This is a genomic window from Sporosarcina sp. P19, from assembly GCF_002743165.1.
Lineage (GTDB): Bacteria > Bacillota > Bacilli > Bacillales_A > Planococcaceae > Sporosarcina > Sporosarcina ureae.
This window is the reverse complement of the sequence record NZ_PDYR01000001.1, coordinates 461,371-576,713: the sequence shown is the minus strand read 5'-3', so window position 1 is coordinate 576,713 and position 115,343 is coordinate 461,371. Positions and strand designations below refer to the sequence as shown.

Genomic DNA, 115,343 nt, shown 5'->3' with positions numbered 1-115,343 from the left:
TCCGCTGTTGCGTAAAGGTGGGATGAGTTGCTCCAGATATGCTTCAGAGAGGTTTTGCTCTTCTGCGATTTTACGCAAAGGTACAGGACCCTCTCCATATTTTCGTCCTAATTCTACTATTACTGTAAGTCCGTATCGTCCTTTAGTGGATATTTTCATTGGGCATCGTCCTTTACTAAAATTGCTGAAATCAGTATAGCATAATTGTATCACTGGTTCTTGCAAATGACTTCACTAATGTTTTACGGTATAATGAAGGAACAAACGTACGCTAGGAGGATGTACATGCATAATGAACCTTTGGCCTTTCGCATGCGGCCCGAGACGATTGATGAAGTGATCGGACAAGAGCACGTCATCGGCAATAATACTCCCTTATATCGGATGATCAAGAACGGGCATGTCCCGTCTCTTTTATTATATGGTGAACCAGGAATCGGAAAAACGTCTCTAGCATACGCAATTGCGGGTACGTCAAAACTACCTTTCATTGCGCTAAATGCTACTGTGGCAGGCAAGAAAGATGTAGAAGATGTAGTGAAAGAAGCGCGGATGACAGGTAAAGTATTGCTATTTTTAGATGAAATCCATCGTTTCAATAAATTGCAACAGGATACGCTGCTTCCTCATGTAGAAAGCGGTTCGATCGTTTTGATCGGCGCGACAACGGAAAATCCATTCCACGACGTCAATCCCGCTATTCGTTCACGTTGTGGGGAAATTGTCCAATTGAAACGATTGCAACCAAAAGATTTACTGGAATTACTTGAGCGCACGTTGAAAGACGAAAAAAAAGGACTTGGTAAGGAAACGATCGAAATCACTACAGAGCAACTGGAGAAAATTTCAGAAGGCGTCAATGGGGATGCGCGAAAAGCTTTAACGTTCCTCGAATCATTGCTTGCTGCAAGTGATGAAGAGGACGGCAAGATTATTGTTGAAGATGCATTGCTCACTCAATTATTAACTAGGATTAGTTTACTAGGTGATAAAAAGGGCTCGCATCATTTTAATTTATTATCCGCTTTACAAAAAAGTGTCCGCGGAAGTGATGTCGATGCGGCGCTTTATTATTTAGCCCAATTACTTGAAATTGGGGATTTAACTGCAGTTACAAGACGCATGCTCGTCATGAGTTATGAAGATATTGGACTGGCAGCGCCAGATGTCGGAAGCCGTGTTCTCGCAGCCACGGATGCCGCACAGCGTCTCGGTATGCCAGAAGCACGTATTCCACTTGCCACCGCCATTATCGAGATGTGTCTGGCTTCCAAATCAAACTCCGCTTATAAAGCGATCGATGCGGCCACCAAAACATTGCATGAAAAGCCGACTGGCGAAATCCCGATGCATTTACGTGACACACACTACAGCGGATCCGCTGCGCTCGGTCATGGGGGCTACGTCTACCCACACGCAACACCGGTTGGCACATTCGGCGGTTGGACAGACCAACAATACTTGCCTGACAGCCTAGTACACTCTAAGTTCTACACCCCTGTAGAAGCAGGTGATGAAACAAGAATGGCCGCCATTCACCAACGGCTTCAATCATTCAAAGGGAAAAAGAATCCACGTTAGAAGTGTAACTAGATATCCAAAAAATCCACGCCAACCTGTAGTAGGTCAGCGTGGATTTTTTCTTATTACTCGAACATCTCCGCATCTTTCGGTGTGGAAATCGCATCGATATCATTAAAATAACTATACTTTGCATCGAGCTTCTGTTTATAACGGATATAATCTCGTCCAAAATAACTCGTGACATTTGCTGACATCTTCATGCCCGTCACAAACATCGTCTTCTCATTTACCGTCAGCTCTACATCTAGCTTCTCCACTACTGGAAATCCACCATGCGTATGAACAAACTTTTCTGGTTGTGGGCTATTCACTGAAACCACTTCCATCAATTGACGATAATCAGCAGGTGATAAAGAAAACTGTATGGCATAGCCGTAATCAATCTTTTCTATTTCTGCATCATGCACAAAAGGTTCTAACAGCGACAAGTCCATTACAGGAGAGACGAACGGCACCCACACGCCAAGTAATTCCGCGCGTTGCTCTTCTGTCAGTTTTTGCCATTCGCTCTTTTCTTCTTCGAATGTCTCTTGCATAGCCAATTGGTTACCTTGGCGGAATAGCTGAATATTTTTCGCGCCTTGTTTTGGAATTTTCCAGACGACTTCCTCTGAAACCTTCAGTGGATTCTGTTCAATATCCGCCTGAACTTGTACATTTTTACTTGTACGTTTTGCAGGATCGGATGTGACGCTACTTTCGTCGTACGCGATATTGGCATGGACAGATTCCAATTCATTCATCGCTTGTTCCGCTTTCTTCAATAAATCTTCCGCACTCGACGGGGCAGAAGACGTTTTTCCGCATCCTGTCACTGTAAATAGCAGTACTGCCAGGAATAGAACGATCAAACTTTTGTTCATCAGGAAACTCCCCTTCAATCAAAACTATTAACAGTGTACTTCACAGCAACGCAGTTGTCACGAACCATTCCACCTGATTTATGAGGGAAATTAGTCTACCGGCACGACCCAGTTATATGGATCTTCCACTTTACCTGTTTGGATGCCTGTGATTGTCTCATATAACTTCAATGACAGCTCACCGATTTCATTATGATTGATCTCGCATTTCTCGCCATCATAGAATAGTTCACCTATTGGAGAAATAACAGCGGCCGTCCCTGTGCCAAATGCTTCTTCCAATGTACCTGTCCGGTTAGCTTCCATAATTTCATCGATGGAAACTTTACGTTCAGTAATTGGAATATCCCAATCTATTAATAATTCGATCACCGACTTACGGGTGATGCCTTCCAAAATACTACCATTGAGGCTTGGTGTAATAATTTCTCCATTGATTTTGAAGAATACATTCATCGCTCCCACTTCTTCGATATAGCGATGTTCTTTTGCATCCAGCCATAGAACTTGCGAATACCCTTCCGCTTCCGCCACTTCTTGAGCTTTCATTGCGCCTGCATAGTTACCGGCTGTTTTCGCAGAGCCTGTACCACCTACTGCGGCACGGACATACTGTGATTCAACTGCAATTTTGACAGGATTGACTCCTTCTTTATAATACGGACCTACCGGAGACAAAATGATCATGAGTCGGTACGTTTTAGAAGGGGCGACACCTAAATAAGGCTGTGTTGCGAAAATGAATGGACGAACGTAAAGGGAAGTCCCCTCTCTATCCGGAATCCAGTCTTTATCTAGAGAAATCAATTCTTTTAACGCACTTAATACGAATTTTTCATCGAACATCGGCATGCATAATCTATCATTTGAGCGATTCAAACGTTTCATGTTTTCCTCTGGTCGGAATAAAACAACTTCCTTGTCTTCATTTAAATAAGCTTTCAATCCTTCGAAAACAGTTTGTCCATAATGTAACACGATAGCGGCAGGATCCAGAAGAAACGGCTTGTACGGCTCAATACGAGGATCATGCCATCCAGTTCCATCTGTATAATCCATCACAAACATGTGATCAGTAAAAATTGTCCCGAAAGCGAGTGGATCATCCGCTGCCGGCTTGTCTTTTGGTGCGGAAGTTTCATAGTGTAAAATATGTTTTTCAGTTGACATAAGTAAACCCTCCTGCATATTATCTAATTTGTCCGGTTCCTCGAATCACAAATTTTGAAGAAGTCAGTGCTTCTAATCCCATCGGACCTCTTGCGTGAAGCTTTTGTGTACTAATACCAATTTCTGCACCATACCCGAATTCGAAACCATCCGTAAAGCGAGTGGAGGCATTCACGTAAACAGCTGCCGCATCTACGCTATTCAAAAATTGCTCAGCATGTGCATCCGTCTGTGTAATAATGCTTTCCGAATGCTTCGTACTGTATGTGGCAATATGTTCTAGTGCTTGCTGTACATTTTCCACGCTCTTTACGCGTAATGTCAAGTCCAAGTATTCACTTGACCAATCATTTTCTTCAACAGCTGCGATATTCGAATCAAATGCCTGTAGCGTATCGTCACCTTGTAATTGAACATCTTGTTCTTGTAAAGCTTTGATCAAACTCTTCCCATGTTGCGCTAACCAATTGGAATCAATCAAAATAGTTTCGATGGCATTACAAACTGATGGACGCTGTGTTTTGGCATTCACAACTATATCGATTGCCATCTTCTCGTCAGCAGATTCATCGATAAATACATGGCAATTCCCTGCACCCGTTTCGATGACGGGTACTGTAGATTCACGGATCACAGTCTGAATTAACTTCGCACCGCCACGTGGAATTAAGACATCTAAATAGTCATTAAGTGTGAACAATTCTTTCGCTGTTTCTCGACTTGTATCTTCTATTAATTGAACAGAATCAACTGGCAATGAACTTTTTTCAAGTCCTCGTTGAATGACACGCCATAGTGCCATATTGGAAAATTTAGCAGAAGAACTTCCGCGCAACACGACCGCATTGCCTGTTTTCAATGCTAGGGACGCCGCGTCAATGGTAACATTCGGACGTGCTTCATAAATCATAGCGATGACACCGATTGGCACGCGCTTCTTGACAATATGTAATCCATTTTCCTTATGGATTTCTTCCAACGTTTCTCCAATTGGATCGTGTAAATCAATCAGTAGACGAACACCTTCCGCCATCGCTTCGATTCTTTCAGGCGTTAATAAAATTCGATCGAGAACTGCTGATTCAATTCCTTTTTCGCGTCCTTCATCGATATCTTTTTTATTTTCCGCAAGCAATTGATCTTGTTCTTCTATTAATTGCTCAGCAATCAATTGCAATGCGTGGTTTTTCTCTTCAGTTGTTGCCACGTTCAATACAATACTCGCTTCTTTTGCGGCCTTTCCTTTATCTCTAATCTCACTCATAATCCATTCTCCCCTTTGATTATACTTGTACCCAGCGGTCACGGTGGATGACTTCTAGCATGGGCTTGAATTCTTCCAGTTGATCCTTATTAGAAATCGTTTGTTTTAATTGCTCAGACGAGTAAGTGACTTCACCTTTACCGATCAAACCATCTAAACCGAACACTTCCACTACTTCCCCAATCCCAAATTCACCCTGGACTTTAAAGACGCCGGCTGGTAATAAACTGCGTCCATTATGTACAATCGCTTCTTCAGCGCCTTTATCGACGTATAGACGTCCAGTCGATTCGGAATGAAGTGCAATCCATTGGCGGTTCGTATTGATCGTATTGGCAGCAGGACTGGAAATATACGTGCCGTCTCCATAACCTTTTAAAATATCTAGCAATTTTGATGGACCGCGTCCTGTTCCGATGAAGACCGGAACGGCTAACGTGTGAGCGGTTCTTGCAGCTAGTAACTTCGAACGCATACCACCAGTTCCGACTTTCGAGCCACTATCATCAGCGCCACCAAGCAGTTCGTCTGAAATTTCATCCAACTTCGTCAATCGGACAGCGTCTGGATCTGTTCGTGGATTACTTGTGTAGATGCCGTTGACATCGGTTAAAATAATTAACTGATCCGCGTGCAGAAAGCCACTGACTAATGCGGATAGCATATCATTATCACCAAAAGTTAACTCGTCAATGGATACCGTATCGTTTTCATTAATGATCGGCATGATGCCACGGTCAAGTAATTCGGACATCGCCGCAAATGCGTTGCGGTATCGATCACGGTCAGCAAAGTCATGACGCGTCAATAAGATCTGTGCCGGTATGACTTTATGTGCGCTGAATCTTTCGATATAGGATTGTATCAACAAGCTCTGGCCTACTGCCGCTGCGGCTTGTTTACCTTTAATCGTCTGTGGACGGGAGGAATAGCCGAGACGCGCAAAGCCTGCCGCCACCGCTCCTGAAGAGACGACAATGACTTCATGCCCAACGTTTTTTAACATCGCCAAGGCATCGACATGATCATTGAATTTTACCTGATCGATTTCTCCATTATCATTCGTTAACGAGCTGCTACCAATTTTCACAACGATTCGTTGTCTTTTCATATGAATTCTCCTGCCATTTCTACATATCATCTACTTTTATACAATAAAAAAGCCCAATCGTCCCGATACAATCAGGACGAAAGGACGTAACTTCCGCGGTGCCACCATCATTGGATTCATCTTCACGAATCCCACTTTCCTTTTAACGCCAAGGTGCGCGCCTGTGTTTACACAGGACTCAAAAGGCAGGTTCGACAAGGCATTGCGACGGAAACTTCCAGCCGATGGTTTCCGCTCTCTAACACATGCTATTTTATCTACTGGTCCTTCTTCAACGTTCCATATCATTTCCCCAATCATACAATATTCAGAGTAATTGTCAAGCACTGCTGCGTCACTTTCGTTGTAGCATCCGGTCTAACGCATCGATCGCATCTGCAGAAGTAACTGCATCCACTTGTATAATATTTTGCTCCGTGCCTTCCATAATACTTTCAAGACTCCATAGTAAATGTGGTAAATCGATACGGTTCATTGTCAAACAAGGACACATTAAAGGATTTAATGAAATGATATCTAAGTCAGGGTGATTTTCTATCAAACGATTAACTAAATTCATTTCTGTGCCAATCGCCCATTTTGTACCAGGTGCGGCTGCTTCAATTTGATCAATAATATACTTTGTTGAACCGTCATCATCAGACTTCATCACCACTTCATGTGAGCATTCGGGATGAACGATAATTCGACGCTCGGGATCATTTTCACGTAACTGACGTATATTTTCCACCGTGAAATTTTCATGAACGGAGCAATGTCCTTTCCATAAAATCACTTGACACTCTTCGCTTTCTCCATCGTATTCAAGACTATCGTGAATAGGATTCCATACCGCCATATGATCGAGAGGCACACCGAGTCCGTACGCTGTGTTACGCCCCAAATGCTGATCTGGTAAGAATAAAATTCGTTTCTTCTGTGTGAACGCCCATTGAACGATTTCTTTAGCGTTTGACGAAGTGACTGTTGCGCCCCCATTGCGGCCGACGAATGCCTTAATTGCTGCCGTCGAATTCACGTAAGTCAATGGAATCATCGTATCTCCAAAACGTTCTTGCAAGTCTTTCCACGCACGTTCCGTCTGGTAGATGTCTGCCATATCTGCCATTGAACAACCGGCACGCATATCCGGTAAATAGACTTTTTGTTTTTCCGTTGTTAAGATATCTGCCGTTTCTGCCATGAAGTGCACACCACAAAACACGATATGTTCGGCTTGTTCATTCGCTGCACAGATTTGTGCTAACTGCAAAGAATCTCCTGTAGCATCCGCAAATTGAATCACTTCATTCTTCTGGTAGTGATGGCCAGGAATAAATAATTTGTTACCTAGTGTTTGTTTAATCGTGCGAATTTTTTCTTCCATTTCAGTCACGGTGTAGTGTTTATACCGCTCAGGCAACATAGCATTTGCCTGTTCTTTTACAAGATCCATCATCGACATATTCTTCAGTCCTCCTGCGTAGTGAGTTGTATAGTAGCGCTAATATCAGCTGCAATTACCGAATGCGTTAGTGCGCCGACCGATATGTAATCAATCCCCGTCTTGCCGTAAGAAGCGATCGTATCTTCTGTAATCATGCCTGAAGCTTCGGTTATGATATGCGGAGGTACGAGTGGTAACCAGTCCATAATTTGTTCCGGCGTCCGGTTATCGAACATAATAATATCCACGTTTGCTTCAACAGCTTCTTGCAGTTGCGCTAGCGATTCGATTTCTACTTCTATTTTTACCGTATGACCTAATCGTGATCTTACTAGTTGCACGGCATTCGTTATAGAACCCGCATATGCCAAGTGATTATCTTTTAGCATCACTGCGTCGTATAATCCGTTACGATGATTAAATCCGCCACCAGCTCGAACTGCATATTTATCTAGCATACGAAGTCCAGGGGCTGTCTTGCGTGTATCACAAACTCTTGTCTTTGTTGCGGATACGAGTGCGGTTAGCTCAGCAGTTTTCGTCGCAATCGCACTCATGCGCTGGATACAATTTAGTACTACTCGTTCTGCAGACAATAGACATCTGACAGGGCCTTTCGCAATAGCAAGTACTTGTTTGTCTGTTATTCTTTCCCCATCTTCTACGAGACACGTGACATCTATAGATGGATTCATCACGTGAAAACCTGTCGTGATGACTTCTCCCCCGCAAAACACTCCTGAAGATTTAGAAATAATTTGCATTTCACCTATCGCATTAGCAGGAAATAATGAATTAGCCGACAGATCACCATCTCCTACATCTTCTATGAAAAACTGTTCGAGCATTGAGACCAATTTGATTCTATTCATCTGCGTTCCTACGACCTTTCTCTCAACCGAGTGTCTTTACATCTATCTTTACATATATACAGGTATATGACAAGATGAATATAATATTTATTGCAGGAGGTCATTCATTTGCATTACTTTGATTACGCTGCCACGACGCCTCTTCGTGAAGAAGCCGCCTCAGTTTATGTGACGGTCTCACAACAACAGTTTGGCAACACGACGAGTCTACATGACACTGGAGGGGCTGCACAAAATTTATTGGCCCATAGCAGACAACACCTATCTGCACTTCTTGGTGTGCGTTCTGAAGGGGTATACTTCACTTCAGGCGGTACGGAAAGTAACACGCTCGCATTATTATCTTTGGCTGAGTCAGCAAAGAATAAAGGACAGCATATTATTCTGTCTGCAGCGGAACACCCTTCCCTTCATTCAGCTGCAGCGTATCTCGAAAGACAAGGCTTCCTTATTACGCTAATCCCTTTTACAACGGAAGGCATCATCGATTTACAAGCACTTGAAGATGCCATTACGGAACAAACGACTGTCGTCTCGGTGCAACACTGCAATCCGGAAATCGGTACAATTCAACCAATCCGATCCATATCGGAATTAGTAAAACCGAAAGGAATTTATTTGCATAGCGACTGTGTACAATCATTCGGTAAATTATCCGTGCGTGACATCTCTCCTCATGTAGACAGCTTGTCGGTATCTAGCCATAAAGTGCACGGCCCAAAAGGCGTTGGGGCAGTCTATATTGATCCACGTATTCGCGCAGTACCACTATTTCCAGGGGCTACACAAGAGAAAGGATTTAGAGGCGGAACGGTGAATGTACCTGGAATTGCTGCATTCGTTACGGCAGCTGAACTGGTAAATCATAATGAAGCAAAGTATCGTGCATTGCGCGCTCTCTTCATGCATATACTCTCTGCACGTCCAGAAGCATTCACTTTCTATACTAGTCCCCGGCCATCTGAACAACTTCCGCAAATTATCGGACTATGCGCCAAACACTCAGAAGGACAGCTCATTATGTTAGAATTAAATAGAAGAGGATTTGCGGTGTCGACAGGCAGTGCTTGTCAAGTCGGTCAGCAACAGTCATCTATGACGATGAGCGCGATGAATATACCCGCCCACTTGGCGAAAGGATTTGTTCGGATTTCATTTGGCGAGACATCGACTAGTGAAAACGTCACCCAATTAGCAAAAGCGTTGCTCGAAGTGGCGGTATTAGCACATACTGCACAAACCCCGATAGACATTTTATAGATAGCAGGTGAGAGTTTTGCGTAAAAAAGCAAAAGTGGCAGGAGAACAGCGCCGTGATTTAATTCTCCAGACATTGAAAGAAGCAAATCATCCCGTAACGGGTGCAGTACTAGGTGATTTGACAAAAGTCAGCAGACAAGTAATCGTCAGTGATATTAATTTATTGAAGGCAAAAAATGAACCTATCATGGCGACAAATCAAGGATACTTATATACACAGTCAACTAAAAAAGTAAAAGACGTGGAAAAAATTATTGTCTGCAAACATACACCTAATCAAACGGAAGAAGAGTTGCATATTTTAGTCGACCACGGTGTAACCGTGAGAGATGTCCGTGTAGAACATCCTGTGTATGGCGATGTGCGTGCATCCATCATGGTATCGAACCGGCAAGAAGTGAAGACATTCATTGAACAGATTCAACAGGCACAAGCTCCTTATCTATTGAATTTGGACGAGAGTGGCATTCATTTACACGCTATTTCCGCTCCACGAGCAGAACAACTACATGATGCAGAAGAAGCATTAAAAAAAGCGGGATTCCTAATTGAATAGGAATTCCGCTTTTCTATGGAAATAACCATATACCGAATAAAGGACCTGCAAGTGCGCCGATAATGGCTGATAATGTCATGGCAACCGAGCTCATGGAAGCCGTTTGTTCTCCATATTCTAGTGCTTTAGAAGTTCCGATTGCATGCGCACCGACCCCGAGACCGATGCCTTGACCAATCGCTGTATCAATTTTGAACCAGCGATTGATCCAAGGTCCCATAAGGATTCCAGCGAGTCCGGCGATTATGACCAATACCGTCGCTAGCGAAGGAATGCCACCGAGTTCTTCTGCTATTTGCATTGCGATTGGTGACGTAATGGATTTCGGTAAAATACTCGCTAGAAGTTCGGTTGAAAACCCAACGAATCTTGCTGCTAGGACACCTGTCAACATCCCGACAATTCCTCCTACAACGACTCCACCGAAAATCGGCAACAAATTTTTCTTGATGAGATCCCTCTGCTTATATAGCGGGATACAAAGTGAGACAATGGCAGGGCCAAGCAATGCATCGATCCATTTGCCTCCTACCATATACGTTTCATATGACGCATTAAATAACGATAATACGATAATAACTACGATAGTCGTTGTCAGAATAGGGACTAGAAAAGGGGAACGTAACCTGACGTAGACGGCGTTCATCACAAAATAAAGAATGACTGTTAACACTATCATTGTCAGGGCAAGCACTACTGTATTCATGAAAGAGTCCCCTCCTCTTTCACATGACGCTTGGCAATAGATTGGCTGACAAGACTTGCGACGACCATCGTGATCAATGTACTGCCGATTGTGATCAAGATCAGTAGACTTCCTTTGCCGGAAAAAACATGGCCATAATCCATCACACCAACCGTAGCCGGAATTAGATAAAGCGGCAAAGTCGAAAGAAATACATACGCGCCTTTTTCCACCCAGCGAAGTGGAATGACTTGGATCGATAACAGTCCCCATAACACGAGCAAACCGATAATGCTTCCTGGCAACGGAATGGATAGTTTCGCCCGTAAAAACTCTCCTGCTAGAAATAGTATGTATAAAAATCCTACTTGCAAAAGTGTAATGATAATTTTCACTCTAACACTTCCTTACCTAATTCTTATATGTAGATAAAAATGAATACTTCTTCATTATAGGGAATAGTCAGACAAAAACCAATACTTTCCTTATTATCACTGAATGGTAATCAGAATATTCTTCCTAGCGTTGACACTTTTATCCTACTCATGTATAGTGTAAGAAGCCGTATTGGGCAAGTTGTCAATAATAGGCTTGTACGTTACGCGTGGAGTTGGATTTCTAATTGCCGAGGAGGAATTATTATGCACCAAGGTAAAGTGAAGTGGTTCAGCAGTGACAAAGGATATGGATTTATCGAAGCGGATGACGGGGAAGACATTTTTGTACATTTCACCGGAATTACTACCGATGGATTCAAGACACTGGCTGAAGGTCAAACAGTTTCTTTTGAAGTAATTGAAGGAAATCGTGGTCCACAGGCGGCTAACGTATCGACTCTTGAGGATGAAGTGTAACCTCATCTCAGCGCAACAGCTGAGTTTCTAACATAAACAAAGCATCCACGCAGTTGCGGGATGCTTTTTTCATTATTTATTTGGAGGCCGTACTGATCTTGTTGATTTCTCTTCCAAGGAATTGCAGCTGGTCTCCTACAGTACAGTCGGATATACAAAATTGGTGAGCGCCTGTTTTGCCTCGTTCGTTTGTTAGTTGTTTTTTGACGTAACAACCTTCACAATATATATCGAGCAATTGATTAATTTCTTTCATAACAACTACTTTATCCATTAGAAAAGAACTCCCACCTTTCTTCCTTCTATTGTAAGTTGGCTGACGGGATGTTGCAAGTGTTTCTAAGTTTTTTACAATTGATTACCAGATTGGAGCGAAAAATTTCATGTTAGAAGTGTACATAGACGGTGCTAGCGCAGGTAATCCGGGGTTGAGCGGAATTGGTGTGTATATTAAAGGAGAAGGTCAGGATGTGCGGATTAGTGAGCCAATTGAGCCAACGAATAATCACCACGCGGAGTTTCAAGCGCTTGTAAGAGGTCTTGAGGAGGCGTCTAAACTCACAACAGGTATGGTGTCTGTAAGGTCGGATTCGACGGTGGTCGTGCAATCGATGGAAAAGGAATTTGTGAAGAACGAGCAGTATGCACCTCATTTGAAAGAAGCATTGCGACTCGCGGCGACGTTTGATTTTTTCTTTATTAAGTGGATTGCGGACAGTACAAACAAGACGGCAGATACGCTTGCACGGCAGGCAATATTGATGCAGAAGAAGCAAAAGGAATAAAATGAGTGAAATGTTTTGTTGTCATTTGAGAAACCGTCATTAAAAGAGTGTACTCCTACCGCTTTATTTTTATTCGCAAAGGGCGTTCTTCATGAAGTCTCATGGTATTCAAGTCATTATTCATTGATCACATACTTTTGAGAAACGACAATGGTTATTCGACTAATTTGTTATTTTTATTTTTCTGCCATGTTATGAAAACAAGTAATTCTCCTATTAATAACCCTATCGATACTACTGTAATACCCGTTTTATAGTCTGGGCTTTCCATCGTGAGCCCAGCAATTAAAAATCCAATGAGAAGTTCTACTATCACGAATATGTAACTTTTCATTCTCCCCTTGAGGTATTTCATCATAGTAATCTGCCTTTCATAATTGAATTCACTTGGTCGATTGAAGCGTAAATATAGAAGAGAAATGCATTAGTAAGTTAAATATTGTTTGAAACCGTTGATCTGCGTTGCAGCCTGATGCGCGTCTTATGGGTGGGCGGTGAACCACACCCCTACTGCAAAGATCCGCTCCTAACGCTGCGATCAACTAAGCGACTACATAAACCTTGTGCCACAATCGCACCCGATTGTTGAAAAACGAATTAAACCTTAATACTAAATATACATGACATTTATTATACGGTTTATCGCAACTAATATTATAATAGTTTAGAATTATTATAAAATATCTCATGTAGAATAAATAATTGTACGGATACTAACCATATGGTCGATGCGACAAATTCAATCCTCTGAATATTTATACAGCTTTTTTAAAAATAAAATTTATCTTGTCTACTTTTTCAACATCCCAATCGTTGTATTAATGAGGGGGGAAAATATGAATCAAAAAGACGCGTTCACCTCCTATCTAATTCAAGTTGGAGAGGAAGTGTTTCTATTTTTACGCTCTAAAGGGGCATCAAAGGAAGATGCAGAAGACATTATTCAAAATACATTTTATAAAATTTACTCGATGTTAAGTGACTTGGACGAAAAAAATATTCGCTCGTGGTTTTACCGAGTTGCCCTTAATGAGTTTATTGATTTAAAGCGAAAAAAATTTCAACATAACGTGCCGCTTTCCGATGAAATTCAAGCAAAACTAACAAGTGGGAATTCGGATTTTGAACAGCTTTTCAATCAAGATGAAATTATGTCTTTGTTGAAAAATGTAAAAGCGGAGTATCGGGAAATTTTTGTATTGAAATATTATTACGATTTATCGTACGAGGAAATCGCCCAATTGCTTCATTTGCAAGTAGATAATGTAAAGAAAAAATTATACAGGGCAAGAAAAACAATTCAGACGGAATCTGGAGGGATCATGGCATGGATTCATCGATTCAAAAAGCATTAAAAAAAGCGAAAATAAAACATTGGGTTACTATTACTATTATTTCGATAGCAGTTTGCGTCGTTTTACTTTTTGCTTTCAATAGATTCGGGAATTATTTATCCGCTCAAAACACCATGCAATTACACGAAGTGCTATTTTTACAACACAGTATATCTCAACCAAATGTGGGTATTGATTCTCAGGTAACAGCTAATTCTTCAATGTTTGGCGGCAATATTATTACAAATCGTTCAAAAAATATAGATGGTTATCTAATCCCTTGGAGTACATTAACGAGTTCTTATTCTTGGTTTGGTGCTTCTATTGACCATAATGAACTAATTCCTGGCTTTCACTCAAGTGGGAATAATAATTACGAATACGATAAACAAACGAAACAAAAAGTGGCAACATTTTATCATCCGGCTATTAAAGAATATTACGATGGGGTTCAAAATCAACTCGAAGATGTTGTTCAATTGAAAAATCATGTAGCTGAAGTAGCAATCTCATTTAAAGAACCTTTAACAATGGAACAAGTACGTGAAAACATACCTCAAAATTTAAACATAGCATGGCTTTATATGACGTCGGAAATTACCGATGAAGCTCTAGGCCCTTCAGGTTTACCCGTTTATGGTTATGTAGATTCTGAGCTTTCAAAGGAATCCTTCGACATGTTTATTGAAAATCTTAAAAAATATGATGAAAGAGGATCAATGGAAGAAATCAAAAAATATATTGAAGAGAATGAAAACAAACCATTTAACGAGGTTACTATACTGGGTGTTATGCTAACAGGCCGAACAGAAAGCTTTAATGAATTACTAGGGAAAGACTTTATTCGAGGAGCATCTGTAGGAGTAACTGCACCAATTGTTCCGTATATCCAACCAACAAAATAATATCTTGATGTATGTAGCAAATACAAATAGAAATACAAGCTTTTGTTTTAAATGTCTCTCAATCTATACAATAATAGTGCCAACCAAAACAAGGTTTGGCACTATACTCGTTCTAATGATAGACATAATCTGCTTATTCAATAATCTGGCCCGATTGCTTAAAATACTGTATTGCCAATATTTGTTTAAGCTAATATCTGGTAATTTCCAAAATTACCCTTCCTTTGATTTCCACTTTGTGTAAAGCACATAAATAGCGTTCCCAATCGTTAAAATTATTGCTGCGGTTAAAAGACCAAGCATTAGATATTTATTATAATCAAATATCAAGAACAAAATAGTTGCCACAACAAATGCTCCCCAACCTCCTATAGCAAAACGCCACGGATGTTCTTTATTATTAAAAGACATAATAAGTTATCCCCTTTCTTGTTCTGCATAATAGCCCTATTACTGAAAACGGGTGCAATTTTTCTTCATGAAACGCCCCCGATTGAAGAGGTTTTTATTCACCTGAAAATATTTCTTTAGAAAGTCCGTTGTCTTCACCATATTCAAACTTGCCGATTTTCCCCTTTTCCTTAGTAGAGAACAGAACAACTCCTGATACATCCGCTGTCTTTTCTTTCTCCCCATCTTTTAAATAACCGACAGTTGCAGTGAAGGTATATCTGTTGGAATCCTTTTCAGTTTGTTTAACGACTGTGTCTTTTAAATTTAATTTGTAACGAGAAAATTCTGCCGCAGTCGGATAAATTAGCCCTGACGTTTGAAAAAATGGGACTAGATAGTCTTCTGTAAAATAATCTCCATATACTTCTGTGACGTACTTATCGAACTCCTCATTGATTTGCTTACCATCTACGACCTTTGCGTAATCAAGGTTTTGAAGCAAATCCATAATCTTTTTGTCAGGACCGTTGAACTGAAGCATTAGGACTTTTTCGACAATACCCACATTTGGATCACCAGCCTCGGTATGTGAACAGGCAGCGAAGAGTACCCCAGTAAGTAGCAACATACAACTAACGAATGACACTTTGAACACTTTTACATTTTTATTTGACGTGACATTTCCCTCCCTTTGTTTTATTTAAGCAATTCGTTTCTATAAAGATTTATTTATCATTACAAATCATCTTCTCTTACTCATCAATTTAGCCCGTTTGAAGGTCAACCCTAATTCATTAATTGCGCTCGTTTGCAATTTATTATATTTAAGTAGATTTATTTCTTTTTGAATTAAATATGATACTGGCTATACCTACACCAGTAACAGGAAGAATTATTAATAAAGTGCTTAATATATGGGCTTGTATGTAATTATTGAGGAGCAGAAAACTTAAAAATGCTACTACAAAGTAAACTGGTATAAATTTTTTTGACCACAAAACGGAATTTTCCACTCTGATCATTCCCTTCTTCGGCCCTTTAAGGGCACAATCCTTATTACAGAATTGCACCCGATAGTAAAAGATGGCTCCTTAAAAAACGCTCTATTATCTTATTGAAGAGTTGAATTTCTTTCCAAATATAGAATTGCCGATGATATAAGATATTGTAATGATGATAGCACTAACACTTGGATAACCTATATAAACTGCCAATCTCGTATGTTCAACTAAACTAAATTCCCCCCATTCAAGCCATAAACGCCAACCCATTCCAAGCCCGTTTAAAATTATACAAATCGTAAAAATAAACCATATTCTTTCTTTAAATAAGCCAACAAATATGTTAGCCGCAATGAAATACATTAGTAATGTCAAAACCACAAAAAACAAGCTAAACCCTTTCAGTCCTGGAATTACAAAAGTAAATGATATTCCCGAAAAAAAGAGAATGTTTAAAGTGGCGAATATCAGAAATGTATTTCGTGATTTTCCTACCCTTTCATAGAACTGTTCTGCCAACAAGGGCTTCCCTCCAATGCCTTCATTTCTATTTTCTGTAGTGAACAATATGTTTGTAGTCTATTTAACAATCGCACCCGTTTCTGGAGTAGTACTTCTTTGTAATAATGAGAAATGGCATGCGAAAATATTTATCTTTTATACTTATTGCTCCCAGGTAATGCTTTAATAATATTCCAAGCTTCAATTGCATCTTCTCTTTTTTTATTCTTATTGTTTGGATCCTCAAAATAATCCCTTGTAAATTGATTGTATTCAAATTGTGAACCTAGTTGTCTTTTATATGATGGGTCTTTTTTTCTTTCTTCTTCTTCGTACCATGCTTCAATAACATCCCGATATGTTTTCCCTACATTTCCCTTAAGATAATTTTGAATATGTGTAGAGAAATGAAATTTTGGAATTACTGATTTAAAGAAAGCCCTAACTGCCTGACTACAACGATGGTTTTCTGTAATAACCGTATCTAAACATAACTCTTCCAGTTTTGTTTCTTGCGAGGAAGAACTTCTCTGCCTTATTGACTTTTGTATTTCCCCTGTTTCAAGAAATATAGCAATTCTGTCTGTAATCTCAACTTTAGATCCAGATGCACTCATTCCATGTTCTCTGCAAAAAGTTTGTAATTCCTCTTTTAACCAATAAAAGTCTCGAAACGCATCTGCTTTTAATTCTTTTTCTAATTTTGGTCTCACTTTATAACTTACCCCTATTTATTATTCTATTTTACAAACTGGCCCGTTTCTGGATCAATTCAACTCCCACAACTGCACCTATTTGCTTTATTCATTCTTCATTGTCGCAATATCGTTTTGTATTTCAAAAATCAAAAACTCCTCATCTTCTTCAACCACTACTTTTTCATATTTAATCTCTTTGTCAATTATCATTTCAAAGTAGTTCGTTTTGTTATTCAATTCGAAAACTGGACATTGATCAAATCTAACATCCCCGGTAAAAATTGCTCTTATTTTCATTAGACCTTCCTCCTCACGGTTTATATAACAAAATGGCGCACGTATTAAACGTCAAAAACTCTTTAAACTTTAACACCAGTATACCAAAGTTATCCAAATATATTTCAAAAATAAAAAGCACCGCAAAATGCGATGCTTCACTTGTGATTTTACTATTCTCTACTCAACTAAACGAGTCAGACATAAACCCATTTAGCCTTGTAACACTTTCATAAAGCTAACGTTTTGTTTTTCAGAGTCATATAACACCCATTCCCTAGAGCCCACAACAGCTCCCACGTTGACAACAGTTCGTGAACCCCTCACTGACATCTTCTCGTTCCAGTTAATGGCTACAAGTTTTCCATCGCTCATAAAGCTAGATCGGTGGGTATGTCCGTGAAACACTAGGGGCGCTTCTGGTAAATGCTCAGCAAGCCACGCCTCTGCTTCGTTATGCGGCCATTGGTGACCATGGATGACAACTGCCTGATCTATCTTCAAAGTCTCGGGTAAGTCGTTCAAGAAGTTCCGAATAGGTTCCCTCTGCTTTGTCAGCAACAGAATTCGCTCTTCCTGATTCCCGTAAATGGACGGAAAAGTGAATAGCTCATCGACGCCATCCGGATGTTTGATCACTTCTTCGACAGTAGGATAAATTTGTCCATGAAGGTCTTTTTTGCTGACCGTGCATTCGTATAAATCGCCTGTCCCGATGAGAGTTGCTTCGGGTGCTTTATCGGCAATTTTTGCCAGTACAGCTTGCAAATCTTCTTTCGATGAATGAATATCTCCGAGTAATGCGTATTGCATCGTGTTTCAACCCCTTATTGCGGTTTCGATCGGTGCGTCGTCTTTGGAAATCCAGTCGCTGAAACTGCCGACATATAGTTTTACATTTGGATAGTCCAGTTCTTTCAGTGCTGCGAATAAAGGGGAAGCCGTTACGCCACTGCCACAGTAGACGATGACATCATCTTTAGGTGACACAACTTGTTGTAATTGTTCTTTCGCTTGCTGCACATCATACTGTCCGCCTTGCTTCAATTGTTCCCAATCAAAGTTTCGCGCTGTCGGTATATGGCCCGCTTTATGGTAGAGCGGTTCTTTTTCTCCGCGATAACGAACTTCAGAACGTGCGTCGACAAGCTGTGACGCTCGATTGCCCGCCACCACTTCTTCGACTTCGCTTCTGCTTGCATATAGATGCTCTTGCCACTGCGGTTCCACCGTTGAGCGTACAGGTGTAACCGAGTCGCTTGTTATGTCAACGATTTCGCGTAATTCCGCATATCCTTCTGTTACGACGTGCACATTCGTAAACCCTCCGTACTGCAACATCCACCAAGCACGTGTTGCGAAAGGACTTCCCCCGTCGTCATAAACCAAAATCGTATCTGTACGTTCCAGTCCACTTTTACGAAACAGTTCAGTCAGTTGTTCAGTAGAAGGCAACGGATGACGTCCACCTTCTAAAGATGTGCCAGATAGATCTTCTGCTAAATCCCAATGAACCGCGCCTTTTACGTGTTCTTTTTGATAATCAAGTTTGCCACGCTCTTCATCTTGCAATGAAAAGCGCGCATCGATCCATTTCGCATGACTTGTCTCTATATCGTGAATAGATACGAATACTTGCGTCATTGAACCAACTCCTCTTGACGGATTTTTTCATACGTTTTCTGCCATTGTTCCAGCTGTTCCGAACCATCAAGCAATGTACGCTCCGATTCGATTTGTACTAGACTTTCCTGTAACAAATGAACGCGTAGCGCTTCTGCTTCATCGTCAATCCATAAGTCTGCCCACTTCTCAATACGTTCTTTCTGATCGCCAAGATAGCTGGACGCGTCTTTTTTCAATGTTTCTTCTAGCTTCGCTTTCAAAATATCGCGGTCACCGCGCTCAAAGAACGACTTTTGATTTTTGAACGATTTATTGACTGCGCTGTATTTCAAAGGATCTTCATATGGTGTGTCAAATGACAGCATATCTTTGTCGTTCGGCTCATAAGGAGAAGGCACGATTGACTGGTCCATATCAGATAATGAACGAACTTCCATACGTTGACGTTCTAGCAATTGTTTCTTCATGTACTGAAGAATACGCAAATTCGTTACTTTCAATTCCTGCGTTAAGTCAAAGCCTACCATATTGACCGTTTCAGACAATGCGATTTTCAATGCTTTATCCGATGAATTTTTCGCGAATGTCGACGGACTATATCCTTCTTTAAAGAAATCACCGAAACGCAAGAAGACACGTTGTAAAATATAGTAGACGAGTTCACTCAATTCATCTTGAGTGGATTTCACTAAGATCTCACTTGCGCTCTTTTCAAAACGCTCTTTAATAGCCTTTTCAGCAGTCGCGAGCTCTTCCAATCTCTCCGCTTTACGTGAGCGGTTCTGGATCGTTCTGTCGATCAATGATGCTAGACGATCGATTGTTTTCGTAGTTTCTTCTTCTAGCGCCTGCACGACTTGTGCACGCAGATCATGCTCGAGGAATGAATAGAATTTCTCTTCAAAGTCGACCATCAATGGATTCGGTTGTTGTGTTAACTTCCCTTCCAATGCTTCAAGACTTGAAATGCCGTGCACCCGTGGATTACGGATTCCGAACTTCTGTAACTCACCCGCAACGAAGCCTTTTACTTCTTCGCCTTCTTCTTCATTCGAAGCCAAGTCGATCGCATTGACGATAAAGAACATTTTATCGAGTTCGAATGCATCTTTTACACGGCCCAACTGAATAAGGAATTCACGATCTGCACGTGCGAATGCGTGATTATAATACGTAACGAAAAGAATCGCATCGGCATTACGGATATATTCAAATGCTACGTCGGTGTGACGCGCGTTGATGGAATCCGCTCCTGGTGTATCCACTAATGTGATACCGTGGCGAGTTAACGGACAGTCATAGAAGAAGTCGATCGAGTCGACGAAACAGCTGCGCTCCTCTTGTGCAACGAATTTCGTAAACTCTTCACGCTCTACCGTCAACGTCGTACCGAGTGCAGGCGTATACAATGGATACCCTCTCTGGAATGCGCTGATGAACGACTTATGGATGTGCAAGTTCTCGTCTTCAAGTGGTTGTTTCATTGCAACATCCGTTTTATTGAAGGCATCTTCAAGTGAAGAAATATCGATACCGAGTGCACCGAATGACAACGCTACGTCTTCTGTCATCGTGGCTACATCCTTCAAGTGGATATCTGCAGTATTATGCACGTGTGTTTCACTTACTGGACGAATTCGGTTGATGGCAGCCGTGGTTGGATTCGGTGAAACAGGCAATACCTTTTCACCGATTAACGCGTTAGAGAATGAAGATTTCCCCGCACTGAATGCGCCAAACAATGCAACTGTGAATTCTTGTCCTTTTAAGCGATCTGCTTTTGTCATCAAATACGATGCCGTTTCTGCAAATCCAGGAATAGATCCGACTGATTCGGCGATATGCTGTGCATGAACAATCGCTTTTTCTGAATCGACAATTTGACGTTCCTCTTCCACTACTTCTTCTACTTCTTCGGTAGTCGTTTCTTGCTCTTCTACTTTCGCTACATAATCAATTGTTTCGATTTTCTTAGGTTGTTCCCATTCGCTCACGAGTTGGTCGCGCCCCATACGTGTCGGCGCAGACGGATTGTCGATTTCTTTATCGACCCATTCCATACGATCTTGCCACTTATTCATTTCCTTCAGTGCATCTACTTTTTCTTGCAACACCGCAATGGTTTCAACAAGAGGTCCTGATTGCTCGCCGCCGGATTTTTTCGCGATGACAGACATATCTTGTTTCCATTTATCCGTTTTACGCTTATATACTAAATGAATAGCACGCTTCATTTGCTCTGCGTAATTCAAAATGGTTTCACCGGTGATCACTTCTTGAACATGCAGTTGCTCATCCACTTCGTCAAACGGTAGTGTCAGGTCCATATTATCAATCTTAAGTGAACGCTCATCGGTTAAAATTCCTGCTTGTTTCAATGAACTTTTCATCAAAGACTTCATATAAATCTCGATTTGCGTGTGAGCCAGACCTGAAATATTATCATCTAACTTTTGACGACGTTTCTCGCGCTCTTCTGCCGTCTTCTTCGCACCAAATAGTAATCCGACTTTAAATTTCGGTGACTTAGCTTCCAAATGATCTTTCAGTAATTCTCTCGTTTCAAACGGTGCAAGGCCCGCGTTCGACAATAATTCATTGCGTTCTTTCTCGAAATTCACATAGAATTCGTCACCTGAGACTAGTTCTAGACGTTTTTTCGCATCCTTCAAATCTTGATTCAACTCTTCAAACTGATCCCACTCCGATTCGCTAAGAATTTCCGAATGGTTCTCCTTCAAGTCATCTACTTGCTGCTGAAGATATTTCATATGCTCATCTTTTAATTTCAATAAAGATTGCTCAATATTTTGTTCAAAGTTCTCTTCGCGGTGTTCAATCGAACCATCAACGATCGCCTTGACCTTTTCAAAATCATTATGCGGGTGATCCAGTTGTTTCAATGATGTGTAGAAAATACCTTTCGGCTCTACCCCCCATAACTTGAACGAATCTTCAACCGACTTTTTGAACTCATTGAATGATAATTCACTGTCACGATGCTTATCGATCTGGTTGATAATTAAATAAACGTTGCTATTATAACGCATCAATTCTTTTGTGAAACGGAAATTCATTTCAGATTGAACATGGTTATAATCCATCGTATAGAATACAAGATCCGCTAAGTGCAATGAAGACTCGGTAGATAATCTATGTGCATCATCTGTAGAGTCGACGCCAGGTGTATCCATTACCGTAATTCCTTCTGGTAAATTGGATTCAGTATGACCAATTTCAACTAATGAAACTTCAGCCCCGTCCTTACTGTACGCTTTCACGCCTTCAGAGAAACCATGGCCGCTAAATTTCACTGCACTCCCATCGACACGATGGATAATGGCATAATCCTCATCCGCTTTATGCACCTTCACAATATTTGCACTTGTCGGAATAGGACTAGATGGTAAAAGGTCGTCTCCTGTTAATGCATTGATTGTCGAAGATTTTCCTGCCGAAAAGTGTCCAGCAAAAGCAATTGTATATTCTTTGTCAATTATTTTATTAGCAAGTAATGTCGTCTTTGCTTTGCGTTCATCATCTTCATTATTTGAAAAAATTTGTCCATATGTAGCTGATTGCTGTAAATACTCATGATTTGTAGACATAATCGTCGTCCTTTCAATTTAAACTCATCTCATCATACCATTAAAGCGTGAAAAAATAGATAGTTACTTTATAAGTTTTACTTTTATAATGGAGAAAGCATTATACATCTATTCTCTAGGTAATTATGTTAGCCAATTTTGAAGATTTTGATTGAACAGTGACAGTTTAACTATTCACCGAAAATTTAACTAGTCTTTTGGACATGTTTGGTGATATGATTGAACTAACAACTTGTTCGTGAAAGGGTGTTCCTTTAGATGGATACAGCAACAAATGTACAAAAAGTGTTAAATGCAACGATCGCTTCCCTTACTACTGTAGTTCCATTAAAATTCCAAGTACTTTCTCCTGCCCTTATACAGCAACCGTATGAACAACGTGAAATCAGTGTATTGATCGGTCTAATTGGAAATATTAAAGGTCGTTTAATTGTAGAGCCTACACATTCCATTATCAGTGAAATTGGTCTAGCTATGTTCGGTATGCAAATTGAAGGAGAAATGGCTGAGTCATTCACTGGAGAACTTGGAAATATGATTGCAGGAAATCTTTGTACGGTATTGGAAAAAGATGATTTGACGTTAGATATTTCGCCGCCCACGGTCATGACAGGGCAAACTAAATTTTATGGCTTTAAGCAAGCATTTAAAATTCCTGTGAAATTTGAAGATGGCCAGACATTAAATTTATTGCTCACCATTGACGAAGAACGATAACAGGCAAAAAGCGTGTAGATGTCGGAATTCCGACGTCTGCACGCTTTTATCTATCCTGATCATGAGAATGGCACAGGCAGCACACGTTCAATCACCGGCAATAATTCTTTATTCTCCGGTTTTACAAATAGATGAATCGAACCGTAATCATTGCTCGTTCGAATTAATCGACCAATTCCTTGTCGCAAACGCAACAGCATAAAGGGTAATTCCACTTCATCAAATGGATCTTCGGCATATTCTCTTCTAGCTTGGAATAATGGATCATGCGGTGGAAACGGCAAATCGAAGATGATGACACGGGTCAACGCTTCATTTGGCAAATCCAGACCTTCCCACAAATGATACGAGAAGAAGACATGTACTTTACGCTGCTGGAAATCTTTTACCAATGATGATAAGGAACGTTCCCCTTCATACGTCACCATGACGCTTTGTTCAAGCGGTAATTGATCGTATGCTTCCATCATGGATTGCTTGGAATTGAACAATACCAATGTCTGTTCCTCTTGTTCCAATAACGTGGAAAGGCGTGCGATGTTCTCATTCGTATTTCCTTGTTCCAAATGAATTTTCATGACATTTTCATAGTCGAATGGCGATGCGATAGAGAATGATTGATAATCTATAATACCTAAACTGTACGCCAAGTAATCAAATGATTTTTCAACTGACAATGTAGCAGATGAGAAAATAATTGGCATAGTTCCTGTAAATAATTTCTCTTTCAAAATGGACGTTACAAGTCTTGGCATAATGAGCAACGTACTTTCTTCGCGACGATTTTCAAGCCAATCTACCGCGTCGTTGTCGCCTGCAAATAGCTCCATTGAATATATATACTGCTCCAAATATTCTTCGACAATTTTTAAGTCATATTCAGGAATTACATATAATTCGCCTTCAAAAACAAATTCTTCAAGAAGCTCATTGGATAATGAGACGGCTGTTTTAGCAAGCTTCATCATATCTTGATTCTTTTCGATAGTGAGCCGTTCATTGTCATTTTGCGTAGCATTACTTTTCAACTGTTTGAAAAACAGTTCATGTGTCTCGAGTAATTGCTCCATTAACTGCAATGTCTTCTCTCGGATGCCATCTACCATAATACGTTCAAGCAAGTTGATAATCGTTTGTTCTTGCACCTCATATGTCAACGCACGCTGAGCGGAATACTCAAGTAAATGTCCTTCATCAAAGACGACCATCGATACTTCAGGTAATAAAGGCAATTGCCCTTGTCTAACACGGGATTCTTTCGTCCACAAATGCTCCATATAGAAGTCATGTGAGCAAATGATCAAGTCTGCAGCTTCACGATAATGATTACGATGAATCGTTTGTCCGCAACGGTTACGAATATCACAAGCCGCACATTGCATGATCGGGTGGTAATTGATCATTTCCCACTCATTGTCAGCCAAATATGGATAATCTGAACGCTCGCCATAAGGATATACCGATTGCAATGAACGCTCCGCATGCACAAACTCTGGTAATTGATCTTCGACTAAATCGACAAAGTCTTCGTTCGTCTTCATGCTCGTTTCTTCCAGACGTTTTAGACAAATATACTGATTTCGTGCTTTCGCTAAACGGACGTCCACTGTCATATTAAGTGCCGTACTCAATTTCTGAATATCGCCTTCTTCTTTGATCAATTGATCGATCAGTGTTTCATCTGCACAGGAAATTACCGCTGGTTTACCTGTATAACGTGCATACGCAATAGCCGGCAATAAGTACGCAATCGTTTTTCCCGTACCTACTCCTGCTTCTGCAAGCAAGACGTTTTTTTCTTTCAGCGCTTTTTCTATTTGAAATGCCATATAAATTTGCTCATCACGGCATTCGAATCCTTTTTCTGTTAAATCATCATATAACGTATCCCCGAGCCAATCGTTGAGAGATTCATAAAATGTTTGACCTTTATCCAACTCAAATGGAATTTTTGTACTCATAGTAACTCCTCCTGAATGCAAGCGAAAGGAAGAGGGATCTTCTCCTCTTCCTGCCCGTCTAATTATGAACGCTGTCCCCAGAACTGATATAAATCAGTACGGATAAAGCCGTTGAATAGTTTACGTTTTTTTGTTGCACGTTTGCCGTACATCGTTTCATAGTTTTCAAGTGAAGATAAAATATATACGGACCATGATGGATATTGTTTCATAATCTCACCAAGTACCTCTGCAATATCTTCTGCTTCTTCCACTTCACCAAGTCGTTCACCGTATGGCGGATTGGCGATCAAAACTCCATTTTGTCCTTCAAGTCTCAAATCACGCACGTCTCGCTGTTCGAATGAAATCAAATCTGTAAACCCGGCTTCCATAGCATTTCGCTGTGCCACAGAAACGATATTGTGATCTACATCAAATCCGCGAATATCGAGTTCTAAATCATACTTCGCAACGTCTTCTACTTCTTCGCGAACACGATCCCATACATCCGCTTTCATCCAAGGCCATTCTTCACTTAAGAATGAACGATTATAACCTGGCGCTAAATTTTGTCCAATCATCGCTGCTTCAATAGCAATCGTACCTGAACCACAGAATGGATCTACAAATGGACGGTTCGGATTCCACTTAGAAAGTTTCACGAGTGCAGCTGCCATCGTTTCTTTTAGTGGCGCATCCCCTTGAGCCATTCGATAGCCGCGCTTATGCAAGCCTTGGCCACTGGAATCTATTGTCAAAATTACTTGATCTTTTACTATAGATACTTCTAATTTGAAAAGCGGACCAGATTCACTTAAGAATCCAGTGCGTTTATATGCGCTATTCAATCGTTCCACAATCGCTTTTTTCACGATGGCCTGACAGTCTGGTACGCTAAATAATTTTGACTTGACGGATTTACCTGAAACCGGGAACGCGGCATCAACCGGCAAGAACTCTTCCCATGGCAAAGCTTTCGTACGTTCGAATAATTCATCAAACGTAAAGGCTTTAAATTCGCCCACAATAATTCGTACACGGTCACCCACGCGCAACCACATATTCGCTCGAGCGATTGCTTCCTCGTCACCCGTAAAATAGACTTTTCCGTTCTCTGTCTGGCAGTCATAGCCAAGATCTTTTATTTCAGACGCAACGATGGATTCAAGTCCCATCGCAGCGGTTGCTACTAATTTGTATTCACTCATGTTTCAACACTCCATTCTTTGCTTCTGGTCAATATGTTTCTTCCGTCATCGGAAAAGTATATGTATACGTTCGTTTCTATAAAAAGAAAAACTCTCCCAAAACTGTAGGAGAGCTAATTGTAAGGTAAATGCCATAGAATATTCTGTAAGCCATGTTTTGTTCTTCGGTACTCAAACGGCTCGCGCCTCGTACTTGAAGTGGTAATCATCTATCTACAGACAATTGCCTGTTCCTTCCTCCATTGAATTCTTTCGGAAGAACGCCCCTACCATAATTTGGGTTTCTCACTCGTGGGGTTTACCCGTTCCACTCGACATGTTTCCATGCCGACTACGTCACTGTGGCACTTTCAGAGAATCTAGTCCATATCCGAAGACTTAGGAGTTATTCTCGCCATCAATGCAGATGCATTGCCCCGGCTTATTTTTTCACCGAGCACGAACACTACGGTCATCTCAGATCCGTGTGAGCATGGACTTTCCTCTACAACCGAAGTTGCAGCGATTACCTGAATACTCTCTATGGCACTCCTGAGTATACACCAAATCAATTCGTTATACAATGGATACGATTGGAATGAGTTAAATTAAATGTTCGGAGTGAAATGGAGAGTGGTTTGGGATGGTTACATATAGATTACTTATTGGTAGTAGTAAGTGACTCACTGTTGTCTTAGAACTTTTTTGAGTTTGAGAGCAGATTGAGTTCGAAATCTGGTGTAGATATAGTGTGGATTGAGCGGTTGGATATAGTTGATGAGCGGTTAGAGTTTGATATAGAGCGGATACAAGTGAGGTATGAGCGCTTATTGCAAATTAAGAGCGGTTGAAGTGAAAGTATGAGCGCTTAAGCGAATTAATGAGCGCAGACGAGTTCGCTTACTTTAATTCATCACCTTTCCAACTAAAAACAACACAAAGTTGATCGGATAGCATAAGCGGAACGTTGGGAGTAGCTATTTGCACTGCAACCTGTCTCTCCCCATCCATTTTCCTAAATTACATAGTGTAACTTCTGTAAAACAGGGAAATCACCTAGCAAGACTACTATTTACTGTTTGAAGGAGCGCTATTATATGAAGGAAATCAAAGATGAGATTGTTTTGCGTGGACTACGAGAAAACAATTTGAAGGATATAGATTTAAATTTGCCAAAGGAAGAGATTACGGTGTTTACTGGCTTGTCAGGATCGGGCAAGAGTTCGGTCGTGTTTGACACGTTGGCGACGGAAAGTAGACGGCAGATGACGTTGAATTATCCGCTTTATGTACGTAATCAAATGCCTCGTTATGAACGACCACGTGCTGATTTAATGCAGCATTTGAGCCCAGTTATTGTGGTAGAGCAAAAGCCGGTTGGAGGTAATACTCGCTCGACGGTTGGGACATATATGGACATTCATCCATTGATTCGTCTATTGTTCTCGCGCATCGGTACGCCAGCAATTGGCTCAGCTACTGATTTCTCCAGTCAAAGTTCCTTTGGTAAATGTCCAGAATGTAATGGGTTCGGTGAAGTAGTGTACCCTGATTTGCATAAAATTATAGACATGGATAAGTCACTTCGAGAGTACGCTGTAAAGTTTAAGCCATTGTCCCCTTCCGGCTGGCAAGGTAGATGGATGATGACAGGCGGATTATTCGACCCCGATTTACCAATTAAAGACTACCCGCAAGATCAGTATAATTTATTGATCTATGGACCACCTAAAGGAGAAAGAGTATTTGCGCCATTCCATACGAAAGATGGCCCACATGATCATGAGTGGGATGGTTTGTTACCTAGATTTGTACGTCTATATATTAATCGAGATATTACGAAACTCAAACAAACGTCACAAGAAGATGTACTGGCTGTATCGACACATACATTATGTCCTACTTGTGATGGTTCAGGATTAAATCCAGAAGTATTGAAGTGTAAAATCAACGGTTTTAATATTGCTGAATACGATAAATTGGAACTGACAGAGCTTCTGCCAGAACTTAAAAACATACGAGATCCTTTAGGTGAGTCTATTGCGCAACAGGCGATTCCCAATGTACAGCAATTGATTGACTTAGGACTTGGCTATTTAAGCTTGTCACGAAAAATGGGAACTCTTTCTGGTGGAGAAGCGCAACGAGTAAAAATCGCACGACATTTAGGAAGCAGCTTAAACAATATCAGTTATATTTTTGATGAGCCAAGTGCAGGTCTTCATCCAGAGGAAGTAGATATGTTAATTCAGATGCTCAAAAGTCTGAAAGCTAACCATAATACCGTCATTGTTATTGAACACGATTTATCGGTTATAAAGGTAGCGGATGAAATTGTGGAAATGGGTCCTGGTGCAGGTGCAGCAGGCGGTGAAATCGTTTATCAAGGGAAACCTGATGGATTAAAGAATGCTTCTGCATTAACAAAACTGGATCACAAATTAGAAATCAATCAGCACCCACGTCAGTCAAACGATCATTTTGTCGTTACTAGGGCGAATAATAATAACCTCAAGGATGTATCAATTGATATTCCTCAAAACGTTCTCGTTTCTGTATGTGGCGTATCTGGTTCAGGTAAAAGTTCTCTCTTGTTTGAAGCGTTCTCGGCAAAATATCCCGATATAATTAAAGTAAGCCAAGGCCGAATTGGAATTTCTAGCCGCTCGACGCTAGCTACGTATATGGGAATTATGGATGATATTCGGCAGATCTTGGCGAAAGAAACAGGACAACCAGCTGGGTTATTTAGTTTTAATTCGTTAGGGGCTTGCCCAGTATGTGATGGGAAAGGAGTCACCACTCCAGATGTGGCATTTGCGGATCCGGTAACCGTTGTATGTGAAGCTTGTGGCGGATTGCGCTATTCGGATGAGGCTCTTTCCTATGTGTACCGCGGGAAAAACATCGCACAAATCTTAGAGTTGACAGTAGACGAAGCGAAAGAATATTTTGTTATGCCTAAGATATTAAAAAGGATGGATATGCTCGATGAAGTCGGTTTAAATTATCTCACGTTAGGACAAACAACGAGTTCATTGAGCGGCGGGGAAATACAGCGACTTAAACTGGCGAGCCACTTGCAGAATGAAGGACAAATCTATCTATTAGACGAACCTTCATTAGGATTGCATATGAGTGATAATGGTAAGCTACTTGAATTGTTCCAGAAACTTGTAAACAAAGGGAATTCGGTCATAATCATTGAGCATAATCTAGATTTCATTGCAGCTAGTGACTGGGTAATCGAGCTTGGTCCAGGTGGCGGAAAACGCGGTGGAACCGTTATGTTTGAAGGAACACCGCAAGAGATGCTGTCTGCTGATACATTGACAGCAAAATGGTTGAAGGATGGTGTCTGACTAACTCCCCCCAACTTGAAGACTAGAGGTGAGCGACTTGGAAATGCTTCATATAACTACACAGGATCCAGCAGTTCAATCTATTTGCGCAAAAGATCCAAAACTTAAGCAATTAATTTCACTGATTGGCGATATTGACATACCTTTACGAACAGATTATTTATCGTCTATTGTTCGATCCATGATTGGTCAACAGATTTCAGTAAATGCAGCTAGCGCGATCTATGCTCGTTTACTCGATTTGCTTGGAGGGCATATAACGGTTGACGGGTTGATTATGACGTCAAAGGAAGAGTTGAGAGAAGTAGGCTTGACTATGAGAAAGGCCGAATATGTCAAGGACCTTGCGGATAAAATAGTGAATCGTGATCTTGATCTTCACCATATCGCGGCGTATGATGATGACGCGATTCTCCAACAATTAATCCATGTCAAAGGCATTGGTAAATGGACAGCAGAAATGTTTTTGATTTTATCACTCGGCCGTCCAGACGTGCTAGCTGTAGACGACGTAGGAATCCAGCGAGCTGCACAGTGGCTGTATGGAGTGGAAAAGTCAGAACGGCGTCAGCTACTCATTGAAAAATCACCGCTTTGGGCACCTGAACGTTCCATTGCGTCCCATTATTTATGGGAAGCCATTCATGTAGGCTTTGTTCAGGATTTTAAATCGCTAGAGGAATTAATCGAAATGAGAAATAAACGTAAGTAAATCGAAAAAGAACCGCCACATCCTTACTGTGGCGGTTCTTCTATTTCAAGTTAACATTTTACTCTTCAGGCTGAACCAGTTTGTCACCAAAAACTTCTCTTTCAAGGTTCGCGATGCGCTGAATGATATCAATATTCGTCGTCTGAGGAGCTGGTGTTTGAGAGCGTCTTTGGGAAGAATTCACTTCCGATTTCAATCTCGTGTTCTCTTCTTGTAAACGAGCAATTTCTTTTTTAAATGTTTCATAGTCTTGAATGACATCATCCAAAAACCAGTCCACTTCTTCTTGTTTATACCCGCGAATAGCTTGCTTAAATTCTTTTTCTAAAATCGTTTTCGTATCCAGCTTTAATTCCATGACAAAACGTCCTTCCGTCTGTGATTCCATAAGGCCATTATAGCATATGTTGTCATTCCTTGTCTTACTGAAAAAGACTATTGTTCTTCTTGTGGCGCTTCTTGCGCTTGCCCAGGAAATAGTTTTCTATTCACTCGCAATTCTCGCTTTGCTAAAGACTTCTTCATCCGATTACTGAAACGTAATGTAAATTCATCGGATTGCTGCACTAGTTGATTCGCACTTAGTATGTGCTCATATGCTAGCGAGTAATCCTTTACTTGGTGTTCATATAATTTTGCTAGTTCCTCGTAAGCTAGTACCTGTTCCCTGCCAGTACCGTACGTTGCGACGATTTCAAATGATTGAATGGCTCGATCGATTTCTTTATGGCGCTTTAGTAAAAAACCTAAATGAAAATGCGTCATAGGATAACTCGTCCCGTACTCTTCCGCAATTCGTTGAAGTTCCGTATAACTATGATCTTTCAAACCAAGATCTTGGAACCATTTGGCGATATTCGTTGCGATTTGAGCATTTTGCTGACTAGCTTCTTCCATGACAATATCAGTGGATAGACTAAACAGAGTCACAAGCGATAGGATATCCCATTCATTATGCCACATGACTTTCATTAAAATTTCTGCACGGCCATTTTTCACCGCATCTTGATAAATAATAGGTGCCATATGGCCAGGTATATCGTCTTTCCGGTGAAAGCCTAGCTGCGTTCGCTCTACTTCAGTCAACTTGAATGATTCCATCTGCCCTTTCCAAATTCGGCGCGATCCATGTAACAAATCGATTTGATGCGGGACAGGCAGTGGAGGCAACAGTTTCCGATGCAAAGACCAACGTGTTTGGAGTTGAGGGAAATCAAAGCTTTTCCCGTTATATGTGACGAGTGTAAGTCCTTCTTTCCATAATCCTGACGCATAAAGAAATGCAGCTTCATGATCTGGATTCGGCAACACGTACTGAGTCATGACGAATTCATCGGACTTTAATTCCAACAGTCCAATGAGAAAAATAACAGCTCCAGCGCCTTTCAAACCTGTTGTCTCCGTATCGAAAAATAGAAGCTTACCAGCATTTGGGGCTAATGGATGCATATAATCAGCTTCGGACCATTTCATTAGCTTTTGCTTCACATCTCCCAAACGAAAATCACCGTGCATTGTATCAAGCGGATAATGAATCACACGCTTATAGACAACACCAAATTCATTTTCAATTTTCTCCATGCCTGTTGTCAACCAGCGTTTTTCATAGCTTGGTGCTGGCGGAATATTGAAAGTCTCTTCCACTTCTTTCACAACTGTCGTCTTTTTCAACAGCGACTTCATCGCCATCAGTTTCTGCTCATATGACATGACGATTCAACTCATCTATCTGTTCCCCTATTTGTTGGCTATCCACTATATGTTGAACCCCTTGTCTATAGAACCAATGAACATTCACGTTCGGTACATCCTGGTCTATCATAATATCACCTCAGAAATGATCGTAATGCTCTAAATTATACATGATAAATCTCGTTTTATATGAAATTTGATTTTCTTACGTTTCATTACTTCATACCTCAAATAACTTAAAAAGCGATGTATCCTACGAAACAGGACAAATCGCTTGAGTTCTTTCTATATGAATTCGATTAAACTATAACCGCTTCTTTTACTATTACAGGAACAACTGCTAGTACATGATCAATTAGGAAAGTTCGTTTAGAATTACGCAAAAAACAGTACGCTGTAAATGTTTTGCCATGTATATTCAGTACACGGATTTTTCGTTTGCTAATGGAACCTTCTTTCGCTTCATACATCACTTCAAGAATATCACCGTATCGTAATGCCTTTTCTAATGAACACCGCACACTCGTTCCCTCCCTTTGTTTCAGTATAAGGAATGTACGTTCTGTTGTAAAGTATTTTATATAAATGATTCTCGCGTTTTTCACCATTCTATCCAGGGTACTATAGAAGAAAAAGGATGTGAGTAAATGCCTTTCGATTATGATTTGGATTACAGTACGTTAGACTTACGCAAAAACCCCGAATTATATAAAGTAGGAAAAGGTGAACAAGGCGTGTTATTAGTTGAGCCTTACAAAAGTGAAATTTTGCCTCATTGGCGTTTTAAAACACCTGAAATTGCGAAAGAGTCTGCCGATCAAATTTGTGAGCTATTTGAAGAATATCGAAAGCAAGATGACTTTGTTGGCATGGACATGGCACGTAAATTCATTCAAATGGGCTATACGCGCGCTCGTCGTTATGCGAATCATAAAAGTGGACGGAAATATAATGAAGACGGGACAATAAAGGAACGCGATATGGATCCTATTAAGGCAGAGTCTGCAAAAATTTTCAAAGAACGATGGGATGCAATTCGTGAAGATGAAGATTATATTAAGCGAAAAAAAGCACATCAGAAAGCATATGGATAATGCTCCGTAAAAAGCAGTGAATGCCTAACAGACATTCACTGCTTTATTTACTTTGTTAGTTCGTGGAGTACTTGACGTTTCTCTAGCAACCTGGAGTGATCTAAGGGTTCGAGTACTGAATGAGTGAAATGGTTCCACGCATAATTGGTCATTAGCTGAACAAGATTTTTCGTCTTTTCATCTTCCGAATTTCGGGCAATATACTGAAGGGCGTCCAATATAGCATTGAGAATACTTGCATCTTCTTTACCGTAATAACTAATTTGGCTGAACGCTGCATAGAAATAGTCTTCCGAACTTGGATACACTGTCACTACACACGGTTTGTTTTCCTTCGTATATGTCACCGCGATTCCTCCTGGTAACAGAGTAGCACGCTGCAACACTTCCCCTAACGAATGAATACAACGGATAGCAGTATGAGGGTCATTGATTCCCGGAGACAGCGCACGCAATGCGATTTCCACAATTTTTTCGATACCATACTCTACATCTTGTAAAATCGAGCGTTCTTCACCTAATACGAAATGCGTTGAAAGATTGTCAGTAGAAAGTTCTTTCTGAGAATACACGATAGCCATACTCGTATGCGTTCCACAAAATGCGCCAATTGGCTTTACCACATCTACGATCGATTGATGATCAATCGCCCATTTCGTCAATTTCTCATACTCGATATATTGTATGTAGCCAAAGTTTTCACTCTTTACTTCCGTAACAAACGGAAAATTTTGCGCAAAGAAAGGTTTTTCATCGTTCCAGACGACGCGATTTTCTTTCATTCCATTATTTTCACTGTTTAACGAAGTGAGTACATCATCGGTTAATTCACGAATAAGTCGACTTACTTGAACCGAAGTTCCGACGTTATGTATGAAAAATGCGAAGAATGCTAAACAGATCACTGCAAGCGCGACGCCAACAGAAGCAGAAATCACTTCATGATTGATGGATGCTTTACGCATGAAGAGTAACGATAATATGGTATAAACAAAGCCCCCCATAAAGATTCCTAACACACGCTGAGTAGATGGTTTGTTCAAGAAATTCTGAAGTGCTCGTGGTGAAAATTGTGAAGAGTACATCGTCAACACGACCATGATCGTTGAGAACGTAACGGTTGTCATGGTGAGCAATGCGCCTGATAACGTACCTAAAATCGTTTGTGCTAAATCCACTGTCGTTCTAAAGTAGCTAGGTATATATTCTTTCAGATCGTTATTATATTTTGTGTCGACTAATACTGTAGCAAGCGCAAAAATAGATGCAAGAATCGTATACACGCTTGGAATAAACCAAATGCTTTCACGCATCTTCAATAGTACACGTTTGAACATGGGCCTCTTCCCTCATTCCTTGTATCAAAATGAAACCTCTATTTACTATACCCTGTATAGCTGATTAAAAACCGCAATGAATACGTTGTAAACAGCATGAAAAGACTTGTAAAATAGTCAAAATGACAATTATATTTGTCATAATGGCTAAAACACGTTACAATACAATGAAGAGGTGAAGCTGATGCGGACAAGATTAAAAGAATTACGAGCGCGTGACGGGCTCAATCAAACGGAACTGGCCAAGCGGGCAAAAGTATCCAGGCAAACGATTAGCTTAATTGAAAGGGAAGAATTTGTGCCTTCCTTGCTGATAGCGAAACGGATTGCACATATTTTTGATGAAACAATTGAAAGTATTTTTATTTTTGATGAGGAGGAACTATAATGAGAATGATTATTTGGACACTAGTCGGTGCTGTAGTCGGATTCTTTGGTATGTATGCTGCGTTATCTATTGATTTTAAAGCAGGCTTTTTGCCCATTGGATTTGAATTAAATATAGTGTTAATCGCCATCACTTTACTGCTCTTTGTCTTCATTGCGGTCAGTTCTGCGCAAATGAAAAAGAAAGCTGGTCTTACACTGACGGGTGTTGACGAAGACGAACGGGATATGTGGCAATATAAAAAATTCAGTGACCTGAACTTATGTAATACGATCGCACTGATTGTAAGTATTGTAGCAATAGGTGTCGCGATCATCACCGATCAGCCGGCATGGTTATTACTGACTTCCGGCGGGATTCTCCTTCTATCTATTGTGTCTTCCATGTTGGTACCCGGTTTGATGAAAGCCGTTTATCCTGACCGTGAGCTACCATCAGCTTCCGAAAAAAACTTTGCCAAGAAGCTGCTAGACGCTTCAGATGAAGGCGAGAGATTCGTTATGCTTCAAGGCTATTATAAAACGTTTAACACGATGAATCTGTCATTGATTATCGCATTGATGTTATTTATTCTGTACTCCGTAGGCACAGGTGACTCCCAGTTATTCTCTATTTTCATTGTAGGTCTCATACTGATTGTAACGAATGCACAGTATTTGCTAACCATTCGAAATAAATGATAAGTAGATCAATAGAATTATAATCGCTGTTCAAGTACTTGTTGCTTTGAACAGCGATTTTTGTATTCACTCATCACACTTGCTGACGATCCAAGATTTCTTTTAAGACTACAGCTTGATTATTTTTTTCATCCTTTGCTCCAAACACGAGCGTTAAATTTTTCTTATGTTCTATCGTCCAGTCTTTCAACTTCTCTAACTCATCTTGCTGTTCTTCATTGTTCTCTAACTCTTCTTTGTACTGATCCTTGAATTGATCAAATTTATCGGGATCATGATCAAACCATTGACGAAGTTCTTTGCTTGGTCCGATTTCTTTTAACCATTCATCCACTTGTGCATCTTCCTTACTCATTCCATGTGGCCATACACGATCAACAAGAACTCGCATTCCCTCTGCTTTCTTTGCTTCTTCATAAACTCGTTTAATCTGAACTGGCATATATATATCCTCCTATTCGTCTCTCTTATTTCATGTACTCTAATTTCTACGCAGTAACATGTTATTTGTTCGATTAAGTGGTACATAAAAAATGCAACGTCGAGATTCATCTCGACAATATCTTTATTCTTCATTTAATTAAAGTACATTGGTTATTGGCTTGCCTAGTATGGATCACTCCATTTGACCATTTCGAGTACATCCGTTGTTTCTATTTGTGCCGCAATCGTTTCAATTTGAAACGTCCAGCGTACCATTTTGTGTTAGGAAGATCGGTTTCGTATAATCGACGCGATACCATTTCGTTCTATCAATTTTCATTTTATTATACGAAGAATTAGAGATTAGATACCCTTGGGATTCTAAACTGTAAATAGTACGTCGAATTTTATTGAGTGACCAAAATGGGATTTCCTCTTTCCAATCTTCATACGTTTTGTACACCCATGTATATCCATCGCGTTTGTTTGTTGATATGAGTGAACGATAATGCAGATGCTGCAGTAAAAAAGCTTCGTTAAATCCAATCTCCATAACTATAGTCGTTTGCACTGTAAAAGATGGTTCATCGAGTAATAAATACATAATATTTCCTCCTAATGGCATCGAATGTAGAAGATCTATTTTCATCTCCTCACATGCTATATAGAGGCATAATGTAGAAAGGATACACTATTAAAAAATATTTTTACTAAAAAAGAGCGGGAACGTGTAAATGTAATGGGTTCGGTTGATCGGGTGAAAACACGAAAACGCATTCTAGTAAAAAACTAAAATAACATATGAATCATACTCGTATTGACGATTGAAAAAACGAGAAGAAAATGAGTGACAGAGGTGCGATACAAAAAAATAACGTGATGATTGTTTGAAAGGGAGCAAATTTGTGAATAGAAAGAAGATGGAAAAAAAAGAGTGTCACTACATGAGAACAAGTCGTATGGAAGCATTTAGTGATGGTGTACTAGCGATCATCATTACGATCATGGTTTTAGAGCTGAAGCCACCAACCTCCATTGATAAAGAAGCATTCCTCATACTCATACCGACCATCGTCAGTTATATGTTAAGTTTCGTTTATGTAGGAATTTGTTGAAACAACCACCATCATTTAGTTCATAAATTAATACGTTTGAACGGACGTGTACTGTGGAGTAATTTGCATTGGTTATTTTGGATGTCGCTCATTCCGTTTTCGACCGCTTGGGTAGGAATGAATCTGTTAGAAGCGGTACCAACATTATTTTATGGTGTGATTCTTTTCCTGTGTGCGGTGTCGTACTTATTCTTACAAAAACAAGTCGTTCAATGCGAAGGGATAGAATCAGATTTAGCGAAAGAAATAGGTTTTGATTGGAAAGGTAAAGTGTCCATGCTACTTTATGTCACTGGGGTAGTATTTGCATTTTGGATACCGACTGTTTCGTATATTTTGTATTTAGTCGTTGCGATTATTTGGTTCATCCCAGATAAACGAATCGAAAAAACATTTGTACAGTAACCAAAAACTTGACGTATGTAACTTTTATTCCACATAAACGGTCTAATCGAAAACAGGTAGAGAAGAGGAATGCATTTGAATAAGAAAAAGATTTCACTGTCACTAATTTTCTTATTACTAGTTGCCTTGAACATGAACCCTGTTCCTATTTCAGCTTGTTCGTGTGAAATGCCTCCAACTGCAGACGTAGCATTAAACAATGCAGATGCAGTTTTTAGTGGAGAAGTCGTTAGCATTAACGAGCATACAAAAGAAAGTGGATACGTTGTAAAGTTTAATGTACAACGAGAATGGAAAGGTTTAGATACGAAGGCTGTATCGATATACACAGCAAGTGATTCAGCAGCATGTGGTGTCAACTTTAGCATAGGAGAAGAATATCTCGTTTATGCGCATCGATATGAGGAAACAAGTGACGCGATGTTAACTACGACATTATGTGATCGTACTGCTAGTGTAGCAAATATATCTGATGATCTTGCCTTAATTGGTAAAGGTGACATTCCAATAAAAATCGAAGCAAACGATGAACCTAGGAACAACAACATTTATTACTTCGGAATCTTGACAATTATCTTGACTGGAAGTTTATTCATATGGAGATACACTAAAAAACCGACTTAATTATCATCTCCCTGCCATTCAAACGATTCCACTTATACGAATAAAATGAGTGACAGGGATGCGATACAGTACGGACTTGCCAATAATAAAAGAAGGCGTTCGTTGACTTTTAATAAGTGTCCTTATACACCTAATGACCCCGTCAACGATTACCTATAAACTACTTACAAAAGTAAATCGTAGAGATTTTTCACCTTGAATTACAACCCCTTTATAAACCCAACGATTCCCTCCATCAACCATTGTGCTAATGGTAAATCTGGATTACTGTAGGTCGCAATATTCCCTTCGCGATCTTCGGGTGATTCTTTCAAGATATGATTCATTTTGTCCACAATAAGTAGCTTAGCGTCTTTTTTCGCACCATGTAACATTTCCGCATCCTTCACGGGTACTTGGATGTCGCGATTACCATTCACTAAAAGGACTGGGACCTGTACCTTTTTCAACCGTTCAGTCGGATCAAAATCCAACCATGAAATCATATAAGGTTGAACGGATGGCCGGAAAAGGCTATGTAACTCTGCGCTGACGGTTTCTACTTGTTCACCTGCTTTTAACGCTTCTAAAATCGCTTTGGATTCTTCAAATAGATTAACTGGTAGCTGTTCCTTTAGTTGTTCTAAAAGGACTTGATCAATCGATCGACCTGCTCCTGCAATGGAAATAAACGCATCCGCATCCGCTTGTTCAGTAGCCACCATGCCGATTAATGATCCTTCGCTATGACCGATGATGCCGACCATTGAAAAACGTGAATCCGTTTTAGCGAATTGAACCCATGCTGCAGCATCGTCAATATAATGATCGAACCGCAAATCATCTTCTTTGCCGGATAATCCCATATTCATACCGACTCCACGCTTGTCATAGCGAATACTCGCCACGCCTTCCGCTGCTAAATTTTCTGCGAGCATTTTCAAACTATTATTTTTCCCTGGTAACCCTAGGGAATTGCCATCATGATCTGTAGAACCAGATCCTGCAATAATGACCATGAGTGGGAAAGGGCCTTCACCATTTGGTAGTTCCAACAGGCCATCCATTGATCCATTTTCTACTGCAACTTGTACAACATCCCCTGTTTCAACGACTTCCTCTGGACTCCCTTTGGTTAATTCAAAAGGGAAGGATTGACCTTGTTGCGTAAATGTTCCAGTGATGTTGTCTTGGGCTACTTCTCCATCGAAGGTAATACGTTGTCCTTGAAGATTCATCTCGAAAAATACGTCGGTATCATGTAACGTCACGTTTGTTAGTGTGTAATCACGTAATCCTTGTGAGGGAATGCTTATCGTGCCACTTATCTTATTGAATGACAGAATAATAGGCAGTGGTTGATTTGGAACCAAAATAGAACCATTCCATTTACCTTCAATTGTCGCCAATGAACTCACCTCTTCTGCATTATTTTCTGGCTCTTCTTCTTTTTTCTTGCTACAGCCTACAATAACTAGCAAGATACTCGTCAATAAACAAAAATAAATTCCCGATTTCTTCATATAAAACACTCCTACACCTGTTATATGTGAAGTATAACAGATGTAAGAATAAAGAGTTTTGAGTGTTAACTTTGTTATTCGTTTCAAGGAAAGGTTCTTAATACCTAGCATCTTTTCATCAGAATTAATGAGTTTTCTGGACATCTATGTAAATTCTTCACCCAACCTACTATGAGGCGTGAAGCAAAATAAGATAGTGTATGGTTCATATTCACCTTTCCTCCCCTAAAGCCGTTGCAACAAAATGAGCCCGATTGCTTAACAGGCGCAAATCCCTGTTCAAGAATTTCACCCTTTTGATGGGAGGAGTGAAAAGAGTTACAATTCACTTCCGAAATTTACTTGGGTCTTCAATCCTTGTAGATATAACCTCTCCACAATTTAGGCAGAAGGTCAATATTTTATTCGATCCCATTGATAACTTTTTATCTAGTGGCTTAACTGCCATAAAATCCGTACCTTCACTAAATTCAGTACCGTTACATTTCGGACATACATTTTTATTCATTCATAACATCTCCCTTATATGTAAATATACAACCGAGCTCATTCAACCAATCCAGAGTGCAACTCTAATGCAGGAAACGCGCTCGTTATTTAATCGAATACCTAAAGCAAAACTCATTACTTTTATGCAGAATTCCTTTATTTAATTAGTAAATCTGAAACTACAAATGATACTACCGGAACTAATGGCAACAAAATCAGCCAATTTCTGAAACCAAAATAAAGTAAGGGCGCAATAAAAGCAATAACGCCAAAAAATATAGTTAATCTGGATTTTCTCTTGAACCCGAGAAGAAGAAAGATAAGTGATATAAAAATTAGTACTCCCAAGAAAACATGTAACAAAACATCCACCCTTTTCGCCTTTTGGTTCAGTTTGTTGAATAAACCGTCCTCTTATAATCTACTTTATCATAAATTACTTTATTCCCTTCAACGTTTTCAATTATTTCAGAACTATTAAAAGAACATCATTCCAACCGTCAATTAACAAGCTGATCAGCAGCACAATTAACAAAGACATATAAACTTATATACCCTTGTTAATTTTTATGTTAATCGCGGTACCGATTTATCAATATGTGCATCAAAGTGTTAATGCTACGACAAAAAAAGGACGCCCATTCATGTGCGAATTGGCGTCCCCATTGGCTATGCTTTTTATGTTTTCTCCCCATGTCCCGAACCTATACGTTTAACTTCTACCTCTTTTTAATGACAATACATTACGTATTCAAATCGATAATTCGACCTTCAATTTCAGGCTTAACTGTTCCAAGTTTGATCATGTGATCACGCAAGTTCACCCAATCGTCCAAACCAAGATCAGTTACTCGGCCGTTTTCATAGGCTTCTCCAAGCACTTCAAAACCATCTCCGCCTCTTGCAGTAAAGGCGTTTGTCGTAATCACGTATTCTTTATCCATTTCTACGTCTACGAACTCGTTATTCACTTTTACTTGCATAGTCTGAATGCGTTGGCCTACTTCTTTACTGCTATCGAATGTTATTTTCATTCCTGACATATGCAAGAAACCGCCTTCTTCATTAGGTGAGTTTCGCACACTATGCTCAAGCGTATTTTTAATTTCTTCACCCGTGAGCGTAACAAGAGATAATGTATTTCCGAATGGCAGTACTTCAATTACTGCTCCGACCGTGACTTGTCCTTTATCCAAATGGTTACGGATTCCCCCACCGTTTTGCAGAGCAATTACGGTGTTCGGATCGTATTCTTTTGCTTTTTCCAGCATTCCATCCGTTATTAAGTTACCTAGTGCTGTTTCATCCGCACGGACACTTTCTGTGGGATTCTCTTCTCCACGACTTCTTGGGTTCGGTAGATCCACTTCTAACGTTGCGCCAATTTCTTTACCAAACGTTTCATCGATTTTTCCAGAATATTTCAGAAGTGCTTCCGCTGCTTCTGCGTCATTCACTTTGTCTTTTAAGCTGATTAATTCGCCAGCATGTCCTGTTATGACACCTTGCTTATCAAATTCTACGTCTAACGTTCCGAGATGAGTCAAGTATTGATCAGCTTGAACTATGACTGTAGGATCTTTGCTTTCTCCACTTGCATTTTTGTCGACAATGACCGGTTCTGACAGTTTCGTATGTGAATGCCCGCCGACGATAATATCGATGCCTTCAACGGCTTGAGCTAGAAGCAAATCATTTCCTACAGATGGATCACTATCGAATCCAAGATGATTTATCGAAATAATTTTATTGACTTCTTGGCTCTCAAAGTAGGCTACGGCTTTTTCAGCTGACTCTTTATAATCCAAAAACTCTACTGCTCCTGGACTAGCGACAAACGCCGTGCTTTCAGTCGTCAATCCGAAGATTCCAACCTTTTCTCCATTCACTTCTTTGATCAAGCCTTTATGAATTTCTCCCAATGCCGGCGTGCTCGTAAATTCTGTTTCGCTTACTAGGTTTTTCAGAGCTGGGTCTTTAGAGAAATCAATGTTCGCGCCGATTACAGGGAAATTAGCACCTTTCACAAAATTCGCCAGTGATTGGTGACCATTTATACTGTCTCCTAAATCAAATTCATGATTACCAAATACCATTGCATCCAGACCCATTAAGTTCATCAGTTCTAGATCAGCTTGTCCTTCAAACTCTGAGAAATATAATGTTCCCGAGAAAACATCTCCTCCGTGGAGAAGCAAAGCGTCCGGTTTTTCATTTCGAACTTCTTTAATAGCAGTAACAGCTTTCGGCATTTCCGCAACGCGCGCATGCGTGTCATTCATATGCATTAACGATAATGTGAAATCACCTTGCTGTAGCTGATTGGCACGATGGATGAATGAGGAGAATGCGCCTCGTGTGACAGGCTCATTCGGTCTAAAATCACTCAGTTGATCCGTTAAACCAAGATTCGCAAGGATTTGCACACCTCTTCTGTGTGACTCTCCTACATTCGATAAGTTAATTTCCACTTTCTTGCCTGTATCGTATTTCTCAAGATCCAATGCATTCACTAGTACGTTTGCCATTTGCTGACGTGTCAGGGCGGCTGTTGGTTTGAAATTCCCATTTGAGTCCCCTTTAAATACATTGGCATTCGCTAGAGTTGCCATTTCTTTCGCATAGAAACTGTCTGCTGAAATATCCTTAAACTTTTTTAATACATCCGCCACATTAGTTGGTTCTTCAAAGTCCCCTAACTTTGCCAAAATTAACGCTGCGTGACGACGCTCAATTGAATGCCCAGGCTTGAACTGATTTTCAGAATAGCCACGAATGATATGTTGGTCCGTCAAAGCTTTAATGGCTTCATAATGGGTATTGTCCTTTGAAACATCGGTATACCACTGCTCTGTCGCACTGACAGAGGCCCCCGCCAATACAATCGCGCTAGCGACAGCAAATGTCGCTCCAAACCTATGCACTATTCTTTTATTCATCTTTTTACCCCCCACTGTAATAGTCTGATAGTTGTACATATTCATACTACCAGAATATACACCCATTTTAATAGAGTGTCAGTATTTTTTTGGAAGTTTTCAATGAACGTACTTGCTATTTTATTTTTACCCATAAAAAAAACGAGTCGAAGTGATTCGCTTCGACTCGTTTTCACTTTGCCAACTCTGCTAGTAAGCTATGTGCACGATGTTTATTATTCGTCTGGCCTGCTTCCTGCGCTCCAATACAAACGGGACAGCCGTATTCACAACGACATTCCGCTACATGGTCCGCTGCAAGCATTAATAAATCTTTCCAGCGGCTGTAAATGTTTTCACTCAAACCAATCCCACCTGGATAGCTATCATAAATAAAGAATGTCGGCCGATCCATGTGAATCGCTTTCACTTGCGGTACGACATGGATATCACTTCGATCACATTTGATGAATAGCGGTACCAGTGATTGAATTGCATACGCTGCAGCTGTCATCGCGTCAGTCAAGTCGGATTTCTCCCAATCTTCAGGTACATCGAACGTTAACCACGTGCCTGACGTATGCATTTCTTCAGCAGGCAACGAGATCGGACCTGAACCAATATTGTCATGCGTATCAAATTTAATTTTCTTGAAAATTGTCGGAATGGCGAGTACCGCTAAGTCTCCATAAGCTAGCGTACGCTCCCCATCTTCCATTCGCTTGTCTTCACTGATGACTTTCAGTTCAACCGCGAGATTTGCATCGGTGAAATAATCTACATCGACGACGGTAACGTACGCTTTCTTTTCTTCCCAATCCAGTTCCTCTACTTGATACTGCGTTCCTTGATGTAAATAGATCGCCTCTTCATGCAACAATGTCATCGCACTGAAGCGGTCCATCTCCCCAATGACGCGAGTTTCTTTCGGAAATGACTGGTCAATGATAATGACGTTTTCTTGTGATGCGGAACGTAAACTGATTTCTCCAGCGGGAAAACGATCCGTCATCCAATGCCATTTATCTGATGTTTGTAACAACACACCTTCACTTTGCAAAAATGCCAGTAATTCCTGTACTTCAAATTCACCATATGTCTCAGTAGAGCTAAATGGTAGTTCGAATGAAGCGCATTTTAGATGATCCATCAATATCAGCATATTGTCCGGATGAATATGGATTTCTTCCGGCTGCCTGCCGAGCAAATATTGCGGATGTTGAATAATATATTGATCAAGCGGCATCGATTGCGCTACATAAATGATCAGCGCGTCTTCCTGGCGTCTACCCGCCCGACCTGCTTGTTGCAGTGCACTCGCAATATTTCCCGGGTAACCTGTCATGATACATGCTTGTAATTGGCCTATATCAATACCAAGTTCCAGTGCATTTGTACTGACGACAGTGCGAATATCACCATTTTTCAGTCCACTCTCGATGGTTCTACGTTCTGATGGTAAATAGCCTCCACGATAGCCCATTACAGTCTTATCGAATAATTTTTTCTTTGTTAGTTCTTTCATATACGTTACGAGCATTTCTACGCGCACTCGACTTCGCGCAAAAATGATCGTTTGAATATGCTTCTGATATAAAAATGCGCCTAAATCACGAACCTCAAGCACTGCACTTCTCCGTATGCCAAACACATCGTGGACAATTGGTGGGTTATAAAAAACAAAATGTTTCTTGCCGCGTGGTGCTCCGTTTTGGTCAATCAACACCATATCTTTATTCGTCAGATTATCTGCCAATTCCTTAGCATTTGAAATCGTTGCGGACGTACAAATAAAAATTGGGTCACTACCGTAAAATCGACAAATACGCTGTAACCTTCTTAAAACATGCGCCACGTGACTGCCGAAAACACCTTTATACGTATGGAGTTCATCGACCACGATATATTTCAAATTCTCGAACAATGAAATCCATTTAGTATGGTGAGGCAATATCGCAGAGTGGAGCATATCTGGGTTGGTTAAAATAATATGTCCGGATTTTCTAACTTTGGTCCGCAAGCCAGGTGCGGTATCTCCGTCGTAAGTGTGACTTAAAATCGTTTCGCCACTCGCTTCAATTAAATCATGCAAATCCGCTAGCTGATCTTGAGCCAATGCTTTCGTTGGAAATAAATACAGTGCACGCGATGATGGTTCATCCAAAATCGACTGCAATACTGGCAGGTGATAGCATAATGATTTCCCTGAAGCAGTCGGAGTTATGGCCGTAATCGAGTGACCTTCACGCACTTTGTCAAATGCTTGTCGCTGGTGACTGTATAACTGCGAGATTCCCTTCGTTGCCAGCGCTTTACGAATCGACGCATGCAAGACGGGAGGAAAATCCGCCATGACGGCCTCTTGCTCTTTAAGCGTCTCGATATAGGCGATATTCGGCCCAAAGCGTGAGTCAGCGAATAGTTCTTGAATGGTATCGGGTATACTATGTTTATTCATTCACATGGCCCTCTCCTCGGTCTGCGTTCATCGCGTCCAAAACCGTTTGCAAAGTATAGCGTGCTGCACGGATAGATAGAATAAAACGCTTTTTTCCAGTCGCTTTGTAGAAAGACTGTACGACGAATTGAGTCATGGAATCTTTTAACGAATCCACTTGCACTTCATGCACATACCGTGGCTTTTCCTTCTGTATCCACACCTTCATCTCTTCGGCCCACTGCGCGATCGCCTGGTGACTAACATCGGCATACGGCTTCACTTCTTCAAAGAAATCTGGTTCATGATCCGTCTCTCGCATATGATAAAACCGCTTTTCACATTCATCACAAATTGTCAGCAATAACTTTGTGTCTTCTATCTTGCTCATTTATATAAAACTCCTTTAGTATTCATTGTGATAAAACATCTTATCCTTTATTTTATCAGATATTCAACTACAGCTCCACTTTCTACGAACAAACATTCCAAGCCGTCACGAATTTGACTACTTTTAACTCGTTGGAAACTTTCTTTTTGGTAACTCGTCTAATAGTCGGTATGATATGATGTAGAGTACGAGGTGGTCACATTGGCGATACGTTATCCAAACGGAAAAAAGTTCAATCCTTCCGTGTCTTCTACGAAAAAGAAAACATATGACTACTCCTTCAGTAATCGGGGTAAATCATTAGAAGACGAACTCAACGACACAAATGAATACTATTTGGCACATGGTCTTGCCGTCATCCATAAAAAGCCGGTCCCCATACAAATCGTCAATGTTCGCTATCCTGCAAGAAGTGCTGCAGTGATCACTGAAGCGTATTTCCGTACGCCTTCGACAACGGACTATAATGGTGTGTGGAATGGATATTATGTGGACTTTGAAGCGAAGGAAACGAAAAATAAAACTTCATTGCCACTGCAAAATATTCATATGCATCAAGTGCAGCACATGAAGCAAGTAATCGACCAATCCGGACTTGCTTTTTTTATTGTGAACTTTACATTGTTAGATCGATATTTCTTACTGCCATTCGAGGAATTTTATCCTTTGTGGCAGCGCATGGAAGAAGGCGGAAGAAAGTCCATTACGCTTTCTGAAATAGAAGAACGATCTATCGAAATCAATACCGGTTTTCATCCACGACTAGATTATATACAAGCCGTGGCGGATTGGCTCAAGCGCAAGACAGATTAATGAAAGCGAAAGGCAGGAAATATTATGAGTGATAACATAAACTCGAGAACGGCAAGAAGGAAGAAACAAGTGACGGAGCAACCAAAGCGTCCGCAAAAAAAGCTCCCTACTGAATTATGGAAGAAAATACTTCTAGGAATTGCGGCGCTTTTCCTTTTAGTGCTAGTTGGTGGGGCTTCTTTATTTGCTTATTATGCAAGTACAGCACCCGACTTAGATGAAGAGTTGTTGAAAGATCCCCTCACCTCTAACTTCCTAACAAAAGACGGCGATATATTCATGAAGTTCGGTGCAGAGAAACGGGAATTCGTGCCATATGAGGAAATCCCCGAGCAAATGAAAGATGCGATTCTTGCTACGGAAGACGTTCGTTTCTTCAAGCATGGTGGGATCGATTTTTATCGTCTTGGAGGAGCGGTAATTGCTAACTTCCGCAGCGGTTTTGGATCACAAGGTGCTTCGACATTAACACAGCAAGTCATCAAAAACTCATTCTTGAAGAATGAAAAAACGTTGAAGCGTAAAGCACAGGAAGCTTGGCTTGCGCACAAGTTGGAAAAAGAATATACAAAAGAAGAAATTTTCGAGATGTACTTTAATAAAGTTCTCATGTCAGGTACTCGCTACGGTATCGGCACAGGCGCAAATTTCTTCTACGGTAAAAAAGTAGGCGAACTGGACTTACCTGAAATGGCCATGCTAGCGGGTATGCCACAGTCTCCAAACGGCTATAATCCGTTTAAACATCCAGAACGTGCAGAAAAGCGTCGTAATATTGTACTAACACTTATGGAACGTCATGGCAAAATCACTACTGCTGAAATGAATGAAGCGAAAAAAGTTCCAGTCACTTCTACTCTATTGGCTGAAGAAGATCGTGAAGTGTTCGGTAAATACCCAGCTTATGTAGATGCGGTGCTGGATGAAATCGAAGCAGCTGGTTTCACCGATCTCTTATCTGAAGGAGTTACCGTACAAACTGCTTTAGATCCGAAAGTACAGGAAACAGTAGAAGCCGCAATCAATGATCCAAGCTATTATGAATCGGATGAAATGGAAGCCGGTATGACGGTGTTGGATACAAAAACAAGTGCGATCGTTGCCATTGGCGGCGGACGGAATTACTCGGGGCGAAACTTGAATTTTGCTGAAGTCAAACGTGCACCGGGTTCTAGTGTTAAGCCCATTTTATCGTATGGCCCGGCTATTGAAGAACTAGATTGGTCTACAGGCCAAAAGGTAGTGGATGAACCTTACAGTTATAAAGGTTCAGGTACAGCGATCGGTAACGCAGATGGAAAATTCCTCGGTACATTGACTATGCGACAGGCACTGTATTGGTCCAGAAACATACCGGCAGTCAAGACCTTTGAAAAAGTAGGACCGAAGAAAGCCGAAGCCTTTGCTAAGAAGCTTGGGTTTACGTACAAAAATATAGATTCTTCCAATGCGCTTGGTGGCGGGGATGAATTCTCCACAGTGCAAATGGCAGGTGCTTATGCTGCTTTCGGTAATGGCGGTATTTACACCAAACCCCATGCTGTTAAAAAGCTTATATTGCGTGATGGCAAGACGGAAAAGAATTTACGTCCGGACCCTGTAACGGCAATGAAAGATTCCACAGCTTACATGATTACAGATGTATTACGTGATGTACTTACCGAGTATGAAGCAACAGGAACTCGAGCAAATATTAGCAATATGGACATTGCAGGAAAGACAGGTACAACAAATTATTCTGCTGATAGAATGAAGAAAGATAATATGAAAAGTCATTATGTACCCGATACGTGGTTCACAGGCTATACAACGGAGTACACTATTTCTACTTGGGGAGGTTACGGAAATTACTCACCGATTAAGACCTATGACCAAGGACGCTACGTACCACAAAATCTATTCAGAACTGTGATGAGTAGCATTGCAAAAGATCCAGGGACATTCGTACAACCAGACTCAGTCGAAGAAGCGGCAATTGTCAAAGGTAGCGACCCGATCATGCTTGCCAGTTCATTCACTTATAGTAATCTCGTCAGTAATGAATTATTTGTCAGAGGTACATTACCTAAAAAAACATCGATTCCTGAAAAAATTTCCATTCCAAGTCCGGATGGATTAACTGCACAATTCGATGCAAATTCCAATACGGTTCAATTACAATGGAATTATGATGTACCAGATAAATACAGCAGTCTCGGAAGTCCTACATTCAACGTAAGTGTCTCTGTTGATGGTGGTGCAGCACAAAGTATCACGACGACATCCGATAAACAAACGACATACTCTGGTGTGGAATACGGTAAGAACTACACATTCTATGTCAGTGCCAACATGGGCGGGTATACAAGTGGCTCGGCTACAGCTTCCCTTTTGATAAAAGGCGCTGATGAACCGGTTATTGAAGATGAGCCAATCGTTGAGCCCGATGAAAACCCAGATGATCAAAATAATATTGAAGATGAGCCATCAGACACTGACTCAAGTGACGGCAATGACTCCGATAATGAAGATCCAAATCAATCGGAACAAGACGGCTCGAACAATCAAGATGGCAATAACTCCGCTAATGACCAGAACAACCAAGACCAGAATCAGGACCAAAATCAAGGTCAGCCTAACCAAGGACAAGGAAATCAGGGGAACCAAGGGAATCAAGGACAAAACCCTAACGATGCCGGTGAAACGTCATCTGACTCCTCTTCCAATTAAAAAAGAGCGATTTTACACGCAAACTACGTGTAGAATCGCTCTTTTTATTTATTGTTGAACGCGTAACCGCGCTGCTTTCTTTTTCATTTCATCATATAGCATGGTTAATTGAATGACAGCATAATGACTGTTTTTTTGATGTTTAATGAACTCGATTCGTTCTTCGTAATTATTTGGCTCAAGTACATGATGCCGTGTGCCTGTGTGTGGATTTTCCACCTGTTCACTTTGCTCAATTAACGATTCGAGCTGAATGATGGCCGGCTGTATTAATTCCAATTTACGCGAATCTTTTACAGCGTATGCATTTTCCAATTCAGGTTTTTGCTGATCCCATATATCGAGTACTTGTTGTACGTTTTCCTTTAATTGTTCATACGTCATTTCACTTTCATCCTTTTTCGGCCTTCGCGGCATAAATCCAATAACGGACATTCTGGACAGTTGGGATTTTGCGCTTTGCAATGATAGCGACCAAAGAAAATCACTTGATGATGAGTCTGAGTCCACAGTTCCATCGGTGTCCACCGCATGATTTTTTCTTCCACATCAATCGGGCGATCTTTCCAGCGATTCATACCTAGTCTCTTTGCTACGCGTTCAACATGCGTATCGACAGCTAATGCCGGCACGCCGAACGCATTCGACACGACGACATTGGCTGTTTTCCTACCCACACCTGGCAGCGTCATCATGACATCTCGATTAGGAGGTACTTCCCCACCAAACTCTTCAATCAATCGGAGGCTAAGCGCTTGGATATTTTTTGATTTATTACGGAACAAACCGATCGAACGTATATCTTGCTGTAATTCCTCAATAGGTACCGCCAGATAATCTTCTGGTGTCTCATATTTCTTAAACAGCTCTGCAGTCACTCGGTTGACTAACACGTCCGTACATTGTGCAGATAAAAGTGTCGCAATCAGCAATTCAAAAGCGTTCTTATGAACGAGTTCACAATGGGCTTCAGGAAACATCTCGTCGAACGTTTGCAGGCATGTTTGCCATTGTGTTTTTGTCAGCATCGTTTCACCTACTCCCGTTCTTCGAGCCAATTATAGAAAGGCACATCTTTAACCGCTGTTTTCACTTGCGGTGTTGTTGCTATCGTTGTTGGACGAAACGCTTTCGTTTGTTTTTCAACATCACGCATCGTTTTAACATTTTTCTTTTTCCATTCAAATAAAATTCGGTCTATGTAGCGCAAACTCATTTTCTGTGCTAATACGGCTTCTCTTAATGCCGCGCGAATAATTTCAGTTGAATGACCATCTTTATCAATCCACATACCGATTGTTTCAAATTCCATAGGGGATAAGAAGCGGCCGAATTCTTGCTCGAACAACGAGAAGATTTCTCCCTCTTCTTGCTTGACTACTTCTTCTTCGGTTTCCATCGATTGTTTTTCGACTTCATCTATCAATCGTTTCCATAAAGGATAAAAGGAAAATTGCTCATGCAATACTTTATTTTCATCGGTACTTTGCTCAATAGAAAACAATCCTTTTTGCATCATACGTTGCAGACAATTCGTTACCTCTTTCTCTTGCAGTTGCATACGATTCGCGATATCGGTTGGGGTGGGAAAATAGTTTCCCGCTCCTTGAAATGCGATTAAATGCAATAATACCATGGCGTCACTATCTGAAATCAGCAGTTGTTTATAATGTTGAAAAAAGAGCTGAGAAATAGAAACATTTCCCTGCTCCATCCAAATTTTCAGCCGCTCATCTTGTTGCATATTTGAAACTTCCTCTCATCAGCAACTTATCGGTTGCTTCTGTTTTACGCTTTCCAATGATCTCTTACAAATTGATCGATACGTGCAATCCCTTCTTCCAACTGATCGATTGATGTTGCGTAAGAAAGGCGGATTGTCGTATCAGAACCAAATCCAGTACCTGGAATGACCGCTACTTTAGCTTCTGTCAATAATGCTTGTGCAAAATCATCTACGTTTGCATAGCCCGTTTTCTTAACTGCTTCCTGTACGTCAGGCAATAGATAAAATGCACCTTGTGGCTTCAATACATCAAAACCTGGGATAGCAGAAAGTTTAGGGTACGCCTGATTTAAACGGGATTCAAAATCTTTTCGCATGACTTCTACAGTGTCTTGAGATCCGTTATATGCTTCAATTGCTGCATATTGTGAAGTCGTCGTCGGATTGGATGTAGAATGGCTTGCAAGATTCGTCATCTCGCCAACTACTTCTTCATCACCTGCGATATATCCTATTCTCCAGCCTGTCATTGAATGGGATTTCGAAACACCATTAATAATGAATGTGCGGTCTTTTGCATCGTCTGAAAGCTGCGCAATCGATACATGTTCTTTCCCATCATAAACAAGCTTCTCATAAATTTCATCTGAAATGATCCATACATCTTTTTCACGGCAAACTTCCGCAATCGCTGTGAGTTCTTCTTTCGAATAAATCATACCTGTTGGATTACCCGGTGAGTTGATGATGATGGCTTTTGTTTGATCTGTGATGGCATCTCTAATTTGCTTGGCTGATACTTTGAACTGCTCTGCAGCTGTCCCTTCAACGAACACAGGCGTACCTTCTGCAAGTTTCACTTGTTCAGGATAACTGACCCAAAATGGCGAAGGAATGATCACTTCATCGCCTTTATTAAGCAGCACTTGGAAGAGTGTATAAAGCACGTGCTTCGCTCCAATACCGACCAACACTTCCTTGCGCGTATACGTCAATCCTTGATCTCTTTTCAATTTGTCAATTATGGCATCCTTTAGTTGCGGAAGACCACCCGCCGGAGTATATTTCGTCTTCCCATCCTTCATTGATTGATACGCTGCTTCTAAGATGTTTTTAGGCGTATTATAATCCGGTTCGCCAGCTCCGAGTCCGATCACATCGATACCGGCTGCCTTCATTTCTTTTGCCTTCGCTGTAATCGCTAATGTTGTAGATGGTGATAAAGTATTTACTCTGGACGCTAATTGCTTTTTCAAATTGACCGCTCTCCTTTTAGTCCTAATTCCATTTTTCTCTATAATTTTGAAATTCGCTTTAACCATTTTCCATCGGCAAAATTTAGATACGCGTAGTTTAAGAAATCCTCGTCATCCAGATAACTGACTTCCCAAAACGGGGTGTCATTTTCCATACCTAATGAGGCATTGAGGACTTTTTTAACATTCTTCTCTTTTTTTACGATGTCCGTGGCTTTCAGCTTAGTAATACCATCTTTAATGGATACAGCTTTCAGAATCTTCGTCGTCTTTTCTTCCACAAAGATGATTTTTTCATGGTTATTTTTATCTGTACCATAGACGGTAATCCATGACACCTTCCCATGAAAATGATCCATCTTATCTACTTTTTCAAGAACGTTATTTGCCAATACGGCTTCTTTCGCTACTTTTTCAGATGCAGCAAACGGTTTCTCTGCTTGATAGAAAACGATACACGTAATCGTGAATCCGAGCGCGAGTAAAAATAGGAATAGAAACTTAATCCAGTTGAGCATAAGTGCCACTTCCTATCGAATGAACCGCTGATTTTTTTCGATTCATTTTCTAACCTGCTTTCTTTTTGTACATCAATCATTATAACAATTTTCGATCTCGTTAACTAGACCTTCCAAAGATACTTTTTTTACTGATGACGTAGGTAAAGCCTGTAAAAAGGATGTACCGTAGGATTTCGTATCTATGCGTCGATCCAATATGATGAAGAATCCTTGTTCATCTGATGAACGGATCAATCTACCAAATCCCTGTCTGAAACGCAGTATAGCTTCCGGTAAACCCAGATGGATGAATGCATTTTTATGCTCCGCTACTAAAGCCTTTGAACGAGCTTTAAATAAAGGTTCCTCAGGTGAAGTAAACGGTAAACGAACGACTACCACTGCCGATAATTGTTCACTCGGTACATCGACACCTTCCCAGAAGCTTGTCGTGCCGAATAATACGGCTTTCTTTTGCTGTTTAAACGTCTTCAGCAACTTATGACGGCTTCCGGAGCTGACACCTTGTGCAATGAGCATGTATTCCTCTTGTAATGACTCGCTGTCGATTACCGCTTGATGCGTTTTCTTCAACATGTCGTGAGACAAGAACAATGCAAATACGCGTCCTTCAATCGCAACCGCTGTTTGAATTAACGCGTCTGCCACCGCTTCGATGTACTCTTCATTTGAAACTTGCTGAATATCAGGCATATCTTCCACGATCAAAGTATGAGCACCTTCATAGAAGTTTGCTGGAGCATCAAATGTGTACAGCGGCACGCTGGAGGGCAATCCTGCCTGGTCTAGTACGAAGCGGTCCTGTTGCCCTGCGGTTAACGTTCCGGACGTCCAGACGATGCCTGCCTCTTCCTCAAACGTATCCACAAAATCACGGATCACTTCTGAACCGTTTACAGGACTTTTCTTGATCTGTAAACTACCAGGCAAACTTCGACTGTCTTTCTCCATCCAAATGGTCGTGTTTGATTTTGGCTGTTCCAAAAATAATTCAATCCACTCGCCAGCTTTGATTTTCATTTCATTGACCCAATAAAACCATTCATTTAGTGCTGCTTGCTCATGTAATGTCAATTCATTCGACAAATTTTGAATGGGCATTGCATAGTTTTCGGTTACACTAATATATTCATTCATCTTACGTAACACTTTGTCGAAAATTTCATTCGACCGCAGACGTTTGGACAATGGCTTCACCGTTCTTGTCGACTGCTTATTGTCATAATTCGAGTTGGAATTCATCAGTACAAGCATTGACTCATCGAATGCGAACATGAATTCATTGAATGACTGTTGAAGCCGTTCAGTAGAAATTTTATGATTGAAACGAAATCGTTTTAAGATATCTTGAATATCAAACAATAGTTGGCAGCTACTTAAGCCGTTCAACTGACTCATTACATATTTCCATTTCGTATAGGAAAACACTTGTTGGTGCGTCCGAATTGCCGCTTGATTCATTTGGTGGGCTTCATCGATCACTAACCCACTGATCGAATGAAACAACGGATCATAACGTTGCTGGTCGTTCACCAACATCGAATGATTCGTTAATAGCACCATCGACTGCTGACAGTTCTTTAATGTATGCGTATAAAAGTCCGCCACTCGTTCGTCCTTCTTCACCCGCATCGAACGCTTACGGATGCGGTCGATAAACAGCTGACCGCCACCTGATACATTGACCTCGTCTAAATCACCAGTAGTCGTTTCTGTTAACCAAACCAATAACTGCATGATGGTAATCGAATCGTCATACACTTCATCATTAAAATGCAAGAGTTCCTCAAATTTCCCGAATGAAATATAATTCGCCATGCCTTTAACCACAGTCGTTGGAATGGTCATTTCCAAAGCTTTTTCAAGCTTCTGGACTTCTTCTGCAAGTGTGTCGACCAAGTGGTTGGTATAGGTACTAATGACAACAGGCTGCTTCGTTTCATATGCGCGAATTAAAGCAGGCACTAAATAACCGATCGTCTTGCCAGCGCCTGTTGGAATCTCCACAGCGATTTGCTTTTTCTCAACAAAAGCTTGCCATGTCAAATCCATTAACTGTGCTTGACCTTCTCTAACGTGATAAGACGGATGAATTTTCTGCATGATGCGATCTTTTGCCATATTATCTGCAGGAAATTCTATCGGTTCCGGCCATGATGTAGTGGTTGGTTTTGATTTCAAATACGGGATTCCGCGAAATAGCGCATAGTCATTGGACGTTTCCTTTCCACGTACATGCTTAAGCGCTTCATAAAATAATGTCGATACATCAGATTTCATTGCGAATGAACGCTCATGCATACGATTCAACGTCTCTTTAGGCAAGTTTTTAATTTTCTTAATGGCCTTCAACAAAAACAATGCGGTCGCTTCTGCATCATCGTCCGCACGGTGAGCTTGCTTTAACGAAATATTTAATGATTCGGCAATATCCTGCAAACGATAGCCAGGTAAAGTAGGATACATAATCTTCGCCAATTCTACAGTATCAATGGTCTTGCCGTGCCATTTTGACACACCACAACGAACCAGTTCTTTTTGAAGAAAGGATACGTCAAAGTCTGTATTGTGCGCGACAAAAATACATCCCGCAAGCAAATCCGCCACTTCTTCCGCAATCTTTTCAAAAGGAGCAGCATCCTTCACCTCTTCATCACCAATGGACGTCAGTTGGTGAATAAAAGGCGGAATCGGGCGCTGCGGATGCACGTAACGCATATATGTATCTATTATTTTATTATTCTCAATAAAAACAATTGCAATTTGAATGATCCGATCCCCATTTGAAGGCGAATGACCAGTTGTTTCCAAATCGACAACTGCATATTTGCTTGTAGACATACCATCATCAACTTCCTCTTTGGTTTCTAATGCAAATTGTATCACACTTACCATGACGACTCACGTCTTGCATCGGCGTTAATGGGAAGAAAAAAGAAAGGGCTAGTTGGAAAGTGGTTCGGGATCGAAGCTCCAGCTGGGGGACGCTTTCCGGGAGGCGCAATCCCAAGGAGTCACCCCAGCTGGAGCTTCTACCCTACCTTGAAAGTGGTGGGACTTGTTCCACTCACTGTAGTTAGTATGGTAATCATTCTTATCTTTGAACTTGGTTAAGTCTAAGTTCAAATTCCTGTAAATCCTAATTACAATCCCCACCCCAACAGCCTATTCCATGTTTTCATTAAACAAACCCCCATTTGAATAACTCTCAAATGGGGGTTCAGTACTCTTTAGAATATAGCGACGCCTGGCTTTTCCGTGATAACTTCCTTCACACCATTCTGCTCATCCATGATCAACACAGTCGGCTGATGAGTACGAGCCTCTTCATCTGACACGTACACATAAGAAAGAATGATAACAATGTCACCCGGCTGCACAAGACGTGCTGCAGCTCCATTGACACAAATTACTCCACTGCCTGGCTCTCCTTCGATAATATACGTTTCGAAGCGGGCACCGTTATTATTATTGACGATCTGCACCTTCTCATTCGGCAACATTCCGGCAGCCTCTAATAGCGCTCCGTCGATTGTAATACTTCCTACGTAATTCAAATCGGCTTCCGTAACAGTAGCACGGTGTAATTTTCCATTCATCATCATTCTAAACATTTTTCTCATCCTTTATAGTTGACATAATAATATTATCTATCAATCTTGCGTGAGTAAATTGTACTGCTGCCGCCAAGATTACTTCATCAGTATCATCGATATTCTCTTCCAATGACGGATACGCAAGTACGTCGACATAATCAATCGTACCGGATGTTTCTTCTTCAATCGCTTTGCGCACAATCTTCGCTACTTCTTGCAGTGGAACGCCTTCATAATAACTGCGTTTCCCCTGAGAGAGTGCACGATAGATTGCACTCGCTTCATTTCGTTCATGTTCAAGTAATCGCACATTACGTGAGCTTTTCGCAAGACCGTCTTCTTCACGCACAGTAGGTACACGTGCGATCGATGTGCGAAGATTAAAGTCTTGTACAAACGTTTCAATAATCGCTAGTTGCTGCGCGTCTTTCATTCCAAAATACGATTCATCCGGATCAACAATGCTGAATAACTTCAACAGCACTTTCAACACTCCGTCGAAATGCCCTGGTCTTGAAGCTCCGCAAAGGCGTGCTGCTTGTTCGCCAGGCAAAATACTAATGCCGCTCTTGCGAGGATACATTTCATCAACAGAAGGGATAAATAAATAGTCAACTCCTGCTGTGGAAGCCAGTTCTGCGTCGTGTTGCTCATCGCGTGGGTATGCTTCGTAATCTTCTCCCGGGCCAAACTGCGCAGGATTGACGAAAATACTCATGACGACAATATCATGGTCTCTTCTAGCTTCTTCTACCAATTCCATATGACCTTCATGAAGGAAGCCCATTGTCGGTACGAAACCTACAGTGCGTCCTTCACGTTTTCTTGGATTTAGAATATTTTTCAATTCGGCGATCGACCGGACAATTTGCATGGTGGCACTAGCATTCATAGCGTCTTGCCTCCGTACAATGCTTCGAGTTCTTCTTCCTTCATCGTAAAGCGATGGCTTTCAGAAGGGAATGATCCGTCCTTAACTGCCAAATTATAAAGTCTCATCGCACCTTCGATATCTTTACCTACTTCCGCGTAGCTTTCGACGAATTTCGGTAGTTTATGATTGCCGTAGCGCACCATATCGTGGAATACAAGTACTTGGCCATCTGCTTCAGCACCCGCACCGATTCCGATGATAGGAATAGATACTGCCTCCGCAACTTCTCTCGCCAATTGGAAAGGAATACATTCCAGTACAATCATAAACGCACCCGCCGCTTCACAAGCTTTAGCATCTTCAATCAACTGTTTAGCTGCAGCGGCCGTCTTCCCTTGTACTTTATATCCGCCACTAACTCCAGCTGACTGCGGAAGCAATCCTAAGTGTGCACATACTGGCATGCCAGCTGTCGTCATCAACTTGATTTTATCAATAACTGCTCCACTGCCTTCGACTTTCAGTGCATTCGCAGACGTTTCCTGGAATAAACGTAAAGCATTCTGTAACGTGGTATCAGCAGATCCGTGATACGTACCAAATGGCATGTCTACGATAACGAAAGTATCTTTCGCGCCTCGTCGAACTGCTTTACCGTGGTGACTCATCTCATCAAGCGTTACATGTGCTGTCGAATCATAGCCTAGCACGACCATACCAAGAGAATCTCCGACAAGAAGTACATCAATTTCCGCTTGTTCTGCAATTTGCGCTGTCGGATAATCATATGCGGTCAGCATACTGATCTTTTCACCATTTGCTTTCATTTTCGAAAAATCTGTTGTAGATTTCATTGTTCATCTTCTCCTTTACGTCTGATTTCAGCAGGCGTTTGGTAGGCAAAAAAACCAAAAACAAAACCCTACTGATCCAAATTTGGACAGAAGGGTTGCGTAAGCGTTTCATCATGCTTCCTCCGTCCCTGTCTAAATAGATCAAGGCAGAACTTGTATATAATTCATTTGCCAAACAGGTGCAGCTCTCAAATCGATACCGCCCTATGCGTACACTATATCAAAACAGTAAGTTTATGTATAGTTTTAATTCTTAATTTCAATGTCTGCGGAATAAATTCCACGTACAGTGCCGTCTGCAAGTTGTAGTTCTAGCATACCATCATGGGAAATACCAAGTGCAATACCTTCAACCGTTTCATGGACCATGCTCGCCTTGATGTTCTTACCCGTTATCGCAGCATAGCTCTCCCATAAAATTTTAATCGGCGCAAATCCTTTTTCGACATATAAGTCTGTATATTGTTCAAGATACTTAAGAATGGCCGCCACTAATTGTGCACGGTCAATCATTTCCCCTTTTTCAATGCGTAATGAAGTCGCAATCATTTGCAGTTCTTCAGGGAAATCAGACTGCTGCTGATTGGCATTGATCCCCATCCCTAAGATAATCGCTTTGACGCGGTCGGGATCGGACTGAAGCTCTGTCAGGATACCTGTCACCTTTTTGCCATTGATTAAAATATCATTTGGCCACTTAATAACTGGTTGAATATCCGCCACTTCTTCAATTGCTCGAACAATTGCAACCGCTGCAACCAATGTCAGTTGCGGTGCATATTGAGGTGCCAAATCAGGACGAATGATCAGACTCATCCAAATTCCCCGATTTGCTTTTGACGTCCAAGGTCTAGCCAAACGTCCTTTGCCGGCTGTCTGTTCTTCCGCAATAACTAACGTGCCATCTTGCGCTCCGTTTTGCGCGTCTTCATGTGCAATAGTCTGTGTAGTAGGCACGGTTGTGAAATATTTAATGATCCGACCATAGCGTTCGGTCGTTAAATATTCAGTGATATTCCCTTGATTCACCAAATCGGGTGCATCGATTAAGTAATAACCTTTTTTACGCTGTGACCCGATTTCATAGCCCTCTTCTTCAAGTTCTTTAATATACTTCCAGATCGCTGTGCGCGAAAGACCGAATTCATCGGCAATATCTTGTCCAGATATAGGCTCACCTTGTGCGGCAAACAACCGTTTCAATAATTCACTTTTCACGGGAGATTTCATTTATAAACCATTCCTTTATCGCCAGTGCGTCATTTTCAATTTGTCCGTAGACAACTGCTCGTTCAATTTTCATAATCCAATCACTTGTCCATTTGCCACCACTTTTTCCTGACCATTTCAATAAGTCGTTCCCAGTGAAAGCCAAGTCTGTGCGTTGCAAAATCGGTAATTGGTTTTTATGTTGTTTAATTTGCTGATTGCTTATTTCATGACCTTCATGATTCGTACAATAGATTTTTTCCACTACTTCCAGTACGTCAGTTGGAAAGCTATAGAAATCCCATGGATCAAACGCCCGTTGTGTACGTATAGCGAGAGCTTCTTCACACTGTTTCAGAAAACGTTTTTCCTCATTAGATAATTTGAAGTACCTAGCCAGTTCTGTTGCTGTCGTATCCGTTACTGCTAGCATCGCCGCGAAGCCATGGCGCGCGTGAAGAAATGGTGTATAGCAATCCAGTGAATCAAACGCTGCAAACAACTCGGGAAACCGTTCTGGCAAACCAATTTCACGTCCGTAATGAAACGCTCGAGAAGGATTCTGCCCTTGAAACAATTTATCCATTTCTGTTTTGATCCGTTCAATCGCAACATGACGCAACGAAGGAGCCAATGTTTCCATCGTATGCAATGTCTCTGACTCAATTTCAAAATTCAGGACAGAGGAAAAACGCAAAGCGCGGAAAATACGCAGTGGATCTTCCTTCAAACGTTCTCCAGGGTTTCCGACGGAGCGAATGATCTTTTGCCTCAAATCCTTCAGTCCATCAAATACATCAATCAATTCTCCGTCCACTGTCATAGCGAGTGCATTGATCGTAAAGTCACGGCGTTGCAAATCCGCTTGCAATGACGGTACGACGGGATGACGAAGGTCGCTGTATGTAGCTTCTGGACGGTATGTCGTCACTTCAATCGGCTCACCATGCATCAACACAAGGATCGTACCGTGTTCAATGCCTACATCAATTGTGTGTCTAAACACTTCTTTGACTTGATGTGGTGTGGCGGAAGTCGCAATGTCTATATCCAACGGCTTTTTACCAAGCTGGGCGTCACGAACTGCACCACCAACAAAGACGGCTTCATAGCCTGCCGCGTGCAATTCTAAAATTACTTGCCGGCTCGCTTCAGAACCGAATGAAGTTGTCATTTCATCGCCGCCACTTCATAATATAATTCTTCATATTGCGTTACGATTGATTCGGAACTGAAATCTTTTTGTACCGTTCGCATAGCATTTCTTTTCATTTGTTGATGTAAATTGGGATCATTCAGCAGCTGTGTCACACGATCAGCGACGGCTTGTACATCGCCTAGTTCTACTAAGAATCCGTTGACCCCGTCTTCCACAACTTCTGGGATCCCACCGATCGCATTTGCTACAGCTGGCACTCCACAAGCAAACGCTTCAAGCAGCACGAGACCGAATGCTTCTTTTTCAGAAAGCAGCAACATCACATCACTGATGGATAATAATTCCGGCAAATCATCACGCTTCCCTAGGAATAAAATATCATCTTGCAATCCATTATCCTTAACATATTTCTCCAAATCAAATTTCTCCGGGCCTTCACCCACTAACAACAATTTGGCTTTATGTCGCTGATCTAGCAAACGGAAACTTTCAATAATATCGGGAATACGTTTGACTTTACGAAAGTTAGATATATGGATTAGGACTTTTTCATCTGGGGCAATACCGAGTTCTTCCCGAAGGTGTCCCACTTCACGTGGATAATACTTTTCTTCATCGATGAAGTTATAAATCGTTCGAATTTCTGTCGTCGGTTGCAACAACTCGATCGTTTCATTGCGTAATGAACGAGATACAGCCGTTACACGATCGGATTTATTAATACCATAAGACAATGTATTTTTTAATGCAGGGTCGTGACCGAGAATCGTCACATCGGTGCCATGTAGGGTCGTGATGATACCAATAGATGATTGCGCCATATCTTTCGCCAGAATAGCAGAAATTGCGTGTGGCACTGCGTAGTGGACATGCAGCAAATCCAGCTGTTCCGATTGGATGACTTGCGCGATGCGGTTAGCAAGGGCAATGTCATACGGAGGATACTTGAATACTGCATATCCTTCAATCGTCACTTCATGAAACTGGATATTCGGGTGGATATCTAAAAATCGAAATGGTTTACTCGATGTAATATAATGCATCTCATGACCTTTAGCTGCCATTTTAAGCCCCAACTCCGTCGCCACTACACCTGATCCTCCGAGTGAAGGATAGCAAATGACACCTACTTTTAATTTTCTTTGTTGCATACATTAACCGCCTCACTGCAAAAGTTTAATCTATAATTTTTTCAAGGCCGTAGATGAATCGTGGAGTAGAAACAGATTCACGAACCGCCAGTAGTATACCCGGCATAAAGGACTTCCGGTCGAATGAATCATGACGGATCTTGAGCAACTCCCCTTCACCACCAAGTAGTACTTCTTGATGTGCGAGTAATCCTGGTAAACGAATACTGTGTATTTTCATACCTTCGATATCTGCCCCGCGTGCACCTTTAAGTGTCTCTTGTTCTTCTGGGTGACCTTGGATGTGAGCTGCACGTACTTCACGGATCATCTCAGCCGTTTTGACAGCTGTTCCGGACGGTGCATCTAATTTCCGATCATGGTGCATTTCAAGTATTTCAACATCTCCCAAATAACGAGCAGCTTGTTGTGCAAATTTCATCATAAGAACGGCACCTATCGAGAAGTTCGGTGCAATGATACAGCTTTTCTGCTGTTCATTAGAAAGGCTCTCTAAATCTGTGAGCATTTCGGCAGTCAATCCCGACGTTCCGACTACTACGTTCATACCTAGTGACAATGCTTCGCTTGCGTTAGCGAATACCGCATCAGGATCTGTCACATCGAGTAATACATCCGGGTGGTGTGCAGCATGCAATGCTGCCAGTGATGTATAAATTGGTACCCCTTCTTTTGTATCCGTTATGGTTCCATTATGTAGATATTCTCCATCATGTTTATAATCAAGCACTGCTACAATTTCCATATCTGCTGCTTCCGTGCCTGCCACTATAGCAGTCCCACCCATTCTTCCACGTGCACCGGCTATCGCTAATTTAATCGTCATTCTTTTTCCTCCTTTTTCGTCCAGCGGTCTTTATCTCTAGTGTTGAATTTAGTCAATACAGTATCAAGCGCTTCCGATAAATCGATTTGTTGTGAGTTAGCAAAACAGATGAGGACGAATAATAGATCACCCGTTTCTTCCTCCAAAGTTCGTACGGCTTCAGTAGATTTTTTCTTCTTCATACCGTAGCGATCCTGCACTTCACGGGATAGTTCCCCTAACTCTTCTGTCAGCCGTGCGATAAGTTCCATCGGAGGAAAGTATCCTTCTTTAAATCCAGTTATGTATGTGTCCACATCTTGTTGCAATTGTTCCATCGTTTTAGTCATCGCAATCAACTCCCCTTCCTATCGTATGCATTCTTCTGGCTATTGTCAAAATATAATATTTAGCACATACTATGTATATTGCACGTATCGTTGAATGATAATACGCGCATACATGGGACATGCTACATAGAACGAGAAGCTCAATTACATCAAGAATTGATTAATGGGAGGAGTTTTGTGTTTGTTCGCTGGAATTCGTGTACGTAATATTTTATTGATTATGTTCGGTGCTGCGTTATTTAGTTTCGGACTCGTGAACTTTACGATTCAGCATGAACTGGCAGAAGGCGGGTTTACTGGGATTACGTTGATCTTGCTGTTTGCTTTTAATTGGGACCCTGCTTTACTAAACTTATTGCTGAATATCCCAATGTTTTTAATAGGGTGGAAGATGCTTGGCAGACGCTCCTTCATTTATACGGTCATTGGTACAGTGGCCGTGTCGATTTTCATTAAACTCTTCATGAAGTATCAAGCGAATATCCATATGGAAGGCGATTTGTTCCTAGTGGCATTGTTTGCCGGCGTATTCATTGGTGTCGGATTAGGTATTATATTTCGAAGCGGCGGGACGACAGGCGGCTCTGATATTATTGCGAGACTCGTGCATAAGAAATATGGAGTTACGATGGGGAAAACGATGTTTGTGTTTGATGCCGCGATCATTTTATTATCATGGGCTGTCTATTTGGATTACCGCTCGATGATGTATACATTGGTTGCCTTATTCGTCGGCGCACGTGTCATTGATTTCGTACAGGAAGGAGCCTACTCTGCGAGAGGTGCATTCATCGTTACGCGCTCTCCGGATGAAATCGCTAGTAAAATTGCAGATTCAATGGAAAGAGGCGTAACAGTGTTTAAAGGGTACGGTCATTTCTCAAAAGAAAATCGCGAAATACTCTATTGCGTAGTCGGAAAAAATGAAATGATTCGATTAAAAAATCTCATCACCTCTGTAGATCCCGAAGCATTTGTCTCCATGATGGAAGTACATGATGTAATGGGTGAAGGATTTACATTGGATGAACAAAAGCGGCCTATCGTTGATTAAAAAAATCCTTCTGCATGAGCAGAAGGATTTTTTATTAGTCGCGGTTTGTAAAGATTAAAATCAAACGAACTAGTTCAAGTACAGCTACTGCAGTTGCGGCAACATATGTCATCGCGGCTGCACTCAATACTTTTTTCGCCTGTGGTTCTTCATCGTTACGGATAATGCCTAGTTGAACGATTTGATCCATCGCACGTGATGATGCGTTAAACTCTACTGGCAATGTAACAATTTGGAATAGTACCCCAACTGCCATCAACAGAATCCCGATACCTAGCAAAGAGTTCATGCTAGAGAAGATGATCCCGATCATGATGAATACCCAAGATGCGTTAGAAGTTATACTTGCGACTGGCGCCAATCTGTGACGGAAACGCAAGAATGAGTAAGCCTCTTTGTCTTGAATAGCGTGGCCAACTTCGTGCGCCGCTACTGCTGTACCTGCTACAGATGATTCATGATAGTTACTCGTGGACAATGCCACGATTTTTGTCATTGGATTGTAGTGATCCGTTAAGAATCCTTGGCTTTCCACAACTTTTACATCATGTAGCCCATTTTGATCCAGAATGAGTCTTGCTACTTGAGCACCGGTCATCCCAGAAGTAGAACGAATCTTTGAATACTTTTTATATGTGCTTTTCACTTTAAATTGCGCATAGATAGGAAGCAATAAAATGATACCAAAGTATATCCAGAACACGTCTATCTCTCCCCTTTCTCTCTACCCTTAATTTTATAATGTTTACTTGCTTACTGCAACTTTTAACTATGCTTTCAACATCCGTAAATCCAGTCTTGACTTGTAATTCCACATCGCAATAGCAATACAAGCAATGGACAACCAAAATGTGAAATAACCAATCTGAGGACTGAATTGCGTCAGGTCATGGTAAATCGGCATTTGGCCGAAAACATAATCGATCACATCGTTATGAAGTGTCCAAATTGCGGCAATTGCAATATGCCAAGCTGTGAATTTATACTTTGGCAAGTACAAGATTCCTTGCAATGCCATCGCGAAGTGAGAGCCAATCAACATCCAGCCTACCCAGCCGATTGAACCCGTTACAACGAGTGTCAATACATTCATAGCAACAGCCCATAAGCCATACTTTACTAACGTGATGAGTGCAAGAGCTTCCATCAATTTGAAGTTTCGGTTGAGTAGCCAGCCTATTATAGCGATACAAAAGAACAGAGTAGCTGTAGGACTATCCGGTACAAAAATCCAGAATTTTGGTTCCGTGATTTCCAGTTGCCACATATACCAATCATAGCCGTAGACCGAGCCTAGTATATTAATAAAAAGAAGAATCCATAAGAATGATTTATGTGAAAGAATCATCCAGAGTTGCGTCCATACCATTCGCAAAAACATCACCACTTCCATCGATATGTACTGCTTCTATGTATAGCGTAGTTACGGATAAATGTATAGAAAAAAAGAGTCAGTTTCCTGACTCTTTTTTCTTACTTTGTTTCTAGCTCGGATATAAATTCAGCAAGTACTTGAAGATCTTCATCAGATCCTTCCCATGTACCAGCAGGCATTGAACCTTGGCCATCATGAGCGATTTTGATGATTTCTTCAGGTGACAGACCTGTGTTAGTTAACGGTAAGCCCAATCCGCCTTGGAAGGAGTCACCGTGACAGCCAATACAGGAAGAGCCCTGATAAATCTCATACCCTTCAGCTGTTTCATCATATTCTACTTCATCCACAATTGCACCTTGAACTTTTGCTGCTTCCCAGTCGTGGTTTTCGACTGATTCCCATGTCAAGTAGAAGATAGCTAAGAATGAAAGAATCATGAAACCTGTTGGTAATGGACGCTTAAATGGACGTCTTTCCTTTGTTGTATCCATGAAAGGAACTAGCATTAATGCCATAAATGCCAATCCTGGAATGACGATCGCACCGATCACGTTATAAGGACCGGATGCGAATTCATATTTTAATAATTGATACATGAATAAGAAATACCAGTCTGGTATCGGTATATACATTGTATCCGTCGGGTCCGCTTGACGCTCAAGCGGTGACGGGTGTGCAAGTGTGACAATTAGGTAACCGATCAAGAAGACCGCTCCAACCATCCACTCTTTCAATAGAAAGTTTGGCCAGAACGCTTCGGTTTTACCCGGATATTCTGAGTAGTCTTTTGGTGTATTCGACATCTTGCCTGAAGCCTTGATGCGCGAATCCCCGACAAATTTCATCCCTTTTCCGCGGTGCATGTTATTCCCTCCTTCTTAAATTTCAGATGACCCTAACCAAAAAATTGGTTCTTATAGTGGTCCGGAAATACCTTGTCTTCTGATCATGATAAAGTGTGCTGCAAGCAACCCAAGCAAAGCAGCCGGTAGGAAAAATACATGAATCGCGAAGAATCTCGTTAACGTCTGTGCACCTAGAATCGTGGAATCACCCGCGAGAAGAATTTTAATCTGCTCTCCGATGAAAGGTACTGACGCGGCAATCTCAATCCCAACTTTTGTTGCAAATAGAGCTTTCATATCCCAAGGTAGTAGATAACCTGTGAATCCAAGACCTAGCATGACGCCGAAGATCAATACGCCGACGATCCAGTTTAATTCACGAGGCTTTTTATAAGACCCTGTAAAGAATACACGCAAAGTATGTAGGAACATCATTACGATAACTAACGAAGCTCCCCAGTGGTGCATCCCGCGCACAAGTTCACCGAATGCAACATCGTTCTGAAGGTAGAAAACTGATTTCCATGCGTTTTCAATATCCGGTGTGTAATACATTGTCAGGAACATACCAGACAAGATTTGGATAACCGTTACGAAAAACGTCAAACCTCCGAAACAATAGATGAATGCAGAAAAATGATGTGCAGGGTTTACGTGCTCAGGTACTTCGTGGTCAGCGATATCTCGCCAAATTGGTGTGATATCTAACCGTTCATCCACCCAATCATAAATTTTATTTAACACTGCGTTCGTACCCCCTTACCCTTTAGACTAATGTGTTCGGTATTACTGCACCAAGATAGACAAGTCCGTCGATGACTTCTACTTCAAACTCATCAAGCGGTCCAAGCGGTGGTGATCCTGGAATGTTATCACCATTTTTTTTGTAACGTCCAGCGTGACAAGGGCAGAAAAATTCGTTTTTATGCTCGTCCCCTTCCCAGTTCACTGTACACCCTAAGTGTTTACAGACTGGAGAAAGTGCTATGACCTTGTCGCCTTCTTTGTAGACCCAAGCCGTGTTAGATTCGTCAGAAGTATACCATGCATCTTGTCGATCTTTGATTGTATAGTCTACACGAACCGGTGTTTCTGTAAGATCAGCAGCTTTTTGCGGTGTTGGAATCATATCCGAACCACCGGCACTAGCCAGTACAGGATCAATTGCGAAACGAATCATCGGCATCAGCATTGCAGAGGCCATGAACCCACCAGTTCCCATTAGTGTGTAACTTAGGAACGTGCGTCTTGACACTTTATTGCTCATCAGTAATTTCCCTCCTCTTACTCCAAAGTCAGTCCCACGGACATTCTTTTGCTAATTGTAATACTAGGACATATCTATGATATATCAATATGAAACTAAATTCAATAATGCTTTTAGTAGGCACTTAAGTTTGTCGACAAATATTAAGATTTGGTGACAAACGACGAACTTCCTTTAAATACGTTTCAACTAGTGCTTGTCCCCTTTAAAGGACGGTGTTTAGAAAGCGTCTGTAATGATAATGACATGAAACTCGATTAACTTCAAGTTCTATGACGAAATGGCGCTCTTATGTCAACAGGAACCTCCGTAGCGCAAATCACCTACCCCATACGAATCAACATCTTACTGCACGTTCCAACTTTCCATAAAGTGTGTCAGGACTTGCCGTAGCTGGTCTTCCATGATGGTCTGGCGTAGATGGTTGTCCATCGTTTCTAGAGGGATAGATGGCAGCCAGACGACTTTACCTTCCACCGTCACGCTCGTCCACTTAGCATCCGTCGTAAGATAGAAGACATGCGTAAAGGAGGACTTCTTCAAATCCTCTGACAACGTGTCCGCCATTTGCTGCAAGTCTGTTGACTGCGTGTACGAAACAGGCGGCATGAACATCATTCGCCCTTTAAATTGCTTTTCTATGAACATCGACAGATTCATCAAGAACTCAGAAGAGGAAGCGCTGTTTTTCATCGTTTCAGGTCGAGTGTCTATAGCTATTAAAGGCACAACGACAGTATCAATATATTCTTTCTGATTTATATACGTATCAACATCTTTCGGAACCCAGTTCATTGTCATTCCTCCTCGCATCATTTAATAAAGTTTAGCCTATATTTTCGCACAACGCAAACCAATGATTCCACCGCGAAGGGCGAAATCATTGGCTAATGTCTTTATCTTTTTTCATCTCATTCAACATAGCTGTCAGGCTAATGAACAGCTCACGGTCACCGTTATCCAGCGCTTCATCAATCCTCTTCAGCAACATGTCATTCGTCGTTAATGTGAAGCTCTCTTCCAATAGCTTTTCCGCTATTTGTTGATCTTTCTTTTTCTTCAACAGATCTTCCGGCAAATAGGGATTCTCTTCCGCCACACTCGCGTACTCAGGACATTTGTTGCTGTGTTTGAAATTTAGTTGGATGAACATATCCTCGTCAGGATGCAGTCTGAGATCATGAAATGACTTTTCCGCATCAGCTGTCATCAAATTACCCTTGTAGAAACGAAAAGGGATACTGTCTACCTCTGTAGTTGATATGATCATGGAGCGCGGACAGTGATGAGCTTCATTTGTAAAATGAACATTCGTTAATAAATGTTCGTTGCTGAGAAGATAATTTAAAATCCATACACATTCCCGCCGCTTTAATCGATAGCGCTTTAAAAACCACCTTAAAAATTCTTTCTTGGCAGCTACAGGAACCATGGCCTTCATCTTACCCCTCCTCTTCAGATTGCGCGATGAATGCTGTCCATTCCTCTTCATGCGGAGCAATTCTTACTAATTGCTGAATGATTGATAACGCTTCATCGCGCTTACCTTCTTCTAGCAAGAATCGTGCATATTGATCTAAGAACGCAGCATCCTCGTTCATCCCATCATATGCTTTGAAATACATTTCATACGCTTTTTCGTAATCTTCTGTACGTTCATAGGCGTATGCAAGAAAAGCATGAAGTAAAGGGATTTCTAATTGATCTACTTCAGAGTACGTCAGCAAATCAATTAACGCTTCGTCTTCTTCTTGTTTTTCATACACCGAAGCAAGTGTTACAAGTGCATCGATATACTCTGGATCTAAAACGAGCGCTTCTTTTAAATGCTCTTCTGCTTGTTGTGGCATTTGCAGTTTCAAAGCAGATTTCCCTGCCGCTAGCTGTAATTCTTTATCGAACTCATCACGTTCAATACCTTTTCTGAAAAGCTCTAACGCTTTGTCGTCTTCATTTTGTTGCGCATAGCTTTGTCCTGCAAGCATATAAGCGGAGAAATAATCTGGATCCATTTCTAACAATTGCTCAAGACGTGTGACCGCTTCCGAGTAGCGTGCAGTTTGATAGTAAGCCAATCCTAATCCAAACAATTCTTCAGGGTTCGCTTCCTTGTCAAGTAATGCCTCATAGAAAGGAATGGCTTCCTCATACGCTGCTCCTGCACTGTACGCTTCCGCAAGCCGTGAAGACAGACGAACGCCTGCGATCTCTTCAGTTGTCTCGTGAAGCTTCTCATAAATCCTCACAGCCTCACTGTATCTTCCTGACTCCAATAGCAATTCTGCTTGCGCAAGTTGGATGACCGGTTCGTGTGGAGCCAATGTTGCGGCTTCACGCACTTTAGATAATGCTGTTTCGGCAAGTCCGAGCATTTGATAATAATCCGCTTGTGCAAGCAAAGCTTGTACATACTCTTCTTCGTCCGGTGAAACGTCCGTCAGTAATAATAAGGCTTCGTCCTCTTCACCAAGTTCCAGTAAAGCTGCGGCACGATCAATTTTCAACTGGGCTTCATCAGGGAATACTTGCATCAACTGAGAGAATATCTCGTCAGCTTGTCCGATGAATCCATATTCGATCAATAGATTTGCGACATTGTACAATGCGTCATAGTCGTTTGCAGCTTGCAGTTTCTGTATTTTATCTTGTAGAGCATCTACATCCCCATCGAGTACTATTTGCTCTAATTCCTGCAATACATTCATTTTTTCACCTGAGCTTTCTATTCTACTTTATTGATTAACTAGCTCCGATAGATCTTCGAAAAAGTGTGGATAGGAAATCGCGATACAAGATGGATTGTCGATTTGAACAGGACTTGATGTAATCAATCCCGCTACCGCAGCCATCATGCCTAAACGGTGGTCACCGTATGATTGAAGTGTGGCACCCGTTAGTGGTGTCGGCCCATTAATAATCATGCCATCCGGTGTGGTCTCGATATCCGCTCCGAGTTTCCGTAATTCCGTAGCGACTGCCTCAATACGATCCGTCTCTTTGACACGAAGTTCTTCTGCATCTTTAATGATGGTCTTTCCATCTGCTTGTGTTGCCAATAAAGCAAGCACAGGAAGTTCATCGATCAATCTCGGAATCAAATCTCCGCCGATTTCGGTTCCTCGCAATTTCGAATGCTTTATTCGTACAGTGCCATAACGCTCTCCCGAAAACCCTTGTTCATCTGAAAGTTCAGTTTCTACACCCATCGCTTCTAGTACATCCAGTATACCTGTTCGAGTAGGGTTCAATCCAACTTTCAGGAACGACACATCGCTGTTTTCAACTAATGCCGTCGCTACCATGAAAAATGCAGCAGAGGAAATGTCTCCTGGTACGACAACATCCGTTCCAGTCAGTTGCTGGCCGCCTTCGATCCGGATTACTTGATCTTGTTGTTCTAGCTTCGCACCAAACTGTACAAGCATACGTTCCGTGTGATCCCGCGATACAGCTATTTCTGTAACGGACGTAGTGCCCTGCGCTTGAAGACCGGCAAGTAATACAGCAGACTTTACTTGCGCACTAGCAACCGGCATTAAATAGTCGATTGCTTGCAACGTTTTCCCGGTGACTGTCAGTGGTAAATAATCAGCTGTTCCTTTGCTCGTGATGTCTGCACCCATTTGTTCTAAAGGGTTTGTCACGCGTTTCATTGGACGCTTAGACAAATATTGATCTCCGCACATTTCAGACGTTACGGAAGAACCCGATAAAATGCCTAGCATTAAACGCGCAGTCGTTCCCGAGTTACCCGCGTCAAGTGCTTCAGTGGGCGTCTGCCAGTTCGCGATGCCAGGACTTTCTACAGTCACATCTGTTCCGTTACGAGTAATCTTTACCCCAAGCTGTTTAAACATTTCAATTGTGCTCAAACAATCTTCACCATCCAAAAATCCACTGATGGTTGTTTTGCCTTTCGCAATGGATCCCAACATAACCGCACGGTGGGAAATTGATTTATCTCCAGGTACTTGTAAAGCGCCGCGAAGAACCGGCTTTTCAAATGAAACCGTCTGTTGTTCTGACATTACGCTCTCCCCCTCTTAAAGTACGTGCATAGAGTAGTCAGTTTCTGCTGTCAATACTTGACGAGCTCTCTTACGTTCAGTAGCTGACTGGAAGCTGACAACTAAAATACCGTACACATCTGTACGTGTTTCCACGATACGTATATTGGTTAAACTAATATTGGCCTCTGCAAGAATTTTTGTGATTTCAGAAATGACACCCGGATGATCCGGTACATCGATGTGTAAATCAAATGTCATATAGAGTGCCCCTTGAACTGCCCCTTCATTTGTAGAAGGAAGTTGATCACGGTAATTTTTCGCCTGCGCAAAGAAATCAAAAATATGCTCAGGATTATTGTCTTCGAGCATAGCGCGAATGGTATTCATCTCGTCGAGCCAACCATCCACTTGTGACAATAATTCTTCTCGGTTTTGAATCGTAATATCACGCCACATGACAGGATCTGCTGAAGCGATACGTGTTAAATCACGGAATCCACCTGCAGCCAGTTTTTTCACAAATGGTTGTTGTTCTTCCTGGGCAGCCAAGCGGCCGACTAATGAAGAGGCTACAATGTGTGGGAAATGGCTGATGATCGCCGTCATACGGTCGTGTTCTTCCGCTTGGAGGACAATCAGTTTGGCTTTTGTTGAAGATAACAATTTTTCAATAACATCGATTTGTTCTTCAGTCGTTGATTCATTCGGTGTAAGAATGTAATACGCGTTTTCAAAAAGATGTTCCATCGCAGCGGATACACCACTTTTATGGGAGCCTGCCATTGGATGGCCACCTATAAAGGTGATTCCTTTTTCTTGTAAAATCTTCGCAGCATCCATAATTGGTTTTTTCGTACTTCCTGTATCCGAGACAATGACATGTTCTTTGAAGTCCCAGTCTACTGCTTCTTCAAAAAGAGCAACTGTCGTATTGACAGGCGTCGCAAAAACAACAAAGTCAGCCTGTTCACAGGCTGATTTTGCGGAAGGGGCAACCGTGTCAATGATTCCTCTACGAAATGCTTCGTCAGCAGTCGCATAAGAACGGTCAAAACCTACAATATGAATTTCTGGATTTCGTTTTAATGCTAGACCAAGTGATCCGCCGATCAAGCCGAGTCCAATTATACTTACCGTCGTTTTCATTGTCATCTATCCTTATTGGTTAGTTAATAGTTGATCAAATGCTTTAAAGAAACCTGTATTTTGCTCGTGCGTTCCAATCGTCACGCGAACAAATCCTGGTGTGCCCAGCAGATTTCCGCTGCGGACAATATAACCGTTTTGCAATAACACTTCGCATGCAACATCTGCGTCTCCAGGTACAGCAATTAATACAAAATTAGTAGCTGACGGATAGATCGCCAATGCATGCTGTTTCGCATAGTCTACAAAACGTTTTCGTTCTTCGTCATTTTTAGTTACACACGCTTGAAGGAATTGCTGATCCGCAAGAGCAACTTCGGCCACCGCTAATGCGAGTGAGCTATTGTTAAAAGGATTCCGTACTTTATTGAGTTCGGATACAATACTTGCATTAGCCACGCCATACCCTATGCGGAAACTTGCCAAGCCGTATGCTTTAGAGAACGTCCGAAGAATTATTAAGTTAGTATAATCATGAATCCAATGTATGGCATCTTGCTGTGCTGGATCCGTCACAAATTCAATATATGCTTCATCGAGAACAACAAGTGCTGTTTCAGGTACTTGATCTAAGAAGCTTTTTATGGATTCACTCGATAATAAATTACCTGTCGGGTTATTTGGATTACACACCCAGATGACGGCTGTTTCTTCATCAACCACTTTCAAAAAGCCTTCTAAATCATGATCACCACTTTCGAGCATAGCCACTTCACGAAGTTCAGCACCTTCTATTTTTGCATTATGTGCGTATTGCGGGAAAGTCGTAGAAGCCATGACCGTGTTAGTCCCCGGTTGTAGTATTGCACGGGAAATAATTGAGACAATCTCATCTGAACCATTCCCGAAAAGAATTTCATTCGGATCGATTTGATGGAATTCCGCAAGTTTTCCACGTAATCCAGCAGTGTAAGCATCTGGATACATTTCAAATTGAGCTGCCTTTGAACGTAAATATTCTGCGACTTCAGGTGATGAACCATAAGGGTTTTCGTTTGAAGCGAGCTTATGTACTTCTTGCAGGTCATATGTACGCTTTATATCTTCTATTGAACGTCCGGGTGTATAAGCTTTCATCGTGCGTAAAATTGGTTTCCACTTCATTGGATAGCCCTCCCTTATTGTTGTTTTTGTAAATCAGGTCGTAATTGAACGGCATTATTTTGATAGATATGTTGTATTTCTTCCTGCTTTTTAGATGTATTGACATTCATCATGACGCGAATACACTTGCGCATAGAGCCAGGTACATCAATTTCATGTGTACACATGACCGGTACATACATCCAGCCTTCAATCGAGCGGATCGCCTTTGCGGGAAATGCCGCTTTGACATCTACTGTCGTTGAAACAATTATAGAAACGATATCTTCCGGTTTGAATTGATTCGACTCTGCCATTTCAAGTACAAGAGATTCTGTCGCTTGTAACACTTCTTTTGCGTCATCATGTTCAACTGTTGTCGCACCCCTAATTCCTCTTACACTCATACAATTCCCTCGCTTTTCAATTTTGCTTTAAATTCCTCAAATGCCGCCTGACACTCTTCCGAACTAATTTCTTTTACAAAAGGTTCACCGATTTTTTGTAATAAAACAAAATTCATCTTGCCGAATGAAGCTTTTTTATCCTTTTGCATATAGGATAGTAACTCTTCGAAACTATAAGAGAATACCGGCCCAAATGTATAGCCATTATTGTTAGCGAAGTGAAGATAGCGATTCGTGAATCCTTCTGGTATATCACCGTATTTTTCACTTAGCAAGAAGGCATAACCCATACCAATCATGACACATTCACCATGACTGAGGCTACCGAATCCAGAAGCCGCTTCCACAGCGTGTCCAAATGTGTGGCCGAAATTCAGATACTTGCGCGTAGAATTCTCAAACTCGTCTTCTCCCACGATCTCTGCTTTTACCTTGATGCCTTGCAGTAATTCCTGTTCAAGCCATTCAATAGAAGGTGTAGAAAACTGTTCCTTTTCCAGTAATCGCTCTGTCCATAATGGATCCGAAATAAAAGCGTGCTTGACCAATTCTGCCAAGCCTGAACGCATTTCTGATGCAGGTAACGTCTTGAATACATCCGTATCAAACAATACAGCTGAAGGTTGATGGAATGATCCCACCATGTTTTTCCCTTCCGGCATATTAATGGCTGTTTTACCACCGACCGCACTGTCATGCGCAAGCACAGTTGTCGGACATTGGATAAAGCGAATACCCCGCATAAACGTAGCTGCTACAAAGCCTGTTAAATCCCCACACGCCCCTCCACCAAATGCGATCAGGAGTGAATTCCGCGTAAAACCTTCAGTCAGTAAGAAAGACTGACACTCCACGTAGACTTCTGGCATTTTACACTTCTCGCCGCTAGGTACGATTTTCACCGATACCTCGCGACCAGAATGTGCTAGTGCTTTTTGCAATAAAGGGAGATGTAGATCTGCTACATGTGCATCGGCAATAATTCCAATTTTATCTGTAGTACGTAGCAATTCTACATATTCAGTCGAAAATAATTCATAAGTGTTCGAACCTACATAGACATCGTATTGGTGATCACGGACGGAAACAGTTAACTTATCCATCTTAAAACTCCTTTACATATTGTCTATATTGTTCAATATCTTTCTGTAAGCCATCCATTGTATCCGAACGGAATTCTTCCATAATCGCTTTAGCCATCTCTGTAGCGATGACATGTTCAGCTACAACGGATGCAGCAGGTACCGCACAAGGATCGGAACGCTCAATTGTTGCTACGAAAGGTTCCTTTGTATCAATATCTACGCTTTCCAGTGGTTTATATAGCGTCGGAATGGGTTTCATTACACCGCGAACTACGATCGGCATACCTGTCGTCATTCCACCTTCAAGTCCGCCTAAACGATTGGATTTTCGGTAATATCCTAGCTCTTCATTCCAACTGATTTCATCATGCACTTCACTACCTGGCATTTTGGCCATATCAAACCCTAAACCAACTTCAACCCCTTTAAAAGCGTTGATGCTCATCATAGCGCCTGCAAGCTTGCCATCCATTTTGCGATCGAATTGCACGTAACTACCAATTCCCGGAGGACATCCTTCAATGATGACTTCCACTACCCCACCGAGTGTATCGCCACGCTTTTTAATATCATCTATAGCTGCCGTCATTTTGACAGACGCGTCTGCATCCGCACAATATACTGCATCTTCTTCTATGATGGCACGCAGCTCTTCTATGGAAAGATCGGCATAAGCGGCAGGATCTGTTTTGATTCCACCAATTTCAGTCACATGCGCTACAGTTTCAATCCCAAGCTGACGCAAGAATTGTTTTGCTACTGCACCGATTGCAACACGCATCGTCGTCTCACGTGCTGATGAACGCTCCAAAACATTTCGCAAGTCACGGTGGCCATATTTCATACCGCCGACTAGATCTGCGTGTCCAGGACGAGGACGAGTGATCTGACGCTTCACATCTTCCGGATTTACGTCTTCAGGCAGTGGTTCTACACCCATGATGCCTGTCCAATGTTTCCAATCATCATTAACAACTGTCAGCGTGACTGGCGAGCCCATTGTTTTACCATGACGTACACCTGATGAGATTTCTACACGATCCTTCTCTATTTGCATCCTACGGCCTCTACCGTGCCCACCTTGTCTTCTCTTCAATTCTTTATTGATCATCTCAGCAGTAAGCTCCATCTGTGCAGGTAATCCTTCAATGATAGCTGTAAGCTGTGGACCATGTGATTCTCCAGCTGTAATATAGCGCATATTCCATTCCTCCGTAACGTGGTTTATTGTTTTTTTCTATAAAAGAATGTATCTACTGATTCGAAGTTGTATTTTTCAGGATTAAATATTTGTTCTGTGCTTCCAACGAACAGAACACCACCAGGTTTAAGTGCTTTGGAGAAGTTGGTGTAAATCTGATCTTTCGCTTCTTCCGTGAAGTAGATCATCACATTACGGCAAACGATCAAGTCGTAGTTCGTATCATAGCGATCTTCCAGCAAATTTTGCTGTTTGAATGTAACAGTCTTCTTAATATCTTCTACCACTTGATAGGAAGCACCTTCTTTTATGAAGAACTTATCGACGATTGGCTTCGGCACCTCTTTTAATGCACGCTCATTGTAAAGACCAACTTTGGCACGATTCAATACGCCCATATCTAGATCTGTGGCGTAAATGGAGATATCACGCAACGGAAGGTAGGATGATAGAACCATAGCAAGTGAGTATGGTTCTTCTCCGGTAGAACAAGCTGCGCTCCAAATTTTTAGTCGAGTATTCTTTTCCAGTAATTGAGGAAAGATTTTCTTCTCTAAGACGTTCCAACGTATGGCGTTGCGGTAAAATTCTGAAACATTAATCGTCATGCGGTCCAAGAATTCTTCCAATAAGTCTTTGTCCGTTTGAATAGCTAGAGAGTAATCTTTAAAATTACGAAAGCCTTTCTTTTCATATAGTGAAGTGAGTCTCCTCTTCATCTGGGCTTCTTTATACAAAGACAAATCAATCCCGGTTTTCTTTTTGACCCCTTGAATTAACATCGAATAATCAGACATTTCACAACCCCCTGCTGCCTTTTCTTTCTTATGTACGTTCTCATTATAGCGGAAAAAGTATGTTGTATGTATAAGAAAAACAGCCATGCGAAATTCGCTCGGCTGTTTTTTGGCGATTAATTAATCCAGTTGTTCACTGTTTTGTCATAAGTCACAAGCTCTTCTTCTTTAAAGAACAAGTTAATCTCGCGGCTTGCTGACTCAGCTGAGTCTGAACCATGAATAATATTCTTGCCTACTGTTACAGCGAAATCTCCACGAATAGTTCCAGGAGCTGATTCTTTTGGATTCGTTGCACCCATCATTAAGCGAGCAGTAGAGATTACGTTCTCGCCTTCCCATACCATTGCGAAAACTGGTCCAGAAGTGATGAATTCTACAAGTTCTCCGAAGAATGGACGTTCTTTATGTTCTCCGTAATGTTGTTCAGCAAGTTCTTGAGAAATGTTCATTAATTTCCCGCCAACTAATTGATATCCTTTGTCTTCGAAACGACCAACGATTTCACCTACAAGGTTACGTTGTACGCCGTCAGGCTTTACCATTAAAAATGTTCTTTCCATCACTTAAACACTCCTTCGATCTTCTATAGGGATAATCCCTTTTAAATCGTAACATTGACGCCTTTTTCTTTCAACTATTAACAAACATCGTCAATATTTTCGTTGACCGATAAAATCAGCAATTTGAGTCAAAGCTTTCTTCGACTTACCATTCGGCAGACTTTCCAATTCCTTCAGTGCTTTGATCAAGTACAAATCACTTACATGCTGTGCTTTTTCGATAGCACCACTTTGTCGAATATAGCGAAGCATCGCTTGCCTATCCGATTCTTCCATCACCCCAGTAAACGCACGTTTCATGTAGGGCTTGAATTGTTCATCATCTTTTATGTATAAAACAGGCAATGTAATATGACCATTTAATAAGTCGCTTCCTGCCGGTTTCCCAAGTTCTGCATCTGTTGAAGTGATATCCAAGATATCGTCGACAATCTGAAATGCCATTCCAGTGAAATACCCATATCTCTTGAGCTTTTGTACAGTTTGCGCATCCGCATCCGCACTAAGTGCGCCGAGTTCACAACTGGAGGATAGCAGTAAAGCAGTTTTTCGCTTAATACGTTTCAAATAGTCGCGCAGATCTTGATCGGTTTGTTGTTGGAAATCAATTTGAATGATTTCCCCTTTACATATCTCAAGCATCGTTTCTGCGAGAATCTGATGAACAGGTGCTTTCTCGATATTACCAATAGATGTCAGCGCTCGTGAAAAGATGAAGTCCCCTGCATACATAGCTACCCGATTGTTCCACTTCGCTTTAACAGTTTCTAAACCGCGCCGCATATCAGAATCATCAATTACATCATCATGGACAAGAGATGCCATATGGATCAATTCCAGGGATACTGCAATTTTCGCAGCGTTCTCCAGCGAATACGTTCCGAATTGAGCAGCCATTATAACGAAAATCGGCCGGATTCTTTTTCCACCTGCTTTTAATAAATGCAAGGAAGCCTGACGAACAATGGGAGAAGAGGATTGCACGGAACGCTCAAGCTCTTTTTCAATATAGGACATATCTTTGCGGAAATCCGTATAAAGCGACATCAACTTAATTTTTTCCAACCCCATTACCTTCTCCCGTGTATTCATTATTTGTAAGCGATATGGCCTGCCGCCGCACCGCCACTGTAAGACTTATACGAAACTTCTTGATATCCTGCATCGACAAAAAGCTGTGCCAGCTCTTTCATGCCTGGGAAATCATTTGCTGATTCTTGAAGCCAAGAATATTCTTTATAGCTCTTTGCAAACAGTTTACCGAATAACGGCATAATGTATTTGAAATAGAAGCGAAACCCTTGACGATAGACAGGTATTTTAGGTTGAGATGTTTCCAAACATACTGCCATTCCACCGGGCTTTAACACGCGTCGCATTTCTTTTAAAACAGTCAAGTAATCAGGAACATTGCGAAGACCAAACCCGATCGTCACATAATCAAATGAATTGTCCGGAAAAGGAAGTGACATAGCGTTACCTTGAACCAACGTAAGATGCGGATAAGGTGCTACTTTGTCTCTGCCGGAATCCAGCATGTTGGCACTGAAGTCTAAACCGACAACTTCACCAGTAGGTCCTGTAGCTTGAGCCAATGCGACAGTCCAATCTGCAGTACCACAGCAAACGTCAAGTGCTTTAGCACCCGGCTGTACATTCATGCGTTCCATGATATCGTTCCGCCATTTTATATGTTGATTAAAACTGATCACGGAATTCATTTTATCATAGTCTGTCGAAATTTTTTCAAAGACGTTATGAACTTTTTCTTCTTTTGAGACCGCCACAGTTCGTCCCTTCTTTCCTCACTTCAATTTACTTTCTCATTGATTCGTCATTTTCTGCAACTCGGCTATTACTTCAGTATGTAAATAAAAGCTGTTCTCTAATCTGTCGTTCAGCTGTTGTTGTAACTGATCGATCCAATCTTGTGTATCATGTGTATTCGGCACTAGATGCGGAAATTTCATCCGATTCAAATCATGCCGTCTGCTGTCAAGCAACCAGACGAAAGGAAAGACCGTCTCTACAATGTGTACGTAGCGACTAAAACCAAATGATTCGAAGAACTTCACAATACACGCACTTTCCACATCAGCGATTAACTGCAACCGCTCTTCAACAGTTGTCGGCGGTGCTTGAAGCAATGTCGTCTTGCATTCATTGACTCTGCCGATAGCTAATGACAAAGAACGAATGAGATGGAAGTTCGGAATCGACGCCAATAGCTTATAGTGAATACCGCTGAAGTGATCACCCGCAAGGACCATCAACTGCTGTTCTTTGGATGAAGCATCGACGATATCGATTTGATCATGGACGTCAAAAGCTGTATGGATGGCACCGATGGCCAACGCTGCGGTTTGCATCTCATCTGTCCACTGCTCACCGTTAAGCAAAGGCAATAGGAGCAACGAAGCTTTTCGCCTGTCAATCGGAGCATGTCCAACATCTCGTTCGACCACCGGCTGATAAATAGCGCGTCGCAAATGGTGTATATAATTGTCGACTTGGTCAGTGAACCCTTTTGTTTCCATCAGTAAGCTCCATTCCCGTAAGGATACGGTCATTCTTTTTCTTCGCTCGCAATTACGCCGTGAGCTGTATGAATTTCAGCTTCTCCCCGAATCTTAATAGCGGAGGTATGCTCGGTAAACTGCGCGATCATGACTTCTCCTCTATCTAGCTTTTCGGTATGGTGAAACTTGGTGTCATTGCCTCTCGTGAGCCCAATGACATTCACTCCATCTTTTTTCGCCTTGATAATCAGATAATCTGGTTGTGTCATTTTCGCATCTCCAGTCTATATATAATCCTAATGATAGCATATACAGCAAGCGCTCGGCAAAGACCTTAGTTTGTTCTAATAAGAGATAAAATTTCAGCACGCTTCACGTCATCATGTTCATAGATTCCTCTAGCAACGGTCGTGATAGTTTTAGCTCCCGGCTTCTTAATGCCTCTCATCGTCATACACATATGCTCAGCTTCGATGATGATATAAACACCATGGGGATTCAACTTTTCCATCATGGCATCTGCCACACTGGATGTAATGCGTTCTTGCAATTGTGGACGACGCGCTGCCGTTTCAACAGCTCTTGCCAACTTACTCAAACCTGCAACTACTCCATTACGCGGAATATAGGCTACATGGGCTACACCGAAAAATGGCACTAAGTGATGTTCGCACATAGAATAAAATGGAATATCTTTCACCAAGACAACTTCGTCATGATTCTCATGGAATACTGTATCGAAATATTCTCTTGGATCTTTATTTAAACCTTCAAATACTTCTTGGTACATTTTAGCCACACGTTTTGGCGTATCAAGCAATCCTTCACGAGTCGGGTCTTCACCGATTGCTTCCAAGATCATCGTAACAGCCTGCTCTAATTTATTTATATCTTGCTCTTTCATAACAGCATGTCCTCCTTGTTGGAACAAAACCTATTTCCCCAAAATACTAGCACATTCCATTCATTCCGTATAGTTACTTGTACTTCCTTATGTATACCATTAAAAAAACGGAAAGGAGTCCATCCATGGCCATCTGATGAACAGATTCGCTGGACGGACTCCTATGTAAAATCCCAAATTATTTTACTGCGTCTTTAAGTGCTTTACCTGCTTTGAAAGCTGGAACTTTACTTGCAGCGATTTCGATTTCTTCACCTGATTGTGGGTTACGTCCTTTACGTGCAGCACGCTCGCGTACTTCGAAGTTTCCGAAACCAATCAATTGAACTTTATCACCGTTAGCAAGAGTCGATTGAATTGTATCGAATACAGCTTCAACAGCTTTAGTTGCGTCTTTTTTTGTTAGACCTGCCGCTTCTGCCACAGAGTTAATTAATTCTGTTTTATTCACACCGTTCACCTCCTCTCAAAGGGGGATGCTATTGCTGTTAACACTGTAAAAAGAGTAACATAAGAAAAACTGCGGTGCAACAATATTATCGTGCTTTTCCTTTATTCACGGCATTTCAAGCGATTTTGATTGAAAAGCATAGAAAAAAGACCCGTTTTTGACGGATCTTTCATCATTCCAATCTACATTTTTTCGTTATTCTCTAGCTATTTCACCTTACACAATAAAGGTAATCATACCTTTATTTCCATCATTCACCATCTGTTCAATCGTTTCACGCAAGCGTTTTCTTGCTCGATCTGGAACTGCCGCGGTCTTATATCGGATACTTTCTTTCATGACTTCATGAAGTGGTGTGCCAAATAATTGTGTTTCCCATAATGCTTCCCGATCATGTAAATAGGCATTTTTCAATTCTTTTAACAAGTGATGACTATGGAATTCAGAGCCGATCAATGGAGCAAATTCCGCTTCCATATCGATTCGAATAATATGAAGTGAAGGTGCTTTCGCTTTCATTTTCACACCATAAAACGTGTCTTGTTTAATTAATTCAGGAGCAGTTGGCTGGAAATCTTCAATCGATGGCAACGCTACGCCATACCCTGATTTTTTCGCAGTATCGATTGCTTCTGCATACATATCATACGATTTTTTCGCCTTAACTGCTTCTTGAATGAAAACAAGCCAATCTTTTTTCGAGCGCATTTCCGTCCCCATGAACTCTTCACACACATTAACAAAAGCTTGCTCATCCATATCAATTTTGACGATCGCACGCCCTTTACCTGCATCAACTTCTACTACTTCCGCTTGTCTAACAAACTCTTCTTCTTGCAATAACTCTGCAATCTCTTGAACTTTACGAATCTTAGAGACACCGAGGAATCCGTCTGTAATTAGCTGATCGATCCGTGCATTCAGCTTGTGGCTATCCCCTAGTTCCTCCATCCAATCAGGACGTTGCAGCTCAATATCCGTGATAGGGAATTCATAGAGCGCCTCTTTAAGAATGAGCTGAATCTCCGCTGCATTGAGCTGGTCCGCACTAATAGCAATTACGGGAACCCCATACTTTTCATGTAATTGTTGTTTCAATTCCAATGCTTTTTCATGGGCAGGCATTTTAGAATTTAATACAATGACGAACGGTTTGCCGATTTCTTGCAGTTTCGAAACGATTTCTTTCTCAGCGGCTTCCGCGGCTGCGCGTGAAATATTGTTCACCGTGCCGTCCGTCGTCAGCAAAATTCCAATTGTGGAGTGATCACGAATAACTTTGTCCGTTCCGATGCGCGCCGCTTCCTGGAACGGGATCGGCTCATTGTGCCATGGTGTATGGACGTACTTCGGTCCATCCTCATCCTCATATCCTTTAACGCCGTCTATGACGTAGCCTACACAGTCCGCTAGGCGAATTTGGAATTCCAGTTCTCCATCCCCGATTGATACGCTTGTGCCTTGGGCAGGTACGAATTTAGGTTCTGCAGTCATAATTACGGGACCTGGTGAACTTTGGGGAAGTTCGTCTTGTGCGCGTATCCGATCGTTGGCATCCGTCATGTTGGGGATTACAACTTCCTCCATGACTCGTTTGACAAATGTGGATTTCCCTACTCGAACAGGGCCTACCACGCCTATATAAATATCGCCGTCTGTTCTTCTAGCTAAGTTTTCGTATAGTTCTTCTTTCATCATTAGCCCTCCTTTTTCTCCGCATTGTAGCTTATGAAATAGAAAAACGTTTCATGCATGATTGCATGAAACGTTTTTAGCTAAAGATATGAAACTTTCTTCAGATATGTTACTAAATATGGATAGCGGTTCGGGATTTCCGTTCCAGACGGACAGTTTCCTGCCGGTGTCGCCTTCCACTACAATCCTAGTTATATTGTGGTGAAAGTTTGTATCATACGTTGAAATATGTAACGTTCAAGTAAATAATACAACAGTTCATACACAAATTCGAGAACGTTATTTCTTCATAAACACAGGTTCGTTGTTTTCGTCTACAGTGTATGGCAAGGAGTATGCCGGGAGGACTAGGGAGTCTTCGTATAGTAGGTAACGGATGTCTGTGCCTGGTTCTACTTCTGGCTTTTGTTCCATCAAGATCTTGTTGAGGTCGATGGAGTAGTCTACGTAGAAGTTTCCGTCGCCGCCTACTACGATAGGTAGGTGTGCGTCAGAGTATGGGCTTTGGACGGTTAATGGTTCTTTAAAGCCCATTTTCTTGAAGTCTACTGCATAGACGTTGTCGCCAACTGGATCTAGGAATGGAAGTTCTCCATTGATAAATTTGCGCAAGTTTAAGTCACGCAGTTTTTCAGTAGTACGCAAGTCGACTAACTTAACTGTAGGATTTTCTTCTACATCTATAAGAACGTACTGGAAGATGCCACCGTTTTCGAATGCGTTAGATGGAATCTTTTCAGTAAAGTCCGGAACGATTTTCGAGAACTCGATTGGATATTTAATAAATTGATCGGTTTCTTGATCGCGTGTTTTAATTGGTAATAGGCCGCCTGATTGTTCTTGGTAGCGCTCTACAGCTTTTTGAATTGTTTCTTGCAGTTCAGGATACGGTGTTTCACTTGCTTGCTTTTCTTCAGGCGGTCGACCGCCACAAGCAGACAGTAAGAGTCCGCAGATCATGACTGAAATTATAAGTAATCGTTTATTCATAAGTTTACGCGCCTCCTGTCGGTCCGTTGAATACTAAATAGACCATTGCGAAGAACGACGAAATTAATAGTGTATAGGCAATAATTGCAAATAGAATTTTTATTACACGGTTTTTCATTTTATATCGGCTCAAATAAATCAAGCCCATTGAAATGACCATGAATCCCATTGCGTAAAAAGATAGCCACATTTTATCTAACGAGGACAAAATTGTCACCCTCCTACTGTTTAAATACCGAAAAATGTATCGATTTCTTGTTTTTTACCACGGGTCATTAATTGATCCACAGCTTGTTTAGGTGGAACCCCACCAAATAGTATGGAATATAAAGCTTCTGTCAATGGCATGTTGACATCAAACTGCTGTGCCAACTGATACGAAGCCTTTGTAGTACGCACACCTTCTATCACCATACCCATTTCTTCGGTCACTCTTTCTAGAGACTGACCTTTTCCAAGTAAGTTTCCTGCGCGCCAGTTTCTTGAGTGGACACTTGTACATGTAACGACCAAGTCACCAAGTCCCGTTAATCCGGAAAATGTTTGTTGATCCGCACCCATTTTGACACCTAGACGCGTGATTTCTGCTAGACCTCTTGTAATAAGAGCAGCCTTTGCATTATCACCGTAACCAAGACCATCGGAAATTCCAGCAGCCAAAGCAATGACATTTTTCAATGCTCCGCCAAGCTCCACGCCGATTACATCTTTATTCGTATAGACACGGAAATAATTGCTCATGAATAAATCTTGTATCTGTTCTGCTGCTTCCATGTTGCTTGAAGCCACCGCCACCGTTGTTGGATGTCGAAGTACGACTTCCTCCGCGTGGCTCGGTCCAGACAGCACTACTATAGCTTCGCGTAGTGTTTCATCAATTTCCTCTGCAATAATTTCAGAAATCCGTTCCAATGAATCCGGATCAATTCCTTTGGAGACATGGACAAATATAGCCGGTTCAGTTAGTAATTCCTGTATATGGCGACACGTCTCGCGCATCGCAACGGTCGGTACAGCCAGTATAATCGTTTTCGCATGCTGGACCGCCACGTTTAATTCACTAGTAGAGTTAAGGTTTTCGGGCAGTTTCACATTTGGCAAATACCGGTTGTTCGTGTGCTGATTATGAATTTCATCCGCTTGTTCTGCACGTCTTGTCCAAATTAAGCTGTCATGTCCATTTTCAGCCAGCACAACAGCGAGTGCGGTTCCCCAACTGCCTGCCCCAAATATAGAGACTTTTTCCATTACCTCCACCCTTTCTGTTTGCGTAGTTAGCTTCTTGCTCTTGTGATTAAGCGGATTGGTGTACCTTCAAATCCAAAAGCTTCACGTAATCTGTTTTGTAAGAAGCGTTCATAAGAAAAGTGCATAAGTTCTGGTTCGTTGACAAAGACCACGAATGTCGGTGGCTTCACAGCAACTTGTGTTGCATAGTAAATCCGCAAACGACGTCCTTTGTCTGAAGGTGCAGGATTTCTAGCTACTGCATCTTCTACTACCTCGTTTAAGACACTTGACTGAATGCGCATTGCATGATTTTCGCTGATCAATTGGATATTGGAGAATAATGTATGCACACGTTGCTTCGTTTTAGCTGAAACAAAGAAAATAGGCGCATAATCAAGGAATCTAAACTGATCACGAATATCATCGATGAAGTTATTCATCGTCTTATCATCTTTTTCAAGCGTATCCCACTTGTTGACGACAAACATGACACCTTTTCCTGCTTCTTCCGCAAAGCCAGCTACACGTTTGTCCTGCTCACGAATACCTTCTTCTGCGTTCATGACAATCAAGACAACGTCAGAGCGATCAATCGCTTTTAAGGCACGTAACACACTATACTTCTCTGTGTTTTCGTATACTTTCCCTTTTTTACGCATTCCGGCAGTATCGATAATTTTAAATTCTTGCCCTTCTACTACTTTTGTAGAGTCAATCGCATCTGTTGTCGTTCCAGCGATATCGCTAACGATCACTCGATCTTCACCAAGTAACGCGTTAACAAGTGACGATTTTCCAACATTCGGACGTCCAATTAAACAGAACTTGATGGAATCATCTTCCTCTTCCTCTAAGTTCATATCTTTAAAGCTCTCTGCGACTGCGTCCAATAAATCACCAAGACCTAGCCCGTGTGATCCGGATAGTGGATATGGCTCGCCAAATCCAAGTGAGTAGAAATCGTAAATCATATCTCTCATTTCTGGATTATCTACTTTATTCACTGCCAATACGACAGGCTTATTCGTTTTATACAGCATACGTGCAACCTGTTCATCTGAATCTGTCACACCATCTCTACCATTCGTCAAAAATATGATGACGTCCGCTTCTTCAATGGCGATTTCAGCCTGCATACGGATTTGGTCAAGTAACGGCTCATTACTCAGTTCAATACCGCCTGTATCAATTAAGTTAAATTCATAATTCAACCAATCTGCTGCGCTGTATATACGATCTCGCGTTACACCGGCAACGTCTTCTACGATAGAAATACGTTCGCCTACGATCCGGTTAAAGATTGTCGACTTACCGACGTTTGGTCTTCCTACTATTGCTACTGTTGGTTTTTTCATTTTCTTTCATTACACCCTTCCGACCTATCTTTGAATATTATACACAAAAAGAATGATGATGCATATGAAAGCATCATCATTCCCGTTACGCTAATTTATCATTTGTGGCTAGTTTATCACATTCTGAAGATTATTTTTGGAAATTCTTCAGTTGATCGCCGATGACATCCGCTAAAGAGAAGCCAGTTGTTTCTTCAGGCATTTCATAACTAAAGTTTTCTTCACGTGCTTCTTGAGGCTTTTCGATTAGATCTTTAATGCTCAATGAGATACGTTTTTCCTGTGGATTTACGTCTAATACTTTTACTTGTATAGACTGTCCTTCTTCCAGGACTTCTTGTGGTGTACCGATATGCTCATGTGCAATACGCGAAATGTGTACGAGTCCTTCCACGCCAGGCAAGATCTCAACGAATGCACCATATGCTACAAGACGTTTCACCGTACCATCCAGTACAGAGCCGACTTCTGCCTTTTCTTCGATGTTTTCCCATGGTCCAGGCAATGTATCTTTAATGGATAGAGATACACGTTCTGCATCACGGTCAACAGACAATACTTTGACTTGGATTTCGTCTCCTTCTTTCAACACGTCCGACACGCTTTCAATATGTCCGTGAGAAATTTGGGAAATGTGTACCAAACCATCTACACCACCGATATCAACGAATGCACCGAAAGAAGCGATACGTTGTACTGTACCATCTAGAATGTCACCTTCTTGAATCTCAGAAAGTGCAGCTTCTTTTTTCTGCTCGTTCTGCGCTTGGACAACCGCACGGTGAGACAAGATCAATCGATTCTTTTCTTTTTCCATTTCCACGATTTTAAATGTCATCGTACGTCCTTTATAATCATCAAATGATTCAACGAAGTGATCTTCTACTAAAGAAGCGGGAATAAATCCGCGAACGCCAAGGTCGACAACCAGTCCGCCTTTCACTACGTCCTTTACTTCTGTTTCGATGATTTCACCGCTTTCAAATTTCTCTTCTAATGAATCCCATGCATTTTCCGCATCTACTTGGCGCTTGGACAAGACGTACGCCTCGTCTTCCACTTTAGTAATCGCCAACTCTAATTCGTCACCGACTGAGACTGCATCTGCTGCTTTTTCAATATGCAAGCTAGAAAGTTCACTGATCGGAATCACGCCGTCAAAAGGAGCACCAGCGATTTCAACCGTCACCGATTTCTCTTCAACTTTTGTCACTACACCCGTTACGTGTGCACCTTCACCGTATTCTTTAACTTCATCCATATTCATCTCTTCAGTCATATGTAGCCCTCCTCCATAATGAATCCTATCTCTATATTATGCGAATTGAGACTTAAAAACAAAAAATTACACTTATTCTTTTATTTGTACTGTTCTATCAACTTAGATATCTCTGCCATAATCGCCTCTGTTACCTCTTCAGCAGATGCTTTTCTTTCACGATAAGCCGTCATATCCATAGCTTCTCCATACACGACTTTTAGTTGCGAAAAGGCTTTATACGGTCCAATGATTGCACAAGGAACGACTTTCGCCTCTCCACCTTTTAACGCAAAGAATCCTGCGCCTGCCAAACCTTTTCCAATCTCTCCCGTTTTGCTTCTCGTTCCTTCAGGGAAAAGGCCTACCACTTTGTCTTCCCGTAATAGTTTAATGGTTTTACGGAATGCTTCTCGGTCACTCATGCCACGTTTTACAGGATATGCCTGTACTTTTGGCAACAACGTTTTCAGAACTGGCTTATCAAATAGCTCTTCTTTGGCCATAAAATGAACCGTTCTCGGACATGTAATACCGACTATAGGCGGATCTAAATTATCTATATGATTCGTACATAAGAGCACGCCGCCTTGTTTCGGGAAGTTTTCTTTGCCGATTACCTTAATTCGATAAAGTGGATAGCAAACAGTACCAATCAAAAATTTGCCAAGTGGATATAAATTCATTGAGCTAACCTCTTTTCGGCATATTCGACAATACTATTCGTCACTTCTTCTATTGTCTTCCCTGTTGTGTCAATTGTAATCGCATCTTCTGCTTTTTTTAATGGAGAAATTTTACGTTCGCTGTCCGCTCGGTCTCTCTCGCTAATTTCCCTTTTCAATGTTTCATAATCCGACTTCATTCCACGCTTTTGTTCTTCTAGTAAACGACGCTCTGCACGCTCTTCTACAGAAGCTGTCATGAAAATTTTTAATTCCGCTTCAGGTAAGACGGCAGTACCTATATCCCTGCCATCCATTACAACGGATGATTCTGCTGCTAGATTTTGCTGTTTAGCGACCAAGAGGTCACGGACAGATGTTAAAGCCGCTATCGCTGAGACATTTGTAGTCACTTCGTGCGAACGTATCGCATCGGTTACCTCTATACCGTCTAACAAAACTTTTTGCACTTGTTCATCCGGTTGCAATTCAATTTCTGTTTGCGCAATCAATCGTGTGATTTCTTCCTCATTGCGCAGATCTATGGCGCTTTGAAGTACTTTGTAAGTAATGGCACGATACATGGCTCCTGTATCGATATACGTATATCCTAATTTTTTAGCTACCAATTTAGCAATTGTACTTTTACCTGCCGCTGCCGGTCCGTCAATTGCGATTCTCATTCCAGCTGTCATGATGAAAACCCCTCCATTTACGCCTTTATTGTACCATAAGCAAAAAGGAAAAGTCTGCTCTCGACAGACTTTCCCTTTAGCTATTTCGTAATTCTAACTGTCGTTCAAAGCAATAGCGAATAATGTGTTGTCGATCTTTGTCGTCTATTTCATCAAACGTGAAAGAGCTCAGTCTGCGCTTCTCGCTTTCCCAGTTTCTGACTACTCTCGCTTTGCATGAAACATATTTGATTTCTGTCTTCGAGAAATACAATACGATCAGTAATTTCACTTCTGTATTTTGGGTGAAATAATCATGATCTTTCATATTGACTGCTAATCCGCCAGCGCTGAGATCCAACGATACCAATTGCAACGACGTGGAGTCTGCCTGTAACGCCACGTCCAATGACGTATCGACACGAACAAATTCTCTTCTTTGGATCTTCATCAAGTTTTGATCACCAGGATATTTCAGCTTAAGCATCGGTATCGTTTGGTTGACTCGACTATGCACCTCGGTACGAAATGCGTACGACATCTTATACTGATCAACGAATGTAACGAGAAGCTGTGTACCATCTATGAAGAATGCTGTTTTGCCCGTCATCATGTTGATAGGGTAATCCATCATGAAGTGCTCTTCACCTTCAATATCCACTACTCGACATTTAAATTTCTCCGAATCCTCGGTATAATCTTTTTCTAATGTTAATACCGTCCCGATACTTAGTCTCATTTCTCCACCTGCCATTCGTCCTATACTTTCATTATGTCATGTGGAGTAAATTTTTCCAATCCTTTTTTATTGTTTTTCTGTCGTAATGACTTCTAACGTCTCCGTGTCAACGAGAATCTTGTACGTCTCCAAATTTTCTTCTCCAGAAACGATTGTTAAATAATGCGCCAGGCGTTGCTCCTTTTGACTATTTTCCACGTATGCAAGCTCCTGAGCCATTACTGTAACATCCGGTCTAAAGAACGTGTGCCACTCCGCTGTACGAATAGGCTGTGGTTTCGGCTGTTCTTTACGAATGTATTCAGACGCATTCAGACCGATCACTTCACCGTTGTCTTTTGCTAATTTGATATGAATCGGGTCCGAGAATACTTTGGCATCATTTTCAGGAGACACCCGAACGTAAACAAAGTGCCATGCGTTATCATTTTCTCTAGCCTCTTCTAAAACTAGATCCTTATACTCCGCCTTCTGTAAAAACTCATCAGCCATTTTCTCTAACTCTTCATATGATACTGTTGGCTTACCCATGCGACGCTCCACGAGATACGACAGAACATGTCCACCTTTTTCAGTTAAATCTAAATAGCCGATTGAAGAGTTTTCCGCAAAACGAATATGGTAAAACGGATATGGCGCACCTTTTCTACTTTTTTCCGCTGCAATGATATCATTTGACACACTCGGCAGAAGCTTTTTGAATTTTTGAATCGCCTCGTCCTCGGTAATTTTCTTTTCTTTAATATTACGCAACTCTTTTTTCTTTTCTGCATCAGACTCACTTGCTGTTAAAGGAAATACTGCTTCTGTATATTCCATAACTGACTCGCCCATTTTCGACCAATTCGCCTGACCATCGGGTGAGTCACGCAATTTTTTCTCCCAGTTGCTCATGGACATTCTTCTTGAAAACATATCTTTTGTCGCCAACTGCCATTCACTTGTCAGTTCATTCAAATTTTCTGAAGCACGCTTCATCACACCATAATATTCATCTGGGTCACCTTGTTCTGTAGATTCCTTTGCAAAATTTCCTAACCGTCCTAAGTAATTCATCCAAGAAGTAGAGAAACTTTCATCTACAGGAAGTGAGGAAATAGATGATTTGATGTCTGAAGATAAACGCCAAATATCTTCCCGTTCTTTTGCAGAACTTTTCTGATCTTCAAAAAGTAACGACTTGTTTACTGCTTCTTCCAACTCGCCAAGTTTTTGTGAGGCATCTGTCATACTTTTAGAGTATTGGCCATTCAATGCAATCGATAAATCTTCATTTTCACGCACCGTTCCAAACGTATATATCCCCAATACAATAAATGCATAGGTCAGTATGAAAATCATTTGCTTCATAATAAGCTAGGTCCTCCTTTCTTTAGTCACAAAATATGTGTAGACCGATTTTCTTTATTTGCGGTCTCGACCAAATCCATTTACTAGTAGCCGTTATTGGATTGAAATAGTAAATTGCGTTTTCTGAAGGATCCCAGCCGTTGATCGCATCGATGACCGCTTCTTTCGCGCGCTCATTCGGAGTCAGCCAAATCTGTCCATCCGCAACCGCAGTAAACGCTCCTGGTTGAAAAATGACGCCACCAATTGAATCAGGAAAATCTGCATGTTCGACCCGATTTAAAATAACCGCTGCTACCGCCACTTGTCCTTCATATGGCTCTCCACGAGATTCACCATATACTGCATTGGCCAATAAATTAATATCTTGATCGGTATATTTAGGTGGTGCTTGCATTTGGGTTTGCGACTGCTTATGTGGCGCACTTCCCTTTTTCACTTGCGATTCCAGCGACTGACCACCGTAATAAGTAAATTGGTGTCCTTTAGCTATCTGACCCTTTACATACTTTTCATCGTAATCAGAAATTCCTTTCAACTTCTTCTGGGTTCCTTTACCTGCAATTCCGTCAAGCGGTAATCCGTATTGCTCTTGGAAATTGCGTAATGCCCAGTAAGTTCCATATCCGAAATTACCATCAATTTCTCCATGATAGAAACCGATATATTGAAGTCTTGCCTGCAACTCAATGACATCGTCTCCTTTTGCACCTTTAGCCAAATCACGTCCACTGAATGCTTCACTATGACTCGCAAAGAAAGAAAACATCATGATGCCTGCCAGTAATAAAAATAGGAAGCGTTTTGTAATTCGCTTCATCGACATCCACCTCCAATAAATTATGCTTCCTTGTAGTTTGTCCAATATTCAGTATTTTATAAGGCGAAAAATCCGTCTGATTTCCTCAGACGGATTTCTAAAAGTTTGATTGATTTCTTTTTCTAAATTGTTGCATCGCAAAAGTGTGCGCGTACTTCACTCGCGTCAGCCCGAACCACCAAAGGAACAACATGAAAGGAATTATTAAATACAGCCAATAATCATAGGTAAATAAAATCGAATTGTAGAGTACATGAAGCAAGAATGGCGCCAAAAATGCAACGGTAATCCATTTCGCTTTTTCTGACACTGCAGAAAACTTAGCTTTACCAAAGTAATATCCCATGACGACACCAAATAACGCGTGACTTGAAACTGGTAATAATGCACGAATAAAAGCTGTATCCAAACCGAAAGACAGTAAATATAAAATGTTCTCTACTGTAGCGAAGCCGAGCGACACACTTGCTCCATATAAAATTCCATCATAGGCATCTTCAAATTCGGTTGTTCTATAAACAAGAATATAGATAATAATCCATTTAAAAAATTCTTCTAAACTGCTCGTAAATAACACATTGTGAAAAAAATCATTAGTAAATACGTTCTCTTCTTCAAATACATGCTGGATAAACAAAATGGGAAATGTCATGATTGCACCGTAAATGAATGCATGGAATAGCGTCTTGGATGGCTCCTTGGCAATTTGTTTACGTAAATACAAATAACTGAAAAGTGCCAGCGCCGGCGCTATTGCGACTGTCAGTAAAATAAACATAGGCGCCTCCTCATGTCGCTAGTATATCACATCCTATACGATGAAAGCCGCCTGACCTAAAAGGCAAGCGACTCATCCATTCACTTATTTTGTGCAATACATTGCGCAATCATTCCACCATGGAAACGACCATTTTCGATGAAAATTTCATTAGCATTATTACCTGCTGCAATGACACCTGCGATGAATAAATTAGTAACGTTCGTTTCCATCGTATCTTCATTGAAAACAGGCCGTCCAGATTGTTCATCAACATCAATACCTATTTTACGTAAAAATGCATGATCTGGATGATAACCGATCATTGCAAAGACATAATCGCTTTCAAGATTAAATGTCGTTCCTTGCTGCTTGAAGGTAACCGCTTTTTCAGTAATCTTCGTTACATACGCGTTAAAATGCATATCGATTTGACCGTTACGAACTAAACTATCAAAGCCCGGCAATATCCAAGGCTTCACACTTTTCGAATACGTTTCATTTCGATAAAGGACAGTTACATGCGCACCTGCACGTTGTAATTCCAGCGCTGCGTCGACAGCGGAGTTTTTCCCACCAATGACTGTCACTTTTTTATTGAAGTACGGATGTGCTTCTTTGAAGTAATGGTAGACAGTAGGCAAATTCTCTCCTTCGACATGTAAACGATTCGGTTGATCATAATATCCTGTTGCCACTACGACATATTTCGCATCATAAACCGCTTTATTCGTTGTCACGACAAATCGACCATGCTGTTGAACTATGTCTTCTACTCGCTCATGACTGTTAATTTGCAAGTTTTCGATTTGCGCAACGGTTCTATAATAGACTAGTGCATCATTACGCTTTGGTTTATCGATAGCTGTAATGAACGGCGTCTTGCCTATCGATAATTTCATGCTGGAACTAAAAAATGTTTGGTGTGTCGGATAATTATAAATGGAATTCACGATATTCCCTTTTTCGATCACCACTACCGACAAACCTATATTTTGTAATTCAATTGCTGCTGACAAGCCACACGGCCCGCCACCGACAATTACTGCATCTACAGAATTCATGATATCTTCTCTCCTAATTTTTTGCGTTCTAGTAATGAACTTCTACTACATGACATTCGGGTTTTGCACCGAAACGCAACGGCACCATCGTCGTTCCATAGCCATTACTAATTAATTTCCCTCTGTTTCCCGTCGTCTCGAAACGACCAAGGTCTTGCATACCCCAAGGCCCCAGTCTAATCTGGCCTCCATGTGTATGGCCGGCAAGAGATAATTCCGGTTGCAACTTTTCTTCAAACTTTCGAAAATAGGAAGGATTATGTACAGCAAGGATTAGATGATCATATCCTTTTGCAGAATCCACGGCCTGATCAATCTCTACTTTTCCGTTATTTGGATCTTGCAGCCCACATATACCGAAACATGGATGGTTCGGTATCGATGCAGTACTGTTAACCAATACTTTTCCACCAACTTGCTCCATCACACGTAGTATATTTTCTGTACCTACTTCTTGGTCATTATTGCCGAAAATATAAAAAATCGGTCCTATCGAAGCGAGTAAGCGCATGTTGCGTTCAATTCGCTCAATTGGCACGCCACCTTCTGCCACGTCTCCACCGACGATCACTGCATCAATAGAACGCGTACGTAAATCATTAATCAGCCGCTGAGGAATACTGCGCCTGTGAATATCCGAAATAAAGAACACGTTCAATTTATTAGTTGGAGTGGAATTAATATGTAACATATGTGTAAGCACACGATTCCGATGGGCTAAGGCATACATATACGTCAGCATAGTTGTCGCTGACAAAAAAACTGATAATCCCGCTATTCGAACCTTTTTCATTAGTCAACTCCCATAGAAAAAAGCAAAGCGTCTACTTTGCTTTTGTAGTAGTAATTTTCATTAGTAGTATAGCAAGAATCCAATAAAATCCCTAACCATTTTACTGCACGTAGGAAACGGCATGCATGTAATCTGTCATGGCCGGGTAAAATCCAACCGATAACTCGACTTTTTCAACAGGTACTTGATCGGGAACGTCAGGAGAATAGAGATCCGATAATACATAGAGTAGTATAACAATAGGTATTAAAGTAAAAATCGCCAGAAAAATATTGATGACTTTCACACGACCATATTGCTCCTCTTTCTTCTTTCCGTGTACTTCAGCACGAGAAGGAAGTTTATCGAAAGGCACTTTTTCTTTAATCTCTCTTCGCTGCTGTTCAAAATCCATTTTATACTGTTCGTTTAACATGTCTAATTTCTCCTTCACACCGCATAATGTCTGTTGCTATTATATGATGTAATTCCTTTGTTCATCCGTGAAAAGTACGTCCGCTCACAAACTCATCTATCTCTATTATGCCGAATTTTGTCTAAAAAGTAAATACAGACAGACTGCTTCAACCTAATAATTGATGCAGTCGTTCGCGCCATTGTAACACTTCAACTGCTTGTTCAGTCGATGTTTCCGACTTAATCAGCCAGTCGTCATCAAGATTTTGACAGTTTGAACAGCAATCTGTTTTTGCAGGTGAGGTGTTTTCACCAAAAAACTGCACTAATGTTTCTCGCAAACAACTGTCACTTTTTACATAGCACTCCATTTCCGCAATTTGTTTCTCTTTCACTTGATATATTTGGTGAATTTGTCGAATGACATTTTCAATATCAGATTGCTCCAAATAATAATCAAGTAAACGACCGGCAACTTCGGATAGTCCTGCTTGTTCAGCAGCCAATTGACTCCCAGTACCTGATTGAAGTAAAGAATGATAATAAAGAGTTTGCTGTTCATCTGGCAGATCTTCATAGACTATGAACTTCACTTTCTGAATATCCCGCTCACTATACAAAAGAGTGGCCGCAGCTTTTTCCCCGTCACGTCCTGCACGTCCTACTTCCTGGATATAAGCGCTTGGCGTAGCAGGTAAGTGCTCATGAATAACTTGCCGAATATCATCTTTGTGAATTCCCATGCCAAATGCATTGGTAGCACAAATCCACTCGAGTTCACCTTGTACAAATTGTTGTTGAATGATGGATCGTTCATCCTGTTCCTTGCCACCGTGATAGCTGGCTGTCGGAATTCCAGTTTCTCGGATCATTGCCGCGAGTTCATCTGCACGTTTCCGTGAAGCTACATAAATAACACCAGGACCGATTGTCGTAGCAAGCCTTTGTATAATCCACTCTGTTTTTACCCATTCATTATCCATATGCATCACTCGATATGATATATTCGGACGATCGATTGACTGTCGTTCGATGTGCGGATTTCTCATGTGTAAGTACGTTGTAATATCTTCCACTACTTTCTCATTCGCAGTAGCAGTTAATGCCAGTACTGGTGCTCTTTCTAAAACTGAGAATAATTCCTTTAATCGTAAATAGTCGGGCCTGAAATCAAATCCCCACTCTGAAATACAATGGGCTTCATCTACTACAAAGAAAGCAATAGGCAATTGTTGGACAAGCTGTCGAACATGTTGCTGCATCACCATTTCAGGCGATAAGAAAATGAATTTATAGTGCGCTAAAGTAGAAAGCGCCAATTCCTTTTCCTGCCTCGATAAAAATGAATTGATAGCGACAACCCGCTTCTCTTTATGTTTTCGCAAGTTAGCCACTTGATCTTCCATCAACGCAACGAGAGGAGAGATGATAATCACTGCACCATCGAGCATGTATGCAGGTAATTGATAGCAAAGCGACTTCCCCGTACCCGTCGGAAAAATTGCCACGGCATCTCGTCCAGCTAGCAACTCGGTAATGACTTCTTGTTGTCCAGGTCGAAATGATTCATAACCAAACTTTTGACGCAACACGTCTTGAAGCTCCATCAACTCACTCTCCTTCCAATCATGATGATTAATCGCAGTTGGAAATACGATAATTCTGGGCACTGCTGTTTTAACAAACGCAAACGTTTAGTCTGCAACTGTTCAACATGACGCCAAACTGCATCTATTTGTTCTTCCGTTACAAAATCTTTATATGGAAAGCCATCCATATTCGCTGCCATTTCAATGAAATGATCTTCTATTGTACTTAATTTCAAATTTCGCAAAGAAGCAATTTGCTCTACCGAATAGCCCCGCTCGAATAGTTTCCGTGTCCGTTCTGCAGATTGTGTCAAATATGTGTCCACTTTACAATCTGCCGCTAATTCTGTCAGCAACCGCAAGTTGGGTCGCTGTTGTATGAAATCGAGCATAATATGTAATGCTTCTATATAGTACAATTGTAGAGTCTTAACCGGTAGATTTACACGATCCTTCATCTGTTCCCAAGTAGACGCAGTGAGCTGGTACCCCGTCAATCGACTGCTCACTATCATACGTTGTAAATCTGTTAATGAGGAATTAGTTAGCACATGTTCCAATTCTTTTCGCAATGAAGTGGATAGGCTGATCATGCTACTTGATTGATTACGTAAGAACCCTTTGACAAATTGCTGAGTAGGCAACTCCTTCTGGATTGGCATGAACATTGTTTCACTACTGCGTAAATTGGACAATGTCTGAACTAGCAACGCCAACCGTCTGGCGAACTCTCTTTCTCGCCCGCGGTAATTCCAGCCATTAAATCGCCACATTTCGCTACCTGTCGCCATCTGACCTTTCGCTGTCACATAAACAAGTTCATTTATATATATTAGGCCATCCGCTTGCATCCGCTCTAACGCTTGCTGGAATTCGCTTGCTGTCAATTGTGGCAACAATGCATAGTATGATTTGACTTGATAATATTCAACGTCTTGTAACGTCTGTCCCGATCGTTTTCCACGAAGTATATGGTAGACACCTTGCGCTGAACGCTCACCATGGAGACGTTGGAAGATCGTTAATAAGATGGAATCGAAACTCATTTGAGCTACCCCCCCTGAAGAAATAACGTTTTTTTGTTGAAAAGTGATGAAAACAGCTTTAGAATAGAGTAGATACAAAATAGGTTGAGTGAATGGAAGAAGGGAGAAAGACAAATGTCTAGCAAAAAGTATACGATTGTCGATCAGGATACATGTATAGCCTGCGGGGCGTGCGGGGCTGCTGCGCCGGATATTTATGATTATGACGATGAGGGGATTGCATTTGTTATTTTAGATGATAACACGGGAAACACTGAAGTTCCAGAAGAACTGATGGAGGATCTCGAGGATGCATATGATGGCTGCCCTACCGATTCAATTAAAATTGCGGATGAGGCCTTCGAAGGCGATCCATTAAAATATGAAGATTGATTCAATCCCGACAACACTTCCTACTACTGGATGTGTTGTTTTTTAATGCGTTGTATTTATTAATAAGGTTGGCATTAGTATTGGCAAGGGGATTTGCATTTGATATGTGAGTGAACTAAGTATATCCACCTTTTATGTAAGGATTGCAACGGAAGATGGCCGCGCCCCCCCAGCTGGAGTGGAAATTCACTGACGTTACTATATCAATTTCTCTTCTAGCATAAAAAACGCCAGTCTCCCCAATATTCTGGAAGACTGGCGCATATTTGTTTAGAATGATAACTTTTTCTGTTGCTGAAGAATCCACTTCTCCATGCTTCTATATAACATCAACGTGATGGCTAATAGCATGACACCCTTGACCAAGTTGAACGGTAAGATTCCCAATATGATCATCTGATACAGCGAGTCGCCTGTAACTGCTGGCATACCTAGGAAATATGTGTACATTGGCAAGAATACTAAGTAATTTAATACGCTCATACCTATTGCCATTGCTACCGTACCTGCGATCAAACCTGATGCAAGACCTTTAGCTGAACGATACTTTGTGAAAATCCAGTAGATTGGCATTATGAATAATACACCTGTCACAAAGTTTGCGACTTCTCCTACCGGTACTCCTGTCGGGCTTCCTGATAAGAACCAGTGCATGACGTTCTTCAATATCTCTACGCCTATACCTGCAACAGGTCCCATCGTCATGATTGCCATAACAGCAGGGATCTCACTAAAATCAATCTTTAAAAATCCAGGCATTGCCGGGATGGGAAAGTTGAACTGCATTAATACAGTTGAAATACTTCCCAATATTGCCACCAAAATTAGCTTACGTAACTTCTTGTTATTCACTTGTTCCTCTCTCCTTTTGCGATTCACTTCAAAAGAGGAAAGGCTGGCTCATCTATTGTTCCGCTAAAAATCCCTAAAGCAAAATATGCTTTAGGGAGAGTAAAATGCACTGTTAAGAACAGATAATTTACAAACTTATCCGTCAGGAAACAAGCACCACTTTTGCGTACACAAAAAGATGGCTGCACCTTCACCTTCTCCCATCCAGACTATACTGTCGGCTCCGGAATCTCACCAGAATCAGCTGTTAAGCTCGCGGGCTAAAAGTAGAATTCTACTTCATTTCCGCCGGTCGGGAATTACACCCTGCCCCGAAGATGAATCAATATTTAATTATGAACCTATTATAGCGTAAAAAAACTGTTTTGTAAACTTCACGAGTTTACAAAACAGAATTATTCGTTAATTAAATACTTTGGATTTGCACCCAACGGCTTTTCCAATGGCCGAGTGAAGTCAAATTTATTCCATTGTTCCTGCGCGACTTGATCAAATTCTACCTGTTTGTCGAAACTTGCCGCCGTCAGCAAGATGCCGTCTAGGAGTTGCATTGCTTTTTCGGATTGCATCTTATCTAAATCAAGCACTTCAGTAAATTTCACGTTGACAATATCTTTAACTTCTTTAACCGTGAAGTCTATTCCTTCAGGGACCACAGTTGAATAGATATCATTCGGTGAATTCTTCATCTCTCTCAAAGCTTGCTCCACCGTTTCGGAAGTCTTGCCAAAATTAGTGGAGAGTACCGCTTCTCCATCTGATTTTACAAATCGATAATACGCTTGACGCGAAACCACTCCTGACAAGGCAATCGGTTCATCTACTTGACCTACTTGATCAAACGTAATTGACGATGCATCTTCTTGTAAAAACTGTATTTCATCGTATCCTTGAAACGTATTTTGTACGGACAGATTCAACATTTCAAGTGTCGCACTCGATCTGTCATAGGTATGGTCCGCAGTGAACTTCATTTGAACTTGATTACCGTTCGAAGATATCATCGCGTTATACGGATGATACTCTGTAAAACCGAGCGCCTCTTCATCTATTGTATTCGCAAACTCATTATATAGCGCGACTGCATCCGGTGATGTCCCTAATCCTTCAGGGAGGCGTTCATTCGGTATCAGGAATGTTACGGGGACAATGGTTGCCTGATCGGTAGCCAAGCCAATATGAAACGCTGTGTGATCCAGGATGTCGGCAGGATAAGCGGCGTTTGAGAGCGGCGCTGAAACCTGCTTTGTAAACACGGATGCATCACTCGCTTCATTCGACTGCATTTCTTCACTATCCTCCATCACGCTAGGATCAGCCGATTCCTCTGTCGTTGCTTTATCCATCGATACTTCATTGTTTTGCTGAATGAATGTCGGCACGATGATGGTGAGCAATACAATCGCCGCAATAGCTGCGATAATTGGTGGCCACTTGGATTTCGACGGTCTCTTCTTCGGCCGGTTTGGCTCAGAAAGTCTCGTATCTTCTTTTAAACGTTGCATAATCTCGTCTTTGGAACGCTGATCTTTCACGACGGGCATATTACGTAAACGTTTCTCGATAGTATCTTCATTCCACTTATCATTGCTCATCTCATCACCCCTCCCTCTCGGAACGCGCTTCCAACTTCACTTGTAATGCTTTGATTGCACGATGCTGCGTCGTTTTTACTTTGCTTTCAGTCCAGCCCAGAACCTCAGCCGTTTCAGCGACTGATAGATCCTGAAAGAAGCGCATAAGGATGACCATTTTCTGATCACCCGTACATGTGTGCAACGCTTCAAGCACTTGCTTCTGCTCTTCATCTGCTTCAATCAAATGTTCAGGCAAGCGGTCAGTTGAAGCTAATTGCTCTGTTTCCCAATCGAAATGAATGTTTGCATGCTTGTTGATTGTGGATTGTTTTCGAAAATAGTCAATCGAGACATTTTTCGCAATCGCAAACAGCCAAGTTTTCTCGGTGCTTTTTCCTTCAAAACGGCCATATGATTTGAGTACCCGCACATATACCTCGTGCATCAAATCTTCGGCTACCCCCCGATTGCGAGTCAAATAAGCGAGGAAGTTGAATACGTCACGGTTATAGTCTTCATATAAACGTTGAAAAACGGAATCATCCATTCAATCCCCCGTTCTCTAGTAGTAGTCGTTTCAGTATAGGAGAGGTTTCATTTATTTATTGCGTCAAATGGAAGTGAACAAATAAAGATGGTTCCTTTTTCATCACCACGGGTTGCTAAAATTGAACCGTTATGTGCTTCCATAATATTTTTTGCAATAGCCAAACCAAGTCCTGTACCACCTTTTCCTCTTGTTCTTGCTTTATCTGCCTTATAGAAACGCTCAAAGATGTAAGGTAAGTCTTTTTCTGGAATACCGACACCTGTATCGGCTACTGTAATATCAAGTATTCCGGTAGACCGGTAGACACCTAGCGTCACCGCTCCACCGTCTGGAGTATGGCGGATGGCGTTATCGATCAAATTAGTGAACACTTGCTCAAGACGGTCTTCATCTGCCGTTACGAGTAGCGTATTCAATTCTTCCGTCTCCAAAGACAAGTCCACTTTTGCATCTTTTGCCACTTGTGAGAACTTTGTCACCATACGTTCTAGAAACTCCACAATCGATAGAGGGTTTTTATTCAGTTGAATGTAGCCAGATTCCATTCTTGCCAGATTCAGCAAGTCTGTGACGAGGCGACTCATACGCCTGGATTCATCATGGATGATCTGAACCATTTCCATACGTTCTTCTTCACTGCTCACTACATCATCTATGATGGCTTCGCTATATCCTTGCAACATCGAGATCGGTGTCCGCAATTCGTGTGAGACGTTGGCAATGAAATCCGAACGTAATTTATCCAATTTATGCTGTTCCGTCATATCACGGAATACCGCCACCGCTCCACGGATACTATTTTCACTGTACAATGGGCTGATGGAAATGACATAAAACTGTCCACCCAATTCCAATTCATCTTCCACTTCCTCAGCGAATGAAATGGCATGCTTTAGCATATGGAAAACTTCTTTAGGCAACGGATGATGATTTTTCTGATTGTATCCATACCATTTTTTCAACAATAACTCGGCTTGCGGATTTTTCAGGAGAATTGAATAATCTTGATTAAACGTTACGACTGCATCTGTCATAGATGTAAGAATGCTGGAAAGCTGTTCTTTCTCCTGCTTAATCAATTCAATATTATATTTCAACTGACGTCCCATCTGATTAAAAGCAGTGGCTAACTGACCAATTTCATCGTTTTGCGCCACAGGTAAATGTGTATCAAAATTCCCTTTAGACAACTCAAACGCTGCTTGCTTCATCTTACGCAACGGCAATGTAATGCGCGTAGATAGGAAAAATGCAAAGAATGTAGTTAAAATAAATGCGATGAATGCGGATAAGAAAACAATGTTCGTCGTGCTTTTCGTCGTACGGTGCACAGCATCTAAGCTTTGGTACATGAGTACACTCGCTTGTTCACCATTTGCTTGTTCAAATGGATACGAAAGAATCAAAAATTGCTCCATGACGTCTTGTTCTGTCAATGAAGGCAATATCATTTCTTTCATTTTATGCTTACCTGATTCAGGCGTATTAAACAAACTGCCTTCTGAAAGAAGTTGATCTTCAATTTCCTTTTTACTTGAAGATGTATGGAATGAATACAGCACATTCCCCTGTTGATCAACTACAATTGCATTGGTCTCTAAATCGAGGATATCATCTACAATTTGGTTCATGGATTGAGTCATGGAACTTGTCGTTTGTTCGTTATAATCATTGACAATTTTACTGATGGTGGTAGCTTCTCTCTGCAAAGACTCTTCCGCTTGTTTCGTGTGGAAGTTATCAAGAAATTCGAGCAGGAACAGTGTCACAATAAACAAGACAAAGGAAACGAGAAGCAATATGGTGGCCCATAGCTTCCCGACAATTGAATTCCATATTCTAATCATTCGTTTGGAACCTCGAACTTATAGCCGACACCCCAAACAGTCACAATCATTTTCGCTGCGCGGTCTGAAACACGGCTCAGTTTTTCTCGCAGCCGTTTGACATGTGTATCCACTGTACGTAAATCTCCAAAGAATTCGTAATGCCATACTTCTTTCAGCAATTGTTCACGATCGAATACTTTATCCGGTGATTTTGCTAGGAAATACAATAACTCATATTCCTTCGGTGTTAAATTAACTTCTTTCCCTTCAGCTGTTACACGATGTGCATCATGATCTATTGTCAGCTGTGGAAACACTACTAAATCTTTTGACGTTGTGTTAGACGACACATTCGGGAATGCAACTGAACGTCTGAGCATAGCTTTTACGCGTAAGACTACTTCTCTCGGACTGAACGGCTTGACGATGTAATCGTCTGCACCACTTTCAAATCCGCTTACACGGTCTGCTTCTTCACCCTTTGCTGTCAATAAAATAACAGGTGTCATAATTTTATTTTCACGTAGTTCAGCTAATACTTCCATACCATCTTTTTCAGGCATCATCACGTCGAGCAATATACAATCATATTGTCCAGCAAACACTTTTTCTAACGCATCTGCTCCATCGACCGCTTCTTCAATTTCATAGCCTTCTCTAGATAAATACATATTCAATAGGCGACGAATGCGATCCTCATCATCCACCACTAAGAGCTTCACTGTTTCTTCCACAATTCATTACCCCTTTCGACAACCTTCTATCTCCATTGTACAATTACTGACCTACAAATAGAAATAAAAAGACTGCATGACAAGTATTGTCATGCAGTCGAAGATTATGCGTATGAGTGTAAACCTGCAATAATTAAGTTTACGGCAATTAAGTTGAACATGATGATAACAAATCCGATAACAGCAAGCCATGCGGACTTTTTACCTTCCCAACCTTTTGATAAACGCAGGTGAAGGAATGCAGCGTAGAACAACCACGTAATGAGTGCCCACACTTCTTTCGGATCCCAGCCCCAGAATCGTGACCAGGCTTCATGTGCCCAAATCATGGCGAAAATCAAAGCACCGAGCGTGAAGACCGGGAAACCGATCAATACAGCACGATAGCCGATTTCATCCATCAGCTGGGAATTGGCCTTCTTCGCTAACGGTTGGAATACCGCGGCGAGAGGTTTCCGTGCGATCAACCGTAATAATACGTAAAGCACTGAACCTACAGCTATAGACCAAACAAGCGAAGACAGTTTTTGCGCATTGATGATCGGAGGCAATTCAACCCAAGGTGTCATTTTGTCCGGTGTCATCGCTTCATACTCATTCATCCCAAATAACGGAGGAACGTGATACGTAATTTCAGCGGGTACTTCATCTTTATTTATATAAGTAAATTCTGCTTCATAGTCCATTACTTTGAATGTCGTAGAAGATACGACAAAACCAAGAACAAGAATTAACGTATACATTACTGCTTCTATCCAAAAACGTGATTTGGATTTTTTCGTCATATCAATATTCTTTACTAAGAATACAAGCCCTGCTATCGCACTGATTGCAAGTATAGATTCACCAATAACCGTTGTGATTACGTGAATAAACAACCATTTACTTTGAAGTGCAGGAATTAGTGGAGTAACTTCTGTCGGAAACATCGTTGCATACGAAATAATGATAATTGCAACGGGTAACGCGAACAGTCCAAGTGACGGTGTTCGGTAAATAATATACAGCATGATGAATGCCCCTACGAGCATCATGCCGAATGCAGTCGTAAACTCAAACATATTACTAAGTGGCGCGTGACCTGACGCAGCCCATCTTGTAAAGAAATAGCCTAAGTGAGTAAGGAATCCGATGATTGTAATAACTAGACCGATCGTTCCCCACTTACTATTATGATACGCTTTTTCTGATTTTGATTTTTTGATAGCGCCTCCGAAAAACAAAGTGGCTACTAAATATGCAATAAATGAAACTAATAATAAATTACTACTGATGGCTACTAAGTCCATATTTCCTCGTCCCCTTCCTGTTCTGGCTTGTCCAACTCAGGATCCTGACGATCTATATAAGCAGGCAAGTCTACAGTTTCTCGTAATGTATCCAGCTCTTTACGTAAAGAGAACCAGTTTTTATTCGTATGTGCAGCAATCAACAAATGTCCTTCTGAATCTTCTTGGATCCATACTCTGCGGTGTTGCCAATACATTCCTTGAATAACACCAATCATAAATACTAGACCACCGAATAAGAGGATATATAACGTTTTGTCTTTACGGATTGTCAAACCTGAAATATTTCGAGTTTCAGCAGCTGCAAACTTAATCGCGTAGTCGTTCTCTTCTACTTCCAACGTTTGACGAATGGCCACGAAACTCTTTTCACCTTCTGGCTTATCTGGTGTGTTCATCTGAAAAATGAATGCTGGATTATTCGGAACGGGTGACTTCGAATAGGGTTCCCCGTCTTTAATTCCATCATAGTCTGGATAGAAACCTAGCATATTGACAGTTGAGCCATTTCCAAGATCATATTCCTTTTCTGGATCACTTAAATCTACCGTGAATTCCCCTAAAGATTCTTCAGAAGATTTATTTACCAAATGAAATGTCATGTTTTTAAGCTCGTCTAGTTTATAATCCATCTGGAATACATTATACCCATCAAATTTCAATGGTTTATTGACATTGATGGCGTAATCCTCCACTTTTTCAAGACTTTCACTACCTGGGAGCGCGCCCTCATTTTGTTTATACAACGTAACATCTGTCGTATACGACTTAACGATTGCGCCATTCTTCTCTAACGCCTCACCGAATACTTCTGCTTCTTCTTTTGTATAGTTCTCTAATGTGAACTTTTTATTTTCAAGCACATAACCCGGTGCTCCAACGATATTACGAGTTTCCCCTTCACGGAGCCACATCGCCTCGTCAACATAAAAACCAGGAATTCCTCTAAGCAGAACACCCGAAATGAAAATGATTAACCCGACGTGGTTGACATACGGGCCCCAGCGTGAAAATCGATACTTTTCAGCTAAAATGGCACCATTCTCTATTTTTACATTGTAGCGCATTGCTTTTAGTTTCTCTTCTGCTTTTGCAAGCGACTCTTCCGTATTTTGGACATCGCCTTCTCCAAAAATCCGCTGACGCTTCATAAAGGATGGGTGACGACGTGTGCGTTGCTTTTTAAGTGATTTATAAAGCGGAACAACACGGTCAATACTTGCGATGATAATAGAAGTTGCAAGCATACCGACTAGTACTTTAAACCACCAGCTATTATACATATCATAAAAGCCAAGTTGGTAATACAGTTTTCCTACCGTACCATACAGACGCTCATAGTATTCCAGATAGCCCTCCGGCGTAGTGGCAGGTACATAAAACTTCTGCGGAAAGATTGTTCCAATTGCTGACGTGATTAATACCGCCGCAATAATACTGACGCCAATCTTGACGCTGGAGAAGAAGTTCCATATTTTATCGATAATGGAACTCTTATAGGTTTGGGATCTTCTAGAGGATCCCTCGTAACGCATATCTACAATATCACTTTTCTTCGCCTTTTCAGATAAGGGACGACCACACTTCTCACAAAGCTCTGTACCATAAGGATTTTCATGCCCACATTGGCATTTGATTTTGCTCATTGAGTAACAATCTCCTTACTTTGGTTGAATGCTTTCTAAATACTCATAAATTTGTTGCTCTGTCATCCCCTGTTTAATGACCTTCGTAATCTTTCCTTCTGGATTGATGAGGAAAGTTGTAGGTAATGGTTTGATATTATACAAATCCATAACGGTTTTGTTCTTATCCCATAACATGGGGAATGAAAGGTTCATGTCGTCTCTAAAGAGCTCTATTTTCACTTTTGGTTCTCCTACGTTGACAGTCAGGATATGTACACCCTTCGCTTCAAAGTCTTTATAGAGATCCTCCATATGTGGCATTTCCTTTTTACAAGGTGGACACCATGTACCCCAGAAATTCAGGAATACGCCTTGCCCTTTATAATCCGACAACCGATGTTTATTTCCTTCTAAATCTACAAGCTCGAAATCAGGCGCTGTATCACCTTCCGCCAAGACTTTTACTTTATCTTTTGAAGTAATTGCGTAGATCATAATTGCAGCTAAAATTAATAAAAGGGCTGTTCTGCTAATTAGCCTGATAGTCTTTTTGTTTTTCTTTTTGGCCAATCATGTAACCTCCTGTCTAATTTACGTTCCATTGGCTATTATACCAAAACATAAAATCAGTTGGCACCGCACTAGTGATAGGATTGTGAACTTTCAACGCTTTCTTAGCCGATCTTTCCTGTTTCTGCTAATACGCGTAATTGTTTCAATTCATGTCTCGTTAGCTCACGCGCTTCTCCGGCATTCAATCCGCGTGTAGTCAAGTTAGCAAACTCTTCACGCTTCAATTTTTGAACCGGACAATTAATTGCGTCGAACATTCTTCGTACTTGACGGTTACGTCCTTCATGGATTGTGATCTCGACAATGGCAGAATTTGTTTTCTTATCCGAGCTTGTCATTTTCACACGAGCAGGAGCAGTACTGCCGTCATCTAATTCAATTCCTGTCTCCAGCTTTTTAAGATCCTCGCGGGTAGGAATTCCTTTTACTTTAGCTACATACTTCTTTTTTATTTCGAATTTCGGATGAGTCATCAAATATGAGAAGTCTCCGTCATTCGTCATCAACAATACACCTGAAGTGTCATAGTCTAGTCGACCAACCGGAAATATTCTCTGGCTGACTTCCGGTACTAAATCCATTACTGTTTTACGACCTTTTTCATCGTCTACTGTTGAGATATAACCGCGTGGTTTATAAAGCAGATAGTAGACAGGTGTTTCTTTCGTCAATTGAACGCCTTCCACTTCAATTGTGTCCATTCTGCTAACTTTTGTCCCGAGTTCCGTTATGACCTTACCATTCACTTTAACTAAACCGTCCAATATTAGTTTTTCTGACTTTCTTCTTGACGCTACGCCGGCCTGTGCCAATACCTTTTGTAATCTTTCCATGGGTTCCTCCTTGATGTTACATACTGAAAAAATTATGTCATACTTTCGGGCAAATGAAAAGAAGACTGACCTATGTAGGTCAATCTTCGAAATAGTATGTTTTTAACTCACTTTTCGGACTCGATATCTACTGCTACTGTCTTAATTGGTTCTGTACCTAAATAAATAGACCAGTAGCCTTTTTTCTGTTGTTCATCTGCTTGTGGAATTTGTAACACATTGGACAACATTTTCTTCTCTTCTTTCGTTACGAGTAACTTAACAGATTGATCTAGCTTTGCGATCATATGTGGAAATACTTGATACTTTCCTTTTTTCACTGCTGTGTACGATTGATATTCAGAGAAAACTTGCTGGGATAACTGTTTATGGACTTGCCAATCATTTCCGTTATTTAACGTAACGACAATGACGGACTTTCCATCCTTTTCGAAATAGGTAGCCAATGTACGTCCTGCTGCTTTTGTGAAACCTGTTTTACCCGCAACGGCAGTTGGCTCAGATATTACTAGCCGATGTTTATTTTGCCAACTGTTTTTTCCTTGTTCTGTTTCAAAAGGATAGTTCTTTGTAGAAGCTATTTTACGAAATTCTGGATTCTTCATAGCAAAATACAACATTTTAGCTGTGTCATACGCAGAAGACAGGTGATGCTCGCCGTGCAAACCGGATGGATTCATAAAATGCGTTTGCTCCAGGCCATGACTTTGCGCTACTTCATTCATCAGATAGACAAATCCATCAAGTGAGCCACCTGCATGTTCAGCGAGCGCCTGCGCTGCATCATTACCTGAACGCAGCATTAAGCCATACAGTAAATCTTGCGTCTTCATTACTTGACCCGTTTCGAGATAAATGGATGATCCTTCTGCTGTCGCGGCTTCTGAGGAAATGACCGTCTCCTGTTCACTCGGCTTTAACCCCAAAAAGGTATAAGCCGTCCACATTTTCGTCAAACTTGCGATAGGAAGCGGTTCATGTTCATTTGATCCCATCAGCAATCTGCCATTCTCTCCGTCTATCACTGCAAATGACGTACCCGCCGCCTGGCTACTTGCGGGATATATCAATAATCCGACTATCAGTAGAGCGATGACCGAAATTTTTCTCAAGCATCATGTCCTCCTTCTTCTGTAATGGAAAATGCTTCTTGGAATTTCGTCATGAATAAATCCGTTTCTTCCGATGTTTCTTGTTCTTCGTCAAGTGACAGTGGCGGCATATCTTCGAGCGACGCCAGTCCAAAACGATCTAGAAAGAAAGTTGTCGTGCCATATAAAATCGGTCTACCAGGCCCATCCATGCGCCCCACTTCCTCTACGAAGCCTTTACCAGCCAACGACGACAATGCACGCTCGGACTTTACACCACGCAAGTCATCGATCTCTACGCGCGTTACAGGTTGCTTGTACGCAATGATGGCAAGTACCTCGAGCGCTGCTTGTGTAAACGTAGACGGTTTTGGATCTTCTAGCATTCTTTTGATGTCATCTGCCCATTTACTCTTCGTCACCAAGCGGTAACTCCCGCCGTAACTTTTCAACGTGATGCCACGTGTGTCATCTTCGTCATACGCCGCTTGCAAAGATATCAGTACTTGTTCTGCTTTTTGCTCTTCGCATTCCAACAGCGCGGCTAACTGTGTAAGAGATAAACCTTCTTCACCTGCCACGAATAAAAAACTTTCCGTCATCCCGACGAAACGTGTTTCGATGTTCATTCCTATCATCCCTTCACATCAACGAGATTCGTAATTCTTCAAAATTATTACTTTGTCGCACTTGAACTTCTTGTAATTTCATCAGTTCAAGCAATGATAAAAATGTTAATACGAGCTCGGGTACAGTCGTCGTTTCAAAAAGTGCATGGAAATCACATTCTCCACCACTTAGTTCCAACTTACTCATGATCGATGACATCTTATCCCCGACAGATTGCTCAGATTTTGTTATACTCGCTGTAAGAGGCAGTTTCAGCTTCTTTCTGTGTAGCATTTTTTGAAATGCACCAATTAAGTCAAAAACATTGAGCTGTTCTTCCGTCTCTGTTACAAGCGCTTCACCATAATCCGTTAAGTCTTCAGGCTCTTTAGTGAAATGCTCATCACGGTGTGCAGCAGACTCACGAAGCGAGTTGGCCGCTTCTTTAAACTTCCGATATTCCATTAATCGGGCTATCAATTCTTCACGCGGGTCTTCCTCATAACCGAATTCTTCGATGAATGCCTCTTCTTCATTGACCGGCAACAGCATTTTGCTCTTCACTTCCAGCAACGTCGCTGCTAGTACAAGGTATTCGCTTAATTCATCCAATCGAAGAACACGCATGGCATGCAAATGTTCTATGTACTGCTGTGTTAGCTCCGCCATGGGGATGTCATAAATATCAATTTCGAGCCGATTAATCAAATGTAACAACAGATCAAGTGGCCCTTCGAAGACTTCGAGTTTTACACTATAACTCATTTTACCAACCTACCTAACCAGAAAGGAATGATTTGGATGCACCCTTACTACCATCCTCTTTTTCTACAGTTTATTGTGTATTTCAATGACAATCAAGATTATTTCGAGTGCCACGAGGTGCTGGAAGAATATTGGAAGGAACAAAAAAACTTTTCAAAAGATCATCCACTAACCGGCTATATTCTCATGGCTACCGGATTATATCATTGGCGCAGAGGAAATACAGCAGGTGCTTCGCGTACTTTAACTAAAGCCATCACACGCTTCCACGAAATGCCTGTACAATTTGGCGACTATCTCGAAGAAGTGGCCGTTGATGAAATCATCCTGCAGCTAGAGCATTGTCTTACCCGCATTAAATCAGGCGAAGATTTCCATGAATTCCCACTTCCAATCTCTCCAGAGTTGCAAATCGAAGCAGAGAAATTCAAGCCTCTACTTGCATTACTGCCCAAAAATAGCGCATCTGTTATTCATAAGCATATGCAACGGGATAGGTCAGATATTCTTTTACAACGTGAAGAAAAGAAGAAGGGCAGCCGTTAAAGATCTGCGCCTTCTTCTTTCCTTAAACAACTTTGTATAAATGGTTCAGTAAAGTCGGTACTTTTACAGCCGTATCCTGGGTAGATCTCTTGCAATTCCTTTATCATCTTAGATGCAATTCCTTCTCCACGAAACGATGGATTGACCGAAATATGCTGAACAGTGTAGGTCTTGTCATTGTCGTTGACTTCTACCCCTATTAATCCGATGTAATCTTCTGCTTCTTTATAAAGATATAGCTGCCACTGTTCAACACAGAGATACTGCTGAACAGTCTCTTGCAATTTGCATAACATCTTTTCACTAGGGATATAAGATAAAAAGCCCATAGCAATTTTCTCTTGTGCCTTCTTAAAACGAATAAGATTCAATAGTAACCCCTTCTTTTCAGAAATCCTTTATACAGTTTACACCAATATCCCGTTTACTTCAACTCGCGGATTATTTATAGCGCGGATCGATTATCGGAACAACAAAATACCAATAGATGACTCCCCAAATTATAGCCATGGCAACAATCGAAACGAAAAGAATAATGTTTTTCTTTTTCATTAGAAATTCTCCTTCTCATCTGATTGCAACGGAAGGTCTAATTTAATGATGTCTTCGTAGGTTTCGCGTCTTACGACTAACTGATGTCGCCCTTTTTCTACAAACACAACGGCAGGTCGAGGCAGTCGATTATAATTGCTGGCCATGGAGTACGTATAGGCTCCCGTACAAAAAACAGCTAGTAGATCACCGGTTTCCACTTTGGGCAAATCGGCTTTTTCAATTAATTTATCGCCGGACTCACAGCACTTACCTGCAACTGTCCATTGCTGGTCATGTGGCTCGTTCATCCGATTAGCAAGCGCACTGGAATAGTGTGCATCATATAGAGCCGGACGAATATTATCAGACATTCCGCCATCTACTGCTACGTATGTACGGACACCCGGCACCACTTTCGTACTGCCTGCAGAATAAATAGTCGTTCCCGCATCTCCGACAAGCGAACGGCCGGGTTCAATCCAAACTTCAGGAATTGGATACTCACATTCCTCAGCCATCTCTTTCACTACATCTGCCATTTCTTCTACATAGATAGCTGGCTCAAGTGGCGTATCTTCCTCAGTATAACGAATACCAAATCCACCGCCTAAATTTAAGACAGGACAGATAAATTGATAATTCTTCCGCCATTCGACCATTCTTTCCATTAGCACTTCTGCTGCGAATTTGAATGCATCGGTTTCAAAGATCTGTGAACCTATATGACAATGCATGCCAAGGAAATTAATATAGCCATGATCATGTAAAGCAAGGAACGCTTGATCCGTTTGTCCATTTTTCAAATCAAAACCAAACTTTGAATCTTCCTGGCCTGTTGTAATATAGTCATGCGTATGTGCTTCAATTCCTGGTGTTACACGGACTAAGACATTCATCGTTTGCTTTCGTTCATCTGCAATTTCTTTAATCATGTCGATTTCCAAGAAATTATCGATTACGATGCATCCAATGTTCTCTTCAAATGCATATACTATTTCGTCTCTGCTCTTATTATTGCCATGGAAATGAATCCGTTCGCGTGGGAATCCTGCTGCTACTGCAGTATATAATTCTCCACCTGAAACAACATCAAGAGACAACCCTTGCTGTTCTGCCAATTGATAAATTGCAATTGAAGAAAAGGCTTTACTCGCATATGCAACTTGTGCTCTAATTTCTTTTTTCTCAAACGTATCTTTAAATGCCCGCGCACGCTCTTTGAATAACTCTGTATCATAGACCATGACTGGTGTTCCATATTGTGAAGCCAGTTCTGAAACGTCCACTCCACCGATTGTTAGATGACCGTTTTCGTTCACTGTCTGTGTTCCATAAAGATACATGTCCCATACCCCTTCCGAATTCTCTCAAATAACTTTATCACAAGAAGACGGAAAGTAGCAACGACATGCAAGATTTCGAAATAGCTTTATGACATCCTGTCACGGTTCGGCGAGTCCGTAATAAACGGCCGCGGATCGTCGATTGTCATTGGGAAACGAATCAACACACGCAACAAAGCTTTCGGGAAGAATGGCGTGAACGGCCACAAATATGGCACATTCATCGGCTTTAATGAGCATAAATAATAATAAATCACAGCAAGTGCTATAAAGAAGCCTGGAGCTCCTAGTAATGCGGTTGAGATCAGTAAGAAAATCCGGAACACTTTTGTCGTAATACTCAATTCAAATGACGGAATCGCAAATGTGAATATGGCACTAACCGCCACGTATAATACGACTTCCGAAGAAAATAAGCCTACGTCAATCGCTACTTGCCCAATGACAATGGCCGCAACGAGTCCCATAGCGGTCGACAGCGGTGTTGGTGTATGAATTGCGGCCATTCGCAATACCTCTATACCGACATCAGCCACAAACAGTTGGACAAATAACGGAACTTCTCCCCATTCATTCGGACCAATGTATTTGATCGCTTCCGGAACGAATTGTTTTTCGATCGACATCAAATACCAAAACGGCAACATCACTAAACTTAAAAATGTCCCCACGAAGCGTACCATTCGGATGAATGTACCGATTAAAGGCGCTTGCCTATATTCTTCCGCGTGTTGTAAATGATGCACAAGTGTAACAGGGACTAAAATGACGGACGGAGATGTATCGACGATGATCGCAATATGTCCCTCTAGTAAATGCGCCGCACAAATATCAGCACGTTCTGTATACCGAACGAACGGCATCGGGTGAAATCCTTGTTTAAATAGAAATTCTTCGAGTGATTTATCGGTCATCGTCAAGCCATCCGTTTTTAATGCATCCAGTCGTTCTCTCACAAAATTCAAATGTTCTTCATTGGCAGCGCCTTTCATAAAGGCAATGGCAATGTCCGTTTTACCTTTTACGGACGTCTCATGCATTTCAAACCGGAGTTCCGTTGTACGTAAACGTCTTCGGATTAATGCCGTGTTCGTCAAAATATTTTCCGTAAATCCGTCCCTTGAGCCACGTATGACTTTTTCAGTATCTGGTTCCTCAGGATTTCTGCCTGGATATGACCGCACATCAAGTGCGAATGTGAAACCGTCTTTCATAATGAATACAGCTAACCCACTTAAAATAACTTTCGCGAGTTGATCTTCATCCTTTACAATTTCCAGCGAATGATACGGAAAATAATCCATCATTGCGCGGTCAATGTCCTCGACAGATTCACCTGTAAATAACTCATTACGATACTGCATTTCCGTCAATAAAGTAGTTAAGACCTCGCCATCCACTAAACCGTTCATATACAGAAGAAGTATTTCTTTATCCCATAGGTGGATCAACCGTTTAGTCGCATCGTATGTTTCATCTTCGCCAAACTGGTTGATGAACCACCTCTCCCCTTCTCGTATGGACGTAAATAGTGTATCGGTCAAATCAGGGTCTCCTCACCTTCTCGAGCGCTTCTTCTGCATCTGCGCCCATCCATGTTTTCATTTGGGCTAGAATTTTCTTTTCCAACCGTGATACTTGAACCTGTGATATTCCAATTCGTTTCGCAATATCACTCTGTGTGTAATCCAAATAATAGCGCATATAAATGATCGTTTGATCACGCTTATTCAACCGTGTAATGACATCCCGTAACGGAATATGATCGAATACTCTTTCCGACCTATCGTCCCGCAGCTGGTCCATTAGCGTCAAACTATCCCCATCACTCTCATACAACTGTTCATGAAGCGAAGCCGGATCACGAAGCGCATCA

The 115,343-nt window shown here is 41.3% G+C and carries 121 protein-coding genes, 1 other RNA gene, 1 pseudogene and 1 riboswitch (2 of these 124 only partly in view); of the genes and pseudogenes, 20 read left to right on the top strand and 103 right to left on the bottom strand.

Translation table 11 applies throughout. From position 1 onward, the window contains the following. Positions 1–159 carry the 5' portion of a cysteine metabolism transcriptional regulator CymR gene (cymR, locus tag CSV74_RS02875; protein WP_029054640.1) on the bottom strand. 261 nt of this gene lie to the left of the window's left edge, so 159 of the gene's 420 nt are visible here — the first part of the coding sequence; its start codon is at positions 157–159; the stop codon falls past the left edge of the window. Between the two features lie 126 nt (positions 160–285). On the opposite strand from cymR, the gene CSV74_RS02870 reads away from it, so the two are divergent. Next, positions 286–1,581 (top strand): replication-associated recombination protein A, encoded by a 1,296-nt coding sequence (locus CSV74_RS02870; RefSeq protein ID WP_099690496.1) that lies wholly within the window; start codon positions 286–288, stop codon positions 1,579–1,581. A 65-nt stretch (positions 1,582–1,646) separates the two neighbouring features. Here the strand turns inward: CSV74_RS02870 and CSV74_RS02865 are convergent, their stop codons facing one another. The 7 genes from CSV74_RS02865 to nadC all read right to left on the bottom strand — a co-directional run bounded on the left by CSV74_RS02865 (position 1,647) and on the right by nadC (position 8,290). Further along, positions 1,647–2,447 (bottom strand): DUF6612 family protein, encoded by an 801-nt coding sequence (locus CSV74_RS02865; protein WP_099690495.1) that lies wholly within the window; start codon positions 2,445–2,447, stop codon positions 1,647–1,649. A gap of 90 nt (positions 2,448–2,537) precedes the next feature. After that, the gene (locus CSV74_RS02860) at positions 2,538–3,617 is read right to left on the bottom strand and encodes a branched-chain amino acid aminotransferase (protein ID WP_099690494.1); all 1,080 of its coding nucleotides are present in this window, start codon (positions 3,615–3,617) and stop codon (positions 2,538–2,540) included. Between the two features lie 19 nt (positions 3,618–3,636). After that, complete coding sequence (locus CSV74_RS02855) at positions 3,637–4,881, bottom strand: glutamate-5-semialdehyde dehydrogenase (protein ID WP_099690493.1); 1,245 nt, start codon at positions 4,879–4,881, stop codon at positions 3,637–3,639. Between the two features lie 19 nt (positions 4,882–4,900). Then, a complete protein-coding gene (gene proB, locus CSV74_RS02850) occupies positions 4,901–5,992 on the bottom strand; it encodes a glutamate 5-kinase (RefSeq protein ID WP_099690492.1) in 1,092 nt (363 codons plus the stop codon). Between the two features lie 36 nt (positions 5,993–6,028). After that, complete coding sequence (locus CSV74_RS16865; protein ID WP_143560733.1) at positions 6,029–6,280, bottom strand: hypothetical protein; 252 nt, start codon at positions 6,278–6,280, stop codon at positions 6,029–6,031. Between the two features lie 46 nt (positions 6,281–6,326). Beyond that, the gene (nadA, locus tag CSV74_RS02840; protein ID WP_099690491.1) at positions 6,327–7,436 is read right to left on the bottom strand and encodes a quinolinate synthase NadA; all 1,110 of its coding nucleotides are present in this window, start codon (positions 7,434–7,436) and stop codon (positions 6,327–6,329) included. Positions 7,437–7,441: 5 nt separating this feature from the next. Beyond that, entirely contained in the window at positions 7,442–8,290 is an 849-nt protein-coding gene (gene nadC / locus CSV74_RS02835) for a carboxylating nicotinate-nucleotide diphosphorylase (RefSeq protein WP_099690490.1), read from the bottom strand. A 108-nt stretch (positions 8,291–8,398) separates the two neighbouring features. Here nadC and CSV74_RS02830 point away from each other — a divergent pair, with 108 nt between their 5' ends. Together CSV74_RS02830 and CSV74_RS02825 are read left to right on the top strand one after the other, a co-directional pair. Beyond that, positions 8,399–9,550: an IscS subfamily cysteine desulfurase gene (locus CSV74_RS02830; protein ID WP_099690489.1), complete on the top strand. Its 1,152-nt coding sequence runs from the start codon at positions 8,399–8,401 to the stop codon at positions 9,548–9,550. A 16-nt stretch (positions 9,551–9,566) separates the two neighbouring features. Beyond that, the gene (locus CSV74_RS02825; RefSeq protein ID WP_099669089.1) at positions 9,567–10,106 is read left to right on the top strand and encodes a transcription repressor NadR; all 540 of its coding nucleotides are present in this window, start codon (positions 9,567–9,569) and stop codon (positions 10,104–10,106) included. A 13-nt stretch (positions 10,107–10,119) separates the two neighbouring features. Here CSV74_RS02825 and CSV74_RS02820 read toward each other — a convergent pair whose 3' ends face one another. Next, entirely contained in the window at positions 10,120–10,812 is a 693-nt protein-coding gene (locus tag CSV74_RS02820; protein ID WP_099690488.1) for an LrgB family protein, read from the bottom strand. Beyond that, positions 10,809–11,186: a CidA/LrgA family protein gene (locus CSV74_RS02815; protein WP_099690487.1), complete on the bottom strand. Its 378-nt coding sequence runs from the start codon at positions 11,184–11,186 to the stop codon at positions 10,809–10,811. The genes CSV74_RS02820 and CSV74_RS02815 overlap by 4 nt, the downstream gene beginning before the upstream one ends. Positions 11,187–11,432: 246 nt before the next feature. Here CSV74_RS02815 and CSV74_RS02810 point away from each other — a divergent pair, with 246 nt between their 5' ends. Beyond that, positions 11,433–11,645, top strand: a complete 213-nt coding sequence (locus CSV74_RS02810) for a cold-shock protein (RefSeq protein ID WP_099669086.1) — start codon at positions 11,433–11,435, stop codon at positions 11,643–11,645. Between the two features lie 76 nt (positions 11,646–11,721). On the opposite strand, the gene CSV74_RS02805 is transcribed toward CSV74_RS02810, so the two are convergent. Continuing rightward, on the bottom strand, positions 11,722–11,919 hold the full coding sequence (locus CSV74_RS02805) for a zinc-finger domain-containing protein (RefSeq protein ID WP_029054626.1): 198 nt from the start codon (positions 11,917–11,919) through the stop codon (positions 11,722–11,724). 109 nt (positions 11,920–12,028) lie between these two features. On the opposite strand from CSV74_RS02805, the gene CSV74_RS02800 reads away from it, so the two are divergent. Continuing rightward, positions 12,029–12,430, top strand: a complete 402-nt coding sequence (locus CSV74_RS02800) for a reverse transcriptase-like protein (RefSeq protein WP_099690486.1) — start codon at positions 12,029–12,031, stop codon at positions 12,428–12,430. A 154-nt stretch (positions 12,431–12,584) separates the two neighbouring features. Here CSV74_RS02800 and CSV74_RS02795 read toward each other — a convergent pair whose 3' ends face one another. Continuing rightward, the gene (locus tag CSV74_RS02795; protein ID WP_143560732.1) at positions 12,585–12,764 is read right to left on the bottom strand and encodes a hypothetical protein; all 180 of its coding nucleotides are present in this window, start codon (positions 12,762–12,764) and stop codon (positions 12,585–12,587) included. 502 nt (positions 12,765–13,266) lie between these two features. Here CSV74_RS02795 and CSV74_RS02790 point away from each other — a divergent pair. Both CSV74_RS02790 and CSV74_RS02785 read left to right on the top strand, forming a co-directional pair. Next, positions 13,267–13,785, top strand: a complete 519-nt coding sequence (locus CSV74_RS02790) for an RNA polymerase sigma factor (RefSeq protein WP_099690484.1) — start codon at positions 13,267–13,269, stop codon at positions 13,783–13,785. Next, positions 13,758–14,669, top strand: coding sequence for a sigma factor regulator N-terminal domain-containing protein (locus CSV74_RS02785; RefSeq protein ID WP_099690483.1), 912 nt, complete (start codon positions 13,758–13,760; stop codon positions 14,667–14,669). The genes CSV74_RS02790 and CSV74_RS02785 overlap by 28 nt, the downstream gene beginning before the upstream one ends. Before the next feature lie 213 nt (positions 14,670–14,882). Here the strand turns inward: CSV74_RS02785 and CSV74_RS02780 are convergent, their stop codons facing one another. From CSV74_RS02780 to CSV74_RS02740, 8 genes are all read right to left on the bottom strand, one after another. Then, entirely contained in the window at positions 14,883–15,080 is a 198-nt protein-coding gene (locus CSV74_RS02780) for a hypothetical protein (protein WP_099690482.1), read from the bottom strand. A 94-nt stretch (positions 15,081–15,174) separates the two neighbouring features. Further along, entirely contained in the window at positions 15,175–15,627 is a 453-nt protein-coding gene (locus CSV74_RS02775) for a hypothetical protein (protein WP_158231734.1), read from the bottom strand. A 541-nt stretch (positions 15,628–16,168) separates the two neighbouring features. Beyond that, positions 16,169–16,585 (bottom strand): ABC transporter permease, encoded by a 417-nt coding sequence (locus CSV74_RS02765; protein WP_099690480.1) that lies wholly within the window; start codon positions 16,583–16,585, stop codon positions 16,169–16,171. Between the two features lie 128 nt (positions 16,586–16,713). Beyond that, positions 16,714–17,277 (bottom strand): DUF6434 domain-containing protein, encoded by a 564-nt coding sequence (locus CSV74_RS02760; protein ID WP_099690479.1) that lies wholly within the window; start codon positions 17,275–17,277, stop codon positions 16,714–16,716. A gap of 87 nt (positions 17,278–17,364) precedes the next feature. Continuing rightward, positions 17,365–17,559: a hypothetical protein gene (locus CSV74_RS02755; protein ID WP_099690478.1), complete on the bottom strand. Its 195-nt coding sequence runs from the start codon at positions 17,557–17,559 to the stop codon at positions 17,365–17,367. A 192-nt stretch (positions 17,560–17,751) separates the two neighbouring features. After that, positions 17,752–18,351 (bottom strand): metallophosphoesterase family protein, encoded by a 600-nt coding sequence (locus CSV74_RS02750; RefSeq protein WP_099690477.1) that lies wholly within the window; start codon positions 18,349–18,351, stop codon positions 17,752–17,754. A 6-nt stretch (positions 18,352–18,357) separates the two neighbouring features. After that, on the bottom strand, positions 18,358–19,182 hold the full coding sequence (locus CSV74_RS02745) for a sulfurtransferase (protein ID WP_099690476.1): 825 nt from the start codon (positions 19,180–19,182) through the stop codon (positions 18,358–18,360). After that, on the bottom strand, positions 19,179–22,772 hold the full coding sequence (locus CSV74_RS02740; protein ID WP_099690475.1) for a dynamin family protein: 3,594 nt from the start codon (positions 22,770–22,772) through the stop codon (positions 19,179–19,181). The genes CSV74_RS02745 and CSV74_RS02740 overlap by 4 nt, the downstream gene beginning before the upstream one ends. A 258-nt stretch (positions 22,773–23,030) precedes the next feature. On the opposite strand from CSV74_RS02740, the gene CSV74_RS02735 reads away from it, so the two are divergent. Further along, entirely contained in the window at positions 23,031–23,489 is a 459-nt protein-coding gene (locus tag CSV74_RS02735; RefSeq protein WP_029052990.1) for a chemotaxis protein CheX, read from the top strand. Between the two features lie 59 nt (positions 23,490–23,548). On the opposite strand, the gene CSV74_RS02730 is transcribed toward CSV74_RS02735, so the two are convergent. The 3 genes from CSV74_RS02730 to rnpB form a co-directional block, all read right to left on the bottom strand. Continuing rightward, positions 23,549–25,450 (bottom strand): ATP-dependent DNA helicase, encoded by a 1,902-nt coding sequence (locus tag CSV74_RS02730; RefSeq protein ID WP_099690474.1) that lies wholly within the window; start codon positions 25,448–25,450, stop codon positions 23,549–23,551. 62 nt (positions 25,451–25,512) lie between these two features. Next, the gene (locus CSV74_RS02725; RefSeq protein WP_029052992.1) at positions 25,513–26,640 is read right to left on the bottom strand and encodes a THUMP domain-containing class I SAM-dependent RNA methyltransferase; all 1,128 of its coding nucleotides are present in this window, start codon (positions 26,638–26,640) and stop codon (positions 25,513–25,515) included. Between the two features lie 141 nt (positions 26,641–26,781). After that, an RNA gene (gene rnpB / locus CSV74_RS02720) (RNase P RNA component class B) lies at positions 26,782–27,157 on the bottom strand. A 559-nt stretch (positions 27,158–27,716) separates the two neighbouring features. On the opposite strand from rnpB, the gene CSV74_RS02715 reads away from it, so the two are divergent. Both CSV74_RS02715 and CSV74_RS02710 read left to right on the top strand, forming a co-directional pair. After that, positions 27,717–29,981: an ATP-binding cassette domain-containing protein gene (locus tag CSV74_RS02715; RefSeq protein ID WP_099690473.1), complete on the top strand. Its 2,265-nt coding sequence runs from the start codon at positions 27,717–27,719 to the stop codon at positions 29,979–29,981. 43 nt (positions 29,982–30,024) lie between these two features. Next, positions 30,025–30,693 (top strand): DNA-3-methyladenine glycosylase family protein, encoded by a 669-nt coding sequence (locus tag CSV74_RS02710; RefSeq protein WP_233190746.1) that lies wholly within the window; start codon positions 30,025–30,027, stop codon positions 30,691–30,693. 58 nt (positions 30,694–30,751) lie between these two features. Here the strand turns inward: CSV74_RS02710 and gpsB are convergent, their stop codons facing one another. From gpsB to CSV74_RS02695, 3 genes are all read right to left on the bottom strand, one after another. Further along, positions 30,752–31,051, bottom strand: coding sequence for a cell division regulator GpsB (gene gpsB, locus CSV74_RS02705; protein WP_029052994.1), 300 nt, complete (start codon positions 31,049–31,051; stop codon positions 30,752–30,754). 77 nt (positions 31,052–31,128) lie between these two features. Next, entirely contained in the window at positions 31,129–32,403 is a 1,275-nt protein-coding gene (locus CSV74_RS02700) for a ribonuclease H-like domain-containing protein (protein ID WP_099690471.1), read from the bottom strand. A gap of 281 nt (positions 32,404–32,684) precedes the next feature. After that, positions 32,685–32,906, bottom strand: coding sequence for a transcriptional regulator (locus tag CSV74_RS02695; protein WP_099690470.1), 222 nt, complete (start codon positions 32,904–32,906; stop codon positions 32,685–32,687). Positions 32,907–33,032: 126 nt separating this feature from the next. On the opposite strand from CSV74_RS02695, the gene CSV74_RS02690 reads away from it, so the two are divergent. Then, the gene (locus CSV74_RS02690; protein ID WP_099690469.1) at positions 33,033–33,479 is read left to right on the top strand and encodes a DUF4385 domain-containing protein; all 447 of its coding nucleotides are present in this window, start codon (positions 33,033–33,035) and stop codon (positions 33,477–33,479) included. A gap of 47 nt (positions 33,480–33,526) precedes the next feature. On the opposite strand, the gene CSV74_RS02685 is transcribed toward CSV74_RS02690, so the two are convergent. After that, positions 33,527–34,816 (bottom strand): DUF2254 domain-containing protein, encoded by a 1,290-nt coding sequence (locus CSV74_RS02685; RefSeq protein ID WP_099690468.1) that lies wholly within the window; start codon positions 34,814–34,816, stop codon positions 33,527–33,529. A gap of 184 nt (positions 34,817–35,000) precedes the next feature. Between CSV74_RS02685 and CSV74_RS02680 the strand changes: the two genes are divergently transcribed. Together CSV74_RS02680 and CSV74_RS02675 are read left to right on the top strand one after the other, a co-directional pair. Beyond that, a complete protein-coding gene (locus CSV74_RS02680; protein ID WP_099628153.1) occupies positions 35,001–35,204 on the top strand; it encodes a helix-turn-helix transcriptional regulator in 204 nt (67 codons plus the stop codon). Next, positions 35,204–35,884, top strand: a complete 681-nt coding sequence (locus tag CSV74_RS02675) for a DUF3169 family protein (RefSeq protein ID WP_099690467.1) — start codon at positions 35,204–35,206, stop codon at positions 35,882–35,884. The genes CSV74_RS02680 and CSV74_RS02675 overlap by 1 nt, the downstream gene beginning before the upstream one ends. A gap of 73 nt (positions 35,885–35,957) precedes the next feature. On the opposite strand, the gene CSV74_RS02670 is transcribed toward CSV74_RS02675, so the two are convergent. Further along, positions 35,958–36,326 carry a DUF488 domain-containing protein gene (locus CSV74_RS02670; RefSeq protein WP_099690466.1) on the bottom strand — a complete coding sequence of 123 codons (369 nt, stop codon included), beginning with the start codon at positions 36,324–36,326 and terminating at the stop codon, positions 35,958–35,960. A gap of 231 nt (positions 36,327–36,557) precedes the next feature. Then, complete coding sequence (locus CSV74_RS02665) at positions 36,558–36,911, bottom strand: hypothetical protein (RefSeq protein ID WP_099690465.1); 354 nt, start codon at positions 36,909–36,911, stop codon at positions 36,558–36,560. A gap of 316 nt (positions 36,912–37,227) precedes the next feature. On the opposite strand from CSV74_RS02665, the pseudogene CSV74_RS17100 reads away from it, so the two are divergent. Together CSV74_RS17100 and CSV74_RS02655 are read left to right on the top strand one after the other, a co-directional pair. Continuing rightward, positions 37,228–37,827: pseudogene (locus CSV74_RS17100) on the top strand (TMEM175 family protein). A 75-nt stretch (positions 37,828–37,902) separates the two neighbouring features. After that, positions 37,903–38,451, top strand: coding sequence for a hypothetical protein (locus tag CSV74_RS02655; RefSeq protein WP_158231733.1), 549 nt, complete (start codon positions 37,903–37,905; stop codon positions 38,449–38,451). Between the two features lie 200 nt (positions 38,452–38,651). Here the strand turns inward: CSV74_RS02655 and CSV74_RS02650 are convergent, their stop codons facing one another. The 5 genes from CSV74_RS02650 to CSV74_RS02630 form a co-directional block, all read right to left on the bottom strand. Beyond that, positions 38,652–39,953: an alpha/beta hydrolase gene (locus tag CSV74_RS02650; RefSeq protein WP_099690463.1), complete on the bottom strand. Its 1,302-nt coding sequence runs from the start codon at positions 39,951–39,953 to the stop codon at positions 38,652–38,654. Between the two features lie 325 nt (positions 39,954–40,278). Then, positions 40,279–40,461, bottom strand: coding sequence for a hypothetical protein (locus CSV74_RS02645; RefSeq protein ID WP_029053005.1), 183 nt, complete (start codon positions 40,459–40,461; stop codon positions 40,279–40,281). Positions 40,462–41,185: 724 nt separating this feature from the next. Then, the gene (locus CSV74_RS02640) at positions 41,186–43,381 is read right to left on the bottom strand and encodes a 5'-nucleotidase C-terminal domain-containing protein (protein WP_158231732.1); all 2,196 of its coding nucleotides are present in this window, start codon (positions 43,379–43,381) and stop codon (positions 41,186–41,188) included. 172 nt (positions 43,382–43,553) lie between these two features. Continuing rightward, entirely contained in the window at positions 43,554–45,818 is a 2,265-nt protein-coding gene (locus CSV74_RS02635; protein WP_099690461.1) for a DEAD/DEAH box helicase, read from the bottom strand. Then, positions 45,811–46,188: a YppE family protein gene (locus CSV74_RS02630; protein WP_099690460.1), complete on the bottom strand. Its 378-nt coding sequence runs from the start codon at positions 46,186–46,188 to the stop codon at positions 45,811–45,813. Before CSV74_RS02630 ends, CSV74_RS02635 begins: the two co-directional genes overlap by 8 nt. A gap of 201 nt (positions 46,189–46,389) precedes the next feature. Here CSV74_RS02630 and recU point away from each other — a divergent pair, with 201 nt between their 5' ends. Both recU and CSV74_RS02620 read left to right on the top strand, forming a co-directional pair. Further along, positions 46,390–47,001 (top strand): Holliday junction resolvase RecU, encoded by a 612-nt coding sequence (gene recU / locus CSV74_RS02625; protein ID WP_099690459.1) that lies wholly within the window; start codon positions 46,390–46,392, stop codon positions 46,999–47,001. A 24-nt stretch (positions 47,002–47,025) separates the two neighbouring features. Further along, a complete protein-coding gene (locus CSV74_RS02620; RefSeq protein WP_099690458.1) occupies positions 47,026–49,710 on the top strand; it encodes a transglycosylase domain-containing protein in 2,685 nt (894 codons plus the stop codon). Between the two features lie 48 nt (positions 49,711–49,758). On the opposite strand, the gene CSV74_RS02615 is transcribed toward CSV74_RS02620, so the two are convergent. The 14 genes from CSV74_RS02615 to CSV74_RS02550 all read right to left on the bottom strand — a co-directional run bounded on the left by CSV74_RS02615 (position 49,759) and on the right by CSV74_RS02550 (position 63,211). Continuing rightward, positions 49,759–50,094: a YpoC family protein gene (locus CSV74_RS02615; RefSeq protein WP_099690457.1), complete on the bottom strand. Its 336-nt coding sequence runs from the start codon at positions 50,092–50,094 to the stop codon at positions 49,759–49,761. After that, positions 50,091–50,738: an endonuclease III gene (nth, locus tag CSV74_RS02610; RefSeq protein WP_099690456.1), complete on the bottom strand. Its 648-nt coding sequence runs from the start codon at positions 50,736–50,738 to the stop codon at positions 50,091–50,093. The genes CSV74_RS02615 and nth overlap by 4 nt, the downstream gene beginning before the upstream one ends. Before the next feature lie 8 nt (positions 50,739–50,746). Next, on the bottom strand, positions 50,747–51,454 hold the full coding sequence (locus CSV74_RS02605; RefSeq protein WP_029053013.1) for a DnaD domain-containing protein: 708 nt from the start codon (positions 51,452–51,454) through the stop codon (positions 50,747–50,749). A 44-nt stretch (positions 51,455–51,498) separates the two neighbouring features. After that, positions 51,499–52,692: a pyridoxal phosphate-dependent aminotransferase gene (locus tag CSV74_RS02600; protein WP_233190732.1), complete on the bottom strand. Its 1,194-nt coding sequence runs from the start codon at positions 52,690–52,692 to the stop codon at positions 51,499–51,501. Between the two features lie 38 nt (positions 52,693–52,730). After that, on the bottom strand, positions 52,731–53,210 hold the full coding sequence (locus CSV74_RS02595) for a cell wall elongation regulator TseB-like domain-containing protein (protein WP_099690454.1): 480 nt from the start codon (positions 53,208–53,210) through the stop codon (positions 52,731–52,733). A gap of 72 nt (positions 53,211–53,282) precedes the next feature. Further along, positions 53,283–56,054, bottom strand: a complete 2,772-nt coding sequence (gene dinG, locus CSV74_RS02590; protein WP_158231731.1) for an ATP-dependent DNA helicase DinG — start codon at positions 56,052–56,054, stop codon at positions 53,283–53,285. Between the two features lie 389 nt (positions 56,055–56,443). Beyond that, on the bottom strand, positions 56,444–56,827 hold the full coding sequence (gene panD, locus CSV74_RS02585) for an aspartate 1-decarboxylase (protein ID WP_099690452.1): 384 nt from the start codon (positions 56,825–56,827) through the stop codon (positions 56,444–56,446). Then, positions 56,820–57,701, bottom strand: a complete 882-nt coding sequence (gene panC, locus CSV74_RS02580; RefSeq protein WP_369823677.1) for a pantoate--beta-alanine ligase — start codon at positions 57,699–57,701, stop codon at positions 56,820–56,822. The genes panD and panC overlap by 8 nt, the downstream gene beginning before the upstream one ends. Further along, on the bottom strand, positions 57,698–58,537 hold the full coding sequence (gene panB, locus CSV74_RS02575; protein WP_029053020.1) for a 3-methyl-2-oxobutanoate hydroxymethyltransferase: 840 nt from the start codon (positions 58,535–58,537) through the stop codon (positions 57,698–57,700). Before panB ends, panC begins: the two co-directional genes overlap by 4 nt. Positions 58,538–58,783: 246 nt before the next feature. Continuing rightward, the gene (locus tag CSV74_RS02570) at positions 58,784–59,767 is read right to left on the bottom strand and encodes a biotin--[acetyl-CoA-carboxylase] ligase (protein ID WP_029053021.1); all 984 of its coding nucleotides are present in this window, start codon (positions 59,765–59,767) and stop codon (positions 58,784–58,786) included. Next, positions 59,745–60,920 carry a CCA tRNA nucleotidyltransferase gene (locus tag CSV74_RS02565; RefSeq protein WP_099690451.1) on the bottom strand — a complete coding sequence of 392 codons (1,176 nt, stop codon included), beginning with the start codon at positions 60,918–60,920 and terminating at the stop codon, positions 59,745–59,747. The genes CSV74_RS02570 and CSV74_RS02565 overlap by 23 nt, the downstream gene beginning before the upstream one ends. Then, positions 60,917–62,056: an N-acetyl-alpha-D-glucosaminyl L-malate synthase BshA gene (gene bshA, locus CSV74_RS02560; RefSeq protein ID WP_099690450.1), complete on the bottom strand. Its 1,140-nt coding sequence runs from the start codon at positions 62,054–62,056 to the stop codon at positions 60,917–60,919. Before bshA ends, CSV74_RS02565 begins: the two co-directional genes overlap by 4 nt. A gap of 25 nt (positions 62,057–62,081) precedes the next feature. Further along, positions 62,082–62,882, bottom strand: coding sequence for a 4-hydroxy-tetrahydrodipicolinate reductase (gene dapB / locus CSV74_RS02555; RefSeq protein WP_099690449.1), 801 nt, complete (start codon positions 62,880–62,882; stop codon positions 62,082–62,084). After that, positions 62,879–63,211 carry a nucleotide pyrophosphohydrolase gene (locus CSV74_RS02550; protein ID WP_029053025.1) on the bottom strand — a complete coding sequence of 111 codons (333 nt, stop codon included), beginning with the start codon at positions 63,209–63,211 and terminating at the stop codon, positions 62,879–62,881. Before CSV74_RS02550 ends, dapB begins: the two co-directional genes overlap by 4 nt. A 181-nt stretch (positions 63,212–63,392) precedes the next feature. Between CSV74_RS02550 and CSV74_RS02545 the strand changes: the two genes are divergently transcribed. After that, positions 63,393–64,265 carry a YitT family protein gene (locus CSV74_RS02545; RefSeq protein ID WP_099690448.1) on the top strand — a complete coding sequence of 291 codons (873 nt, stop codon included), beginning with the start codon at positions 63,393–63,395 and terminating at the stop codon, positions 64,263–64,265. 34 nt (positions 64,266–64,299) lie between these two features. Here CSV74_RS02545 and CSV74_RS02540 read toward each other — a convergent pair whose 3' ends face one another. From CSV74_RS02540 to CSV74_RS02350, 39 genes are all read right to left on the bottom strand, one after another. Beyond that, positions 64,300–64,968, bottom strand: coding sequence for a zinc metallopeptidase (locus tag CSV74_RS02540; protein ID WP_029053027.1), 669 nt, complete (start codon positions 64,966–64,968; stop codon positions 64,300–64,302). Between the two features lie 66 nt (positions 64,969–65,034). Beyond that, positions 65,035–65,658 carry a lipoprotein heptaprenylglyceryl N-acetyltransferase LhaT gene (gene lhaT, locus CSV74_RS02535; RefSeq protein WP_233190729.1) on the bottom strand — a complete coding sequence of 208 codons (624 nt, stop codon included), beginning with the start codon at positions 65,656–65,658 and terminating at the stop codon, positions 65,035–65,037. 80 nt (positions 65,659–65,738) lie between these two features. Then, a complete protein-coding gene (locus CSV74_RS02530; RefSeq protein ID WP_099690447.1) occupies positions 65,739–66,506 on the bottom strand; it encodes a menaquinol-cytochrome c reductase cytochrome b/c subunit in 768 nt (255 codons plus the stop codon). 51 nt (positions 66,507–66,557) lie between these two features. Then, positions 66,558–67,232, bottom strand: coding sequence for a menaquinol-cytochrome c reductase cytochrome b subunit (qcrB, locus tag CSV74_RS02525; protein ID WP_029053030.1), 675 nt, complete (start codon positions 67,230–67,232; stop codon positions 66,558–66,560). A gap of 22 nt (positions 67,233–67,254) precedes the next feature. Next, complete coding sequence (locus tag CSV74_RS02520; RefSeq protein WP_099690446.1) at positions 67,255–67,758, bottom strand: Rieske (2Fe-2S) protein; 504 nt, start codon at positions 67,756–67,758, stop codon at positions 67,255–67,257. Between the two features lie 342 nt (positions 67,759–68,100). Beyond that, entirely contained in the window at positions 68,101–68,550 is a 450-nt protein-coding gene (locus CSV74_RS02515) for a DUF2487 family protein (protein WP_029053032.1), read from the bottom strand. Positions 68,551–68,635: 85 nt separating this feature from the next. Further along, on the bottom strand, positions 68,636–69,196 hold the full coding sequence (locus tag CSV74_RS02510; protein ID WP_099671108.1) for a ReoY family proteolytic degradation factor: 561 nt from the start codon (positions 69,194–69,196) through the stop codon (positions 68,636–68,638). A gap of 1 nt (position 69,197) precedes the next feature. Next, the gene (locus tag CSV74_RS02505; RefSeq protein ID WP_099690444.1) at positions 69,198–70,460 is read right to left on the bottom strand and encodes a tetratricopeptide repeat protein; all 1,263 of its coding nucleotides are present in this window, start codon (positions 70,458–70,460) and stop codon (positions 69,198–69,200) included. Between the two features lie 27 nt (positions 70,461–70,487). Beyond that, positions 70,488–71,783 carry a 3-phosphoshikimate 1-carboxyvinyltransferase gene (aroA, locus tag CSV74_RS02500; RefSeq protein ID WP_099690443.1) on the bottom strand — a complete coding sequence of 432 codons (1,296 nt, stop codon included), beginning with the start codon at positions 71,781–71,783 and terminating at the stop codon, positions 70,488–70,490. 15 nt (positions 71,784–71,798) lie between these two features. Beyond that, the gene (locus CSV74_RS02495) at positions 71,799–72,911 is read right to left on the bottom strand and encodes a prephenate dehydrogenase (RefSeq protein ID WP_099690442.1); all 1,113 of its coding nucleotides are present in this window, start codon (positions 72,909–72,911) and stop codon (positions 71,799–71,801) included. 12 nt (positions 72,912–72,923) lie between these two features. Then, on the bottom strand, positions 72,924–74,015 hold the full coding sequence (hisC, locus tag CSV74_RS02490; protein WP_099690441.1) for a histidinol-phosphate transaminase: 1,092 nt from the start codon (positions 74,013–74,015) through the stop codon (positions 72,924–72,926). A gap of 14 nt (positions 74,016–74,029) precedes the next feature. Continuing rightward, a complete protein-coding gene (gene aroH / locus CSV74_RS02485; RefSeq protein ID WP_099690440.1) occupies positions 74,030–74,401 on the bottom strand; it encodes a chorismate mutase in 372 nt (123 codons plus the stop codon). Next, positions 74,398–75,504 carry a 3-dehydroquinate synthase gene (aroB, locus tag CSV74_RS02480; protein ID WP_099690439.1) on the bottom strand — a complete coding sequence of 369 codons (1,107 nt, stop codon included), beginning with the start codon at positions 75,502–75,504 and terminating at the stop codon, positions 74,398–74,400. The genes aroH and aroB overlap by 4 nt, the downstream gene beginning before the upstream one ends. A 1-nt stretch (position 75,505) precedes the next feature. Further along, entirely contained in the window at positions 75,506–76,687 is a 1,182-nt protein-coding gene (gene aroC, locus CSV74_RS02475) for a chorismate synthase (RefSeq protein ID WP_029053040.1), read from the bottom strand. 23 nt (positions 76,688–76,710) lie between these two features. Next, positions 76,711–77,484, bottom strand: coding sequence for a CheR family methyltransferase (locus tag CSV74_RS02470; RefSeq protein WP_029053041.1), 774 nt, complete (start codon positions 77,482–77,484; stop codon positions 76,711–76,713). Positions 77,485–77,600: 116 nt separating this feature from the next. After that, a complete protein-coding gene (gene ndk / locus CSV74_RS02465) occupies positions 77,601–78,047 on the bottom strand; it encodes a nucleoside-diphosphate kinase (RefSeq protein WP_029053042.1) in 447 nt (148 codons plus the stop codon). A 90-nt stretch (positions 78,048–78,137) separates the two neighbouring features. Continuing rightward, entirely contained in the window at positions 78,138–79,112 is a 975-nt protein-coding gene (locus tag CSV74_RS02460) for a polyprenyl synthetase family protein (protein WP_099690567.1), read from the bottom strand. A 26-nt stretch (positions 79,113–79,138) separates the two neighbouring features. Then, positions 79,139–79,834: a demethylmenaquinone methyltransferase gene (locus CSV74_RS02455; protein ID WP_099671100.1), complete on the bottom strand. Its 696-nt coding sequence runs from the start codon at positions 79,832–79,834 to the stop codon at positions 79,139–79,141. Between the two features lie 36 nt (positions 79,835–79,870). After that, the gene (locus CSV74_RS02450; RefSeq protein ID WP_158231730.1) at positions 79,871–80,584 is read right to left on the bottom strand and encodes a heptaprenyl diphosphate synthase component 1; all 714 of its coding nucleotides are present in this window, start codon (positions 80,582–80,584) and stop codon (positions 79,871–79,873) included. A 29-nt stretch (positions 80,585–80,613) separates the two neighbouring features. After that, complete coding sequence (mtrB, locus tag CSV74_RS02445) at positions 80,614–80,835, bottom strand: trp RNA-binding attenuation protein MtrB (protein WP_029053045.1); 222 nt, start codon at positions 80,833–80,835, stop codon at positions 80,614–80,616. Between the two features lie 65 nt (positions 80,836–80,900). Beyond that, positions 80,901–81,470, bottom strand: coding sequence for a GTP cyclohydrolase I FolE (gene folE, locus CSV74_RS02440; protein WP_029053046.1), 570 nt, complete (start codon positions 81,468–81,470; stop codon positions 80,901–80,903). Between the two features lie 178 nt (positions 81,471–81,648). Beyond that, positions 81,649–81,921 (bottom strand): HU family DNA-binding protein, encoded by a 273-nt coding sequence (locus tag CSV74_RS02435; RefSeq protein WP_037561579.1) that lies wholly within the window; start codon positions 81,919–81,921, stop codon positions 81,649–81,651. 216 nt (positions 81,922–82,137) lie between these two features. Beyond that, positions 82,138–83,616, bottom strand: a complete 1,479-nt coding sequence (gene spoIVA / locus CSV74_RS02430; RefSeq protein ID WP_051210463.1) for a stage IV sporulation protein A — start codon at positions 83,614–83,616, stop codon at positions 82,138–82,140. Between the two features lie 279 nt (positions 83,617–83,895). Next, a complete protein-coding gene (locus CSV74_RS02425) occupies positions 83,896–84,606 on the bottom strand; it encodes an LptM family lipoprotein (RefSeq protein ID WP_099690437.1) in 711 nt (236 codons plus the stop codon). Positions 84,607–84,610: 4 nt separating this feature from the next. Next, the gene (locus tag CSV74_RS02420) at positions 84,611–84,823 is read right to left on the bottom strand and encodes a DUF2768 domain-containing protein (protein WP_369823676.1); all 213 of its coding nucleotides are present in this window, start codon (positions 84,821–84,823) and stop codon (positions 84,611–84,613) included. Between the two features lie 11 nt (positions 84,824–84,834). Then, positions 84,835–85,854: an NAD(P)H-dependent glycerol-3-phosphate dehydrogenase gene (locus tag CSV74_RS02415; RefSeq protein WP_099690435.1), complete on the bottom strand. Its 1,020-nt coding sequence runs from the start codon at positions 85,852–85,854 to the stop codon at positions 84,835–84,837. A 26-nt stretch (positions 85,855–85,880) separates the two neighbouring features. After that, complete coding sequence (gene der / locus CSV74_RS02410) at positions 85,881–87,191, bottom strand: ribosome biogenesis GTPase Der (protein WP_029053052.1); 1,311 nt, start codon at positions 87,189–87,191, stop codon at positions 85,881–85,883. Between the two features lie 130 nt (positions 87,192–87,321). After that, positions 87,322–88,470 carry a 30S ribosomal protein S1 gene (gene rpsA / locus CSV74_RS02405; protein WP_099690434.1) on the bottom strand — a complete coding sequence of 383 codons (1,149 nt, stop codon included), beginning with the start codon at positions 88,468–88,470 and terminating at the stop codon, positions 87,322–87,324. Positions 88,471–88,550: 80 nt separating this feature from the next. Next, on the bottom strand, positions 88,551–89,135 hold the full coding sequence (locus CSV74_RS02400; RefSeq protein WP_029053054.1) for a lysophospholipid acyltransferase family protein: 585 nt from the start codon (positions 89,133–89,135) through the stop codon (positions 88,551–88,553). Then, positions 89,132–89,809: a (d)CMP kinase gene (gene cmk, locus CSV74_RS02395; protein WP_029053055.1), complete on the bottom strand. Its 678-nt coding sequence runs from the start codon at positions 89,807–89,809 to the stop codon at positions 89,132–89,134. The genes CSV74_RS02400 and cmk overlap by 4 nt, the downstream gene beginning before the upstream one ends. A gap of 76 nt (positions 89,810–89,885) precedes the next feature. Continuing rightward, positions 89,886–90,527 carry a flagellar brake protein gene (locus tag CSV74_RS02390; RefSeq protein ID WP_158231729.1) on the bottom strand — a complete coding sequence of 214 codons (642 nt, stop codon included), beginning with the start codon at positions 90,525–90,527 and terminating at the stop codon, positions 89,886–89,888. Between the two features lie 66 nt (positions 90,528–90,593). After that, a complete protein-coding gene (locus CSV74_RS02385) occupies positions 90,594–91,877 on the bottom strand; it encodes a PepSY1/2 domain-containing protein (protein ID WP_099690432.1) in 1,284 nt (427 codons plus the stop codon). A gap of 22 nt (positions 91,878–91,899) precedes the next feature. Beyond that, positions 91,900–92,697 carry a spore cortex-lytic enzyme gene (gene sleB, locus CSV74_RS02380; protein WP_029053058.1) on the bottom strand — a complete coding sequence of 266 codons (798 nt, stop codon included), beginning with the start codon at positions 92,695–92,697 and terminating at the stop codon, positions 91,900–91,902. 97 nt (positions 92,698–92,794) lie between these two features. Beyond that, a complete protein-coding gene (prsW, locus tag CSV74_RS02375; RefSeq protein WP_099690431.1) occupies positions 92,795–93,475 on the bottom strand; it encodes a glutamic-type intramembrane protease PrsW in 681 nt (226 codons plus the stop codon). Between the two features lie 80 nt (positions 93,476–93,555). Beyond that, entirely contained in the window at positions 93,556–94,518 is a 963-nt protein-coding gene (locus CSV74_RS02370; protein WP_099690430.1) for a YpdA family putative bacillithiol disulfide reductase, read from the bottom strand. A gap of 28 nt (positions 94,519–94,546) precedes the next feature. After that, positions 94,547–95,311, bottom strand: a complete 765-nt coding sequence (locus CSV74_RS02365) for a metallophosphoesterase (RefSeq protein WP_099690429.1) — start codon at positions 95,309–95,311, stop codon at positions 94,547–94,549. Positions 95,312–95,411: 100 nt separating this feature from the next. Further along, positions 95,412–95,726, bottom strand: coding sequence for a hypothetical protein (locus CSV74_RS02360; RefSeq protein WP_099671087.1), 315 nt, complete (start codon positions 95,724–95,726; stop codon positions 95,412–95,414). A 148-nt stretch (positions 95,727–95,874) separates the two neighbouring features. Continuing rightward, positions 95,875–97,314 (bottom strand): RecQ family ATP-dependent DNA helicase, encoded by a 1,440-nt coding sequence (locus CSV74_RS02355; RefSeq protein ID WP_099690428.1) that lies wholly within the window; start codon positions 97,312–97,314, stop codon positions 95,875–95,877. Next, entirely contained in the window at positions 97,314–98,342 is a 1,029-nt protein-coding gene (locus tag CSV74_RS02350; RefSeq protein WP_099690427.1) for a YpbB family protein, read from the bottom strand. Before CSV74_RS02350 ends, CSV74_RS02355 begins: the two co-directional genes overlap by 1 nt. A gap of 114 nt (positions 98,343–98,456) precedes the next feature. Here CSV74_RS02350 and CSV74_RS02345 point away from each other — a divergent pair, with 114 nt between their 5' ends. Further along, entirely contained in the window at positions 98,457–98,714 is a 258-nt protein-coding gene (locus CSV74_RS02345) for a ferredoxin (protein WP_029053065.1), read from the top strand. A gap of 270 nt (positions 98,715–98,984) precedes the next feature. Here the strand turns inward: CSV74_RS02345 and CSV74_RS02340 are convergent, their stop codons facing one another. The 12 genes from CSV74_RS02340 to CSV74_RS02285 all read right to left on the bottom strand — a co-directional run bounded on the left by CSV74_RS02340 (position 98,985) and on the right by CSV74_RS02285 (position 111,044). Beyond that, complete coding sequence (locus CSV74_RS02340) at positions 98,985–99,566, bottom strand: ECF transporter S component (RefSeq protein WP_099690426.1); 582 nt, start codon at positions 99,564–99,566, stop codon at positions 98,985–98,987. 188 nt (positions 99,567–99,754) lie between these two features. Then, positions 99,755–99,889: riboswitch (FMN riboswitch) on the bottom strand. Between the two features lie 72 nt (positions 99,890–99,961). Beyond that, positions 99,962–101,161, bottom strand: a complete 1,200-nt coding sequence (locus CSV74_RS02335) for a GerMN domain-containing protein (RefSeq protein WP_099690425.1) — start codon at positions 101,159–101,161, stop codon at positions 99,962–99,964. A 4-nt stretch (positions 101,162–101,165) separates the two neighbouring features. Beyond that, complete coding sequence (locus CSV74_RS02330; protein WP_099690424.1) at positions 101,166–101,690, bottom strand: RNA polymerase sigma factor SigX; 525 nt, start codon at positions 101,688–101,690, stop codon at positions 101,166–101,168. Between the two features lie 47 nt (positions 101,691–101,737). Next, positions 101,738–103,540, bottom strand: coding sequence for an ATP-binding protein (locus CSV74_RS02325; protein WP_099690423.1), 1,803 nt, complete (start codon positions 103,538–103,540; stop codon positions 101,738–101,740). After that, entirely contained in the window at positions 103,537–104,256 is a 720-nt protein-coding gene (locus tag CSV74_RS02320) for a response regulator transcription factor (RefSeq protein ID WP_083035563.1), read from the bottom strand. Before CSV74_RS02320 ends, CSV74_RS02325 begins: the two co-directional genes overlap by 4 nt. A gap of 104 nt (positions 104,257–104,360) precedes the next feature. Next, the gene (gene ccsB, locus CSV74_RS02315; RefSeq protein ID WP_099690422.1) at positions 104,361–105,545 is read right to left on the bottom strand and encodes a c-type cytochrome biogenesis protein CcsB; all 1,185 of its coding nucleotides are present in this window, start codon (positions 105,543–105,545) and stop codon (positions 104,361–104,363) included. Further along, on the bottom strand, positions 105,536–107,191 hold the full coding sequence (gene resB, locus CSV74_RS02310) for a cytochrome c biogenesis protein ResB (RefSeq protein ID WP_099690421.1): 1,656 nt from the start codon (positions 107,189–107,191) through the stop codon (positions 105,536–105,538). The genes ccsB and resB overlap by 10 nt, the downstream gene beginning before the upstream one ends. A 15-nt stretch (positions 107,192–107,206) precedes the next feature. Further along, a complete protein-coding gene (gene resA / locus CSV74_RS02305; protein ID WP_099690420.1) occupies positions 107,207–107,743 on the bottom strand; it encodes a thiol-disulfide oxidoreductase ResA in 537 nt (178 codons plus the stop codon). Positions 107,744–107,847: 104 nt separating this feature from the next. Next, positions 107,848–108,579 carry a pseudouridine synthase gene (locus CSV74_RS02300; RefSeq protein ID WP_099690419.1) on the bottom strand — a complete coding sequence of 244 codons (732 nt, stop codon included), beginning with the start codon at positions 108,577–108,579 and terminating at the stop codon, positions 107,848–107,850. A gap of 107 nt (positions 108,580–108,686) precedes the next feature. Continuing rightward, positions 108,687–109,691 (bottom strand): D-alanyl-D-alanine carboxypeptidase family protein, encoded by a 1,005-nt coding sequence (locus CSV74_RS02295; RefSeq protein WP_029053075.1) that lies wholly within the window; start codon positions 109,689–109,691, stop codon positions 108,687–108,689. Further along, a complete protein-coding gene (scpB, locus tag CSV74_RS02290) occupies positions 109,688–110,299 on the bottom strand; it encodes an SMC-Scp complex subunit ScpB (protein WP_029053076.1) in 612 nt (203 codons plus the stop codon). Before scpB ends, CSV74_RS02295 begins: the two co-directional genes overlap by 4 nt. Positions 110,300–110,312: 13 nt before the next feature. Further along, positions 110,313–111,044 (bottom strand): segregation/condensation protein A, encoded by a 732-nt coding sequence (locus CSV74_RS02285; RefSeq protein ID WP_099690418.1) that lies wholly within the window; start codon positions 111,042–111,044, stop codon positions 110,313–110,315. Between the two features lie 36 nt (positions 111,045–111,080). Here CSV74_RS02285 and CSV74_RS02280 point away from each other — a divergent pair, with 36 nt between their 5' ends. Further along, a complete protein-coding gene (locus tag CSV74_RS02280; RefSeq protein WP_099690417.1) occupies positions 111,081–111,590 on the top strand; it encodes a DUF309 domain-containing protein in 510 nt (169 codons plus the stop codon). Here CSV74_RS02280 and CSV74_RS02275 read toward each other — a convergent pair. From CSV74_RS02275 to CSV74_RS02260, 4 genes are all read right to left on the bottom strand, one after another. Then, entirely contained in the window at positions 111,587–111,961 is a 375-nt protein-coding gene (locus tag CSV74_RS02275) for a GNAT family N-acetyltransferase (RefSeq protein ID WP_029053079.1), read from the bottom strand. The genes CSV74_RS02280 and CSV74_RS02275 overlap by 4 nt on opposite strands. 180 nt (positions 111,962–112,141) lie before the next feature. Continuing rightward, on the bottom strand, positions 112,142–113,467 hold the full coding sequence (gene lysA / locus CSV74_RS02270) for a diaminopimelate decarboxylase (RefSeq protein WP_099690416.1): 1,326 nt from the start codon (positions 113,465–113,467) through the stop codon (positions 112,142–112,144). Positions 113,468–113,553: 86 nt separating this feature from the next. Beyond that, a complete protein-coding gene (locus CSV74_RS02265) occupies positions 113,554–115,011 on the bottom strand; it encodes a spore germination protein (RefSeq protein ID WP_099690415.1) in 1,458 nt (485 codons plus the stop codon). 1 nt (position 115,012) lies between these two features. Further along, positions 115,013–115,343: the 3' portion of a SigF/SigG family RNA polymerase sporulation sigma factor gene (locus CSV74_RS02260; RefSeq protein ID WP_029053082.1), read on the bottom strand. The gene runs 458 nt beyond the window's last position; 331 of the gene's 789 nt are visible here — the last part of the coding sequence; its start codon lies beyond the right edge, outside the window — the gene reads right to left on this strand; it ends in the stop codon at positions 115,013–115,015.

Bases quoted from the DNA above. Each gene is read 5' to 3' on its own strand.
- bshA (WP_099690450.1), bottom strand. From the start codon at position 62,056: ATGCAACAAAGAAAATTAAAAGTAGGTGTCATTTGCTATCCTTCACTC.
- CSV74_RS02800 (WP_099690486.1), top strand. From the start codon at position 12,029: ATGTTAGAAGTGTACATAGACGGTGCTAGCGCAGGTAATCCGGGGTTG.
- CSV74_RS02715 (WP_099690473.1), top strand. From the start codon at position 27,717: ATGAAGGAAATCAAAGATGAGATTGTTTTGCGTGGACTACGAGAAAAC.
- gpsB (WP_029052994.1), bottom strand. From the start codon at position 31,051: ATGGAATTAAAGCTGGATACGAAAACGATTTTAGAAAAAGAATTTAAG.
- CSV74_RS02415 (WP_099690435.1), bottom strand. From the start codon at position 85,854: ATGGAAAAAGTCTCTATATTTGGGGCAGGCAGTTGGGGAACCGCACTC.
- CSV74_RS02870 (WP_099690496.1), top strand. From the start codon at position 286: ATGCATAATGAACCTTTGGCCTTTCGCATGCGGCCCGAGACGATTGAT.
- nadC (WP_099690490.1), bottom strand. From the start codon at position 8,290: ATGAATAGAATCAAATTGGTCTCAATGCTCGAACAGTTTTTCATAGAA.
- ndk (WP_029053042.1), bottom strand. From the start codon at position 78,047: ATGGAAAGAACATTTTTAATGGTAAAGCCTGACGGCGTACAACGTAAC.
- scpB (WP_029053076.1), bottom strand. From the start codon at position 110,299: ATGAACATCGAAACACGTTTCGTCGGGATGACGGAAAGTTTTTTATTC.
- ccsB (WP_099690422.1), bottom strand. From the start codon at position 105,545: ATGGACTTAGTAGCCATCAGTAGTAATTTATTATTAGTTTCATTTATT.
- CSV74_RS02450 (WP_158231730.1), bottom strand. From the start codon at position 80,584: ATGGAAACAAAAGGGTTCACTGACCAAGTCGACAATTATATACACCAT.
- CSV74_RS02650 (WP_099690463.1), bottom strand. From the start codon at position 39,953: ATGAAGAAATCGGGAATTTATTTTTGTTTATTGACGAGTATCTTGCTA.
- CSV74_RS16865 (WP_143560733.1), bottom strand. From the start codon at position 6,280: ATGATATGGAACGTTGAAGAAGGACCAGTAGATAAAATAGCATGTGTT.
- CSV74_RS02710 (WP_233190746.1), top strand. From the start codon at position 30,025: ATGCTTCATATAACTACACAGGATCCAGCAGTTCAATCTATTTGCGCA.
- CSV74_RS02740 (WP_099690475.1), bottom strand. From the start codon at position 22,772: ATGTCTACAAATCATGAGTATTTACAGCAATCAGCTACATATGGACAA.
- nth (WP_099690456.1), bottom strand. From the start codon at position 50,738: ATGCTGACAAAAACACAATGGCAAACATGCCTGCAAACGTTCGACGAG.
- prsW (WP_099690431.1), bottom strand. From the start codon at position 93,475: ATGTTTATTTTACTGACAGTCGCAATAGCGCCGGCGCTGGCACTTTTC.
- CSV74_RS02640 (WP_158231732.1), bottom strand. From the start codon at position 43,381: ATGAATAAAAGAATAGTGCATAGGTTTGGAGCGACATTTGCTGTCGCT.
- CSV74_RS02350 (WP_099690427.1), bottom strand. From the start codon at position 98,342: ATGAGTTTCGATTCCATCTTATTAACGATCTTCCAACGTCTCCATGGT.
- CSV74_RS02750 (WP_099690477.1), bottom strand. From the start codon at position 18,351: ATGCAATACGCATTACTCGGAGATATTCATTCATCGAAAGAAGATTTG.
- CSV74_RS02280 (WP_099690417.1), top strand. From the start codon at position 111,081: ATGCACCCTTACTACCATCCTCTTTTTCTACAGTTTATTGTGTATTTC.
- spoIVA (WP_051210463.1), bottom strand. From the start codon at position 83,616: ATGAAAGAAGAACTATACGAAAACTTAGCTAGAAGAACAGACGGCGAT.
- CSV74_RS02745 (WP_099690476.1), bottom strand. From the start codon at position 19,182: ATGACGCAAGTATTCGTATCTATTCACGATATAGAGACAAGTCATGCG.
- CSV74_RS02285 (WP_099690418.1), bottom strand. From the start codon at position 111,044: ATGAGTTATAGTGTAAAACTCGAAGTCTTCGAAGGGCCACTTGATCTG.
- CSV74_RS02300 (WP_099690419.1), bottom strand. From the start codon at position 108,579: ATGGAAAGATTACAAAAGGTATTGGCACAGGCCGGCGTAGCGTCAAGA.
- CSV74_RS02855 (WP_099690493.1), bottom strand. From the start codon at position 4,881: ATGAGTGAGATTAGAGATAAAGGAAAGGCCGCAAAAGAAGCGAGTATT.
- CSV74_RS02470 (WP_029053041.1), bottom strand. From the start codon at position 77,484: ATGTCTGATTATTCGATGTTAATTCAAGGGGTCAAAAAGAAAACCGGG.
- aroC (WP_029053040.1), bottom strand. From the start codon at position 76,687: ATGCGCTATATTACAGCTGGAGAATCACATGGTCCACAGCTTACAGCT.
- CSV74_RS02330 (WP_099690424.1), bottom strand. From the start codon at position 101,690: ATGGATGATTCCGTTTTTCAACGTTTATATGAAGACTATAACCGTGAC.
- CSV74_RS02780 (WP_099690482.1), bottom strand. From the start codon at position 15,080: ATGTCTTTTAATAATAAAGAACATCCGTGGCGTTTTGCTATAGGAGGT.
- CSV74_RS02335 (WP_099690425.1), bottom strand. From the start codon at position 101,161: ATGAGCAATGATAAGTGGAATGAAGATACTATCGAGAAACGTTTACGT.
- resB (WP_099690421.1), bottom strand. From the start codon at position 107,191: ATGAGCAAAATCAAATGCCAATGTGGGCATGAAAATCCTTATGGTACA.
- CSV74_RS02630 (WP_099690460.1), bottom strand. From the start codon at position 46,188: ATGAGCAAGATAGAAGACACAAAGTTATTGCTGACAATTTGTGATGAA.
- CSV74_RS02360 (WP_099671087.1), bottom strand. From the start codon at position 95,726: ATGTTAAACGAACAGTATAAAATGGATTTTGAACAGCAGCGAAGAGAG.
- CSV74_RS02495 (WP_099690442.1), bottom strand. From the start codon at position 72,911: ATGAAAACGACGGTAAGTATAATTGGACTCGGCTTGATCGGCGGATCA.
- CSV74_RS02365 (WP_099690429.1), bottom strand. From the start codon at position 95,311: ATGAAAAAGGTTCGAATAGCGGGATTATCAGTTTTTTTGTCAGCGACA.
- CSV74_RS02665 (WP_099690465.1), bottom strand. From the start codon at position 36,911: ATGTATTTATTACTCGATGAACCATCTTTTACAGTGCAAACGACTATA.
- CSV74_RS02730 (WP_099690474.1), bottom strand. From the start codon at position 25,450: ATGAGTACAAAAATTCCATTTGAGTTGGATAAAGGTCAAACATTTTAT.
- CSV74_RS02795 (WP_143560732.1), bottom strand. From the start codon at position 12,764: ATGAAAAGTTACATATTCGTGATAGTAGAACTTCTCATTGGATTTTTA.
- CSV74_RS02390 (WP_158231729.1), bottom strand. From the start codon at position 90,527: ATGAGACTAAGTATCGGGACGGTATTAACATTAGAAAAAGATTATACC.
- sleB (WP_029053058.1), bottom strand. From the start codon at position 92,697: ATGAAGCGAATTACAAAACGCTTCCTATTTTTATTACTGGCAGGCATC.
- rpsA (WP_099690434.1), bottom strand. From the start codon at position 88,470: ATGACTGAAGAGATGAATATGGATGAAGTTAAAGAATACGGTGAAGGT.
- CSV74_RS02725 (WP_029052992.1), bottom strand. From the start codon at position 26,640: ATGAGTGAATACAAATTAGTAGCAACCGCTGCGATGGGACTTGAATCC.
- folE (WP_029053046.1), bottom strand. From the start codon at position 81,470: ATGAAAGAGCAAGATATAAATAAATTAGAGCAGGCTGTTACGATGATC.
- CSV74_RS02605 (WP_029053013.1), bottom strand. From the start codon at position 51,454: ATGCAACAAGATGAGCGGCTGAAAATTTGGATGGAGCAGGGAAATGTT.
- CSV74_RS02810 (WP_099669086.1), top strand. From the start codon at position 11,433: ATGCACCAAGGTAAAGTGAAGTGGTTCAGCAGTGACAAAGGATATGGA.
- panD (WP_099690452.1), bottom strand. From the start codon at position 56,827: ATGTTTAGAATGATGATGAATGGAAAATTACACCGTGCTACTGTTACG.
- CSV74_RS02700 (WP_099690471.1), bottom strand. From the start codon at position 32,403: ATGTCATATGAGCAGAAACTGATGGCGATGAAGTCGCTGTTGAAAAAG.
- CSV74_RS02530 (WP_099690447.1), bottom strand. From the start codon at position 66,506: ATGCACCGCGGAAAAGGGATGAAATTTGTCGGGGATTCGCGCATCAAG.
- der (WP_029053052.1), bottom strand. From the start codon at position 87,191: ATGAAAAAACCAACAGTAGCAATAGTAGGAAGACCAAACGTCGGTAAG.
- hisC (WP_099690441.1), bottom strand. From the start codon at position 74,015: ATGAAGTGGAAACCAATTTTACGCACGATGAAAGCTTATACACCCGGA.
- CSV74_RS02425 (WP_099690437.1), bottom strand. From the start codon at position 84,606: ATGAATAAACGATTACTTATAATTTCAGTCATGATCTGCGGACTCTTA.
- CSV74_RS02505 (WP_099690444.1), bottom strand. From the start codon at position 70,460: ATGAATGTATTGCAGGAATTAGAGCAAATAGTACTCGATGGGGATGTA.
- proB (WP_099690492.1), bottom strand. From the start codon at position 5,992: ATGAAAAGACAACGAATCGTTGTGAAAATTGGTAGCAGCTCGTTAACG.
- CSV74_RS02680 (WP_099628153.1), top strand. From the start codon at position 35,001: ATGCGGACAAGATTAAAAGAATTACGAGCGCGTGACGGGCTCAATCAA.
- CSV74_RS02860 (WP_099690494.1), bottom strand. From the start codon at position 3,617: ATGTCAACTGAAAAACATATTTTACACTATGAAACTTCCGCACCAAAA.
- CSV74_RS02615 (WP_099690457.1), bottom strand. From the start codon at position 50,094: ATGACGTATGAACAATTAAAGGAAAACGTACAACAAGTACTCGATATA.
- aroA (WP_099690443.1), bottom strand. From the start codon at position 71,783: ATGTCAGAACAACAGACGGTTTCATTTGAAAAGCCGGTTCTTCGCGGC.
- CSV74_RS02805 (WP_029054626.1), bottom strand. From the start codon at position 11,919: ATGGATAAAGTAGTTGTTATGAAAGAAATTAATCAATTGCTCGATATA.
- mtrB (WP_029053045.1), bottom strand. From the start codon at position 80,835: ATGACACAACCAGATTATCTGATTATCAAGGCGAAAAAAGATGGAGTG.
- CSV74_RS02670 (WP_099690466.1), bottom strand. From the start codon at position 36,326: ATGCCAGTTCAGATTAAACGAGTTTATGAAGAAGCAAAGAAAGCAGAG.
- CSV74_RS02570 (WP_029053021.1), bottom strand. From the start codon at position 59,767: ATGAAATCTCCCGTGAAAAGTGAATTATTGAAACGGTTGTTTGCCGCA.
- CSV74_RS02515 (WP_029053032.1), bottom strand. From the start codon at position 68,550: ATGAACTGGGTTCCGAAAGATGTTGATACGTATATAAATCAGAAAGAA.
- nadA (WP_099690491.1), bottom strand. From the start codon at position 7,436: ATGTCGATGATGGATCTTGTAAAAGAACAGGCAAATGCTATGTTGCCT.
- CSV74_RS02370 (WP_099690430.1), bottom strand. From the start codon at position 94,518: ATGAATTCTGTAGATGCAGTAATTGTCGGTGGCGGGCCGTGTGGCTTG.
- CSV74_RS02645 (WP_029053005.1), bottom strand. From the start codon at position 40,461: ATGAATAAAAATGTATGTCCGAAATGTAACGGTACTGAATTTAGTGAA.
- CSV74_RS02785 (WP_099690483.1), top strand. From the start codon at position 13,758: ATGGATTCATCGATTCAAAAAGCATTAAAAAAAGCGAAAATAAAACAT.
- CSV74_RS02820 (WP_099690488.1), bottom strand. From the start codon at position 10,812: ATGAATACAGTAGTGCTTGCCCTGACAATGATAGTGTTAACAGTCATT.
- CSV74_RS02355 (WP_099690428.1), bottom strand. From the start codon at position 97,314: ATGGAGCTTCAAGACGTGTTGCGTCAAAAGTTTGGTTATGAATCATTT.
- CSV74_RS02325 (WP_099690423.1), bottom strand. From the start codon at position 103,540: ATGATTAGAATATGGAATTCAATTGTCGGGAAGCTATGGGCCACCATA.
- CSV74_RS02595 (WP_099690454.1), bottom strand. From the start codon at position 53,210: ATGCTCAACTGGATTAAGTTTCTATTCCTATTTTTACTCGCGCTCGGA.
- CSV74_RS02865 (WP_099690495.1), bottom strand. From the start codon at position 2,447: ATGAACAAAAGTTTGATCGTTCTATTCCTGGCAGTACTGCTATTTACA.
- CSV74_RS02565 (WP_099690451.1), bottom strand. From the start codon at position 60,920: ATGACAACTTCATTCGGTTCTGAAGCGAGCCGGCAAGTAATTTTAGAA.
- lysA (WP_099690416.1), bottom strand. From the start codon at position 113,467: ATGTATCTTTATGGAACACAGACAGTGAACGAAAACGGTCATCTAACA.
- panB (WP_029053020.1), bottom strand. From the start codon at position 58,537: ATGAAATCTACAACAGATTTTTCGAAAATGAAAGCAAATGGTGAAAAG.
- CSV74_RS02735 (WP_029052990.1), top strand. From the start codon at position 23,031: ATGGATACAGCAACAAATGTACAAAAAGTGTTAAATGCAACGATCGCT.
- CSV74_RS02550 (WP_029053025.1), bottom strand. From the start codon at position 63,211: ATGACTAAAACGATGGAACAATTGCAACAAGATGTGGACACATACATA.
- aroB (WP_099690439.1), bottom strand. From the start codon at position 75,504: ATGGATAAGTTAACTGTTTCCGTCCGTGATCACCAATACGATGTCTAT.
- CSV74_RS02400 (WP_029053054.1), bottom strand. From the start codon at position 89,135: ATGAATTTATATCCACTTGGCAAATTTTTGATTGGTACTGTTTGCTAT.
- aroH (WP_099690440.1), bottom strand. From the start codon at position 74,401: ATGAGTGTAAGAGGAATTAGGGGTGCGACAACAGTTGAACATGATGAC.
- CSV74_RS02685 (WP_099690468.1), bottom strand. From the start codon at position 34,816: ATGTTCAAACGTGTACTATTGAAGATGCGTGAAAGCATTTGGTTTATT.
- dinG (WP_158231731.1), bottom strand. From the start codon at position 56,054: ATGTCTACAAGCAAATATGCAGTTGTCGATTTGGAAACAACTGGTCAT.
- dapB (WP_099690449.1), bottom strand. From the start codon at position 62,882: ATGACGATTAAATTAGCGATAGCCGGTGCACGTGGAAGAATGGGTGGG.
- cmk (WP_029053055.1), bottom strand. From the start codon at position 89,809: ATGACAGCTGGAATGAGAATCGCAATTGACGGACCGGCAGCGGCAGGT.
- panC (WP_369823677.1), bottom strand. From the start codon at position 57,701: ATGAATGCTAGTGCCACCATGCAAATTGTCCGGTCGATCGCCGAATTG.
- CSV74_RS02635 (WP_099690461.1), bottom strand. From the start codon at position 45,818: ATGAATAAACATAGTATACCCGATACCATTCAAGAACTATTCGCTGAC.
- CSV74_RS02675 (WP_099690467.1), top strand. From the start codon at position 35,204: ATGAGAATGATTATTTGGACACTAGTCGGTGCTGTAGTCGGATTCTTT.
- CSV74_RS02385 (WP_099690432.1), bottom strand. From the start codon at position 91,877: ATGAAGCAAATGATTTTCATACTGACCTATGCATTTATTGTATTGGGG.
- CSV74_RS02510 (WP_099671108.1), bottom strand. From the start codon at position 69,196: ATGAAGGCCATGGTTCCTGTAGCTGCCAAGAAAGAATTTTTAAGGTGG.
- CSV74_RS02755 (WP_099690478.1), bottom strand. From the start codon at position 17,559: ATGAAAATAAGAGCAATTTTTACCGGGGATGTTAGATTTGATCAATGT.
- CSV74_RS02620 (WP_099690458.1), top strand. From the start codon at position 47,026: ATGAGTGATAACATAAACTCGAGAACGGCAAGAAGGAAGAAACAAGTG.
- CSV74_RS02690 (WP_099690469.1), top strand. From the start codon at position 33,033: ATGCCTTTCGATTATGATTTGGATTACAGTACGTTAGACTTACGCAAA.
- CSV74_RS02790 (WP_099690484.1), top strand. From the start codon at position 13,267: ATGAATCAAAAAGACGCGTTCACCTCCTATCTAATTCAAGTTGGAGAG.
- CSV74_RS02345 (WP_029053065.1), top strand. From the start codon at position 98,457: ATGTCTAGCAAAAAGTATACGATTGTCGATCAGGATACATGTATAGCC.
- lhaT (WP_233190729.1), bottom strand. From the start codon at position 65,658: ATGGAAGTGGTGATGTTTTTGCGAATGGTATGGACGCAACTCTGGATG.